We start from the raw sequence: 110940 nt of genomic DNA, 5'->3' as shown, positions 1-110940 counted from the left end.
GGCGAAGAGCCCGCGCACGGGCGTCAGGAGCGGGTCGCGGTCCAGCATGTCGACGTAGCGGGTCAGCTGCTCGACGCCGTCGATCCCGCCCACACGCTTGACCTCGACGGCGACGGCGGCGCCGGACTCATCGCGCACGAGCAGGTCGACCGGGCCCAGCGGCGTGGGGTACTCCCGGCGCACGAGCCTCCACCCGGGCCCGAGCACCTCGACCCGCTCGGCCAGGAGCTCCTGGAGGTGGGCCTCGACGCCGTCCTTGGTCAGGCCCGGGTCCACGCCCAGGTCCGCACTGGTGTCGGAGACGATGTCGAACAGGCGGATGACGAGCCGGTCGTCGGTCCTGGTGGCGCTCACCTCCCAGCGGGCGATCACGCCGATCTCCCGGTCCTCCTCGTCGGGGTCGACCTCGGCGAGCCGGGCGGGCGGGCTCATCCAGTTCAGCGGCTTGTAGGAGCCGCCGTCGGAGTGGACGAGCACGCTGCCGTCGGCCTTGACCATGATGAGCCGGGTGGCCCGGGGCAGGTGGGCGTCCAGGCGCCCGGAGTAGTCCACGGAGCAGGAAGCGATGACGACGCGCACCCGGGCAGCCTACCGGTGCCGGCTGGACGGGGCCGCGGCCGCCCGTCCCGGCGCGCGCCGACTCACAGGAGCGAGGGCTGCGTGGGGGCGGCGGACTCCAGCCAGGCCACCAGCGCCGAGTGCGAGTCGCTGAGCATGGCCAGATCGAAGGACTTCCCCGCGACCGTGCAGGTCACGTCGACGATCCGCCCGCCCGCCCGGGGGCGGGGCCCGCCCAGGACCAGGTCGTCGCGGTGCATCCGGTAGCGGGCCCGCGGCGACAGGGAGATGAGCCGGTGCCACTCGATGGCCTCGTCGCCGAAGGTGGCGATGCCGCTCATATAGCGTCTGCGCCCCGAGCGCAGCAGGGCGCACTCGAAGGAGCCGACCTGCGAGGCCAGGAAGCGCAGGCGCGCCAGGAAGACGACGACGAGCACGAGCGAGCCGGCCAGGACCGCCGGCACGCACCAGCCCATCGCGCCCATCGTCAGTCCAGGTCCTCCGAGTCCGTGGCCACCACGGTCTCGGTGAGCATATCGATGTCCTCGGCCGTGCCCGTGATCTCCGAGCCGACCCGGTCGGCGGCCACGGTCACCACATTGTGGTCCACCGAGCAGAAGCCGCCCGCCACGACGATCGGCGCGGCGGACCCGTCCTCCCCGACGATGCGCACCGTGCCGCGCCCCAGCAGGGCCAGGATCGGCTGGCGGCCCGGCAGCACGCCGAGCTCGCCGTCGATCAGGGGCACGGAGACCCGCTCCGCCTCACCGGCGAAGACCGTGCCCCCGTGACGGGAGACCACCTCCACGCTCAAACCGGACCCCCACGCCCGCGACCCCTCCTGCGCCATGACCGCTCACTCCTTGCCGATCTCGGCCGCGCGGCGCTCCAGATCCTCCACGCCGCCGATATTGAAGAAGGCCTGCTCGGGCAGGTGGTCGTAGTCGCCGTCGACAATGCGCTTGAAGGCCTCGACCGTCTCCGACACGGGCACGGTGGAGCCGGCCACGCCCGTGAACTTCTCCGCCATGTACATGTTCTGGCTCAGGAACTGCTCGATGCGCCGGGCCCGGCCCACGGTCACCTTGTCCTCCTCGCTCAGCTCGTCCACGCCCAGGATGGCGATGATGTCCTGGAGCTCCTTGTTCTTCTGGAGGATGGACTTCACGCGGGTGGCCACCTCGTAGTGCTCGCGGCCCACGTACTGGGGGGCCAGCAGGCGCGAGGTGGAGGCCAGCGGGTCCACGGCCGGGTAGATGCCGCGCGCGGCCACCTCCCGGCTCAGCTCGGTGGTGGCGTCCAGGTGGGCGAAGGTCGTGGCCGGGGCCGGGTCGGTGTAGTCGTCCGCCGGCACGTAGATGGCCTGCAGGGAGGTGATGGAGTGCCCGCCCGCCGAGGTGATGCGCTCCTGGAGCTGGCCCATCTCATCGGCCAGGTTGGGCTGGTAGCCCACCGCCGAGGGCATGCGCCCCAGCAGCGTGGAGACCTCGGAGCCGGCCTGGGTGAAGCGGAAGATGTTGTCGATGAACAGCAGCACGTCCTGATGCTGGACGTCGCGGAAGTACTCGGCCATGGTCAGGGCGGACAGGGCCACCCGCAGGCGCGTGCCCGGCGGCTCGTCCATCTGGCCGAACACCAGGGCGGTCTTGTCGAACACTCCCGCCTCCCCCATCTCCACAATGAGGTCGTTGCCCTCGCGGGTGCGCTCGCCCACGCCCGCGAACACGGACACGCCCTCGTGGTCCAGGGCCACGCGCTGGATCATCTCCTGGATGAGGACCGTCTTGCCCACGCCCGCCCCGCCGAACAGGCCGATCTTGCCGCCCTGGACGTAGGGGGTGAGCAGGTCGATGACCTTGATGCCGGTCTCGAACATCTGCTCCTTGGACTCCAGCTGGTCGAAGGCCGGGGGCCGACGGTGAATGGGCCAGCGCTCGGTGATCTCCAGCTGCTCGCCGGGGGCCAGGTTGAGCACGTCGCCGGTGACGTTGAAGACGTGGCCCTTGGTCACGTCCCCCACGGGCACCGAGATGGGCGCGCCCGTGTCGCGCACCTGCGATCCGCGCACCAGGCCGTCGGTGGGCTTGAGCGAGACGGTGCGCACGATGTTGTCGCCCAGGTGCTGGGCGACCTCCAGGGTGATCTCGTGCGGCTCCTCGCCCTGACCGGTCGCCTGGATGGTCACCTTGAGGGCGTTGTACATCGCCGGGATCGCATCCGGCGGGAACTCGACGTCGACGACGGCGCCGATGATCCGGGTGACGCGCCCGGTACCGGGGGTGGTGGTGTCAGCCATGGTCCGTATCTTCCGTATCCGTTCTGGCAGCTGTGGTCGGTGGTCCGCCGTCTACTCGGCGCCCAGGGCGTCGGCACCCGAGACGATCTCCGTGATCTCCTGGGTGATGTCGCCCTGGCGCGCCGCGTTGGCCAGGCGGGTGTAGGTGGTGATGAGGTCCTCGGCGTTGTCCGTGGCGGTGTGCATGGCCTGCTGGCGGCTGGCCAGCTCGGAGGCCGCCGCCTGCAGCAGGGCGTTGCGGATGCGCGAGTGCACGTAGCGGGTGAGCAGGCCGTCGAGGACCTCGGCGGCGGAGGGCGCGAACTCGTACAGCGGCGCGGCCGCCGTCGGATCGGGACGGGCCTTGATCTGGGCCGCGGCGATGTCATCGCGGTTGAGCTCGCCGGGGCCGTCGATGTCCACGACGGTCAGCGGCAGCATGCGGCGCACCTCGGGCACCTGGGAGACCATCGAGACGTAGCGGGTGAAGACGATGTGGACCTCGGCCACGCCCCCGGCCGAGGGGGGGTAGAGGAAGTAGTCCAGGAGCACGGCGGCGACCTCGTCGATGACGGCGTCGGAGGGGCGGTCGGACTGGCCGACCCAGGAGAACTCCACGTCGCGCTCGCGGAAGGTGAAGTAGGAGTGGGCCCGGCGCCCGAAGGTGAAGACGACCGGATCCCGGCCCTCCTCGACGAGCTGGTCGATGAGCCGCTCGGACTCGCGCAGAACGGTCGCCGAGTAGGCGCCGGCCATGCCCCGGTCGGAGGTGACCACCAGGACGGCGACCCGGTTCGTGTCCGTGCGCTCGCGGGTGATGGGGTGCTCCAGGTGGGAGTAGGTGCCGACGGCGGCCACGGCCTGGGACAGGGCGTGGTCGTAGGGGCTCGCCTCCTGCGCGTTGCGGCTCGCGGCACCGATCCGGGAGGAGGCGATGAGCTCCATGGCCCGGAACACCTTCTGGAGGGTCTGGGTGGATCGGATGCGCTGCTTGTAGACGCGCTGGTTGCCTGCCATGTCAGCCCTTCTTCTTGAGCACGATCTGCTCGGCCGTGTGCTCGGCGGGGGCCTCCTCCTCGGCGGCGGCGACCTCGCCGGAGAGCATCTTGCCCCCGGCCAGGTAGGTGCTGCGGAAGGACTCGACGGCGGCGCGCAGGGCGGCCTCGTCGTCGTCGGAGAGCAGGCCGGTGGTGCGGATGGCGTCCAGGACCTTGGTATTGCGCCGCAGGTGGTCCAGCAGGGCGCGCTCGAAGGGCAGGACGTCGGCCACGTCGAGGTCGTCGAGGTAGCCGTTGGTGCCGGTCCACACGCTCGCCACCTGCTCCTCGACCGGGTAGGGCGTGAACTGGGGCTGCTTGAGCAGCTCCATGAGGCGCTCGCCGCGGGTGAGCTGGGCGCGGGTGGCGGCGTCCAGGTCGGAGGCGAACATGGCGAAGGCCTGCATGGAGCGGTACTGCGCCAGCGTGAGCTTGAGGGTGCCGGCGACCCGCTTCATGGCCTTGACCTGGGCGGCGCCGCCCACGCGCGACACCGAGATGCCCACGTCGACGGCGGGGCGCTGGTCGGCGTTGAACAGGTCGGACTGGAGGAAGATCTGCCCGTCGGTGATGGAGATGACATTGGTGGGGATGTAGGCCGAGACGTCATTGGCCTTGGTCTCGATGATCGGCAGACCGGTCATGGACCCGGCCCCCAGGTCGTCGGAGAGCTTGGCGCAGCGCTCCAGCAGGCGCGAGTGCAGGTAGAAGACGTCGCCGGGGTAGGCCTCGCGGCCCGGCGGGCGGCGCAGGAGCAGGGAGACGGCCCGGTACGCCTCGGCCTGCTTGGACAGGTCGTCGAAGACGATGAGCACGTGCTTGCCCGAGTACATCCAGTGCTGGCCGATGGCCGAACCGGTGTAGGGGGACAGGTACTTGAAGCCGGCCGGGTCGGAGGCCGGGGAGGCCACGATGGTGGTGTACTCCAGGGCGCCGCGCTCCTCCAGGACGGCGCGCACGGAGGCGATGGTGGAGCCCTTCTGCCCGGTGGCCACGTAGATGCAGCGCACCTGCTGGGCGGGGTCGCCCGTCTCCCAGGCCGACTTCTGGTTGAGGATCGTGTCCAGGGCGATGGCCGTCTTGCCGGTCTTGCGGTCGCCGATGATGAGCTGGCGCTGACCGCGGCCGATGGGGATCATGGAGTCGATGGCCTTCAGACCGGTCTGAAGGGGCTCGTGGACGGACTTGCGGGACATGACGCCGGGGGCCTGGAGCTCCAGGGCGCGCCGCCCCTCGGTGCGGATCTGGCCCAGGCCGTCGATGGGGCGGCCCAGGGGGTCGACGACGCGGCCGAGGTAGCCGTCGCCCACCGGCACGGACAGGACCTCCCCGGTGCGCCGCACCGTCTGGCCCTCGTCGATGCCGGCGAAGTCGCCCAGGACGACCACGCCGATCTGGCGCTCGTCGAGGTTCATGGCCAGACCGGCGGTGCGGTCCTCGAAGACGAGCAGCTCATTGGCCATGACGCCGGGCAGGCCCTCGACGTGGGCGATGCCGTCGGCGGCGAAGACGACGTGCCCGACCTCCTCGGCCGCGACCTGCGAGGGCTTGTAGGACGCGACGAACTCGTCCAGGGCCGAACGGACGTCCTCCGGCCTGATGGTCAGTTCCACCATCTCTGTCGTCTCCTTGCTGTGTGCTGGGGTGGCGCCGCGGGGCGCCGGATGTTGCGGGGCGGGCCCTCAGCCCGTCAGCCGGGTGCGCAGCCGCGCGATGGAGCTGCGAACGGTGGAGTCCATGACCAGGTCGCGCACGCTGACCCTGACCCCGCCGATGACCGAGGGGTCGACCTCCATGTTGAATTCGATGTCGGTGCCCAGGCGCTGGGCGAGGATGGCCCGCAGGCGCGCCTCCTGGAGGGGCGTCATGGGGACGGCGGTGACGACGTCGGCGATGGTGCGGTTCTGCAGACCGGCGGCCAGCTCGGTGACGCGGCGCACATTGTAGGGCACCCCGCCGACGGCGATCTCGGGCTGGTGGCGCACGCACCAGACGACCAGGCTCATGGTCGGGGCCGACACACGCGGGCCGAAGAGCCGCCGGGCGAGCCCGACGCGGTCCTCGGTGCGGGTGCGCCGGGACGGCTCGAGGGCCTCGCGGACCTCGCGGTTGTCGGCGAGGACCTGCCCGACGGCGAAGAGCTCCTGCTCGACGTCCTCCAGGGTGCCGCCCGCGCGCGCGCCGGCCAGGACGGACTGGATGCCCATGTCGTGCAGGGCGGTGATGAGATCGACCGGGCGCGACCAGCGCTCGCGCACGAGCACCCGCAGGAGGTCGACGACGCGCTCGTCCACCCGGCCGGTGAACAGGCGGGCGGCGAGGGCCGCCTTGTCCTCGGGCGCGCGGCCGGGATCGGTGAGCGGACCGCGCAGCGGGTTCGCCGCGACCTGGTGGGCCAGGGCGAGGATCTGCTCGCCGAGCTCCTGCCCGACCGCCCCGGCGGCGGTCAGGACCGGGGTCCACGCCCTGGCGGCGATGACCCTGCTGGCGGCGGTCCCGGTGTTCACCGCACCGCTCCGTATCCGGCGGCGTCGGCGCGCCGGGCGCGGGCGGGCGCCTTCTCGAGCTCGTCGAGGAAGCGGTCGATGACGCGGGCCGACAGCGCGGTGTCGGTCAGCTGCTCGCCCACGATCCTCTCGGCGAGGTCGGAGGCGAGCAGGCCGACGTCGGTGTGCAGGCTGATCTCGGCGGCCTGCTTGTCCGCCCGGATCTGGCGCTCGGCGGCCTCCATGGCGCGGGAGGCCTCCTTCTGGGCGTCGGCGCGGGCCTGGGCGATGATCTCCTTGGCCTCGTTCTGGGCGGCCGCGCGCAGGCCCGCGGCCTCGCGCCGGGCGTCCTCGATGAGCCGGGCGGCCTTGCGCTCGGCGTCCTCCTGGTTGCTCCTGGCCCTGTCCGCCAGCTCCAGGCCCTCCTCGATCTTGCGGGTGCGCTCGTCGAGCACCGCGTTGAAGCGCGGCAGGGCGTACTTGACGAGCGCGACGGCGACGATCAGGAAGGCGACCGTGCCCCACAGCAGGTCGGGCAGGGCGGGGATGAACAGACCAATGCCCCCCGGGGCGCCGCCCTCGGAGGCGCCGGAGGCGGGCAGCGCCGCAGGCAGGCCCGCGGCGAGCGCGGGGGCGTTCACGGCTATGGTCATGGCGACCACGGGTTCAGAAGACGAAACCGGCCGCGAAGCCGAGCAGGCCCAGGGCCTCGATGAGGGCGGCGCCGATGAACATATTGGTGCGCAGGGCGCCGGCGACCTCCGGCTGGCGCGCCGTGCCCTCCTGGGTCTTGGCGACGACCAGGCCGATGCCCAGTGCGGGGCCCAGGGTCGCGAGCGCGTAGCCGATGGTGTTGATAGTGCCGGTCATAGGTGTCTCCTTGTGGTGGTGATCGCCGGAGGGCGAAGAAATCGTGTGATGAGTGATGACGTTAAAACCGGGGTTTCAGTGCATGCGGACCGAGGAGTCGATGTAGACGGCCGTCAGGAGCGTGAAGATGTAGGCCTGGAGGGCGGCGACGAAGGCCTCGAAGACGATGAAGGCGACGCCCGCGGCCAGGGTGATCGCGCCCAGCGCCTTGAGCGAGGCCGAGGCGTAGACGAACAGGGCGTTGGTGGCCACGAAGCACAGGGCCAGCAGCAGGTGGCCGGAGATCATATTCGCCATGAGTCGGACCGTCAGCGTCAGGGGCCGCAGGATGAAGGTGGAGAGGAACTCGATGGGGACGATGAGCGGGTACAGGAACCCCGGCACGCCCCGGGGGGCGAGGGATCCCTTGAGGTAGCGGCCGATGCCGTTGGCGCGCACGCCCGCGTAGAAGAAGGCGATGTAGGACACGATCGCGAAGATCAGCGGCATGCCCACCACGCCGGTCGAGGCGATCTGGAGGCCCGGGATGACGCCCGAGATGTTGAGGAACAGCACGCCCAGGAAGATCGTGGTCAGCACCGGGGCGTACCTGCGCCCGAAGTCGGGGCCGAGGATCTCCTCGGCGACGTTCTTGCGCACGAAGTCCAGGACCAGCTCCAGGGCGCTCTGGAACCGGCCGGGCACGACCCGGGCGCGCGCGGCGCCGACGGCGAAGACGAGCACCAGGGCGCAGGCCATGATGAGCCTGACCATCATGACGCGGTTGAGCTCGAAGGGCGTGCCCTGGAAGGCGAAGGGCGCGGGGAAGAAGTCGTCCATGCTGGGCGGCTCGAAGCCGCTCCCGTCCGAGGACGCGGGCAGCGCCCCGACCGTCCCGGCCGCGAGAATCGCGCTCGTGATCACCAGTCCTCCTCGGATACGGACCCGCCGTCCCACCGAGGAACGGCCTCATATGCCAGCCTAATCCAAAACCGCGAACCGTCCACCCGAAAACCGGACCGGCGGGCCGGCCGCCCCGGCCCCTGGCACTTCGGACGCCGCGAATCAAGGGACGCTCGACCCATCCGCGCCGTCGTCGCGCCGTTCGCCGCGGCGCGGCTGAACCGTCAGGGCCCGGCCCGAGGCGAGCGCGACGATCTCCGTGCCCGCGACCGCCAGGAGGATCACCGCCAGGGGCGCGAGGAACCAGATCGGACTCATCGTCGAGCGGTGCGGGCCCGCCAGGACGATGAGAACCACCATGACGGCGATCTTCCCGGCGAAGGACAGCATGACCCCCCCGGAGGCCAGGAGGGGGAAGCGGTCCCAGTCGACGGCCAGGGACGCGGCGGTGATGAGGGTGAGCAGGGCCCCGGCCCCGGCGCCCCAGACGGCGCCGCGCCAGGCGCCGCCGCCGACCACCGCGGCGCAGGCGAGGGCGATCGCGGACAGGGCGAGCCCGACGATCAGGACCCGCCGCGCCGCGGCGCGGAAGACCTCCGCGTGGGTGCGCGGGCGGGGGGGCGTCAGGCGGCGGTCGGCCCGGCTCATCGTCGCCCCGCGCGCCGCACGTGCCGGGCGCCGATGCGCCGGGCCCAGGTCAGGCGCAGCCCGGGCATGAGGTCGACGGTCACGGCCACGGCCGCGACCACGGCCACGGCCGCGCCCACGGCCACCACCCGGACCGGCAGGAAGGCGAGGCCGGCGCAGGAGAAGGCCGCGACCGCCGCCCAGATGTACATGACCAGCACGGCCCGGCGGTGGGAGTGGCCGGCGGCGAGCAGGCGGTGGTGCATGTGCATGCGGTCGGCGTGGAAGGGGCTGTGCCCGGACATGGTCCGGCGCACAATGAGCCTGATCATGTCCGCCACGGGCAGCAGAAGGACCATGAGGGGCAGCAGGATCGGCAGGAACACGGGGATCGCCGCCGTGCCCCCGAAGCTGCCCGGATCGATCTGCCCGGTGACGATGATCGTGCCGGCGGCGGAGATCAGGCCCAGCTGCATGGAGCCGGAGTCGCCCATGAAGATCGTGGCCGGATGGAAATTATGGGGCAGGAAGCCCGCGCATATGCCGATGAGGGCGGCCACGATGGTGGCGGCCAGGGAGGTGTAGGACTCCGGGGAGGTCCAGCGGGTCAGGGCGTAGACGTAGGCGAAGAAGGCCACCGCCCCGATCCCGATGACGCCGGCGGCCAGCCCGTCCAGCCCGTCCATCCAGTTGACGGCGTTGATGACGGTGAGCACCACCAGAATGGTGGAGAACAGGGACAGGCGGGACGAGCCGATGGTCAGCCCCCACACGGGGAAGGTGATGAGCTGGACGCCCTGCCAGGCCATGATCCCGGCCGCCAGGATCTGCCCGACGAGCTTGGTCATCCAGTCCAGCTCCCACAGGTCGTCGACGATGCCCAGCAGGCAGACCAGCCCCGCCCCCAGCACCACCGCCCAGGCGGAGCGGTCGATGACATTGGACAGGTAGGGCACGCGCGAGGCGACGGCGACGGCGGTGGCGAAGCCCAGGAACATGGCCACGCCGCCCAGGCGCGGAATGGGCGTGGTGTGCACGTCGCGGGCCCGCACCGGGGTCAGGGCGTTGAAGACCAGGGCGATGTGGCGCACGATCGGCACGGACAGGTAGGTCACGGCCGCCGCCACGAGCATGAGCAGGAGGTAGACCTTCACGCCCCCGCACCCTCCTTCGCGCCGCCGTGCGCCGCGCTCGGGCCCACGACGGCGGCGAGCTCGGCGCGCGGGACGACGCCCTCGCGCACGACGACGGGGCCCGGGGACCCGCCGGCCAGGCTGACGATGGTGGAGGGCACGGGTCCGGGCGTCGGGCCGCCGTCGAGCAGCAGTATGTCGGCGCCGTGCGGGCCCGCGGCGTCGTCGTCGGCGAGCGCGACCCGGCCCGGGAAGGCGGCCAGGGCGGCCGCGGCGTCGGTGGCGGGGGCCAGTCCCGTGCGGTTGGCGCTGGTGACGGCCATGGGGCCGGTGCGGCGCAGCAGCTCCAGGGCCAGGGGATGGTCGGGCATGCGCAGGGCCACGGTTCCGCCCGACTCCCCCAGGTCCCAGTCCAGGTCGGCCCTCGCATCGAGGACGAGGGTCAGCGCCCCGGGCCAGAAGGCCCCGATGAGCACCCGGGCGGCGTCGGGGAGGCGGGCGACGACGTCGAAGGCCTGGGCGGGGTCGGCGACGAGGACCGGCGGCGGCATGCGGCGGTCCCGCCCCTTGGCGGCCAGGAGCCGGCTCACGCCCGCGGCGTCGGAGGCCAGGGCCCCGATGCCGTAGACGGTGTCGGTGGGGAGGATGAGCAGGCCGCCCGCGCGCACGTGGGCGGCGGCGCGCTCGAGCGCGCGGGCGGGGGCGGGCGCGGAGAGGGGAACGCTGGGATGCGGGCTCACGGCGGCCATCCTCCCACGGATCGGCCCCGGCCCGGGCCGCGCCGCCCGCCCGTGAGCGGCCCCACGCGCCGGGGCCCGCGCCGCGGGGCCGCGGGACCCCGGCCGGCGCCCCTACACCAGGCGGCGGGCCGCGGCCCAGCGGGTCAGCTCATTGCGGTTGGACAGCTGGAGCTTGCGCAGTACGGCCGAGACGTGGCTCTCGACGGTCTTGACGGAGATGAACAGCTCGCCGGCGCACTCCCTGTAGGTGTAGCCGCGGGCGATCAGGCGCATGACCTCGCGCTCGCGCGCCGAGAGGCGGTCGAGCTCGGAGTCGGCCACGGCGACATCCCCGGCCCCGGTCCCGAAGGCGTCCAGGACGAAGCCGGCCAGGCGCGGGGAGAAGGCGGCGTCCCCGGCGGCCACCCGCCGCACCGCCTGGGCGAGGTCGGCCGTCGAGATGGCCTTGGTGACGTAGCCGCGTGCCCCGGCCCGGATGACGCCGACGACGTCGTCGGCCGCGTCCGAGATGCTCAGGGCCAGGAAGCGGGTGCCCGGCGCGTCGCGGCAGGCGGCCACCACCTCGGCCCCTCCCCCGCCGTCGCCCCCGGGCAGGTGCACGTCGAGCAGGACGACGTCGGGGCGCAGGGCGTGGACGGCGGCGACGGCGCCCTCGACGTCCTCGGCCTCGGCGACGACCTCCAGGTCGGGGGCGCGGGCGGTCAGCTCGGCGCGCACCCCGGCGCGCACGAGGGCGTGGTCGTCGACGACGAGCAGGCGCAGGCGGGCGGGCGGGGCGGGATCGGTGCGGCGGGACATCATGCTCCTGTGGGTGCGGCGGGGGGCGGCGGGACGGTGGGCAGGTCGAGGTGGATCTCGGTCCCCGCCTCCAGGCGGCGCACGACGGCGCGGCCGCCGTGGCGGGCCATGCGCGAGACGATGGACTCGCGCACGCCGTGCCGGTCCGGGGGGATCCGGTCGATGTCGAAGCCCGGGCCGCGGTCACGCACGAAGACCTCCAGGCGCTCGGGGCCGATCTCGGCGTAGACGCTCACGGGCGGGGCGCCGTGGCGCACGGCGTTGGACAGGGCCTCGCGGGCGGCGGCGACGACGACCTCCGTGGCCCGGTCGGGGGGGCGGTCCCCCACGACGACGAGCTCGACCTCCGCGCCGTAGCGGTCCTCGATCTCCCCCACCAGGTCCCGCACGGCGTCGGCCACCGAGGTGCCGGCCTCGGGACGGTCGGTGTAGAGCCAGGCGCGCAGTTCGCGCTCCTGGGAGCGGGCCAGGCGGGCGACGGCGCCCGGCTCGTCGGCGCGCTTGCGGATGAGGGTGAGGGTCTGGAGGACCGAGTCGTGAAGGTGGGCGGCGATGTCGGCGCGCTCGGCCTCGCGCGCCTCGGCGGCGCGGGTGTCCGCCAGGGCCCGGTTGGTGCGCAGCCACAGGGGCGCCAGGATCAGGCCGACGCCCAGGACGAGGGCGCCGCCGGTCAGGGCGCCGGTCAGCAGCACCCGGGGCGGGGTGTCGGCGCCGATCCACAGCAGGATGCCGACGATGGCCAGGACGACGCCGCCGGCCAGGCGCAGGAGGGCGCCCCGGTCCCGGGCGGGGCCGGTGACCGCGTCGACCTGGGACCAGGCCAGGGCCGCCCCGGCGGTGATGACGAGGACGGGCGGGAACCAGCCGGCGTCCGGGCCCAGGCCGGAGCGCCGGACGGCGATGAGGGCGGCGACCAGGAGGAGGGCGACGCCGCCCAGGAGGGCGCGCGCCCGCGGGCCCGGGCGCTGCCCGCCCGCGGCCCGGGCGCCCGGGGGCGAGACGAGGCGGGCCCGGGCGGGCGGGACGGCGCCGGAGGCCTCCGCCCGGGGGTCGCCGGCTGGGACGAGCGCCCACAGCAGGAGGTAGAGGAGGGCCCCGGAGCCGCCGAAGACGCCGGCGGCGACCAGGAGCGCGCGCACCCTGATGACGGGCAGACCGAGGTGGTCCGCCAGGCCCGCGGCGACGCCCGCGATCAGCCTTCCGGGCCGCGTCGCCCACCCGGGTCCGGGGGCGCCGGCGCGCAGCGGGCGGCGCAGGGGCGGGCGCGGCGGCGCGCCGGGGCCGCGCCGGGTGCCGGGGGGCGCGCCCGGGCTCGCCGTGGTCGTCATGGGCACATCGTGGCACGAACGGGGACCCCGCAGGCGGGATGCGGGACGGAACCAGGGACGCATGGGGTCTCAATGGGGGATCGATCAGGGACTCCCCCAATCGCGGCGAGCGGGGCCGGGGCCGGACCATGGGGTCATGAGCGACGATCCCTCCCCCGACCGGTCCGACCCGCAGTACGGACCGCAGCCCGACCCGCAACCGGACCCGCAGTACGGACCACCGCAGCCCGACCCGCAACGACCGCGCACTCGGGCCACGACCTCCTTCTTCGACTCCGTCAGGCGCACGGGCCTGGTGCGCACCGACCAGCGGTGGGTCGGCGGCGTGGCGGGCGGCCTGGCCCAACGGCTCAATGTGGACCCCGTCCTCGTGCGCTGCATCTGGGCGGTGCTCTGCGTGTTCTCGGGCGTCGGGCTCCTCCTCTACGGCATCGCCTGGGCCCTCCTGCCCGAGGAGGGCGACGGGCGCATCCACCTCCAGCAGGCGCTGCACGGCGAGGCCGAGTCCGGTCTGGCCGGCGCCGCGGCCGCCGTCGTCGCCGGGTTCGTCCTGCAGCACCGCGGCGTCCTGCCCGTGTGGTGGTACGCCACGGACGACTGGGCGGGGGGCTTCTCCCTCGTCTTCTGGACGCTCATGCAGGTGGGCCTGACCGCGGGGATCATCTGGCTGGTCATCGTGCTCCTGCGCGGAAGGCGTCAGGACCCGCGCCCCGGGGCCTTCGCCCCCGGACCGCGGGTCGCGCCCGCGCGCCCGAATCCGCGCGGCGCCGCGCCCCGGGGTCCCTCCCGTCAGTGGGTCGGCCCGGTCGTCCCGCGCGTGCCCGGTCCGGGGCGGCGGCTGAGCCTGCTCGCGCTGGCGCTCATGCTCATCGGCCTGGCGCTGGCCGGCCTCGGGCTCCTGAGGGCGCACCTGACCGTCATCACCGCGCCCTTCGCGGCCCTCGGCGCCGTCACCGCCGCCCTGGGCGCGGTCGTCACGATCGCCGCCCTGCTCGGGCGCCGGGGCGGGTGGATCAGCGGTCTGGGCGTGCCCGTCATGCTCGCGGCCGTCCCCGCCCTCATCCTGGGCTCCGCCATTCCGCCGCAGGTCCTGGCCAGCACGACCCTTCACCCGCTGCACCCGGGCACGGTGCGCCTGACGTGGGCGGACCTGGAGAGCATGCCCAGAACCGCCGAGGGCGTCATCGACCTGGGCCTCTACGGCGCCGCCGGCATCTCCCTGGACCTGTCCGGCGCCCCCGCCGATCCGGGGGCGACGCGCGTCCGCCTGAGCCTGGGGGCCGGCCGCGTGAGCGTGTCCACGGCGCCGTCGGTCCCCCTCGTCGTCGACACCTCCCTGGGCGCGGGCACGCTCACGCACCAGGTCACGGACGGCTGGACCTTCGAGGGCGACTGGTCGGCGACGCTCCACACCGCGCCCTGGGCGCACGTCTACACCCCCGACGGCAGGGCCATCGACACCCAGGTGCACCAGGCCTACTCCGCCACGGGGAAGCGGTTCATCAGCCGTTCGGACGCCGCCCGCAACGGCGGGAGCGCCCTGACCCTGGAGCTGGCGATCGGGACCGGGGAGGTCGAGGTGACGGAGAACGCCCCGGGGCCGAGCTGGACCGGCATCGGCTCCGAGGACGTGTGGATCGTCAGCTCCTGGAACCGCTCGGACGGGACCAGCTCGACCGCTCTGCCGGTCGAGGGCATGAACCACGCCGCCGTCTCCGAGGAGGCCGCGCGCACCTGCCTCAAGGCGGCGGATGACGACCAGGACGACTGGGACAACGACTGGGACGACGACGCCCGGGGCTACACCGGGCAGAGGATCCTGAGCGAGAAGCTGGCCGACCTCGATCCCGGCGAGCGCGCGTCCTACGAGTCCTGCGTCAACCGGGCCATCGCCCGGGGCGACGGCGTCGCCGGTCCCGACGGGACCGGGTACGGCGGCGAGGTCCTCACGACCGCGCCCGGGCCCACCGCCGCCCCCACGAGCACTCCCACGAGCAACTGAACCCCGCAAGCACAGCCGCGGCGAGCTCCCGCGGCGGAACCGACGAGTGAGGACACACCATGACCGACGACGAGACCCCCACCACCGCGCTGCCCACCGACGAGGAGGCCCCCACCACCGCACTGCCCACCGACGAGGAGACCCCCACCACCGCACTGCCCACCGACGAGGAGGCCCCCACCACCGCGCTGCCCACCGACGACGACGCCGTCTCGGCGGAGCAGCCGTTCGCACCGGCCTCCGCCCCGGACCCCGACCGGACGGGGCCGCGGCCGCCCGGGGGCGACGCGGTCTGGAGCTCGAGCTCCCTGACGCCCGCTCCCAGGCCGGCGCCCCGGCGCCCGCGCCCCTTCACGCTCGTGTGGGGGCTGGCCCTCCTCGCCGTCGGGAGCCTGCTCATCGCCATCAGCCTGGGAACGGACATCGACCTGCTCACCACCGGCGTCGTTCTGCTGAGCGGGCTCGGGCTGGCCCTGCTCGTGCTCGCGGTCCTGCCATCGCGGGGCCCGCGGCGCCCGGGGGCCTGAGCCGGCGGGCGCGCACGCGGGCCGGTCGCCGGGCGGACGCCGGCGGACCGGCCCGTGTGCGCGCCTACTGCCCGGCGGCGTCGAGCATGGCCCGCAGGGTGCGGGTGTACTCCTCGAAGGCGAGCCGCCCCCTGGGCGTGAGCGCGATGTAGGTGGCGGGGGTGCGCCCCGAGAAGGTCTTGGACTGGGAGACGTAGCCGGCGGCCTCCAGCTTGCTCAGGTGGGTGGACAGGTTGCCGGCGGTCATGCTCAGCAGCTCGCGCAGCCGGGGGAAGACGATCTCGTCCCCGGCGGGGATGACCGCCAGGGCGGCGACGATGCGCAGGCGGGCCTGGGCGTGGATGACCGGGTCGAGGACATCGTGGCTCACGGCGCTCCCACCGCGGGCCGGGCGGGCCGGGCGGTGCGGCGGGCGTCCCAGGCGGCCGCCAGGAGCATCCCGCCGCCGCCCGCCAGCGACATGACCAGCAGCATGGCGCTGCCGCCGACGATCGTGGCCGCCGTCGTGGTGATGAGGATCCACCCGCCCAGCACCCCCAGGGTGTGCTCCTGCCACACCGCCGAGGAGGCGAGGAAGAGGACGCCGACGATGAGGCAGGGACCGGCGTTGGACAGGATGACGCCGGCCTCCCTGGCCCGGACGGTGTCCACCGCGGCCAGGAAGGACCCGATCCTGCCGATGATGACGAACCACAGGACGAAGGCCCCGCACCAGGCCGCGCCCAGACGCGCGCCCTGGTCGACCGACCCGCCGCGGATGCCGCGGATGCGCCGGGAGATGTAGACGGCCGTGTAGAGGCCGGCGCAGGCCAGGGCGGCGACGAAGAAGACCATGTGGGGCGCGGGCACGGTGAAGTCGGGGCGCCGGCCGAGCCGCAGCGCGCCGTAGCCCAGGAGCCAGGCCAGGCCCCAGGCGGCCAGAAGGGGCGCGGAGCGGATGCCGGTGCGCACGTGCAGGATGTTCTGCTGGTCCTCGATGGCGGACAGGGCGGCCGCCGCATCGAGGCGGGTCTCGGGCGCGGATGTCGAGTTCACGGGCCCTCCCATCGGTTCGCGTGTCAAACCAGTTGGGAGGAGTGTAGTCCGCCCCGCGTCGGCATCAGGACTGGTGGACGATGGCGGAGCGCACCTTGGCCGCGGCCCCCTCGTCCAGGAGGCGGCGCACCATCTCCAGGCCCAGCTCGATGGCGGTGCCCATGCCGCGGCTGGTGAGCAGGGCGCCGTCGGCCACGACGGCCTCCTCGCTCACCCGGGCCCCGTGCTCGGCCAGGACGTCCATGAAGGCCGGGTTCGACGTCGCCCGCCGCCCCTGGAGCAGCCCCATCTCGGCCAGGATCGAGGGCGCGGCGCACACCGCCGCCAGGGGCAGGTCCTCGTTCATGCGGCGGGCGATCTCCTGCCTGACGGCGGGCACGGCCTTGAGATTGGGGGTGCCGGGGATCCCCCCGGGCAGGAGGACCAGGGCGTAGTCGGCCAGATCCACCTCCGACAGGAGGCGGTCGCAGGTCAGGACGACCTGGTGGGAGGAGCCGACCGCCAGGGAGTTGGTGACGGAGACGAGGTCGGCGCGGATGCCGGCCCGGTAGAGGATGTCGACGGGGGCGAGGGCCTCGACCTCCTCCAGGCCGGGGGCGATGAGGACGGCGACGGCGGAGTCGGTGGCGAGTGCAGCTGGTGTGGGCACGGTTCCTCCTGGAGTTGGGGCCCGCCGGGCACCGCGGGCCGTTGGCACGACCCTACCCGCCGCGCCCGCGTCCCGGCGCCGCCGTCGGCCCCCCCGCCGGGTTCGGCGCCGCCGGGGCTCAGCGCTGGCGGACGAGGCGGTCGAGGCTGCGCCCCAGCTCCGACTCGGCCGCCGCGGGCGCGTACACGCTCAGTCCGCCGTCGGAGACCTCCAGCTCCGCCCCGCCGTCGGCATCGACGACGACGGGGCCGTGCCCGCCCAGGACGCACACCCATTGCTCGCCGGCGTGGCGGGCCCCCACGTGCAGGCGCTTGACGGCGGCGTGGCGGTCGGAGAGCACCACGGCCAGGCCGGAGGCGGGGTGGACGTCGTCCCCCTCACGGGCGAAGCCGACGACGTCGGGGGCGTCGAAGGCGTCGTGCTGCGGCCCGTGGGCCAGCAGCCGCCGCGCCGCCATGAGCAGGGGCAACTCGGTGACCGCCGGCAGGTCGCCGGTCTCGGGGGTGCCGAACAGGTCGCCCCAGAAGACGCAGGGGATGCCTGCCTCGCGCAGGAGGATGAGGGCGTAGGCGCTGGGCTTGAACCAGGGCAGGATGGTGGAGGCCAGGGCCTGGCGGGGCTGGGTGTCGTGGTTCTCCACGAAGGTGACGGCGTGGGCGGGGTCGGCGTCCACGAGGGTGCCCTCGAAGAGGCGCGACAGGTCCACGTTCCCGTCGGAGGTGGCGGCGGCGTGGAGGTGGAAGTGGAGGGGGACGTCGAACAGGCTCATGACGGGCTCGTCGCCTAGGTAGCCCCGCAGCTCGGCCAGGTCCTCGGACCAGTACTCCCCCACGGCGGGCAGCGCCCGCCCGGTGGTCCGGCGCAGGTCGCGCAGCCAGCGGCGGAAGAACTGGGCCCCGATGTGCTTGACGGCGTCGAGCCGGAAGCCGTCGACCCCGGTGGTCTCCACGTACCAGCGCCCCCAGGCGTCCAGCTCCGCGCTCACCGTCGGGTCCATGACGTGGACGTCGGCGCCCATGAGGTAGTCGTAGTTGCCCAGCTCGTGGGCGACGCCCTCGCTCCACTCCTTGCCCTCGAAGAGCCATATGCCCGAGCGCCCGGAGCGCTCGTCCCAGTCGATGCCGTTGAAGCAGTGCCAGTCCCAGGTGAAGTCCGAGTAGGCGCCGGCGCGCCCCGGGAAGGTGAAGCGGGTCCACACGGTGACCTCGGCGGGCTCGCCGAGCGGGCGGTACCGGTTGGCGGGGTCGACCTCGAGGGCGAGCACGTCCTCGGAGGCGTCGGCTCCCATGCGGTGGTTGAGGACGACGTCGGCCATGACGTCGATGCCCGCCGCCTTGAGGGCCGCCACGGCGGCCAGGTACTCGTCCTTGGTGCCGTACTTGGTGGGCACGGCGCCCTTCTGGTCGAACTCGCCCAGGTCGTAGGTGTCGTAGACGCCGTAGCCGACGTCGTCGACCCCGGCCTGCCCCTTGTAGGCCGGCGGCAGCCATATGGCGGTGAATCCGGCGTCGGCCAGGAGGGCGGCGTTGTCCGTCAGGAGCCGCCAGTGGCGGGAGTCGGCGGCCAGGTCCCAGGCGAAGCCCTGGAGCAGGATCGGGTTGACCCGCGAGGGCTGCGGGTGGAGCGCATCGGTCACATGAGTATTGTGTCAGATCCTCCCGGGAGCTTCCTGGGAGCGGGCGGTCGGGCGGCGCCGGTCGGGCCAGCTCCCGCGCCGACCTCAGAGCGGGTCCTGGAGGAGGAAGTCGATGATGTTGAGGTGGCGGATGCCGCTCCGCCCGCGACTGAGCGGATCGAGGCTGAGCACGAGCTTGGGGTGGTTGTCCGGGATGGACTCCAGGACGCCGAATTCCCGGTCCATCGTCTCCTGACCGGCGAGCAGGTAGCAGACTTGGACGTAGAGGACCTCCTGCCCCCGCCGGGCGAGGAAGTCCACCTCCTTGGCGCCGCTCCACCCGACCTGGACCTCGTAGCCCCGGGAGCGCAGCTCGGTGTGAACAATGTTCTCCAGGACGATCTCGACGTCGGAGATGTTGTCGAAGCCCATGGCGGTGCGCAGACCGTGGTCGACGGCGTAGTACTTCCCGTCCGATCGCAGGATCGACTTCCCCGCGACGTCCCGCCTCGGCACTCGCGCGATGAGGTGGGCGCCGATGCAGAAGTCGAGGTAGTTCAGGACGGTGTCCACGCTGACGGCCCGCCCCTCGCTCTTGAGGTGGCGCACGACTGAGCGCGCCGAGAAGGTCCGGCCGATGTTGCCGATGCAGTAGCGGATGAGACGGCGGAAGAGATCGACGTCGCGGACCTGATGGTGCTCGATGACGTCGCGGACGATGACCGTGTCGAGAACCGACTGGAGGTACTGGATCGACGGGGAGCGCTCGAGCCCGAAGTACTTCAGAGCGGGGAAGCCGCCCAGGACCAGGTAGTCGTCGAACAATTCCCGGGGCGCGCGGGCGGTCCCGGCGTGAAGTTCGATGAACTCGCGGAAGGCCAGGGGGAGTACGGGGAACTCCACGTACCGGCCGGCGAGGTTGGTGGCCAGTTCTCCGGCGAGCATGGTGGAGTTGGAGCCGGTGAGGTAGAGGTCGCAGTTCCAGTCCACGCGCAGGGCGTTGACCGCATCCTCCCACCCGGGGACGCGCTGGACCTCGTCGAGGAAGACGTAGGCCCGCTGCGAGCGGTCCGGCAGGCGCGCGCGCAGGTGCTCCAGGAGCGCGGTCGGATCGCGCAGTGCGAGACCGGCCTCGGATTCCAGGTTGAGGCGCACCACGGGGGCGCGCGGGAAGCGTTCGGAGATCCTCTCGGCGATCATGTCGAGCAGGGTGGACTTGCCGCACCGGCGCACGCCGGTGAGGATCTTGATGACGGGGACGTCGACGAAGGGTCGGATGCGGTCGATGTAGCGGGGACGATCGATGTAGTCCTCCACGGAGCACCTCCTGAAGTCCTGGGCGATGAGCGCAGCGGATACCGCCTGTCGACCGCAGTCGACAGAACTGATCGTGAGAGCCTTACTGTCGACTGTAGTCGACAGGCCCGGGGGTGACGAACCCGCCGGCCGCGGCGCCGTCCGGCCTACTGCGATTCCCCGGCGGGCTCCAGGACGCCGCTCCAGGACAGGAACCGCGCGGTGCGCTCCAGCGCCGCCCTCAGGCGCTCGTCCCCGAAGCCGTGGGCGGCCCCGGCCACCCGCTCCAGGCGGGCGTCGGGCAGGATCCGCGCGGCGGCCTCGGACGCCTCGATGGGCGCGTCGGCGTCCCGGTCGCCGTGCAGCAGGAGGACGGGGGCGCGCAGGCGCCTGAGCGCGGCGTCGACGTCGAGGTCCCAGGCGTCCAGGGCGTAGCGGCGCCCGAGGACGATATCGCGCCCGTCGACGCGGGCGGTGTGGGTCCCGGGCACGGCCGCGCGGGTCCCGAAGCGGGCGCGCACCGTCGCCGGCGCGCGCAGCGCCGGGTACCACAGGACGAGGGCGCCCGTCTGCGCCGGACGGCGGGCCGCCGCCAGGAGCGCGACGAGCCCGCCCAGGCTCCGCCCGAACAGGGCCGTGCGACCGGCGTCGACGAAGGGCCAGGCCAGCGCCGCGTCCAGCACCGCCTCCAGGTCGGCGACCTCGGTGAGCACGCTCATCGACGTCGTCGCCCCCGCCGTCGGCGCCCCGCCGCCGCGGAAGGACGGGCAGATCGCCACCGCCCCGGCCCGCGCCAGGCGCCGGGCGACCGGGGCGACCCGCAGGCCCGACTCCCCCAGGCCGTGGCAGCACACCACCAGCGGGGCGCGCACACGTCCGGCGGCGGCGTCGCGGGGCACGTGGACCAGCGAGTGGACGGGACCGGGCGCACCGCCGTCCGCGGCGACCGGCGTGCTGAGTTCGCGCACGAGGACGTCGTCCGCCGGTGCGGCCCCGCCGCGGTCCCCAGATGCCACGTCGGCATCATAGGGCCGGCGACCGGGCGTCGGGGCCGACGGGCCCGCCACCGAGGTCCGGGGCCCGGCCGGCATGCCTCCGCCGGGAGCGCGAACGCGCAGGTTTCCAGTCGAGCGCGCGCCTCCCATCTGCGCGTTCGACTGGAAACCTGCGCGTTCGCGGAAAATGACGGGCCGGAACCGCCACCCGCAGGGACGGTGCGAGCGCCGGAATAGTCCGGCGCGCCGCGGGGTTACGCCGGCGTTCGTCTCCGAGGAAGAGGGTTCTCATGAATCTCAAGACCACCGCCGTCCTGGTCTTCCACCCGCGCCTGACCGCCTCCTCGCGGGTCAACGCCCGCCTCGCCCGGGCGGCCCGCGAGGCCGGCGCCCCCGAGCACCCGATCGAGGTGCGCGACATGTACGCCCTCTACCCCGACTTCCGCATCGACGTCGCCGCCGAGCAGGCCGTCCTGGCCGCGGCCGACCGGATCGTGCTCCAGTTCCCCATGTACTGGTACTCCACGCCGCCCCTGCTCAAGCAGTGGGAGGACGACGTGCTCACCCACGGGTGGGCCTACGGCTCGACCGGCACCGCGCTGCACGGCAAGGAGCTGGGCATCGCCGTGTCCCCCGGCGCCCCGGCCTCCAGCTACGAGCGCGCCGGGGCGGCCCGCTACACGGTGCACGAGCTCATGCGCCCGCTCCAGGCGACGAGCGCCCTCATCGGCACCCGCTTCCTCACGCCCTTCATCACCGCCGGCACCATGGGCCTGACCGAGGCGGGCCTGTCCGAGCGGGCCGCGGCCTACGCCGACTGGCTCACCTCCGACCAGCCCGAGCTGGGCGCCTTCGAGTAGGTCCGGGCGGGCGGCGGGCGGGCCCGTGGGGGCCGTCCGCGCCGCACGCAGCCCGGGGCGCATAATGCGGGCCGTGCCCGCGCTCCTCTCCCCCCGCCCCCGCCGGGCGCTCGTCCGGTGGCTCGCGCGCGCCGGGCGGCTCGGCGCGCGGCTCGTCTCCAGCCGTCTGATCATGGCGCTGGGCGTCCTGTGCCTGGCGCTGCCCGTGGCGTCCTGGACGGTGGGCGACGGCGTCTTCGCCGTCATGTTCGACTCCTCGGTCTACTACGGCGCGATCGTGCACTGGAGGGCCGGCGGGGACCTGTACGACTGGTACGCCCAGCCCCTCCTCCACCAGTACCCCTTCACCTACCCGCCCTTCGCCGCCTGGGCCCTGGCCCCGCTGACCCGGCTGGGCGAGCGCGGGCTGCAGCTCGTCCTGACCGCCCTGACCCCCGTCGGCGCCGCCCTCACCGCGGGCGCGTGCCTGCGCCGCCTCGGGGCCGGTCGGCGCCTCGCCCTGGGGCTGGCGCCGTGGGCGGCGCTGGCGGCGAGCGAGCTGCTCGAGCCCTTCCGCGAGACCCTCTACGAGGGGCAGGTCAACGCCGTCCTCATGGCACTCGTGGCCCTCGACGTCCTGGCCGTGCCCGAGTCCTCGCGGCTGCGCGGAGTCCTCTGCGCGGTGGCGGCCTCCTTCAAGCTCACCCCGGCGATCGCGCTCGCCGTCTTCCTCATCCGCCGCGAGTGGCGGGCCGCGGCGACCATGGCGGGAACCGCCGCCGGGATCACGGCCGCCTGCTGGCTGGCCGATCCGGAGTCCTCGCGGCGCTTCTTCGCCTCCGCCATGCTGGACCCCTCGCGCACGGGCTTCGCGGAGTACGCGGGCAACCAGAACCTCAGGGGCACGATCGCCCGCCTGCTGCCCGAGCCCTGGTGGACGCCCCTGTGGGCGGTGTGCGCGGCGCTCGTCCTGGCGGGAGGGTGGCTGGTGTGCCGGCGCCTGGAGCGGCTGCGCGCGACCGACGGGCCGGCGCGCTGCGATCAGGGCGTGATCCTGGCCCTGGAGCTGGGCGCGGTCATGGTGACGGGGCTGCTCGTCTCACCGGTGTCCTGGTCCCACCACTGGGTGTGGGCCCTGGAGGTCCTGCTGGCGCTGGGGGCGGCGGCCCGGGCGTGGCGATCGGGCGCCCTGGCCGCGGTCACAGTGGCGGGCGCCGTCGTCATCGGGGTCGGCATCCACTGGAGCTTCCCCTTCCAGAGCCATGCGGAGTTCGCCTGGCCGCTGTGGCAGAAGCTCGTGGGGTCGGGCTACACGTGGTGGGCGCTGCTGGCCGGGGCCGTACTCGCCCGCGAAGCCCGGCGCCGGAGGATCGCGGCCGCCGCGGGCGCCGTCGAGGACTCGGAGAGCTCACAGGCCCGGGATGCCGTCCTGCGCGAGGTCCGGGCCCGGTAGGTCCGCGCCCTCGAGGCGCAGCAGCCGGATCTTGCGGTCGGTGCCGCCCGCGTAGCCGACGACGGCTCCGTCCGCGCCCACCACCCGGTGGCACGGCACCATGATGCTGATCGGATTGCGTCCGACGGCGCCGCCCACCGCCCGCGCCGAGCCGCGCCGGCCGGTGAGCGCGGCGATCCGCCGGGCCAATTGGCCGTAGGTGCGGGTGGACCCGCGGGGGATGGCGAGCATCTGCTCGCGGACCCGCTGCTGGAAGGCGGTGCTGGCGGGGGCGAGCGGGGGCGGCGCCCCGGGGTCCTCGCCCGCGAAGTAGCGCTCCAGCCAGGTCCGGGCGGCGGAGAGGACGACGGGCTCCCCCTCCCGCCCGAGCTCGACGGCGGCGTCGTCCGGCAGCCCGGCCCGGTCGTGGGCCTGGCCGTCGAACCAGACGCCGATGAGCTCGCCGCCGTTCGGCGCCCCCTGCCCGGTCCGCGCGGCGATGGTCATGGCGCCCAGCGGAAAGGCGCAGGCGCGCAGGTGGATCGCCGTCGTCATCACCCCCTGATCGGCGTCAGCGTAGCAGCGGGGGCGGGCGGCCGGCGGCGCCGCCGGGCCCCGTTCAGGCCAGGGCGGCCAGGACGTCGTCCGTGGCCACCACACGCGTGTCGTAGCAGCGGGAGAAGTACTCCAGGCCGCCCTCCTGGGTGCCGATGAGGAAGGTCGCGGTGGCGTCGGCGGGCACGATCGTGCGGTAGCCCAGGAAGTAGGCGCCAGCGAGCGTGTGGAGCACGCAGATGTTGGTGTCGAATCCGACGACGACGAGGGTGTCGCGCCCCAGCTCGCGCAGGGTGATGTCCAGGTCGGTGCCGAAGAAGGCGTCGTAGCGGCGCTTGGGGATGATGTAGTCGCCCTCCCCGGCCTCGAAGGCGTCCAGGGGCCGGGAGTCGGGGGTGCCGCGCATGGAGTGCTCGCCCCACAGCGCGAGCTCCAGGTCGGTGCCGGGCAGGTGGGCGTCGCAGGCGAAGACGACGGGCACGCCCGCCGCGCGGGCGGCCCTGGCCAGGCGGACCGCATTGGCGGCCATGTCGCGCAGCGGTTCGGCCACCGGGTTCGGCCCGCCCAGGACGTCGACGACGACGAGCGCGGTGCGGGCCGGGTCGAGCCCGGTGCCGGTCTGCCAGGGCGTGGGCTGGGGAGCGGGCAGGGTCATGACGGGTCCTTCCATTCGGGGCCTTCAGATGTCATGACACTACGCTCCGCGGACTCCGCACGCCAACTCCCGGACTCTACTGCACAGGCGCCGCGGGCACCGGCGGGTCGGCGGCCGGCGCCTTGGGCAGGACCGCGGCGCCCGCCAGGAGCCCCGCGACGATCATGACGCCCAGCAGGAGCCAGAAGACCTGGCGCGTCCCCGCCGTCGTGGCCGCCACCGGGTCGGCCGGATCCGCCGCCTGGGCCGCATTGACGATGGCCGTGGCCACCGCCGTCCCGATGGCCCCGCCGAGCTGCTGGACGGTGTTGAGGGCGGCGTTGCCGTCGGCCTGGAGATCGTCGGGCAGGCCGCGCAGGGCGTGAGTCATCGAATTCGAGATGGACAGCCCCTGGCACACGGGCACCAGCAGGTAGATCCAGGCCAGGCGCGCCGTCCCGCCCCGGACGCCGAGAAGGGCGAACAGGGCCATGGCGGCCGCGCCGAAGACGGCGCCGGTGACAATGGGCCGGGCCGGGCCGAGCCGGTCGAGGATCCGCCCGCCGAAGGGCGTCAGGCAGGCGCCCACGACGCACCCGGGCAGCAGGAGGCAGCCGGCGGCGAAGGACCCCGCGCCCGCGCCGACCTGCGCGTAGTAGGGGATGAGGTAGCCCAGGGCCAGGACGATCCCCTGGACGAGGACGACGTAGAGGATCGACAGGGCGAAGGTGCGGTCCGCGAACACGCCGATGCGCAGCAGGGGCGCGTGAGAGCGCCGGGACAGGGCGCAGAAGGCGCCGACGAGCGCCGCGGCGCACCCGGTGAGGACGAGCACCCGCGCACTGGCGAAACCGGCCGTCGAGGCGGCGTTCATCGCCAGGACGAAGCAGGTGAACCCGGCCGCGAGCGCGGCGAACTGCACCGGCGCGAAGGGGACGCGCTCGGGCTCGTGCGCCTCGCGGATGGTCAGCGCGCCCAGCAGCAGGGCCGCGAGCAGGAAGGGCAGCAGGATGAGGAAGATGGACCGCCAGCCGAGGGCCCCGATGAGGTAGCCGCCCAGCGACGGGCCCACCGCCGGTGCGATGGCCGTGATGAGGGTGGCCACCCCCATCATGGTGCCGAGGCGGTCGAGGGGCGCCTGCTTGAGGACGACGTTGAACATGAGGGGCAGGGCGATGCCGGTGCCGACCCCCTGGATGAGGCGGCCCCCGATGAGCAGGTCGAACCGGGGCGCCGCGGCGCACAGGACCGTGCCCGCCACGAAGAGCGCCATGGCCGTCAGGAACAGGGACCTGGTGCGGAAGCGGCGGTTGAGCAGGGAGGAGATCGGCATGATCGCCGCCAGAACGAGGAGGTAGCCGGTGGTGATCCACTGCACCCTCGCCGTGGAGACGCCGAACTCCGTCATGAGGGCGGGGAAGGCGATGTTCATGGCCGTCTCCACGACGACGCCCGCGAAGGACATGACGCCGATGGCGACAACGGAGAGCACCAGCCGGGCGTCGAGGCGCCGTTGGAAGCCTGTCACGAAGCCGCTCCTCGGGGTTGTGCCGGCCCCGGACCGGCCCGGGCCCGGCCCGCCGAGTCTACGCCCGCGGACCGGGAGTCCGCGGCCTTCGGCGGCCCTCAGCGATAGGCCTCCGAGGATGCCGACTCGTCGTAGCCGGCCACGAGCACCAGCCCGGACAGGGCGTAGGGGCCGCCGATGTAGGGCAGGGCCTGGACCAGGGCGGCGGCGACCTTCTGCCGGGTGCAGCCCGCCTTGATCGCCCCGGCCACGTGCGGGCGCAGTTGGGCGGCGGCGCCGAGGGCGGCGATGGCCACCAGGCTGATGAGCTCGCGGGTGGGCACGTCCAGCACGCCCCGGCTCTCGAAGTCGCCGAAGGCGCCGGCCGTGAGCAGGTGGGGGACGAACTGGCCGAAGGGCTCGGGCAGGGCCGCGAAGACCTCCTTGACCTCCTGGCCGTACAGGGGGGTCTGGATGGCGGCCCCGACCGCCTCGCGCTCGTCGTGGGCGACCGTGCCCGCCGTCGGCAGGGGCAGGGCGACGCCCTCGGCCCTGAAGACCTCGTTCGCCGTGGCGATGGCGTTGAGGGTCTTGGGGAAGCCGATGTACGGGGCGCACTGGTAGATGGCCTCGCGCACCTGGAGCGGGCTCGCCCCCGCCCTGAGGGCCGCCGCGACGTGGGCCTTGAGCTGGGGCAGGGTCTGCATGGCGGCCAGCGCCGTCACCGTGAGCAGCTCGCGCTCGACGTCGGTGAGCACGCCGGTGGAGAAGACCTCCCCGAAGATCTCGTTCTGGAGGATCTCGTAGAGCTCGGGATCGGCGGGGTGAGGCGTCGGCTCGGAGCCGAACAGCCGGGTGTAGGTCTCGCGCGCCTGCGGGGTCAGGGCCATGGGTGGTCTCCTCGGGTCGATGATCGTGACGGGTGTCTGGTGGGAAGGACGACGGGCGGAGCGCGGAGGGGGGCGATTCCCCCGCGCCCCGCCCGCCGGTCCCGTTCACTGCCCGGCCAGGGCGCGGGCCATGCGCACCACGCGCGCGGCCTGCTTCTCCAGCTCGGAGCGGCTCAGGCGCACCGCCGCGCCGGCCCCGCCCCGCAGGGCCGCCAGGATGTCCTGGCGGTCCTCCTCGCAGCCGGGCATGAAGAGCTCGTTGCCGGCCTTGATGGTGGCCGAGGCGGTGGCGCGCGGGTTCTTCATGTCGGTGCGGGTCATGCCGTGGACGACCCAGTCGGTCATGACCAGGCCCTCGAAGCCCCACTCCTGGCGCAGGATGCTCTCCAGCAGTTCGGCGGACTCGGAGGTGTGGACCCCGTTGACGAGGTTGTAGGAGGTCATGATGGCGTGGGGCCGGGCCTCGCGCACGACGATCTCGAAGGACCGCAGGTACAGGTCGCGGGCCGCCCGCTTGGAGACGTGGGAGTTGGAGTTGAGCCGGTTCGTCTCCTGGTTGTTGAAGGCGAAGTGCTTGACGGTGACCCCGCGCCCCGGGTGCCCCTGCACGCCCCGGGTGATGCCGGCGGCGACGCGCCCGGCCAGCAGCGGGTCCTCCGAGAGGTACTCGAAGTTGCGCCCGCACAGGATGGAGCGGTGCAGGTTGAAGGCGGGGGCCAGCCACAGGTGGGCCCCGAAGTGGTCCATCTCGGCGCCCACGAGGTCGCCGTAGGCCTCGGCCAGGGCCGGGTTCCAGGACTGGGCGATGGCGGTGCCGATGGGGATGGCGGTGGCCCACTGCTCGAAGGTCGACTCGGGGACGCGGGGCTTCTGGTCCGAGTCGAGGCCGAAGGCCTTCAGGGACTCCTCGTCCATGAGCTCGGCGAAGAGCCCGCCCAGCGCGGCGCCCAGCGGGAACTTGCCGTCGGCGTCCACGCCCACCTCGGGGGAGATGCGCAGGCCGGCGGGCCCGTCGGGCATGACCAGCGAGGGCAGGCCCTCGAAGCGGGTCGTCGTCTGTCCGGCGGCGCCGACGAGCGCCTCGGAGGCCTGGCCGATGATGGACTGCTTGTCGGCGGTCTCGGCGTACTGGCCCAGGACGATGTAGGCCAGCTCCTCGTCGCTCAGGCCCTTGACGAAGTCCTGGGCGTCGGCCAGGTCGACCGGCTCGCAGCGGTCGGCCCGGCGCAGGGCGGCGGGCTCGACGCTCAGGCGCTCGACGTCGTCGGGGACCTCGACGACGGCCGGGGAGGGGGGCCGCCAGTCGGTGAAGCCGGGGTCGCCCAGGGCGTCGTGCAGCTCGCGCACGACGGCGGCCTCGGCCAGGTGGACGACGGCGGCGGGGACGGTGTCGCGGCTGGAGGTCCCCACGCGCACCACGTAGTCGCCGGCCTCCAGGACGGTGGCGGCCCGCGCCTCGTCGTAGGAGGCCAGGTCGGCCAGGTCGAAGGAGACGACGACCTCCTGGGCGGCGCCGGGGGCGAGCTCGTCGGTCTTGCAGAAGCCCGCCAGCGCCTGGTAGGGCTGGTCGAGCCGGCCGGCCGGGACCGAGACGTAGACCTGGACGACCTCCTTGCCCACGTGCCCGCCGGTATTGGTCACCGTCGTCGTCGCGCTCACCTCGGAGCCGGAGACGGAGACGACGGGCGCGCCCAGCTCGAAGCTCGTGTAGCCCAGGCCGAATCCGAAGGGGAAGAGCGGGGCGGTGGCGGTGGAGTCGAAGTAGCGGTAGCCGACGTAGACGCCCTCGCGGTAGTGGGTGTCGTCGGGGTCGCCGAAGTCGCCGACGGCGGGGTAGTCCTCCCAGGCGGCCCAGGTGGTGGACAGCTTGCCGGAGGGCTGGGCGCGGCCGAGCAGGACGTCGGCGAAGGAGTCGCCGATGGCGGCGCCGAGCTGGGAGACGATGAGGATGTTCCTCACGTCCTTCACGGGCGTCAGGTCGACGACGCCGCCGACGTTGAGCACCAGGAGGAACTTGTCGAACTTGTCCTGCAGCGCGCGGATGTCGCGGATCTCGGAGTCGGTGAGCCCCACGTCCCCGGCCTCGGGGCGCCGGTCGTTGCCCTCGCCGGAGTCGCGGGCGAGGACGTAGACGGCGGCCTCGCCCCCGCCGTCGAGCGGGATGTCGAAGGCGGGGGCCGGGTCGGCCAGGCCCATGCCGTAGATGAGGGCGGGCACGCCCGCCTCCTTGGCCCTGGCCTTGATGTCGGCGACGAAGTCGGCGTGATTGGTCCGGGCGACCTCGTCGTAGGCGTCCAGCCAGGCCTTGGTGGTCAGGGTGAAGCCGGCCCTCTCTAGGCCCTCCTCGATGGTGACGACGTGGCGGGAGTTGACGTCGCCGGAGCCGGTGCCGCCCTTGATGGTGCGCCGCGCCCCGGCGCCGTACAGGGCGAGCTCGCCGGGTCCGGCCAGGGGGAAGGACCCGTCGGAGGCGAGCAGCACCATGGACTCGGGGGCGTTCTCGCGCACGGTGGCGAGGTGGTCGATCTCGTACTGGTTCAGCGGCACGTGGAGCTCCTTTGCCGATGTCGACTGCTGACGGGGCGCCCCTCGTCGGGCGGCCCCGGCACTGAAATATACCACTTGGTTGAATCCCCGTCCAGCCCCGGCGCCGCCCCCGTCGCGGTCCGGCCCGGGACTCACCGGCGGTTGGGGATGCGGCGCAGCCACTGATCGAGCGAGTCCATCTCCTCGGCCGACGCCCCGACCAGTCCCAGGACGCCGCGCAGCCGCGCCGGCGCGATGAGGCGGCGGAAGGTCCGCCGGGCGGTGTCCTCGTCGACGCCGGGGGCCACCAGCCCGCTGCGCCGGATGACCTCCATCTCCATGGCGTCGAGCGCGCCCAGGGCGGGGGCGAGCGCCTCGCGCGCCCGACCCTCCTGGGCGAGGAGGTGGCCCACCGTGCAGTCCAGGCTCAGGACGTCCTCCAGGTCGGCGTCGGTGCGCCCCGACACCCGGGGCTCGCCCACGCCCTGGGCCGTGAGCGGGCCCAGGACGTCGTCGAGCCAGCAGATCGCGTCGGCCACCCAGCGGCGGGTGCGCTCGGGGACGGCGCCGGCGGCGTTGAGGCCGGGGGCCGCGGTGGAGAAGCCGTGCTCGCCGTAGGCGTAGACGTGGCTCTCGAAGGTGACGCCGGCCCGGCCCAGGGCGGTCAGGAGGGCCAGGGCGTCCCCGACGGGGGTGAGGGTGTCGTCGCGGGACTGGACGTGGAAGACCGGGCTCGTGCGGGCGTCGACGTGCTCGACGGGCACGGGCACATCCGGGCCGGGCATGCACAGCTCGAGGGCCGGGCCGGCGAGCAGCGGGTAGACGAGGACGGCCGCGGCGGGGCGGCGGCGGGCCATGGTGGCGGCGCAGGCGGCCAGGTGCCCGCCCGAGGAGAAGCCGAGGACGGCGACCTTGTCCGCGCGCAGGCGCCAGCTCCCGGCCCGCTCGTCGATGAGGGCCATGGCCGCCTCGTAGTCGCGCAGGGGGCCCGGCCAGGCGCGGTGCTCGCCCGCGCAGTACCTGAGCACCATGGCGTGGTAGCCGGCGGCGAGGAAGGGCGCGGCGACGTTCTCCGCCTCCCGCTCGGAGGGGCGGTTGTAGCCGCCCCCGGGCAGGATGAGGACCGCGGGGCGCTCGGTGATCCCGGGGTACCAGCCCCCGGTGGGCAGCAGCTGGACGGACAGGGTGACGCCGCGCTCGGCGTCGAGGACGACCTCCTCGGTCGTGAAGGCCATGGCGGGCTCCCTCCTGCTCCTCGTTCCCCCTCGGGGTCCGCCGGCGCGCCGACGGACTCGCGCGACCCCCGCACCGCCGCCTAGCGGCCGGAGGTCCAGGGCAGGAGCACGTCGGACGTCAACTGCCGGTCGGTCCGCTCCGAGATCCACGTCCCGGAGAGCTCGGCGCGATCATAGGCCAGGAAGATCGTCGGGCGGTACTGCCCCTCGGAGGCGCTCCGCCCGCCGCGCCCCGACCCGGAGCCGCTCAGCGGGCGGTAGGCGGGGGCCTGGTAGGCGCGGGCCGCGGCCACCTGCTCGTCCGTGAGCGGAACGGCGACGTAGGCCCCCTCGGTCGCCTGGCCGCAGCGGGCCGGGTCGGTGACTCCGGTGACCTCGATCTGGAGCGCCGACCCGCGCTCGGTCACCGTGACGGCGGTGACGGCGCACACCGCCTGCGTCATGCGGACGAGGATCGCCGGCCCCTCGCCCAGCGCCGCCCGCCCGCCCGCGGTCGTGGTCGCCTGGGCGGGGTCGAGCGTGCTCAGGGCGACCCTGGAGTCGATGACGTCGGCGTCGGCGAAGGCACTCGGGTGATCGTCCGGCATCCACGGGTAGTAGAAGGCGTCGACGCCGATCCGCTGGGAGGACTCGGAGTCCTGTCCGCCCGTCGTATCGGTCAGGACCGGGGTGAAGAGCGTGACCGGGTCGCCGCCTCCGACCGGACTCGTCGAGGCCGACGGGAAGGGGTCGATCGGCTCCGGCGTCACGGTGGTCCTGGCGCGTCCGCCGTTGGGCGTGCTCGGCACGTACGGATACACCTGCGGCGCGCGGGTGGATGTCGGGGTCGAGCGGGCGTCGGCGCTGCGATGCACGACGGAGAAGAGCCCCAGCGAGCCCACCACGAGCACGCTGAGCGAGATGAGGGAGATCAGGCGCTGCATATCGAAGGCCGCGTCGGACGGCTCGTTCGCCTCGGGATCGCGGAACTGCCAGGACGAGAGCTTCTCCCACATGCCGCGGGGGTCGATGATGTTCCACAGGAGGAACGGCAGCGGGAAGAGGAAGAAGAAGAGGATCAGGGCGGTCATGGGGTCTTCCGTTCTCCGGGATCGCGCGGGAACGCGGACGGTGCTCCGACCCTACCAGGGCCGCCGGCCCTCCACGCGGACCGGTGCAGGTCACGCAATGTGGGCCCACGCTCTCACGGCGGCCCGAATCGCCTCCGATCGGTTCTGGATCCCCTCGGCCTGCGCGCGGGCGTTCAGAGCGGCGAGAGTGGCCGCGTCGAACCGCACAGGGACGACGGTGCTGGGGCCGTCGCCCACCGGAGGGCGACCGCGCCGAGGCTTGGGCAGGGTCGCGGGGTCGTATCCGGCCTCGGCCTCATCGGCCCACATCTGAATCTGCTCGTCAGTCACGGGTTTGCCATGCAGAAGGTGCTCACTCACATCAATAGTGTATACGAAACCCCTGGAAGGGCGGCCGCGCCGGCCGATGCGCAAGCGCCCGCCCTCAGACGTCCGTCCGCCCGCGGCACGCCGCGGGGCCGACCAGGGCGAGGAAGGCCTCGTCGAGGCGCTCCCAGGGCACCGGCGCCGGCGGCTCCAAGTCGGCCAGGGCGCCGGTCACCTGGGCCAGGGCTCCGGCCGCCCAGGCGTTGAACGCCGCAATGCGCGGGAGCTCGCCGCGCTCCCCGGCGGCGGCCTTGGCCTCCAGGAGCTCGGCGGCCAGCCCCTTCATGGGCTCCTCCAGCTCGGCGTCGACCAGGTCGCGCAAGAGCATGGGGGCGGGCGCGCGCTCGGCCACCACCCACCGGGCGGCGAGGATCGCGCGCATGGTGTACAGGCACTTCTTGAGGCGGACCGTCTCACCGGCGAGTGCCGCGAGATGATTCCGGCCCATGGACAGGTAGTGGTGGGCGGAGGCGACCGGCGAGAAGCACTCGGCCGCGAGCTCGCGCACGACGGCGAAGGCCCGGTCCTCGGCGTAGACGATCGGGGAGGCGAGCCACTCGAACAACGACGGGTTGGAGCCCCTCAAAAGCCGCAGGGCCTTGTCCGCGTCCCAGCCGTCGACGTCGAGGACCTCGTCGATCCGCCACTCCAGGACGTCGCGCGCGGGCTCCAGGCGCAGATAGTGCTCGACGGGGCGGACGTAGACGAAGCGGACGTCGAAATCGGAGTCGGGGGAGGCGAAGCCCCAGGCCCGGGACCCGGACTCCACGGCCAGCAGAACGCGCACGTCCTCGGCCCGCTCCATGCGCTCCAGCTCGGCGGCGACGGCGCGGCGCACCTCCCGGGGCGCCCGCGCGCGCAGGTCGGACGGGAGCGAGCCGGGGGCGGGCGGGTCGGGCGAGGCGGCGCGGATTCTCATGCGCCCATGGTGCGGGGCGGCGCCGAGGCCCTGCGCGCCGGGCCTCAGGACGCGGCGGGTCGGGGCGCGATCCTCGCCGCGTCGCGCCCGTACCACGCGCCGATGCCCGCCAGGCAGACGGCCGTGGCCGCCATGACGAGGATCCCGGGCGCCCCGGCCGCCCGGCACACGGTCACGACGACGCCCACCCCCGCGGCCCCGCCGGCCAGCGGTGGCCACACGCGGCGCCCGGTCAGAAGCGCCAGGAAGCCCCAGAAGGCCACCAGGCAGATCATGATCCCCCCGGCCAGCAGGACGGCGGTGGAGGTTGCGAGGGGCTCATGGGGATCGTCGACGACGATCTCAGCGCTCACCGCGAAGCAGATGAGCCCGATGACCAGCACCTGCTGGCCGTTGGTGGCCAACCTGCCCATGGCCAGCTCCCCGTGCACGTCCACAAGCCGTCGATCGACCTCATCGGTCCCCGCGCCGAAGAACAGGTGCCACACGCCGATGAGCACCGCCAGCGAGAGGAGTCCCGCGGCCAGCCGGGCCGGATCCTGAGGATCCCGGGCGATGGACCGACCGGTGGTGAGCACGCCCTCGCCCAAGCAGATGATGAGGAAGAGGCGGCAGCGCTCCACCTGGTGCTCGACGTCGAAGCGCACCTCGGAGAAGTCCCGCCGGCGCCGTCCGGGCACGGGGTGCCCGCTCCACATGCCGACCACGTCGATGAGCACGGCCGCCAGCCACCAGTACAGGCGGTGCCCCGGCCCACCGGCGGCGCCCAGGACCCAGGGCACCGCGGAGACCGCCGCCCACACGATCATGGAGACGCGGTGGTGTCGCAGCGAGTCGTAGTCGTCGTGGACGCGGGTCATGGCGCTGCGGCCCACCTGGATGAGCACCATGGGCACCACGAAGGCCCACGGGATGTCCTCGAAGGCGCCGGTGATCGAGGCGTTCATGACCAGTCCCCCGGCCATGACCGCCAGCACGATCCAGCGGGCCTCGCTCTTGCGGGCCAGGACCATGGTGGACTCGTAGACGGTGAAGGACCAGATCACGAACATGGCCAGGGCCATGACGAGGGTCTCCCCCGCACCGCGCCACGTCCGGTGCTCCAGAAGGTGCTCGGAGAGCTGGGAGATGGCGAAGACCCACACCAGGTCGAAGAAGAGCTCGAGGAAGGTCACCGCCTGGTGGGCGGACGGCGGTACGGCGGGCACGGGATCGGGGCCGGGACGAGCGGCGGGGCCGTCGACCCCGCGGACGTCGTCGTTCTCACGGCTGGACTGGCTCATGGCGCAGCTCCTCATTCTCATCGGGCTCCCATGGGGGCGGGCCCCGATGCACTCTAATCGCGGGGAGCCTTGGGCGCAGGCCGAGGCGGCCCCGGGGCTCCCCGCACGCCCTCAGACGCCCAGCCGCCTGCGGTACTCGCTGGGCAGCATGCCGACCTCGCGCTTGAACAGCGCCGAGAAGCGGCTGGCGCAGGTGTAGCCCACGGACCGCCCCACCTGCTCGATGCTCAGGTCCGCCTGGCGCAGCAGGAGCTCGGCCCGGCTCATCCGCCGCCCCTGGACGTAGCGGATGACGGTCTGCCCGTTGAGGCGCTTGAAGGTCTCCTTGAACTTCGTGGGGCTCATGCACGCGAGCCGGGCCAGGTCGCCGATGCGCAGCCGGGCCGAGCAGTGGTCGTCGATATAGCTCGTCACGTCGCGCAGGCGCTCGCGGTCGGCGGGGCCGACTCGCCCGCCCGCCTCGGCCGGGCCGCGCCGGGAGCGCTCCACGATCAGGCCCATGGCCTGGAGCACCGCGCCCTCGTAGTAGAGCTCGCCGTGCTCCGGGTCGCCGGGCCGGGGCCACAGGCGCGACAGCAGCGCCTTCATCTCGGGGAACCCGTCGGCCGCTCCGAGCGCCACGAACGCCCGCTCGACGTCCTGGAAACGGCCCGCGTAGTGCCTGTCCAGGAACTGCGCCGAGAACTCGGGGGTGATCTCGATGGACACGCCCTGCACGGGGATGCCGCCGTGGGCCACGCCCTTCCACGGGCCGCCGCCGATGCTCTGGCCCCACACGCTGTTGGGCCGCAGCCTGCGGCGGGGGTTGAACTCCTCGCCGGCGATGGACTTGAACCAGGTGACCGTCAGGTAGTCGGGCGGCTCGACGTCCATGATGTAGTCGCCGCGCATGATGAAGTCGTGGATGGTGATGCTCCACAGCGCCGGGCCGGGCGACAGGAAGTGGAACCAGCCGGTGCACTCCGGCCCCTCGCACCGCCAGGAGCGCCAGAGCCCGCCAAGGCCCTGCGCGGGCGGCGCCTGCGCGAACCCCGCGCTCCTGAGCATCGGGCTGTGCAGCGACTCCCTCATGTCGGCCCCCTCGCGCCGTCGTCCCTCCGGCCTATGACGATGGGACGCGATCGTGCGCCGATGGGACCGGAGTCCCCGGCGGGCGGCTTCCGATCGGCCCCCTCTCCATATACTCCGAGCGAAGGTTAGCAATACCTGAATTAGTGGGAAAGGACGAGATATTGAGCGAGTCAGCGGGTACGCCGTCGGGCGCGGCCGACGGCGGGAGGGGCCTGAGCGCGCGCGACCTCATCACGACCGGCGTCTTCACCGCCCTCTTCCTCGTGTTCATGATGGTCGGCGGCGCCCTCTTCGCGCCCAACCCCGTCCTCACGTTCTGGATGCCCGCCGCCGCGGCCCTGCTGACCGGCCCCGTCTACCTGCTGCTCATCGCCAGGGTCCCCAAGCACGGCCCGCTGGTCATTCTGGGCGCGGTCGTGGGCGCGATCCTGTTCGCCACGGGCATGTACTGGGGGTGGGCGGCGGCCTCCGTCGCCCTGGGCGCCGTGGCCGACGTCGTCGCCGGCCTCGGGCGGTTCCGGGCCAAACCGCTCAACCTTCTCGCCTTCATCATCTACTCCCTGTCCCCCATGGGCTCCTACCTCATGCTGTGGGTGGACCCGGGCGGCTACGCGGCGTATCTGACCGGCAGGGGCACCGAGCAGGCGTACATGGACACCATGGCGCGCACGGCCACCGCCTGGATGCTGCCCGCCATGGTGCTGGCCACCGTGGTCTGCGCCCTCATCAGCGGCATGGTCGGCCTGCGGCTGCTGCGCAGGCAGTTCGAGCGCGCCAGCATGACGGCCTGAGCGCCGGCGCGCCGATACCGGCCGGTACTGCGCCGACGACGATGACATCGATGACGCGGACGCACGGACACGACCTGCCGGCGCGGGTGCGGGATGGGAGCGCGGGCGAGCGGATCCACCTGGACCCGCGCACCAAGCTGGCCCTCATCGCGGCCATGGCGGTGGCCGTGGCCCTCGCCCCCGGCCCCGCCTACGAGACGGCCCTCATGGCGGCGGCCTGCGCCTTCAGCGCGCTCCTGGGGCGGACCAGGGCCGGGGTGATCATGCTCGCCCTGTACGCGGCGGTCATCGCCGCCGCCCGGCTCGCGCCGCACCTGGACGGCGTCGCCGCGCGCACCGCCCTCGCCTCCTTCCTCCTGCTGCTGCGCAAGGTCCTCGCCTGCTCCCTCATGGCCTACGCGACCGTGACCACCACCCAAGTGGGCGAGTTCATGAGCGCGCTCTCCCGCCTGCGCGCGCCGCGCGGGCTGACCATCCCCCTGGCCGTGGCCCTGCGGTACGCGCCCGCGGTCCGCGAGGACTGGGCCTTCATCAGGGACGCCATGCGCATGCGCGGCATCTCCCCCGGTCCCGCGAGCCTGCTCGCCTCGCCGGGGCGCACCGTCGACTGCGTCTACGTCCCGCTGCTCATGAGCGCCGGCCGCGTGTCCGACGAGCTGTCCATGGCGGCCATTGCGCGCGGTATCGACAACCCCGTCGCCCGCACCTGCTACCTGCGCATCGTCATGCGCCCGGCGGACTGGCTCATGCTCCTCCTGGGCCTGGGCGCCGTGGCGGGAGCCGTGGTCTGCCGGGTCTGCGGAGCCTGCGGGGCGGCGGCATGATCCGCTTCGAGCGCGCCTCCTTCGCCTACCGCCCGGGCGCGGCGGCCGGGGAGGCCGGGGAGGCGGGGGTGCGCGACGTGAGCCTCGAGGTGCGCCCCGGCGAGGTGGTGGTCCTGTGCGGGCGCTCCGGGTGCGGCAAGTCCACCCTGCTGCGCCTGGCCAACGGGCTCGCCCCGCGCTTCTTCCCCGGTCGGGCGGCCGGGCGCGTCCTGCTCGACGGCGAGGAGGTCGGCGACCTGGCCTCCTGGCGGGTCGCCGAGCGCGCAGGGTCCCTGTTCCAGAACCCCCGCACGCAGTTCTTCAACGTGGACACCACCGGTGAGGTGGCCTTCGCCCTGGAGAGCGCCGGCTGGCCGGAGGAGGCCATCCGCGCCCGCGTCGGGGCGACTCTGCGCGAGCTGGGGCTGGAGCATCTGGCCGGGCGCAGCATCTTCGACCTGTCCGGCGGGCAGCGCCAGAAGATCGCCTACGCGAGCGTCTGGGCCCTGCGCCCGCCCAACCTGCTGCTGGACGAGCCCACGAGCAACCTGGACGCGCCGTCCATCGCGGACATCGCCGCCTTCGTCGCGAACGCGAAGGCGGCGGGCCGCGCGGTCCTGGTGGCCGAGCACCGCCTGGCCTGGCTGTCCGGCGTCGCCGACACCTACGTCCACCTCGACGGCGGGCGCATCAGCCGAGTCATGAGCGCCCGCGAGTTCGCCGCGCTCGACCCGCGGGAGCTGGACTCCATGGGCCTGCGCACGCGCGATCTCGCCGACGTCGCGCCCCCGGCCGGCGCCGTCGCGCCCGACGGCGGGATCGGCGACGGCGGCGGGACCGGCGAGATCGTGCTCTCGGCACGGGGGCTGTCGGTCGACTACGGGCGGGGCCCGGTGGTGGACGGGGCCGACGTCGACCTGCGCGCCGGACAGGTCGTCGCCCTGGTGGGCCGCAACGGCGCGGGCAAGACCACGCTGTGCCGGGCCCTGTGCGGCCTGGGGCGCCGGGCGCGGGGGACGGTCCTCCTGGACGGACGGCGGGCGACGCGCAGACGGCGCACGCGCGCATGCTCCATGGTGTTCCAGGACGTCGACTACCAGCTCTTCGCCGCCTCCGCGGCGGCCGAGGTGACCTTCGGCCTGTCGCGCCGCGCGGCCGGCGCCGTGGACACCGGCGCCGTCCTGCGCGAGCTCGCCCTGGACGGGGTGGCCGACAGGCACCCGGCGACCCTGTCCGGCGGCCAGAAGCAGCGCCTGGCCATGGCGGCGTGCGTGGCGGCCGGCAAGCGGGTCCTCGTGTTCGACGAGCCCACGAGCGGGATCGACCTGGACGGGATGCGCCGCGTCGCCCGCCTGCTGAGGCGGCTGGCGGCCCGCGGCCGCGCGGTGCTGGTCATCACCCACGACCTGGAGCTCATCGCCTGCGCCTGCGACCGCGTCCTGCACATGGACGGCGGCCGCGTCGTCGGCCGGGCCGGGGTGCGCGAGGACTTCGACGCCGTCAGGGCGATGACGACGGGCGCGCCCGCGCCCGGGCGGGAGGGGGAGAAATGAGGAGGAGTTCATGAACAGGGCGGGCAACCCGGTCGTCCCCGTGCCGGACCGTGGTCATGGTGGCGCACACCCTGCCCGTCATCCGCGGGGCGGACGCCATCGCGCTCATCGACGGCGGGGCTGTCGCCGAGCTGGGCACGCACGAGGAACTGCTCGCGCGCGGCGGCGGGTACGCGCGCATGTGGGGCGCCTCGCGGCTCCGGCGCTGAGAATCCGGTCGATCAGGTGAAGGTTATTCAGGTGTGGTTTTGAATCTCCTTCTGGTGCGCGTGGGAGGGCGCCAGACGCGGTGGGGTCGGCAGGGCCGGTCGTCGGGGGTGGTTCCAGCGCCCCGCCCCTGCCGGTCGTCTTGCATGGTGGGACGGCGTCTCGCATGTCGTGACGCGGCCGGTCCGCTTGGACCACTTAAATGCCGTTGGACCACCGTATTGCGTGAACCAGGAAGGTTATTCAGCGGGCTCATGGCGGCGTTCTCCTTGGACCACTTGCGTGTGGTTGGAACTGCCCGCTCTAGTGCGAAGTGCACGTCTCGGCGTCCGGGGCGCAGCGGCGTCGGGCGCCGCGGTCCGCGAGATCGTCACTTAACCCGCGAGCACGTCACTCTGGCAGACGTGCTCGCGGGTTAAGTGACGTGCTCGCGGGTCGGGGTACGATCTCGCGGGTTGAGTGACGTGCTCGCGAGCCGGCCGCGTCACGACATGCGAGACGCCGTCCCACCATGCAAGACGACCAGCAGGGGCGGAGCGGGGTTGGGCGGGGAACCGTCCCGACGACCGGACCGTCACCACGACCTTCACGCTCCACGTCTTCAAAACCACCCCTGAATAACCTTCCAAGCGGTCCAACCGCACGCAAGTGGTCCAAGCAGGAGAACGCTGCCATGAGCCCCACTGAATAACCTTCAAGTTGCCTGCAAAGCGCGGAACACCTCCTGACAGCGGTTCATGACAACACCTCCAGCGCGTGCAGGATCGGAGTCCTGGTGCGGGGCAGGAGTGCGGCCACTTCAATCAGGCTGGTCGGCCTGCCCCCTCGGCGCAGCCACTCCTTGAGGGCGTCCCGTGCAGTTTCGTACCCGATCAGACCGCGCAGCCTGAAGGCGTCGGCGATACAGCGTTCAGGACTGTAGAGTCCTATTTCCGTATCGGTGCCGCCAACGGAGACCGTGCCGCGTCCGACGTCGAAAGTGGATCGATCGAACCGGTGCCAGGCGATCGCCGCGTCGGTGACCGGAGGGCGCGCGCCCCGGGGGATGGCGACGTCGAGCCGGTCGGGGATCGTGTCGGTGAGGTCGTGGTGGGCGAGCGCCGAAACGAGGCAGATCGTGGCGTCGGAGCGGCGGGTAGCGGCCTCGATGAGGTCCCAGTCACTCGCGGGCGCGTCGGAGGGGATGTAAACACCCCGCGCGATCCGCTCGAGCCGCCCGGCACGGGCGGCTCGGTAGAGGCCGCTGCGGGACATGCCGACGGCACCGGCCGTGGACGGCGTTGCAATCGTCATCAACACCCCCAGCCCTCTCCTGGCACTGATCGTAGTCAGATAATCATATCTGGCTACGATCAGTATCACGACCTCGGGGCGCGACTCATCGAAAATGCGCGATAAGGTTCGGCATCTCACCGGCGGGCGCGTCAGCGGGCCTCGCCGGGCCTCGTCAGCGACCGGATCCGCCACAGCACGAAGGCCGCGCCGGGCAGGCCGGGGACGATCGACGTCGCCGTGCCGGGCATGAACGAGCGGGTGCGCCAGGACACGCCCAGGTGCATGCAGAAGGCGGCCCCCCAGCCCAGGGCGAGGGCCGTGGTGACGGCGCGGGTGCGCGCGGCGTCGGCCCGGGTGAGCCGGTACAGCCCGTAGAGGGCGGCGCCCTGCCCGGCGACGACGGCGGCGCGCCCCCACGGGTTGTAACCCGCCAGAGGATTGCGCCGCATGTGCTCGTCGAACAGGCGCCAGCCGGTGGGGCCGACCCGGTCGCTCCAGCGCCGTATGGACAGAGCCACCTCCTCGGCCTGGTGGATCCCCAGCAGTGCGGCGGTGAGGGCCCAGGCCCTATCGGTCTCCACGACGGCCCTCCCCGCGGCGCCACCGGGTCTCTGCGCATCGGGCGCGCGCATGTGGAACGCCTCACGGCCATAGACTAGCGGTCAACGGCGAACGGAGTGAACATCATGCCCATCACCGATGCCATGCGCGCCCGTCACGTGGTGCGCCAGTATCTCAGCACGCCCCTGCCCGACGACGTCATCGCCGCCCTGCGCTCGCGCATCGAGGACAACAACCGCGCCCACGGCACGGACATCCGCCTGGTGACGGGCGACGCCCGCGTCTTCGGCCCCCTGTGGGGGACGGTGCGGGCCCGCAGCGTGCGCAACTGCCTGATCATGTCCGGTCCCGACGCGCCCGATCTGGACGAGCGCCTGGGCTACGGCGGCGCAGACCTCATGCTCGCCGCGCAGGACCTCGGGCTCAACACGTGGTGGATCGGCGGGACCTTCTCGAAGAGGGCCGCCGCCCGGGTCAGCGGCGCCACGGGCAGGATCGTCGCCGTCGTCGCCCTCGGCTACGGCGCGACCCAGGGATCCGCGCACGCCTCCAAGCGCCCCGAGGAGGTCTCCTCCTACGACGGCGAGGCCCCGGACTGGTTCACCCGGGGTGTGGAGGCGGCCCTTCTGGCGCCGACGGCGTTCGGCAAGCAGGCCTTCACGCTCTCCGGCAGGGGCGGCGAGGTGACGCTCCGCTGCGAGGACAGCGCCTACGCGGGCCAGGACCGCGGCCTGGTGAAGTACCACTTCGAGGTGGGCGCGGGCCGCGACAACTTCACCTGGGCGCACTGACCCGCCCCCGGCGTCGCCCGCCGGTCCGCCCGGAGGGTCGTGCAACCGTCCCGCCCGGGCCGGCGGATCCGCCGGCTTCACGACGCAGGGCCGGGGCGGGCGCTCACCCAGTCGAAGACGTCGTCGGCCTCCTTGCGTCCCCCGGGGCGGACCAGCAGGTGGAAGGTCGCGCGGGCCATGGCGTCGCGGATCGGCACCACCGTGCGGCCGGGCGCCGGCGCGGCGAGCGAGGGCGCGTCGGTGACGAAGTGGGGCAGCGACGAGCTGCGCACCATCTGCTCGAAGACCGCGCGGTCCTCCTGCACGATGAACCGCGAGTGCGGGAAGTGCCGGTCGCACGCCTCGCGCCAGAAGCCGATGCCCTCGAAGAGCAGGAAGGTCTCGCCGTCGAGCTCGGCGGCGCTCACGCCCGCCCGGTCCGCCAGCGCGTGCCCGTCCGGCAGGGCGACGGACAGGTTCTCCACCATGAGCCGGCATGAGCGCACGCCGGGCGGCGCGGCGGGGCGCAGGGCGATGCCCAGGTCGAGCCCGCCGTCGCGGATGCCGGCCTGCACCTGCGCCTCGGCGAGCATCTGGGAGGTCAGGACGAGCCCGGGGAAGCGCTCGACTATGAGGGCGGTCAGCCGCCACAGCGGGGCGGGCGCCACGGTGCCCACGCGCAGGGCGCGGGTGCGGCGGGCGACGTCGTCGAGGGCGGCGCGCATGGCCCGCTCGTCGCGCAGGATCTGGCGGGCGTGCTCCAGGGCGACGCGGCCGGCGTCGTTGAGCACGAGGCGGCGCCCGGGGCGGTCGAAGAGCGGCTGGCCGAGCTCGGCCTCGAGTCGGGCGAGCGAGCGGGACAGGGCGGGCTGCGACAGGTGCAGGGCCCGGGCGGCGGCGCTCATGGTGCCCCGGCGCGCAATGGCGTCGAGCTGCCTGAGCTGCTCCAGCTCCACGCTCCGCCTCCCCGCATCATTCTCTCTCCCGCTCATGCAGCATATGCATGAGCAGATCCGGGATCGGCATTTTACAACGGCGGAATCCTGGCGAAGACTCATGCATGGAACGGAACATCCCGCCGAGGAGTCAACCATGCGGTCCTTCACCATGAACAACGGCCTCGCGATCCCGGCCCTGGGCTACGGCGTCTTCCAGATGTCCTCGGCCGAGGTCGCCGAGCACCTGCCCGAGGCGATCGACGCCGGGTACCGGCACATCGACACCGCCAACGCCTACTTCAACGAGGTCGCCGTCGGCCGGGTCGTGGCCGGCAGCCCGGTGGCGCGCGAGGACTTCTTCGTCACCACCAAGCTCTTCCCGCAGTCCTACCCCTACGCCCAGTGCGGGCCGGACATCGACGCCACCCTGGAGCGGCTGGGCATGGACTACGTCGACCTGCTGCTCCTCCACCAGCCCTACGGCGAGTACGTGGCCGGCTGGAGGGCCATGGAGGAGGCCGTCGAAGCCGGCAGAGTCCGCTCCATCGGCCTGTCCAACTTCTCCGCCGCCAAGGTCCGCGAGATCCTCGACGGCGCCCGCATCGCCCCGGCGGTCCTCCAGGTCGAGGCCCACCCCTACTGGAACCAGCACGCCCTCAAGGCCGAGCTGGACGGCACCGGCATCGTCTTCGAGGCCTGGTACCCGCTCGGCCACGGCGACAGGGCCCTGCTGGCCGAGCCCGCCCTGACCGACCCCGCCGCCAGGTACGGCAAGACCGCCGCCCAGGTTGTTCTGCGCTGGCACCTCCAGGAGGGCAACGTCACCTTCCCCAAGACGCTCAACGCGCAGCACATGGCGGACAACATCGACATCTTCGACTTCGCCCTGACCGAGGAGGAGATGGCCCGCATCAACGCCCTGCCGCAGAAGCCCTACTACGTCGTGCCCGATGAGCCGCCGGCCTTCACCACCCGGCGCATGGACTACTCCCAGCAGGCCTGAACCGGGCCGCCGCGCACCCGCATCACAACCGATCAGTCTTCACAGGAGGAACACCATGGCTGACAAGCAGACCGCGGGGCGGGACCGCCTGGGCGCCATCGCCCCGCAGTTCGCCGCCCTCAACGACGACGTGCTCTTCGGCGAGGTCTGGGCGCGCGAGGAGCAGCTCAGCGTCCGCGACCGCTCCATGATCACCATCGCCGCCCTGTTCTCCGCGGGCCTGTACCCGCAGCTGCGCACCCACCTCGAACTGGGCAAGGCGCACGGCATCACCAGGGAGGAGGCCGTGGAGATCGTCACTCAGCTCGCCTTCTACTGCGGCTGGCCCAAGGCCTGGAGCACCTTCCCCATGATCGCCGAGATCTGGGGCGACGACGGGGCCGGGGCCTGAGCCGCGGCGAGCCGATCCCGCCGACGGGCGCGCAGAGCGGGCGCACTCATGACGCTCACGCGCAGGAGGCTCGGTCTCGCGGCGGCCGCCGCCCTGGCGGCTGCCGCGGACTGCTCGTCCTCTGCGGGCGGGCAGGCGCCGAGCGGTGCGGACTCAACCGGAGGAGATGGAGGACTCCGTGGCGGCCCATGGTGGCGCCGATCGCGGTCGGGAGTACGGAGCTGTGCTCGAGCCCAGCCGTCGGGACGGCGCCCGCGCCATGCCGGCCCTGCACCGGCGGATCGTCGGGGCGGGGCGTTGAGCTCCCCGCCCCAGGACCCGGCGACTTCGAGTCCTCCGCCAGCGTCACCGGCGGAGAGTCCGCGTCACATCGTGCCACAACGTGTTATACTCACGAAAGCGAAGGAGGGGACGCATGATGCCGACTCCCACCATGGAGAACCTTAATGTCAAGATCGATGCCGAGGACAAACGACTGTTCATCGAGTTCACTCGGCAGATAGGGACGACTCCGTCCAATGCAGTGCGCATGTTCGTGCGCGCTTTCAACGAGTTCAGGGGGTTCCCCTTCGACACCTCCCGCCCGTACGGCATGAGCGCTGAGGCAGAACGGGCCCGTGATGAGATCGACGCGGCGCTCTCTGCGGGTACCGCCAAGCGCTACGGGAGCGTCGCCGATCTGCGCGACGATCTGGGACTGTAATGCTCGATATCGTCATCTCCAATAAATGTAAGAAAGACCTCAGAAGAGCCAAGAAGCGGGGCCTCGATCTGAACGATTTTTTCGCGGTCGTCGAGATGCTCCAACGTCGGGAGACACTACCCGTCCGCTACCGCGACCACGCCCTCACGGCCAATCGGACCGGATTAAGAGACTGTCATATCAGACCCGACTGGGTCCTGATTTATGAAATCAGAGAGACTGAATTAGTGCTGCTCCTGGTGGAAACCGGAAGCCACGCCGACCTCGACTTGTAGTCGGGCCGGACACGGTGATCGCAATGAATTTTGCTGCCCGGGGATGAACGACGAGCCCGCCGATCAGATGGCCGGTACTCCCCTGGCCCTCTTCTTCCAGGCCTCGGCGCCCGGCCGGCCGTCGCCGAGGTCATACGCACGACCGCGCAGCGGTTGATGCAGCTGTACCGGATGCCGCTGCTCGGAGTCTCCAACGGCGTCCGCCGCGCTCGTGGCGCAGTCGGCCGACTCCCCGGGGCGGGTAATGGAGCATGACGCGGAAAACCCCGAGCACCTCGGGCCGACCGCCCGATCACCGCCACTGGCGGTAAAATATGGCGGTGATGACCATCACGTCCCGCGCGCGTCGGCACCGGGTGCGCACGCGCAGATCGGATCGGAGGAGCCCGCATGGCCTATGAGCCGCCGCTGGTGCGCACGGCCGAGATCAACGCACTGTGCATGGAGATCGCCGAGCTCGTCGGCTCACTCGGGCCCGCGTCCGCCCTGAGCACGAGTCCCGTGCTGCATCGCGAGCTGCGCATCACCACCATCCACTCCTCCCTCATGATCGAGGGGAACACGCTCTCGCGCGAGGCCGTCACGGCGATCCTCGACGGCAAGCGCGTCCTCGGCCCCGCCAGGCAGATCCTCGAGGTGGACAACGCCCGCCGCGCCTACCGGCTCATGGACGATCTGGACCCACTCTCCCCCGACGACCTGCTGCGCGCCCACGGCGTCATGATGCGCGGACTCATCGATGACGCCGGGCGGTACCGCGCGGAGAACGCGGGCGTCTTCAAAGAAGGAGGGCTCATCCACGCCGGCACACCGGCCCGCTGCATCCCCGAGGTCATGGCGGATCTGTTCGCCTGGATGGCCTCGACCGATCTGCACCCGCTGCCGACCTCCTGCGTCTTCCACTACGAGTTCGAGTTCATCCACCCCTTCTCGGACGGCAACGGCCGCACGGGGCGCCTGGTGCGGGAGGGCAGCGCCCGCGCGGGGACGTGGCGCGTCATCGCCGACGGCGGAGCGGACGGCCCCTGACGAATGCGGCGGGCCCCGGCCCGGGGCCCGCCCTACCATCGTCCCATGACGCCGAACACGCCGCTGCGCTCAACGACCCGGGGCGACGTCCCGCCCGAGGGTCCACTGCGACTGGGCGGGATCGACCTGCCCGCGGGCCTTCACGTCCGCCCCGCCGACGACGACGCGGACTTCGACGCCGTCGCCGCCGTCTCCGACGCCCCGCCGTGCGCGTGGGTGACCGAGGAGGCCGTCGAGACCGGGCTCGCCCAGCAGTGGGTGCGCCACCTGGCCTCCCGCTTCGGGGACACCGGCCTGTGGCCGATCGCGGTGACGGGGATCGCGGCGACGGGGTACGACGACGGCCTCGAACGGCCGTGGCGCTCCGGCGAGGTCCTCGGCCCGGACGAGGGATCGGACTTCGACGTCGAGGCCTTCCTGCTCTCCCCCGGCGAGCTGGAGGGCGTTGAGGACCCGGAGATCGTGGCCTACCTGGAGTCCATCGCCCCCATAGCGACGGTGCGGGAGCTGGGCGGTCCGGTCGCCGCCCCGCCGGCCGGACCCCAGGACCTCCTGGTGCCGTGGAGGGTCAGGCCCGTGGCCCTGGCCCTCATTCCGGCCACGTCCCCGGCCGACGCCCTGACGACGCTGGGATGGCTGGGGCCGGCGAACTACGACTTGGAGGGCGCCGCCATCGCGCGGATCGCCGTCTCCTGGGAGGAGCGCTACCACCTCACCCCGGTCGGCATCGACTTCGACCAGCTCATGCTCCAGATGCCCCCGCGGGGCCTGAGCCGCCCCGAGGTCATGAGCCTTCTCGCGGAGGTCTACAGGGTCTGCCCGGACTCCTACGAGCAGGGAGGCTTCCCCGATCTCGCCGCCTTCGTCCGGGCCGTGGAGTCCCACCCGGTCCTGGGCCTGTGGTGGGACTGAGGCGCGCCCGCCCCGACCGGCTCGTCTCAAGCCTGCGGCGACGCCCCCGGCGCGCTCCGCTCAGGGCCCCAGCGCCCCCAGCGGGAAGGTCACGGCGCCGTCGGGAAGCGGCATCGTGGGCCCGTCGGCGGTGACGACGGCGGTGAACGCCGGGGACGGCGTCCGCGCGGTGTCGACGTCGGCCACGAAGGCGGCGAGCGAGGCCTGCGCCGCCGGGATCTGGCGCCGGCCCAGCTTGACCTCGAAGGCGGCCCAACGGCCGTCGTCGAGCTCCACGACGGCGTCCGCCTCCTTGCCGGCCTTATCGCGGTAGTGGTGGACGTGCCCGCCGAGAGCCTCGGCGAAGACCCTCAGGTGCTGCACCACCTGGGACTCGAACCACAGTCCGGCGGTCTCCAGGTCCTCCAGGAGCCGCTCGGCGGACGTGGCCGTCACCGCGGCGGCGAGCGCGGGGTCGACGAAGTGCAATTTCGGGGAGGTGCGCACCGCGTAGCGCGACCGCAGGTGGGGCGCCCAGGGAGGCTGCTCCTCGATGATGAACAGGCGTTTGAGGGCGTTCACGTAGGCGACGGCGGTCTGGGCGGTCAGGGACTGCCCGGACACGTCCTTGGCGATGGTGCTGAAAGACGCCTCCGTCCCCACGTGCCGGGCGAGGGAGCGCATGAGTGCGCGCAGGCGCACGGGGTCCCTGCGCGGTTCGCCGTCCAGACGGCCGACGTCGACATTGATGACGTCCTCGACGTAGTCGCGCAAGTGGCGCTGCGCCTGGCGGGTCGTCAGATCGTGGTCGCCCGGCCATCCGCCGTGCACCAGGTCGTCCAGGACCTCGGGCACGCCGGTTCCCGAGTCGAGCACCGGTTCCGGAGCCCGGCCGTCGAACAGGCCCGCCAGGCTGACGCCGCCGTCGCCCCGGCCCCGTTCGAACAGGGTCATGGGCCGCATCCGGATCCGTGAGAGCCGGTGCGCGCCGGAGTGACGGGAGGCGTCCTCGGCCGGGACGCAGGAGCCGGTGAGGATGAATTGGCCCGGAAGGCGGCGGGAGTCGATCTGCCTGCGCACGAGGTTCCACAGCGAGGGCTCGATCTGCCACTCATCTACGAGTCGCGGCACGTCGCCTCTCAGGAGGAGCGACGGGTCGACCTCCAGGGCGGCGCGGATCTGCGGCAGCCCCGAGTCCAGTGCGACCTCGGAGGAGGCGTGCTGCCGCCCGGTCATGGTCTTGCCGCAAGCGCGGACGCCCTCGATGAGGATGCCGCCCGAGTAGCCGAGCGAGTCGTCGATGAGCCGGTCCACGACCCGCGGCAGATAGCCCTTCTGCTTCATCGGCCTCTCCCCCTCGTCATGGCCGCACGGCGTCGACCCGGCCCGCGGCGCCTCCGCAGTCGTTCATGTGGCGTCGTTCCAGTCGTTCATCTGGCGTCATTGTAATCGTTCATGTGGCGTCGTTCCAGTCGTTCATCTGGCGCCTTCTCAGTCGTTCATATGGCGTCCGGGCCGCCGCGCCCCCGCCCGGCCCGCGCGGACCGGTAGTACGCCACCGCGACCTGGGTCCGATTGCGCAGCCCCAGCTTGGCCAGGATCGAGCTGATGTGATTGCGCACCGTCCCCTCGCTCATGAAGAGCCGCCGCGCCACCCCGGCGTTGTCGAGGCCCTCCGCCACGGCCTCGACCACCTCGTACTCGCGCTCGGTCAGGGGCGCGAACACGGCCCCGCGCGGCGCGGGCCCCCGGCCCGGCGCGCCCGTCCGCCCCAGGCCCATGGCGGCGCTGCGGGAGAGCACCTCCCCCTCCAGCACGCACACCCCGGCCATGACGCTGCGCAGCGCCGGGGCGAGACGGGCGACGTCCTGCTTGACGAGGTAGCCGCGCGAGCCCATCTTCAGGGCCCGCACAATGTACTCGTCGTCGGAGAAGGTGGTCAGGAAGACGATGCGCGCGCCCTCATCCTCGGCGAGGATCCGCTCGGCGGCGGCGAGCCCGTCGCCCAGCGGCATCCGGATGTCCATGAGCAGGACGTCGGGGCGCAGCCGCCGGTACTGCTCGACCGCCTCGGGTCCGGAGCCGCCCAGGCCCACGACGTCGATATCGGCCTCCGCCGACAAGATGGTGGCCAGCGACTGGGCGACGAAGGCGTCGTCGTCGACAATGAGCACTCTCATGCTCCGCCCTTCGGAATCGTTGCGATGACGGTGAACCTCGGGCGCGGGGCCAGGCGCACCGCCCCGCCCAGCGCCTCGAGGCGCTCGCTCATGGAGCGCAGCCCCAGCCCGGCGGGGGCGCCGTTCGGAAAGATGCTGCTCGGCGCCCCGCCGCCCGGCCACTGGCCGCGCTCGGGGACGGCGCCGTCGTTATCGACCGCGACCCGCCAGAACGCAGGGTAGTCGGAGACCCTCACCCGCGCCGAGGAGGCCCGCCCGTGCCGCGCGGCATTGGTCAGGGCCTCGCGCACCACCGCGACGAGGCAGCGCGTCACCGCCGGCGGGGGCGCCTCCTCCAGGGGGCAGTCGACCTCCACATGGCCGATGCCGCACCGCGAACCCAGCAGGTTGAGCGAGGTCGCCAGGTCCTCGCCCTCGTCGGACAGCGCGTGGACGGACCGGCGCATGGCGCTCAGGGCCCCGTCCAGCCCGCGGTCCAGCTCCGCCAGGTCGGCCGCGACGGCGGGCTCGCCCCGGTGGGTGACGGCCAGGGCCTTGACCTGAAGGAGCAGGCGGGTCAGCAGGTGCCCGACGCCGTCGTGGATGTCGCGGGCGATGCGCGTGCGCTCGGCCAGGGCCGCGGCGCGCGTCTCGTGCTCCCGAGCCTCCTCCAGGCGGGCGCGCGAGGCCCGCAGTGCCACGACCTTCTCGTGCAGATCGTCCCTCATGGCGTGCAGGCGCTCGCGCGCCGCCTCCTCCTGGGCGGTGCGCAGGGCCAGACGGGCCGCCAGGAGCGCCACGACCGCGCCCGCCACCGCACTCCCCGCGCCCGCGGCGCCCCGGGCCCGCACCACCGGGACCACCGGCAGCGGGGCGCAGCAGACCGCGAGCAGGCGGGCCCGCCGGGAACCGAGGGTCCACTGGCGCACCAGGTCGTAGACGACCAGCGGCGCGCCCACCGCCGAGGCCGCCCACGGGCAGCCGGCCAGCAGGTAGAAGGCAGGAAGGGCGATCGCCCCGCGCCGCCCGTCCGCCACCGCGCACAGCCCGCCGACGACGACGGCCAGGAGGAGCCAGACGACCTCGGCCGCCCCGACGGCCCCCGCCGCAGGCGCCAGCGCCATGAGCAGGCACGCCCCCAGGACCGCGCCCCTGTCCGCCAGAACCCTCACGCGGCGATTATCGGCGACGGGCGCCGCGAGCGCCGTCGGCGCGCGACGGGGCGATGACAGAAGTCATGCCCGGCGCCGCCGGGCCATGACAGCGGGCACTTCCGCCCGCCCGGGCGCGGACGCGAGCATGGACGCGCATCGCGCCACCGCGGAAGGAGACCACATGAACGACCAGGCCCCGCCCACGGCCGACCGGGCCGACCGGGCGGTGACCATACGCTCCCTGGTCAAGCGCTACGGGGAGCTGATCGCGGTCGACGGGCTGTCGCTGGAGATCGGGCGGGGCGAGGTCCTGGGCCTGCTCGGCCCCAACGGCTCGGGCAAGACCACGACGATCAACTGCCTCCTCCAGCTGCTCACCTACGACAAGGGCGAGATCCGGGTGTTCGGCAGGCCCATGAGCGCCACCGCCTACGACCTCAAGCGCCGCATCGGCGTGGTGCCCCAGGATGTGGCCGTCTTCGACGAGCTCACCGTGGCGGAGAACATCGACGCCTTCTGCGCCCTGTACGTGGGCGACCGCGCCCGGCGCCGCCGCCTGGTCGAGGCGGCGATCGCCTTCGTCGACCTGGAGAAGTTCGCGAGCTTCAGGCCCAAGAGGCTCTCCGGCGGCCTGCTGCGCCGGCTCAATATCGCCTGCGGCATCGCCCACGCCCCCGAGCTCATCATCTTCGACGAGCCCACCGTCGCCGTCGACCCCCAGTCCCGCAGCGCCATCCTTCAGGGCATCAGGCGCCTCAACGAGCGCGGCGCCACCATCATCTACACGAGCCACTACATGGAGGAGGTCGAGGAGCTGTGCCGCAGGATCGTCATCATGGACTGCGGCAGGCAGGTCGCCGCCGGCACCGCCGACGAGCTCAAGGCCATGATCGGCACCGGCGAGCGCATCCGCATCGAGGTCGTCGACCCCGTCCCGCTGGGCGAGGGGGCCCTGGAGTCCCTGCGCCGCCTGGAGCACGTGCGCACCGCCTCCTGGCAGGCCCCGGGGCTCGTCGTCGAGTGCGCGCCCGGGGCGCACAACCTCTCCGACGTCATGGGGGCGCTGGCCGGGGCGGGCGCGACCTGCGGCCGGGTGACATCCGAGCCCCCGACGCTCAACGACGTCTTCCTGGAGATCACCGGGCGCGCCCTGCGGGACGAGGCGGCCTGACATGAGAGCCGTCTTCGCCTACCAGGTGCTCCGGCTCCTGCGCGACAAGGTCCTCCTGGTGTGGACGCTGGGCCTGCCGATCGTCCTGTCGCTCATGTTCATGGCGATGTTCTCGGGCCTGGAGAGGGCCTACGAGACCACCCCCATGAGCTTCGGCGTCGTCCGGGACGAGGCCTACCGCTCGGCCCCCGGCCTGGACGCCCTCGTCGAGCGCGTCTCCGCCGCCGACGCCGACCCCCGCCTCATCGCCGAGGTCGCCCACTCCACCGCGTCCGAGGCCGAGGCCGCCGCGAAGCGGGGCGACACCGCGGGCTACCTCGCCGTCGAGAACGGCGGCCCCGTGCTGCACGTGACGCAGGAGGGCGACGACGAGCCCTCGCTGAGGGTCCTGCGGGTGGTCATGGACTCCTACGCCCAGACCCGGGCCCAGCGGGAGGCGGCCATCGCCGCCGGGGCGGCGCCCGAGCGGGTCGCCGGGCTCGGGGCGGCGCACGGCTTCACCCGCCCGGTCCCGGTGACGCGCACCCCGGTCAAGCCCGCGACCCGCTACTACTTCGCGCTGCTCGCCTTCGCCGGCGGCATGGGGGCGGCCGTCGCCCTGCTCGCCGTGCAGGGCATCATGGCCTCCTCGCCCCTGGGCGCGCGGCGCACCATGGCGGGACTGCCCCGCTGGAAGGTCCTCACGGCCGCGCTCGCGGCCTCGTGGGTGTGCGTCCTGGGCTGCCTGCTCATCGCCTTCGCCTTCATCGCCCTGGTCGTCGGGGTGGACTTCGGCCCGCACGCGCCCCTGTGCCTGGTGGCGATCGGCCTGACCGGCCTCATGTCGAGCGCGGCGGGCGCCGCCCTGGGGACGATCCGGAGAATGAGGATCGACATGGTCATCGCGATCACCGTCCTGCTGTCGCTGTTCACCGGGCTCTACGGGCCCGGCGCCCAGTCGCTGGCCGACGCCGTCGAGCGCGGTGCGCCCCTCCTGACCCGGGCCAACCCCCTGTGGCAGTGCGCGCACTGCTTCTACGGGCTGCTCTACTACGACTCCCTCGGCCCCTTCGCCCGCAGCTGCGCCGTTCTGACGGGCATGGCGGGCCTGTTCCTCGCCATCGCCCTGATCCGCGCCAGGAGGATGAGCCATGAGCACCTTTAAGACGTCGCTGAGGATCGTGGCGGCCCACTGGATGTACTTCCTGGTCTACCTGGTCTGGCTGTCCATGCTCGGCCTGCTCACCGGCGTCGCCCAGAGCGGGGACGCGTCCGACCGGGTCGAGGAGACGACGGTGAGCGTGGCCGTCATCGACCGCGACGGGTCGACGATCTCGCAGGGGATCAAGCGCTACGTCGAGTCCGTGGGCGAGGCGCGGGACCTGGAGGACTCCGAGCGGGCCATGCAGGACGCCACCGCGCAGAACCGCATCGACTACATCCTCATCATCCCCGCCGGCTACGGGGAGGAGGTCCGGCGGGCCGCGCGCGCAGGAGGCGAGCCGCCGCGGATGGACAGCGTCATCGGATACGAGTCGGCCTCGGGCGCGCTCATGAACGTGCGCATCGACTCCTATGCGGGCCAGGTCGTCGACTACCTGTCCGCCGTCACCGAGGACCCGGCCCGGGCCGTCGCCCTGGCCGATGACACGACGGCCCGCTCCGTCCCGGCGCGGCGGATCGCCCGGGACGCCGCGCCGCTGCCCCGCAGCCTCGCCGTCTACGCCCAGTTCTCCCTCTACCCGCTGGTGGCCTTCGCCGTCGTGGCCATCTCGGCGCTCATGACGGCGCTGGGGCGCCGGGCGGTCCGCTCCCGCCTGGCCGCCGCCCCGGTGAGCGGCCGCTCGCGCAGCCTCGGGCTGCTGGGCGCCTGCCTGGTCATCGGCGCGGTCGGATGGCTGTGGATCTTCGGGCTCGGGATCGCGGTCTTCGGCGCCGGCTCCGTGACGGCCTCGGCGCCCCTGCTGGGGGTCGTCGGGGCGGCCCTGGGCGCCTACGCGCTCGTGGCGGTGGCCGTGGGCTTCCTCATCGGACAGATCGGCCTGGGGCGCAGCGCGGCGAACGCGGTGGCCAATATCGGCGGCATGGCGCTGTCCTTCATCGCCGGGGCGTGGGTCCCCAGCGGCTGGCTGCCCGACGCCGTCGTCGCCGTCTCCCGCTTCACGCCCGGCTACTGGGCGGTCCGGGCGATCTCCGGGGCGCACACCGCCGCCTCGATGTCCGCCGACGCCATCGGCCCCCTGCTGGCCGACTGCGGCGTGTGCGCCCTGTTCGCGCTCGCCATCGCCTGCGCGGGCCTGGCGGTGGGCCGCACCCGGGCGCGGTCGTCGCTGTGACCGCTGCGTGCCCCAGGTCCGGGGCGGCCCGCCGCCGGGCGGGTCGCCCCGGACGCTCTGGTCCTGGTCAGGCGAGGCGGGTGTCGAAGAACCCGGTGAGCCGGTCCCATGGGATGGCGTTCTTGCCGCCGCCGTCGTACAGGTCGGTGTGGACGGCACCGGGAATGGTCACGAGCTCCTTGTTGTCGCCCGTGAGCCGGGCGAAGGCGTCCCTGCCCATGTAGTAGGAGTGGGCCGCCTCGCCGTGGACGATCATGACGGCGCTGCCGATCTCCTCGATGCAGCCCAGCAGGGTGGCGTTGATCAGCGAGGACCCGCCGATGACGGTCCAGCCGGCGTTGGAGTTCAGGGACCGGGGGTGGTAGCCGCGCGGTGTCTTGTAGTAGTCGTAGTAGTCCTTGACGAAGGCGGGCGCGTCCTCGGGCAGCGGGTCGACCACGCCGCCGGCCATGGCGTAGACGCCGGAGCGGTAGTCGGCGGTGCGCTGAGCAGCCACGGACGCCCGGGTCCGGTTCCGCTCCTCGGCGGAGTCGGCGGAATCGAAGTAGCCCTTGGCGGCCACGCGGCTCATGTCGTACATGGTGGAGGCGACCGTGGCCCTGATGCGCGGGTCGGCGGCCGCGGCGGCCAGGGCCATGCCGCCCCACCCGCAGATGCCGATAATGCCGATGCGCCCGGGGTCGACGTCGTCGCGCACGGACAGGAAGTCGACGGCGGCCTGGAAGTCCTCGATATTGATGTCCGGAGAGTTCATGCAGCGGGGCTCGCCGCCGGACTCGCCGGTGAAACTGGGGTCGAAGGCGATGGTGAGGTAACCGCGCTCCGCCATCGTCTGCGCGTACAGACCGCTGGACTGCTCCTTGACGGCGCCGAAGGGGCCGGCCACGGCCAGGGCGGGCGACTGGCCCCGCGCGTCCTTGGGCTTGTACAAGTCGGCGACCAGGGTGATGCCGAAGCGGGTGCGAAAGGCGACCTTCTCGTGGTCCACGGCGTCGGACTGCGGGAAGACCTTGTCCCACTGGGCGGTCGGTTCCGGGGTCTCATGGGTCATGTCGGCTGTCTCCTTCTGCGCGTCCGGGCACGGTGCCCGACACCTGCGGAACTCACGCTAGCCGCCCCATCATCATTACGCTAATGACTGTTCTATATATGCGATATGCTAAATCGGCATACCAGGTCCGTTCGGGAACGCCGACCGGGGCGCGCAGGACAACGCAGAACAAGAACGGACAGGAGGCGCATCGGGCATGGAGATCCGGACCCTGCGCTACTTCGCCGCCGTCGCGCACGAGGGGAGCATGACGCGGGCCGCCGCGCAACTGCACGTCTCACAGCCGACGCTGTCCAAGCAGGTGAAGTCGCTGGAGCGGGAACTGGGCCACAAGCTCTTCACCAGACGCTCGTTCCACATGGAGCTCACCGAGGAGGGCAGACTGCTGCGCGAACGCGCCGACGACCTCATCCGCCTGGCCGACCGCATCGAGAGCGACTTCCTCGCCCTCGCCGACGTCACCGGCGGCGACCTGCGCCTCGGCCTGGCCGAGTCCCACCAGGTGGGCCTGCTCGCCAGGCAGATCAAGCGCCTCAAGCGCTCCTGCCCCGGTCTGCGCTACCACATCACCAGTGGCGACACCGAGCAGGTGACCGAGAAGCTGGACCGGGGCCTGCTCGACTTCGCCGCCATCGTCGAGGACCCCGACGAGCGCGGACAGGGCGACTACGAGGTCCTCCCCCTGCCCGTGGCGGACACGTGGGGCGTGGTGATGCGGCGCGACGACGCCCTGGCCGGCATCGACGCCGTCACCGTGGACGACCTGGCCGGCCTGCCACTGTTCTGCTCCGAGCAGTCCTGGACCCGGGACATTCCCGCCTGGGCCGGGGAGCGCATGGGCGAGCTGCGCCTGGAGGGTACCTTCCGACTGCCCTACAACGGGTCGGTGTTCGTCCGCGAGGGCCTGGGCCACCTGCTGACCTTCGACCGCCTGGTGGACACGAGCGGGACCAGCGGCCTGGCCTTCAGACCGCTGGCCCCGGCGCTCGAGTCGCGCATGTACCTGATCTGGCGCAGAGGGCGGGTCCTCTCCCCCATCGCCGAGCGGTTCCTGGCCCGGGTGCGCGACTCGTTGTCGCTGTGAGGCGGCGGCCCGCGCCGCGGGGGCTCAACGCCGCTCGGTCGTCGAGCCGGCCAGCGGGGCGTCCCCGGGGCGGGCCAACGGGCCCACGAGCTCGTGGGGGACGTAGGGCTCCTCCAGGAAGGCGACGTCCTCCTCGGTGAGCGTCAGGTCCAGGGCGCGCACGGCGTCGTCGACGCGACTGGGCCGCGAGCAGCCCACGATGGGGGCGGCCACGCCCCTGGCCCAGTGCCAGGCCAGGGCGACGTCGGCCATGGCCACCCCGTAGCGCCCGGCGAGCTCGGCGACGCGCTCGATAATGGGCATGTCGGTCTCGCGCTCGCGGTCGTACTTGGAGCGCATGGTGGCATCGGTGGTCGAGCGCACGGAGTCGGAGTCCCAGGTGGGGCGCGTCAGGTGCCCGGAGGCGAGCGGGCTGTAGGGCGTGAGCGACATGCCGTACTGGCGGCACACGGGGATCATCTCCCGCTCGTCCTCGCGGTAGAGCAGGTTGTAGTGGTTCTGCATGGACGAGAACCTGGTCCAGCCGCCCGCGTCGGCCGCCATCTGCATATTGTGCAGCTGGTAGGCGTACATGGCGCTCGCCCCCAGGGCCCGCACCCTCCCGGAGCGCACGAGGGAGTCGAGGGCCTCCATGGTCTCCTCGATGGGGGTGGCGTAGTCGAAGCGGTGGATGATGTACAGGTCGAGGTAGTCGGTGCCCAGGCGCTCCAGCGTGCCGTCGATCTCGCGCTCGATGGCCGCGCGCGACAGGTGCCCCTCGTTGAAGTAGACCTTGGACGCCAGGACCACGTCCGCGCGCGCCACCCCCAGGTTCTTCAGCGAGGCCCCGATGAACTCCTCGCTCGTGCCGTGGGCGTAGACATTGGCGGTGTCGATGAAGTTGACGCCCAGCTCCAGGGCGCGGGCGATGACGGCCTGGGTGGCCTCCTGGTCGATGACCCACTGGTGGAAGTCCGGGAAGACCCTCCCGAAGCTCATGCCTCCGAGGCACAGCCTCGAAATGGTGATGTCCGTGGTGCCGAGTCGGGTGTACTCCATTGTCCGGTCTCCTTCGGTGCGCGAGTCGAGCGCGTCAGGGGCGCCCCGGGCCCAGTCTGCCCCGGGCGGGGCCCCGCAGCCAGGTCCTGGCGGATCCCCCCTCTCTCCCCCGCCCGGCGCCGCGACCCGCCCCCGGGGCGCGCCCGGCCGTTCCGCATCCCGCCGCCCCGGAACTCATGGACGCAGGCAGGCCAGCGGAATGACGAGGACGCCGTCGTCGCGGCGGTATGCGGTGGCGCCCGCGGTGACCACGGCGAGGAAGGACGGCTCGCCCATGCGATCCGCGTCCACGCGCTCACGCAGCCGCCTCAGGTGAGTCGCGGCCTCATCGAGCTGACGGCTGCCGAGCTTGACCTCGATCGGAGCCCACCGCCCGTCCGCGAGGACGATGACGGCGTCCGCCTCCAGCCCGGTCTTGTCCCGGTAGTGGAAGACGGCCCCGTCGATCGCCTCGGCGTAGACCCGCAGATCGCGCACGCACAGCGACTCGAACTGCAGTCCGAAGGCCTCGAAGTCGCGGAGCAGGTCGGCGGGCGTCCAGCGCATGACTGCGGCGCCGATCGACGGATCGACGAAGTGACGGGTCGGGCTCGTGCGAATCGCGGTCTTGGAGCGAAGCGCGGGATTCCACGCCGGCAGGTCCTCCACGACGTAGGCGCGGGAGAGGGCGTCGAGATAGTCGCTGACCGTGTTGGGCGCCATGGCGCCGTCGTTGACGGCCAGGTCCGCCGCGATCGTCGTCTGCGAGGCCCGGGTGGAGACGTGACGGGCGTAGGCGCGCATGAGCGCGCGCATACGAGTCGAGTTCCGCAAGACGCCGTCCATGCGGGCGACGTCGGAGTCTATGAGGCCCTCGACATAGGTCCGCGCCAGGCGACCGGGGACCGGCGCAGCACCCGCCGTGACGGCGGCGGGCCATCCCCCGCGGCACAGGACCCGGGCGATGTCCTCGACGTCGAGCGGGGCGACGTCGGCGACCTCCTCCTCTCCGTCGAAGAGACGCTGCAAGGAGATCCGACCGCTGGAGTCCTCCGACTCGAAGAGAGTCATGGTCCGCATGACCATGGGGGCGATCCTCCCGACGCCGGAGTGCGCCCCGCCGACGGTGGGCGTTGACGAGCCGGTGAGGATGAACTGCCCCGGCTCCCCGCGGAGGTCGACGGCGAAGCGGACGGCGTCCCACAACTGCGGCGCCATCTGCCACTCGTCGATGAGCCGGGGCGTTCGCCCCTCCAGAAGCGCCGAGGGCTTGGCATCGGCGAGTGCGAGGTAGGACGCGCTGCGATCGGGATCCTGGAGGTAGACGATGCTGGCGGCCTGCTGCAGGGATGTCGCCGTCTTACCGCACCACTTGGGCCCCTTCACCTGCACCGCGCCGCTGACGGCGAGAGCCTCGGCGAGCACGCCATCGGCGATCCTGGCCATATAACGTGCAGGCACCATCGACGCTCCTCAACCGAGAACACTGCTGTTTCGCGAATAAGTCTACCTCATTGCGTGAGTTGGACCGGTTCCGTTGCGCGAGTCGGACCGGTTCCGTTGCGTGAGTTGGACCGGTTTCATTGCGTGAGTTGGACCGGTTCCGTTGCGCGAGTCGGACCAGCGCCGGACGGGCGGGGCCCGAGTGGGACACGGCCCGATGCCGACGTGGCCAATATCATTGTGCCGCCTCGGGACAGCCCGAGCCTCCCCCCGGCGCCGTCAGGAGGGTCGGCCTACGATGACGCGAGCAGACCGGGCCCGGAGGGACACCGCACCCGGGACATCGGCGGCCCGTGGAGCCGCAACGCGAACGACGCGAAGGAGACGCATGCTCACCACGTCCAAGACCCTCAAGGTCGTTGGCGGCGCGGCGCTCGTCGCGGGCGCCTTCACCGCCTTCTCCCGCCTGCGCTACCGGCGCTCGGCGGCGGCGACCCTGGCCGAGTACACCGTGCTGCCGACCAAGGCGCTCAAGTCCCGCATACCGGTGACCGACTGGATCGCGCGGGCGGCGGGCCGACCCGAGCCCCGCCGGGCGCTGTCCTTCCCCTTCTGGTCGCGGTCCCACTACGACGTCGAGAGGCGCGAGGACGACGGCATGCCCGTCTACTACGTCAGGCCGTACGCGCCGTCGGACACCGTGGTCGTCTACCTCCACGGCGGCGGCTACGTCACCACGGCGTCCCTGGGCCAGTCCCTGCTCATCGACAACCTCACCCGCCGCACGGGCGCCGACTTCATCGTGCCGCTCTACCCGCTGGCGCCCCATCACACGTGGCAGGAGGCGCACCGGCTCGTGCTGGACCTGTGCGCGCGCACCCTGTCCGAGAACCCGGACAAGCGGATCATTCTCATGGGCGACAGCGCGGGCGGGGGCCTGGCCCTGGTCATCGCCCTGTCGCTGGCGGAGCGGGGCGTCCGCCAGCCCGACGAGCTGATCCTCCTGTCCCCCTGGGTGGACATCACCCACACGAACCCGGACATCGCCCACTACGCCGACGTCGACCCCCTCATGGAGCCCGGCCCGCTCACGACCGTGGGCGAGTCGTGGGCGGGCGACACGCCCACGAGCGACTGGCACCTGTCCCCCATCAACGGGGACCTGTCCGCGCTGCACCGGGTCACCACCTTCGTGGGCAGCCGGGAGATCTTCCTGCCCGACAATGCGCTCCTCCACGACAGGCTCGTGGAGGCCGGCGTCCACTCCGACCTGCACGTGGGGGAGAATCTCAACCACGTCTACCCGATGCTCCCCTCCCCCGAGGGGCGCCGGGCCCGCCACGAGATCATCCGGATCATCTCCGACCGCAGGGGCTCCCGGGCGCCGACGCCGCCCGCCGCCCGCTGAGGCGTCCGGCCCCGCTCAGATCGACCAGACCGGGACCGCCTCCACGTCGGCCGTCAGGGGGTAGGCCTCCCGGGTCTGGCAGATGACGGCGCCCGCGCCGACGTCGTAGTCGCCCACGTCGTCGAGGACGGAGAATCCGGCCGCGACCGCGCGGTCCACCGTCGCCGCCGTTTTGATCTCGACGGGATGGAGCACACGGCCCTCCTGGATGACCAGGTCGATCTCCCGCTTGCGGGCATCCCGGTAGAAGCGCACGTTCCTGGCGTCGCCGCCGGCGTTGAGGTGCGACTTGACGACCTCGCCGACGACGAAGGTCTCGAACATGTGGCCCGCCATCGCCCCCCTGCGCAGGGTCTGCGCCGTGTTCCACCCCAGCAGGTGGCAGGCCAGTCCCGTGTCCGTGAAGTAGAGTTTGGGCGTCTTGGCCAGGCGCTTGACGGCGTTGGACCACAGCGGGCGCAGCAGCCGCACCACGCCGGAGGCCCGCAGGACGGACAGCCAGCCCTGCGCCGTCTTGGCGTCGACCCCGGCGTCCCGGGCGAGGTCGCTGCGGTTGACGAGCCCGCCCGTGCGCGCGGCGCAGGCCACGAGGAAGCGGTAGAAGCTCTCCTCGTCCTTGACCCGGATGAGATCGCGCACGTCCCGTTCGAGATACGTGCGCACGTATCCCGTGTAGAAGGCGTCCCAGGACACCGAGGCGTCCATGAGCCGGGGCATGGATCCGCGGTGGATCGTGGCCCACAGGTCGAGGTCCTCGGGAGGATCGCGCCTGGCGCCGTCCGCGCCCGGCGTCGGGACGTAGGGGCCCCGTCCCCCGCAGCCGGTGAACTCCCGCAGGGACATGCCCGTCATCTCCAGGACCGCGACCCGTCCCGCGAGCGACTCGCTGACGCCCTGCATGAGGTGGAAGGTCTGGGAGCCGGTCAGCACCACGAGTCCCGTCTCATCGGACCGGTCGACGAGGAACTTGACCTGCTGGAACAGTCCGGGCGCCCGCTGAACCTCGTCGATGGCCACGGGCGGGCGGTTGGCGTCGAAGAAGAGCGCCGGGTCCTCCCGGGCGAGCACGCCGGCCCGGGGGTCGTCGAGCGTCACGTAGCGGAAGCCTCCGGGCAGCACGTGCTGGAGCATCGTGGTCTTGCCGACCTGGCGCGCCCCGGTGATCAGCACCACCTTGAACTGCCCCATGAGGGATCTCAGCGTCGCCTCGACCTCCCGGCGCCTGTACCGCACGACCGGCCTCCTTCCGGTATGTCCCCCACATTAGGGTGTGAAAATACGGAGTTCAACTCCGGATTTTCACGGGGCGCCGTCGCCGTCCTGCGCGTCCCGGCCCGCCGCCCCGCGCCCCCCGCCCGGCAGCAGCTCGGGGACGCTCCTGACGCCGAGCCGGAGCAGCGCCGTCGCCGTGTCGACCATGAAGTCCTTCGTCTCGGGGTCCAGGTCCGCGAACGCCCGCGCGGCGGTGGGGATATTGCGGCGCCAGTCGGCCCTCAGCTCGCGCGTGGTGCGCACCCGGCTCGCCTCGACGACCGAGTACAGGGTGTCGATGAACCGCTCCCGCTCCTCGTTCGTGCGACTGCTCAGCCAGGCGCTGATGGCGGCGTCGAGGTAGCGGGCGTCGGGCGCCAGGTCGTCCAGGTAGACGAAGTCCCGTCCGTCGACCCGCCAGGAGAACGGGTCGTGCTGCCAGATGAGCAGGCGGTTGCTCTTCACGACGCGGAACCCCTCCTGCTGCTCCAGGAGCATCCCCACGAGGGAGGACTGGGGCAGGGTCTTGTCGATGCGCGGCGCCACGTTCGCGAATTCCCCGGTGGCCAGGAACTCGGGGAGGAAGCCCGGGCCGTCGTGGGAGAAGACCCTCGTAATGCGCCCGCCGACGTCGGACGGGACGCTCGCCGCCGCGTAGACGGCGAGATTGCCGCCCTTGGAGTGGCCCCCGACGACGAGCTCGCCGTCGAGACGGCCCGCGACGTCGGCCAGGTAGCGCGCCGCCGCGACCTGGGAGGGCACGGGGCAGCGGAAGGACAGGTTGAAGTCCTCCTTCCAGCCCACGAGTGTGGAGTCCGTGCCCCGGAACGCGACGTAGGACAGGTCGTCGGTCAGCCGGAACGTCACGGCGGCGAACTGCTTCTCGGCCCGCACGTCCGTGGACTCGACGTGGCCGACGACGCGCACGTCGCGCAGCCGCGGACTGGCGGCCGCGGCGGCCAGCAGGCGCAGGCCGTCCTCCTCGCCCCACATGCCCGCGAAGTAGTCCCCGAAGTACTCGGCCCGGTGCAGGTCCGCCAGGTGCACGCCGTCCCACCCGCGGATCCCGGCCACGACCTCGTCCGCGTCCGCGGGGATCCGCAGGTACGCCATCCAGGACAGGATCAGGCTGTCCACCGCGCACAGCCCGCGCCGGGAGAACGTCTCAAGCTCCCGGCGCGCGTAGTCGAGCATATTGCCCGCGCGCGGCGCCGCCGGCCGCGCCGGCTCCACGGCCCCCGCCGCCCCGGGCCGGTCGGCGCTCACTCCCACTCGATGGTGCCGGGGGGCTTGGAGGTGCAGTCGAGCACCACCCGGTTGACCTCGGGCACGCCGTTGGTGATGCGCGTGGAGATGCGCGCCAGCACGTCATAGGGCAGGCGCGCCCAGTCCGCCGTCATGGCGTCCTCGCTGGACACCGGCCGCAGCACGATCGGGTGGCCGTAGGTGCGCCCGTCCCCCTGCACGCCCACGCTCCTGATATCGGCCAGCAGCACCACCGGGCACTGCCAGATCCCCTCGTCGAGTCCCGCGGCGGTCAGCTCCTCGCGGGCGATGGCGTCGGCCGCCCGCAGGATGCGCAGGTTCTCGGCCGTCACCTCGCCGATAATGCGGATGCCCAGGCCCGGGCCGGGGAAGGGCTGGCGCGCCACGATCCCCTCCGGCACGCCCAGCTCGCGGCCGATGGCGCGCACCTCGTCCTTGAACAGGGCGCGCAGCGGCTCGATGAGCTCGAAGTCGAGGTCCTCGGGCAGACCGCCCACATTGTGGTGGCTCTTGATATTGGCCGCGCCCTGACCGCCGCCGGACTCGACGACGTCGGGGTAGAGCGTGCCCTGGACCAGGAAGCGGATCCGGCCCCCGGCCGCGCCGACCTCCTCCACGACGCGGCGCTGGGCCGCCTCGAAGGAGCGGATGAACTCCCGGCCGATGATCTTGCGCTTGGTCTCGGGGTCCTTCACCCCCGCCAGCGCCGCCAGGAACCGCTCGGACTCGTCGACGGCGATGACGCGGATGCCCATGCCCCGGGCGTAGTCGTGCTCGACCTGCTCCCTCTCGCCGGCGCGCAGCAGGCCGTGGTCGACGAAGATGCAGGTGAGCCGGTCCCCGATCGCCCGGTGGACGAGGGCGGCGGCCACGGAGGAGTCGACGCCGCCGGACAGGCCGCAGATGACGTGGGCCTCGCCCACCCGCTCGCGGATGGCGGCGACCTGCTCGTCGATGATGGAGCCGGGGGTCCACGTCGGCGCGATGCCGGCGCCGTCGTGCAGGAAGTTGGCCAGGACGGCCCGCCCGTACTCGGAGTGGAGGACCTCGGGATGCCACTGGAGGCCGAACAGGCGGCGCGAGCGGTCCTCGAAGGCGGCGACGGGGGTCTGCTCGGTGGAGGCGGTGACGGCGAAGCCCGCCGGCGCGGTCCGGACGGCGTCGCCGTGGCTCATCCACACGGTCTGCCGCGCGGGCGTTCCGGCGAACAGGCGGGAGGCGGTGTCGACGTCGGCCCCGGTGCGCCCGTACTCGCGGGTGCCGGTGCGCCCGACCACGCCGCCCAGAGCCCGGGCCATGACCTGGAAGCCGTAGCAGATGCCCAGCACCGGCACCCCGGCGTCGAAGACGGCCGGATCCATGCCGGGGGCGCCCTCGGCGTAGACCGACGCCGGCCCGCCGGAGAGGATGATGGCGGCGGGGCGGGTGGCGAGCATGGCCTCCGCCGTCATGGTGTGCGGGACGATCTCGGAGTAGACGCGGGCCTCGCGCACGCGGCGGGCGATGAGCTGGGCGTACTGGGCGCCGAAGTCGACGACGAGGACCGGGCCGGAGGGCCCGCCCTCACGCGCTTCGGGGGCGGGACTGGTCGGGGTGGTCGTCACGCGCCCAGGATAGCGGCGACCGCGCGCCCACCGGCACGTGACACGACTATCACCCCTTTGTCTGTACATGACGGACCCACCCTCCTAACCTCGTGCGCACCGGGGCCTTGCGCGCCGTCCGCCACTCCGCTATATCTGTCATTACAAAATGATCATCAATGGCGGGCGCGCCGCAGCACCCGCGGACCCGAATTCCACGTCGTCGGGGCGGGTCCGGTCGCGGCGGCGACCGGGCCGGGCGTCGAATGTATGATGGAACGCCCCATCGCCTTCAGGGAAGTTCCATGCCCGCCACACCGTTCCGGCCCGACATCCCCATCGATCGCACGAGCGGGACCCCCCTCTACAGCCAGATCGCGCAGGCCCTGGCGGCCCTCATCCTCGACGGCGCGCTGGAGCCCGGGACCCGGCTCGAGGACGAGGTCTCCATGGCCCGGCGCCTGGAGGTGTCGCGCCCGACCGCCCGGCAGGCGCTCCAGCGCCTGGTCGATCGCGGCCTCATCTCGCGGCGGCGCGGGGCGGGGACCGTGGTCACCTCCCCCCACGTGCGCAGGCCCATGGAGCTGTCGAGCCTCTTCTCGGACCTGACCAGGAACGGGCACGAGGTGTCCACGACGATCATCGAGTACTCCATGCACCCGGCCGACGAGGAGGAGGCCGAGCACCTGGGCGTCGAGCCGGGCGCCGGCGTGACGAGGATCCGGCGCCTGCGCCGCGCCGACGGCGAGCCGATCGCCCTCATGGACAACCTCCTGCCGGCGGCGATCGCCCCCTCCTACGAGGATCTGGAGCGGGAGGGGCTCTACAACCTGCTGCGCGCGCGGGGCGCGGTGCCGGCCACCGCCGTCCAGTGCGTCGGCGCGCGCAACGCGACGGCCGCCGAGGCCGAGGCCCTCGGCGAGAAGCGCCGGGCGGCCCTGCTGACCGTCACCCGCACCGCCTACGACGCCTCGGGGGCCGTCATCGAGCACGGCGCACACCTCTACCGGGCCTCGCGGTACTCCTTCGAGACCAAGCTGTTCAGCGCGTAGGCGCCGACCGGGCGGCGGGGCGGTCCCGACAAGAAGAGGACCACGGCACGTTTTGTCTGGACAAATCGTTGACATTTGCGCTCCGCCCCGATTGAATGTGGGGTCACGGGCCGCACCCGGCGAGGACGCCACCCGCGGCCGCACCCCACGGAGAGAGCAGTTGATGAGCATCGAATACACGCCCGGCCCCCTTCTCACGGCCACCCGCACCACGCCGACCGTCCTGTGGAACGACTCCGCCGACCCCGACGAGCTGCGCCAGTCGATCTCCTTCGGCTGCGTGGGCGCCACCTGCAACCCCACCATCGCCTACACCTGCATCAACCAGAAGAAGGAGCGCCGGCTGCCGCGCATCGCCGAGCCCGTCGCCCCGCGGATCATGAAGACGCTGCTGTCCATCCCCGAGTTCGTGCGCGCCTACGAGCCCGACGGCATGACCCCGGAGGAGTTCGACACCTACGGCGCCACCGTGCGCACCCTGCGCGGCTTCCTCCAGGCCGACGCCGACCTGGACGCGCTGGTGCGCGACGTCATCATGCCCCAGCCGTGAGCCCGACCCCTCAAGGAGATCCCGACATGCTCAATATCGCCGTCATCGGCGGCTCGCCCACCCCGCTGCACATCCCCATCTGCTGGCCGCCGCCAGGGCCGGCAAGGCGGTCCTGTGCGAGAAGCCCATCGCCCTGGACATGAAGGACGTCGAGGCGGCCCGCTCCGAACTCGACGCCGTCGAGGTGCCCGTCATGTTCGGCTTCAACCGCCGCTTCGACCCCACCACTACCCGCCCACCACTACAACCCCCGCGGCGCCGTCGCCGCAGGTCTGAGAGGAGACCCCCTATGTCACAGGGAGTCACAACGTCCCTGCGCGAGCTCACCAGGGAAGAGCTCAATGAGGCGGTGGCCAGGACCCCGGCCTCGGGCAAGCACCGGGGCGTCGTCGCCATCGCCGCCGTGGCCACGCTCGGCTCACTGCTCTTCGGCTACGACACCGGCGTCATCTCCGGCGCCCTGCCGTACATGTACATGCCCCACGCCGCCAAGGGCCTCCAGCTGACCGCGCTCGAGGAGGGGGCCATCGGCGGCACCCTCCTGGTCGGGGCCGCCATGGGCGCGCTGCTGGGCGGGCTCATGTCGGACCGCTGGGGCCGGCGCCACAACATCACGGTCCTGGCCGCCCTGTTCTTCATCGGCGCGATCGGAACCACCATCGCCCCCAACGTGTGGGTCATGTACCCCTTCCGCGTCGTCCTGGGCTTCGCCGTCGGAGCCGCCTCCGCGACCGTCCCCGTCTACCTGGCGGAAACGGCGCCCAAGCGCATCCGCGGCTCCATCGTGGCCATCGACCAGCTCATGATCGTCACCGGCCAGCTGCTCGCCTTCTCGATGAACGCCATCATCAACTCCATCCAGGGCGGCCCGAGGATCACCATCGCCGACGACCCCAGCGGGCACTTCTCGCCGGGCACCTACGTCTTCGATGAGATCACCAAGCTCCAGGCCTCCAAGGGCGGCCCGATGAACGCGACCGACTACCACGCCTTCCTCGACCAGCTCAGCATCAGCGCCGGCAACGGCCAGGCCTGGCGCTACATGCTCGTCCTGTGCTCCATCCCGGCCGTGGCCCTGTGGATCGGCATCCGCCTCATGCCCGAGTCCTCGCGCTGGTACCTGGCCAAGGAGCGCCTCCACGACGCCATCGGCTCCCTCAAGCGCGTGCGCGTGCCCGAGAAGGACGGCCCCATCGAGGACGAGATCATGGAGATGGTCGAGGCCCGCCGGCGCGAGAAGGAGGAGGAGTCCCAGCGCAAGGGATTCGGCCATGTCATGGCCACGCCATGGCTGCGCAAGCTGCTCCTGGTCGGCATCTTCCTGGCCATCGTCAACCAGACCACCGGCGTCAACACCGTCATGTACTACGCCCCCAAGGTGCTGGAGTACGCCGGCATGTCCACCTCGGCCTCCATCACCGCGCAGGTGGCCAACGGCGTCATGTCGGTGATCGGCTCGTCCCTCGGCATCTGGCTCATCCTGAAGTTCCGCCGTCGCCAGGTGCTCATCGCCGACGTCATCGGCGTGGGCATCACCCTGCTGGGCATCGCCGCGACCTTCCAGTTCTTCATCGCCCCGCACATGGCCGACCACACCGCCCCGCCCGCCTGGGCCGCCCACCTCATCCTGGGCCTCATGGCCGCCTTCATGCTCATCGCGCAGTCCTCCAACGGCACGATCGTGTGGACGATGATGGGCGAGATCTTCCCGGCCAACGTCCGCGGCATCATGAACGGCACGGCGATCTTCTGCATGTGGACCGCCAACGCCATCATCACCTGGACCTTCCCGCGCATGATGGAGACCCTGGGCGGCGGCACCACCTACACCATCTACGGCACTCTCAACCTGGTCATCGCCGTCATCCTGTTCAAGATCATGCCGGAGACCAAGGACAAGTCCCTGGAGGAGATCGAGGTCGAGATGGAGAGGCGCTACTCCTGACCCCGGCTCCGACGCACGCGCTCCCGGAAGGAAGTCCCAGATCAGGACGAAGTCCTGCTGCCAGGTCCGTTGCACGGGCCGGCCGTCCGGCACGGACGCGGGCACTCGCCTCCCGGGGGCGCATCGACGCCCGCGGCATCGCCATCGTCGCGCAGTGGTTCTCCTCCTTCATTGTGCTGACCATCGTCTCCGCCCTGCCCCTGCTGCGGTAGCGGGCGGCGGCCCCGGACCCCGGAGCGGCCCCGTGTGCCCGTTCCCACAGTCGCGAAGCGCGATAGCCGCGGGCCTTCGGCCGCGCGCGGGCGCCGCACGGGGCACAATCGGGGTGGAGCGGCGCCGGGGGAGCCGGCGCGGCACTCGACGTCGAGACGCGGAAGGGACCCACACCGTGGCGCGCAGCATCTACATCGCCTCCCCCAATGCCGGAACCGGCAAATCGACCGTGGCCCTGGGCCTGATCGTCTGCCTCACGAAGGTGGTCGCGAAGGTGGGCGTCTTCCGCCCCTTCGTCGACTCGCGCGACGAGGACCCCTTCCTCAACCTCCTCCTGGCCCGTTCGGGCTCGGCCACACCGGCCGCGCAGTGCATCGGCGTGACCTGGGACGAGTACCACGCCGCCCCCGAGGAGTCCCTGTCGCGCATCGTCGACGCCTACCGGGCCGTGGCCCGCGACCACGACGTGGTCATCATCGACGGCTCGGACTTCACCGACGTCGCGGGCACCCCCGAGCTGGACCTCAATGCGCGCGTGGCCGCCAATATCGGCGTGCCGGTGCTGCTGGTCGTCTCCGGCCGGGGCGCCCCCGAGGACGTGCGCGCCAGCGTCGAGGTCTCCGTGGCCGAGATCGCCGAGAACCACGCCCGCACCGTGGCCGTCATCGCCAACCGGTGCCCCGCCGCCGCCCGCGGGGCGGTGACCGCCGCCCTGTCCGGGATCGAGGGCCTGACCGTCACCACCCTGCCCGAGGTCCCGCTGCTGTCGGCGCCCAGCGTGCGCGAGATCGCCGACGCCGTCGAGGGCACCCTCATCGCCGGCGACGCGGCCCTCCTCGAGCGCGAGGCGGAGGGCGTGCTCGTGGCCGCCATGGACGTCTCCCACGTCCTGGAGCGCCTGGCCGAGGGGCAGGTCGTCATCGTCCCCGCCGACCGCTCCGCCGTCATCATCTCCCTGGCCGCCGCCCACGCTTCGACCGGCTTCCCCAACCTGGCCGGCCTCGTCCTCAACGGCGGCTTCCGGGTCGCCCCGCACGTGCTCAAGCTCATCCGCGGCCTGGAGCAGCCCCTGCCGGTCATCACCTCGCCGCTGAACACCTTCGCGGCCGCCTCGGTGGCCGGCTCGCTGCGCGGCAGGCTCGGCGGGGCCTCCGAGCACAAGCTCGACGTCGCCGTGACCACCTTCGAGCAGGAGACGGACCTGGGGGCCCTCCTGGCGACCCTGGAGGTCGAGCCCAGCGATGTGGTCACCCCCATCATGTTCCAGGCCGAGCTCGTCGAGCACGCCCGCGCCGTCCGCAAGACGATCGTGCTGCCCGAGTCCGACGACGACCGCATCCTGCGCGCGGCCGACGCCATTATGCGCCGGGGCATCGCCGACATCGTCCTGCTGGGCGACGAGACGACCGTGCGCGCCCGCGCCGCCGAGCTGGGCCTGAACATCTCCGCGGCCCGCGTCGTGTCCACCTCCGACCCCGCCCTGAGCGAGAAGTACGCCGCGGAGTTCGCCCGCCTGCGCGCCAAGAAGGGCGTCACCCTGGAGCAGGCCCGCGAGAGGATCCAGGACGTGTCCTACTTCGGCACCATGATGGTGCACATGGGCGACGCCGACGGCATGGTCTCGGGCGCGGCCCACACCACCGCCCACACGATCGTGCCCTCCTTCCAGATCATCAAGACCAGGCCGGGCACCTCGATCGTCTCCTCCGTGTTCCTCATGCTCCTGGAGGACCGGGTCCTGGTCTACGGCGACTGCGCCGTCAACCCCGAGCCCACCGCCGAGCAGCTGGCCGACATCGCCATCTCCAGCGCCGCCACCGCCCGCCAGTTCGGCGTCGAGCCGCGCGTGGCCATGCTGTCCTTCTCCACCGGCACCTCGGGCAAGGGCGCGGACGTGGACAAGGTCCGCCGGGCCACCGAGCTGGTGCGCGCCAAGGCGCCCGAGCTGGCCGTCGAGGGCCCCATCCAGTACGACGCCGCCATCGACCCGACCGTCGCCGCCAAGAAGGCCCCCGAGTCCGCCGTCGCCGGGCGGGCCAACGTCTTCATCTTCCCGGACCTGTCCAGCGGCAATATCGGCTACAAGGCGGTGCAGCGCTCCTCGGGCGCCGTCGCCGTGGGCCCGGTCCTCCAGGGCCTGAACAAGCCGGTCAACGACCTGTCCCGCGGGGCCCTGGTCGAGGACATCATCAACACCGTCGCCATCACCGCCATCCAGGCGCAGGGCTGAGCGCCGCGGCGCCGCCGGGCCCGCCCGCGCCGTCGGAGGGCCCCTCCGCCGTCCGGCCCGCGCCCGCCGTCCGCGCCGTCGGGACCGCACCGCCGACCACCCACCGAAAGGCTCTTTCCGTCCATGACCACCCGCACCGTCCTCGTCATCAACTCCGGCTCCTCCTCCATCAAGTACCAGCTGGTCGACCCCGACTCCGGCGCCTCCCTGGCCTCCGGGCTGGTCGAGCGCATCGGGGAGGAGACGGGCGCCATCACCCACAGGCACGACGGCGAGAAGTTCGAGCTCGTCGAGCCGGTCCCCGACCACGGCTTCGGCCTGGCCGAGGTCCTGCGGATCTTCGCCGAGCAGGGACCCGACCTCGACGAGGCCAATATCGTCGCCGTCGGCCACCGCGTCGTCCAGGGCGGGCACTACTTCTCCGGCCCCGCCCTCGTCGACGACGACGTCGTGGCCAAGATCGAGGAGCTCGTGCCGCTGGGCCCGCTGCACAACCCGGCCCACCTCAAGGGCATCGAGGTGGCCCGCCGGCTGCTCCCCGACGTCCCCCACGTCACCGTCTTCGACACCGCCTTCTTCCAGGACCTGCCCGAGGAGGCGGCCCGCTACGGTCTCAACCGCCAGATCGCGGACAAGTACTCGATCCGCCGCTACGGCGCCCACGGCACGAGCCACCACTTCGTGTCCGGCGAGGTCTCGGCGCTGCTCGGGCGCGACGACCTCAAGCAGATCGTCCTGCACCTGGGCAATGGCGCGTCCGCCTCCGCCGTCGTGGCCGGGCGCGCCGTCGAGACCTCCATGGGCCTGACCCCGCTGGAGGGCCTGGTCATGGGCGGGCGCACCGGGGACATCGACCCGGCCGCCGTCTTCCACCTGGCCCGGGTGGCGGGGATGGGCATCGACGAGATCGACCGCCTGTTCAACCGCGAGTCGGGCATGAAGGGCCTGGCGGGGGACAACGACATGCGCGAGGTGTGGAAGCGCATCGACGCCGGCGAGCAGGAGGCCCGCGACGCCATGGACATCTACCTCCACCGCCTGGTCAAGTACGTCGGCGCCTACACCGCCGTCATGGGCGGCCTGGACGTCCTGACCTTCACCGCCGGCATCGGCGAGAACGACGACCGGGTGCGCGCCGAGCTGTGCGGGCGCCTGGCCCACATGGGGATCCGCTTCGACGCCGGGGCCAACGCCGTGCGCGCCCGCGGGCCCCTGACCATCTCGACGCCCGAGTCCTCCGTGATCGTCATGGTCGTGCCCACCAACGAGGAGCTGTCCATCGCCCGGCAGGCGCTCACCCTCATCTGACCGGGGTCTTCAGAAGAGGGCCGGCGGGCCCGGCTCGGCGCTCGGGTCCGGGGCCGCCGCCCCCGCCGGCGAATCCGACGGCGCCGAGGCCGCGCCCGCGCGGGTCCAGCCCGGGCCCGCCGGCACCGCCGTCCCCCGCTGGTGGGCGGTGGCCGCCGCGCGGGCGCGCGCGTCCGCGGCCTCGTTGAGGGGGTGGCCGACGTGGCCGCGCACCCACTCGAAGTGCACGGTGCGGCCCGCGAGCGCGGCATCGAGGTCCTTGACGAGGTCGGCGTTGAGGACGGGCTTGCCGTCGGCCTTGCGCCAGCCGCGCTTCTTCCAGCCGTGGCGCCACTTGGTCAGGGAGTTGATGACGTACTGGGAGTCGCACTGGATGAGGAGCTCCTCGCCGGCGAGTCCGGCGGCCTCGGTGGCCCGCAGGAGCTCCAGAACGGCCGTGAGCTCGCCGCGGTTGTTGGTCGAGCTCTCCCAGCCCCCGGCGGCCCAGCAGTCATCGTCCACGTACCAGGCCCAGCCGGCCGGTCCCGGGTTGCCCAGGGAGGAGCCGTCGGCAGCAGCAGTCAGCGTCATGGAGGGCACTCTACCCAGCGACGCCGGTGACCCCGGACAGGGCGCAACCTTCTATGCCGATGTCGTCACCGTGCTAGTCTGCCGGCCAGTAAGAATGATCTTACTCACTGAAACGAAACCTCGAGAGGTACACCGATGTCCTCCACGCTGCACGCCCTGTCAGCCTCGTCAGCGGCATCCGGCACGCTCATCGCCGCACGCTGGTACGACTACATCCCCATCGCGATCTACTTCGCCTTCGTCATCGGCGTCGGGCTCATCGCCCGTGCTAAGGCGGCCACGGCCGATGGCTTCCTCACCTCGGGGCGGTCCCTGCCGGCCTGGGTGACCGGTATCGCCTTCGTCTCGGCAAACCTCGGTGCCGTCGAGATCATGGGAATGTCCGCCAACGGCGCCGAGTACGGCATGCCGACCTTCCACTACTTCTGGATCGGCGCGGTTCCGGCCATGATCTTCCTGGGTCTGGTCATGATGCCCTTCTACTACGGCTCCAAGGTGCGCTCGGTGCCCGAGTTCATGCTCAAGCGCTACGGCACCGCCGCCCACCTGGTCAACGCGCTCAGCTTCGCCCTGGCCCAGCTGCTCATCGCAGGCATCAACCTGTACCTGCTGGGCAAGATCATGAACTGGCTGCTGGGTTGGCCCCTGTGGGTGGGGCTCATCGTGGCCGCCGTCATCGTCTTCTCCTACATCACCATGGGTGGGCTCTCCGCGGCGATCTACAACGAGGTCCTCCAGTTCTTCGTCATTGTGGCGGCCCTGCTGCCCCTGACCCTCATCGGTCTGCACCGCGTGGGCGGCTGGCACGGCCTGACCGACAAGATCACCGCCGCCGCCAAGCTCGCCGGCACCGACCCGGCCCAGCAGCTGCACTCCTGGCCGGGCAACTCGATCTCCGGCTTCGACTCAAATGTGATGTCGGTGATCGGCCTGGTCTTCGGCCTGGGCTTCGTGCTGTCCTTCGGCTACTGGACGACGAACTTCGTCGAGGTGCAGCGGGCCATGGCCTCGGACTCGATCTCCTCGGCCCAGTCGACCCCGATCATCGGCACCTTCGTCAAGATGTTCGTGCCCTTCCTCGTCATCGTCCCGGGCATGGTCGCCGGCGTCATGGTCACGGAGGTCCAGCAGCTCAAGTCCGGGGCCAACACGAGCTACCAGTACAACGACGCGGTCCTCTACCTCATGCGCGACCTGCTGCCCAACGGTCTGCTGGGTCTGGCGATCACGGGTCTGCTGGCCTCCTTCATGGCGGGTATGGCGGCGAACATCTCCGCCTTCAACACCGTGTGGGGCGTGGACATCTACCAGCACTACCTCAAGAAGGACGCCGACGACGCTCACTACCTCAAGGTCGGCAAGCTCTCGACCCTGACGGCCTCCGTGGTCGCGATCCTCACCGCGATCATCGCGTCGAACTACTCCAACCTCATGGACTACCTCCAGACGCTGTTCTCGATGTTCAACGCGCCGCTGTTCGCGACCTTCATCATCGGGATGTTCTGGAAGCGGGCCACGCCGCAGGCCGGTTGGACCGGGCTCGTCGGAGGAACCCTGGGCGCCCTGGGGGTCAACATCCTCATCTGGACCGGGAATCTGGTCATGCCGGGTCAGGGCGGTGCCTTCCTGGCGGCGGGCGTGGCCTTCACGGTCGACGTCATCATCACGGTGCTGGTCTCCATGGTCACCCGCCCCAAGCCCGACTCCGAGCTCAAGGGCTTCGTCTACGCCCTGACCCCCAGGAGCGAGCGCACCGACCCGCACCTGCACGAGCTGCCCTGGTACCGCCGTCCGATCCCGCTGGGGATCATCGCCGGTCTCATGGTCATCACGTTCAACAGCATCTTCCACTAGATCCGCCCGGACACACGAAGGAGAACACTCATGAGCAATCGTTCACTCACGGACATCCGAGCGGTCATCACCGGGGCACTGGGGCTCATCGGCCTGTACCTGGTGGTGTGCTCGGCCCTGTTCAACAGCGCTGACGAGATGAGCAAGACCGGAGGCATCAACGCCAACCTGTGGGCGGGCCTGGGTCTGCTCGCCATCGCTGCCGGTATGGGCCTGTGGTGGTGGATCAAGCCGAACCCCTCCGGGGGCGAGCAGGACTGAGACCGCCTGTCCCGCACCGCTCGATGGCCCGGGCGCTTCAGCCGCTCAGCCCGGGGAAGAGCCGGGACAGGCCGGCCGCCAGCATGCCCACGGCGATGGCGGCCAGGATCATCCCCATGAGCCGGGTCATAATGGTGCGCAGCGTGAGCGACATGTGCCGTCCGATGGCGCTGGAGAAGTGCAGCACGGCGCCCAGCGCCCCCAGGACCAGGACGAGGGCGAGCACGACGGCGGCGATCCCCTTCGCGCCGCCGGTCTGGGTGAACAGGACGATAATGGTGGTGATGGTCCCGGGACCCACGATTATGGGGAAGGTCATGGGGTAGAAGGCGACGTCGTTGGCGACGGCGTGGTCGGCGGCGTGGGCCTTCTCCGTCTTGCTGCCCTCGTGCGCGCTCGCGCCGCGCCCGCTCAGCATGCCCAGCGCGATGGTGAGCAGGACCAGGCCGCCGGCGACCCGGAAGTCGTCGAGGCTGATCCCGAAGAAGCGCAGCAGGGCCGAGCCGCTGACCGCGACCACCGCGCACATGAGGGCGCTGAACAGGGTCGTGCGCCAGGCGGTCCGCCGCTGCTGGGCCGGCTCCTGGCCGGCCGTCAGGGACAGGAAGAGCGGCAGGTTGACGAAGGGGTTCATAATGGCGAAGAAGGCACCCAGAGCCTTGACGAGCAGGGTGAGGTCCATGACGCTATTGTGCCCCCCTTCTCACGATCGTGGGGCGCGCACCCCGCGGTGCGCGCCCCACGCCGGATGAGCGGGCGGTCCGCCCGCGGCGCCTCAGGCGTCCAGGTCGGTCTCGAGGAGGGCCTTGAGCTCCGCGAGGGCGCTCTCGGATCCGTCAGCCTCGGAGGTGAGGGTGACGACGTCGCCGTGACCGGCGCCCAGCGTCATAACGCCCAGGATGGAGGAGGCGTCGACGGGGGCGCCGCCCTCCTTGGCGATGGTGACCGGGACGCCCTTCTCGGCGACGGCCTTGACGAAGGTGGCGGCGGGGCGGGCGTGCAGCCCGACCTTGGAAGCGATGGTGGCGGTGACCTGTGCCATGAGCGGCTCCTTTGAGATGAGAGGGGCGGCACCTCGAGACCGTATGCGCCCCATGATTGACGCGCACCAGCTGGAGGGCTGGCGTCCTGACTGACAGTACCCGACGGGGCGGCCTCGTCGCAGGCGCATGGGCGGGCCGGTGCGATCCGATCGCGATCCGAACGCGCGCACCGGCTCGTCGCGCGCCGGGGCGCCGCTCAGCTCGGGGCGTAGGGGGCCAGGACGATGCCGACGCGCTGGAGCTCCTTGACGTCGGAGTAGCCGGTGGTCGCCAGGGTGCGGCGCAGGGCGCCGACGATATTGAGGGTGCCGTCCGCCCGGTCGGAGGGGCCGGCCAGGATCTCCTCCATGGTGCCCACGGTCCCCACGAAGGAGCGGTAGCCGCGCGGCAGGCGCTCGTGGCGGGCCTCGGCGCCCCAGTGGTAGCCGCCCCCGGGCGCCTCGGCCGCCCGCGCCAGGGCGGCCCCGAGCATGACGGCGTCGGCCCCGCAGGCGATGGCCTTGACGACGTCCCCGGAGTTGCCCACCGAGCCGTCGGCGATGACGTGGACGTAGCGGCCCCCGGACTCGTCGAGGTAGTCGCGCCGGGCGGCGGCGACGTCGGCCACGGCGGTGGCCATGGGCATGTGCAGGCCCAGGACCTGGCGGATCGAGGAGGAGGCGCCCCCGCCCTGGCCCACGAGGACCGCGGCGGCGCCGGTGCGCATGAGGTGCAGGGCCGCGGTGTAGGTGGTGACGCCGCCGACGACGACGGGGACGTCGAGCTCGTAGATGAAGCGCTTGAGGTTGAGTGGCTCGACATTGCCGGACACGTGCTCGGCGGAGACCACCGAGCCGCGGATGACGAGCAGGTCGACGCCGGCCTCGACGACGGTGCGCCAGTGCCGCTGGGTCTGGGCGGGGCTGAGCCGGGCGGCCACGACGACACCGGATCGGCGGATCTCGGCCAGGCGCGCGCCGATGAGCTCGGGGCGCACCGGCGGGCGGTAGACCTCCTGCAGGACGCGGGTGGCCTCCTCGGGGGCGGCGGCGCGGATGCGCCCCAGGGCGTCGGCGGGGTCCTCGTAGCGGGTCCACAGGCCCTCCAGGTCGAGCACGCCGATGCCGCCCAGGCGCCCGACGAGCACGGCCGTGGCCGGGCTCATGACCGAGTCCATGGGGGCCGCCATAATGGGCAGGTCCACGTGGTAGGCGTCCACCTGCCAGCCCACCCGCACGTCCCGGGTGTCGCGGGTGCGACGCGCGGGCACGACGGCGATGTCGTCGAAGGAGTAGGCCCGGCGGGCCCGCTTGGATCGCCCGATCTCGATCTCTGCGCTCATGGCGCGATGGTAGCGGCGGGCGGGGCCGGGGCCGGGGACCCGATTGATGTCGCAGGCGCGTGGCAGACTTCCGCTCATGACCACGCGCACGCCCTCCCCCGCCGCCCCGAGCTGGGTCACCGGCCCCCTCCTGGGCTTCGACACCGAGACCACCGGCGTGGATCCGCTCGGGGACCGCCTCGTCACCGCGGCGGTCGTCTCGTGCGGCCCCCTCGGCGCCGACGGCGCCCGCGGCCGGGACGTGCGCACCTGGCTGGCGGACCCCGGCGTCGAGATCCCCGAGGCGGCGGCGGCCGTGCACGGCATCACCACCGAGCGCGCCCGGGCGGAGGGCCGGCCCGCGGCCCAGGTGCTCGAGGAGGTCGCCGGGGCGCTGGCGGCGGCGATGGCCCGGGGCATCCCGGTCGTCGCCTTCAACGCCTCCTTCGATCTGACGCTGATGGAGGCCGGGCTCGCCCGCCACGGGCTGCCCGGTCTGCGCGAGCGCCTGGGGCGCGGCGGTGGCGGGGACGGGATCGGCCCGATCCTCGACCCCCTCGTCCTGGACCGGGCGGTGGACCGCTACCGCCGGGGCAAGCGCCGCCTGGGCGACCTGTGCGCGGTCTACGGGGTGCGGGTGGATGAGTCCCTGCACACCGCGGAGGTGGACGTGGAGGCCGCGCTCGACGTCCTGGAGGCCATGGTGCGGGCCCACCCCCGTTTGGGCTCCATGAGCCTGGAGGAATTGCAGGGCTTCCAGGTGCGGGCGCACCGGGAGTGGGCCGAGTCCTTCAACGCCTGGCTGGCGAGGAAGAACCCGGGGCGCGCCGGGGCGGACCCGTCCTGGCCGCTGGCGAAGGAGCTCCGCGCACTCCGGTGACAACCGGCGGAAAATGCGTTACGCTTCACGTGTATATTTGTGTCCAACGAAGGAGCCGCGGTGCCCACTCATGAGCCTCGGGTATCGACACCGACTCGAACCATCAAGAAGACGTCAGCCGGTACCCCCTACGTCGTCGTCCTGTCTCAGCAGGTTCCTCAGCGCCGCGCGTCGGACAAGCTCTACGAGGAAGTCCTCGACCGCACTCAGCTCGTGGCCAGGGGGCTCCTGCCGAGCCGAGCCCACTAGGGCTCCGCATCGGCAGGCGGTGTCCACGGGCGCGTCCGAGGAGACCAATGGAGCAGTCCGTCAGGAGCAGCCTCCTCGCCATCGGTGCACAATTCCTTCGCAAAAGGACCCGGCAGCAGAATGAATCGAGGACCTCGACGCCGGTGAATGAGTCCGCTGCGCCGGCACCCGGCCCGCTCCTCGATCCCGACACCGGGGAGTTCACCGGATCTGATGACGCGCTCATCGAGCGGTGCTCGCTCCAGGGCCTTCTCGTCAGGTACCGAGGACGATGGCAGCGGCGCATCGTCCAAACCATCACCTTCGAAGACGCTCAAACTCATCGTCGGTCCATGAGCATCGACGTGTCCGGCGCTCGGCTCGCGGTCATCCTCGATGAATGGGACATCGGGCGCGCCCCGCTCTACCTGCCGGTCTCCACCGGGATGCTGCCGGGCCCCATTCTCGACATCGACGCGCGGGACGGGCGCGGCGCCACACTCAGCATCGCCCGGCGCCACGAGAACAACGAGGCGACCACCTACCAGCTTCTCGCGGTCCTTATCGGCAGGGCGCCGCTCCGCCCCGGGCGCCGACCCGCCGCGCACGACTCGTGGGTTAAAGTCGCCGCGAAGACGATTTATCAATACCTCAAGCACTGGGAGAAGACCCCTGAAACCGTCGCGAAGGAGTTCGAGCAGATCGAGGGCATGCCGGACGACATCAAGAACTTCGCGATGTCCGCAGACTTCCTCAACGAACTCGATTACCTCAAGCACTACTACACGCTCCACGTGGTCTACACACCCCCTCGCGACGACGAGCACAGGGTCCGCGACGACGTTCTGAAGATCTCATGGCTCGAGCGCGCCGCCCGGACCAGGCTCGGAATAGGCGATGCACTCAGATCCGTATTCGTTCCCGGCCCGTGGCCCTACGCGATCGATCTCCCCCTCCTAACCGGATCCAAGCACGGCGGCACCCATATTCGCCTCATTGCACCCGAGGACCTGGAGATCGGGCGATTGGCCCTCGCCTTCGGCGACCAGGAGATACCGCTGCTGCCGCAATCGACCGGCAGCGCGTCCGACTCGCGCCCGTACACGACGCCCCAGACCCTTTCCGATGATCATTCCAATCCCGCGGTCGAGTTGACGCGCAACAGGCGGCAGGCGGAGATCCTCGTCCATCCGCGGACCCTGACAGATCTGGAGAACAGGATAATCAATAAGAACAAGAATAACACGTCAGATTCATCGCAGTGGGTGATGACCGCGACCTTCAATCCCGGACACCACAGGTTCCTGCTCCCGGCCGCCATCAATCTTATCGCCACGGTGGCCCTGCTCTGCCTCGCCCACCACTTCTCATGGGGGACCGCATCCGCCCCGACGCCCTCGACGGCGTTCCTCTCGATGATCCCGCCCCTGGTCACGATGTACTTCGCGAGTCCGCGAGAGCACGCGATCGCGGGACAGTTCCACGCCTTCGGGCGCATGCTCGTGACCCTCTCCGCGGGAATCGCGCTTCTATACGCGGCCCTCGAGACCTACGACACGTCCCGGACGTCGATGCACTGCCTGCCCCTCGGGCATCCACTGAACCTGTGCGTGGGCGCGCGGACGTCCTTCGCGATCGTCATATCGGTCTGCTGCCTGTCCATCCTCTATCTCGTCGTCCTGATGGTCTCGGTCAACGCCTCCCATATCGACGCCTTCCGCCTCCGGAAGAATCTGGCCGCCGCCCGGAACCTTCTTCCCGAGGAGCAGACGAAGAACGGCGCACTGCGTCGGAGACGACGCTCGCTCCACCGCCAGGGCGTCATATCCATGATCTTCATGACGCTGCTGGTGAGGCGGAACTTCGACGCTCCCCCTCCCCGGATTCGATGAGTTATCGGCGTGGACATCGTGCTGTAACCGACGCGCCGCCGGCGGCTCCGGCACGGAGCCCGGGGCGGCGCCGAAGCCTCAGCCCCGCCCGGCGTAGTTGGGGGCCTCGACGGTCATCTGGACGTCGTGCGGGTGGGACTCCTTGAGCCCGGCCGCGGTGATGCGCACGAACCGGCCGCGCTCCTTGAGCTCGGCGACGGTGCGGGCGCCGACGTAGAACATCGACTGGTGCAGCCCGCCGACGAGCTGGTAGACGACGTCGGCCAGCGCGCCGGAGAAGGGCACCTGGCCCTCGATGCCCTCGGGCACGATCTTGGAGTCGGAGGCCACGTCCGCCTGGAAGTAGCGGTCCTTGGAGTAGGACGCGCGGCCGCGCGAGCTCATGGCGCCCAGCGACCCCATGCCGCGGTAGCGCTTCCACTGCTTGCCGTTGACGAACACGAGGTCGCCGGGCGACTCGGTGCAGCCGGCCAGCAGGGAGCCGAGCATGACGGTGTCCGCCCCGGCCACGAGGGCCTTGGCGATGTCGCCGGAGTACTGCAGGCCGCCGTCGGCGATGAGCGGCACCCCGGCCGGCGCGCAGGCGCGGGCGGCCTCGTGGACGGCCGTGATCTGCGGGACGCCCACGCCGGCCACCACGCGGGTGGTGCAGATCGACCCCGGCCCCACGCCGACCTTGACGGCGTCGGCCCCGGCGTCGACGAGCGCCCGGGCGCCGTCGCGGGTGGCGACGTTCCCGCCGATGATCTCGATCCCGCGGAAGGCCGGGTCGCCCTTGAGGCGGGCGATCATGTCCAGGGCGAGGCGCGCACCGCCGTTGGCGGTGTCGACGACGATGACGTCCACTCCCGCCTCCGCCAGCGCGCCGGCGCGCTCCCAGGTGTCCCCCCAGTAGCCGACGGCGGCGCCAACGACGAGGCGCCCCTCCTCGTCCTTCGTGGCGCGGGGGTACTGCTCGGTCTTGACGAAGTCCTTGACGGTGATCAGGCCGGTGAGGCGGCCGGCGGCGTCGACGAGCGGGAGCTTCTCGATGCGGTGCTCGGCCAGGAGCGCCTTGGCGTCCTCGCGGGAGATGCCGGTGGGGCCGGTGATCAGGCGCTCGCGCGGGGTCATGCACTCGCGCACGGTGAGGGAAGCCCACTTCTCGGCGGGCACGAATCGCAGGTCGCGGTTGGTGATAATGCCGAGCAGGTTGCCCTCGGAGTCGACGACGGGCAGGCCGGAGACCTTGTAGTGCCCGCACAGCCCGTCGAGCTGGGCGATGGTGGCCTGCGGGCCGATGGTCACCGGGTCGGAGACCATGCCGGACTCCGAGCGCTTGACGCGGCGGACCTGCTGGGCCTGGTCCTCGATGGACAGGTTGCGGTGGAGGATGCCGATGCCGCCCTGGCGGGCCATGGCGATGGCCATGTCGGACTCGGTGACGGTGTCCATGGCGGCGCTGAGCAAGGGGGTGGACAGGGAGATGCTCTTGGTCAGGCGCGAGGTCGTGTCGACCTCGGAGGGGATGACATCGGTGAGTCCGGGCAGCAGGAGGACGTCGTCGTAGGTCAGAGCGGTGGGGGCGAAAAGGTCGGGGCTGGTGATCGAGTCGCTCACGCCCGCATGGTAAGCGGGGGGCAGGGGCGTCGCATCCCGAGCCGGGGACGGCTCCGCCCTCCCGCCGCGGGCCGGCGCCGAGGACCGACGGCGCGGATCGCATCCGACTCGCCGCCGCACACTCCGCACGGGGAGTACCTATGTGGGCTGGAACGCAGTAGGCTATTCGTCTAGACGTCTGACGCTCGTCGAGGAGGGATCCGCGTCATGCCCGAACGTTCACGGCAGCCTGGCCCGATCACGGCGTTGTGGGAGTGGCAGTACCAGGGCGCCTGCCTGGGGATGGACTCCTCGATCTTCTTCCATCCGGAGGGCGAGCGAGGGAGTTCCCGGCGCAGGCGCGACGAGAGCGCGAAGGCCGTGTGCGCCACCTGCCCGGTCATCATCAATTGCCGCGAGCACGCCCTGGCCACCCACGAGCCCTACGGTGTGTGGGGCGGCCTGACCGAGGAGGAGCGGCGCGCCCAGATCGCGCGCCAGGAGCAGCGCCATCGCGACCCACCGGTCGCCTGAGGCCGGTGCGGGACGGCGTCACGCCCCCGGCGCCGTCGAACCGGGGCGGGCGGGGACGGAAGGGCAGCGCTCTTCGTCCCCGCCCGCCCCGGGACGCGTCACTTGGCGACGACGGCCAGGACGTCGCGCGCGGAGAGGATGAGATACTCCTCACCCTGGTACTTGATCTCGGTGCCGCCGTACTTGGAGTAGATGACCACGTCGCCCTCGGCGACGTCGACCGGAATGCGCTTGCCGGAGTCGTCCACGCGGCCGGGGCCCACGGCCAGGACCTTGCCCTCCTGCGGCTTCTCCTTGGCGGTGTCCGGAATGACCAGGCCGGAGGCGGTGGTCTGCTCGGCCTCGAGCGTCTGGACGACGATGCGGTCCTCGAGCGGCTTGATGGAGATCGCCATGGTGTCTCCCCTTCTCGCTTCTTCAGCGTACGAGTGGTAACTGGATCCGCGTCCTGACGGTGCCGGTCCGCCGTCGCGGGGGTCGGTCCGTCAGCGCCGAGGGCGCGTGCCGCGGGGCCGCACGGGCTCCGCGTCTGACGAGGAATGTACGCGCGCCGTTAGCACTCAGTCAACGCGAGTGCCAGATCCGGCCCCCGGGTTCGCCGACGGCGTGCGCGGCCCCTCCCCGGCGGCCGCGAGCGCGGGGCTCGCCGCCGCGGCGCGCCGCCCGTCAGGGCGCCCGGTGCGCCCGCGTCCAGGCGATCGCCTCCTCGACGCTCGTCTCGCGGCGGCCCAGGATCGGCTCGCGCCCGCTCAGCACGTCCCAGGCCGCCTTGACCGCCGCCGCCCGTTCCCTCAGCCAGCTGCGCACCCAGGTGCCCCGGTTGTTCCTCGCCAGGGTGTCGGCCACCCCGCGGACCTCGACCCCCGCCGCCCGGCACACCGACACGGCCCGCGGCTCGTGGAAGTCCTGGGTGACGATGATCGCCCGCGTCACGCCGAAGATCCGGCGCGCCCGCACGCAGGTGTCGTAGGTGTCGAAGCCCGCGTAGTCCAGGGCGATCGCCTCGGCGGGGATCCCCGCGGCCACCAGGTAGCGGCGCATGGCGACCGGTTCGTTGTAGTTCTCCCGCCCGTTGTCCCCGGACACGAGAATGGCCTCCACCCGTCCGGAGCGGTACAGCCGGGCGGCGGTGTCGAGTCGGTAGCGCAGCCACGGCGAGGGCTCGCCGGAGGGGTAGACGGCGGCCCCCAGGACGATGGCCACCGGGGCGGTGGCGGTGTCGTCCGGCGCCCCCAGCTCCTCGATCCGGCCGGCGCTGGCGCCCCAGATCCAGACGTTGGCCGAGACGACGACGAGCACGACCAGGGAGACGACGACACCGATCACCGCCCTCACCCTCCGCTGTCGGAACCACCGGGCCCGCTGCCGGAGCCATCGGAACCCCGGCCGGAGCCGCCGGGCCCGCTGCCGGAGCCACTGGGACCATGCAACCACGAGTACCGCCTTCCTGCCGGGCGCGCCGCCGCGGCGGATCCTCGCGGGGCGCCCGGGCGCCGCCACTGTAGCCGCCGCACGGCGCGCGCCGGATGGCGGCAGGTCCCGCTCCCCACGCCGACCGCCTTCGGCGCCGCGCCCGCGGGCCGTGCCATGATCGAGCCGATGGATGACTCGACGCCCGCCGACCACCTCGCTCAACTGCTCACCCCGCGGGGCTGGGCCCTGCTGCGCTCCCTGCCCGACTACGACGAGGCCGCCGCCCCGGCCCTGGGGGAGGAGCTGCGCGCCCGGGGGAATCCGGGTGATCTCGTGGCCGCCGCCCTGACCCAGCAGCGCCTGCGCGCCCGCGCCGCCGCCAAGCTCGGGCCCTTCGCCTCCCAGATGCTCTTCACCCCCGACGGCCTGGAGCAGGCCAGTCGCCTGTCGGTGGCCGCGCACCACGCCGCCCGCTACGCGCGCGCCGGCGTCCGCCGCGTGGCCGACCTGGGCTGCGGCATCGGGGGCGACGCCATCGCCCTGGCCGGGCTGGGCCTGAAGGTGCTCGCCGTCGAGCGCGATGAGACGACGGCGGCCCTGGCCACGGTCAATCTCATGACCTTCGAGGACGTCGAGGTCCGCTGCGCCGATGCGCTCGCCGTCGACCTGGAGGCCGAGGGCGTCGACGCCGTCTTCGCCGATCCCGCCCGGCGCCGTGCCGGGCGGCGCATAGCCGACCCCGAGGGGTGGTCGCCGCCGCTGGGCTCCGTCCTGGCGCTGCGCGAGCGGGTGGACGCCGTGGGCGTCAAGGTCGCTCCGGGCATCGATCACGAGATCCTGCCCCCCGACTCGCACGTGCAGTGGGCGAGCGCGGCCGGGGACGTCGTCGAGGCCGCCATCTGGTGCGGGCCGCTGGCCCCCGAGGGGCCCGGCCGCTCCGCGCTCGTGCTGCGTCCCGACCCGCACCGGGACGGCGAGGTGCGCACCCACCTCCTGGTCGATCCCGACTGCTCCGACCCCTCCGCCCCGCCCGTCCAGCTCGAGCCGATCGCGGCGCCGTCGGACCTGGGGGCCTACCTGCACGAGCCCGACGGCGCCGCCATTCGCGCCGGGCTCGTGGCCGAGTTGGCGCGGCGGACGGGGGCGGCGCCCGTGGCCCGGCGCATCGCCTACCTCACCGGTGACGCGCTCCCGCCGCCGGTCCTGGCTCCCTTCATGCGCTCCTGGCGCGTGAAGGAGGTCCTGCCGCTGCATCTCAAGGCCCTCAGGGCCCGGGTCCGCGAGCGCGGCATCGGCCGTCTGGAGATCCGCAAGCGCGGCGTCGACGTCTCCCCCGACGCGCTGCGCCTGGCCGTGCGCCCGCGCGGCCAGGCGGGCGAGAGCTGGGTGCTCACGCGCCTGGGCGAGCGCGCGGGCGGGGGGAAGGGCGCCGTCATCGTCGTCGAGCCCGCCGAGGCGGGCCCGGAGCGGGAGCCGGATCCCGCCCCGGCCGCCGACCCGCCCCCCGCCGACTCCCGACTCTAAGAGGAATCCCCATGCCGCTCACTCCCCCCGCCCACCGCGTCCCCCTGACCTTCGCCGACTCGCCGCGCTCGACGCTCGGCATCGAGTGGGAGCTCCAGCTCGTGGACCGCGACAGCCTCGACCTGCGCCAGTGCGCGGCGGAGATCCTGACCCTGGTGGGCGACGACCCCCATATCCACGGGGAGATGATGCTCAACACCGTCGAGCTCGTCTCGGGCGCCCGGCGCGCCGTGGCCGAGTGCATCGAGGACATCGCCCTGGCCTACGACCGGCTCCTGCCGGTGACCGTGCCGCTGCGGGTGGACCTGGCCGGCGCCGGCACCCACCCCTTCGCCGACCCCCTGGTGCAGAAGGTGACCGACGCCGAGCGCTACGCCCGGCTGGTGGACCGCACCCGGCTGTGGGGCCACCAGATGCTCATCTTCGGCACCCACGTCCACGTCGGGGTGGAGCACCGCGCCAAGGTCCTGCCGATCCTGCGGGCCCTGCTCACCCGCACCGCCCACCTGCAGTGCCTGAGCGCCTCCTCCCCCTTCTGGGCCGGGGCGGACACGGGCTACGCGGACAACCGGGCGATGATGTTCCAGCAGCTGCCCACCGCGGGCGCGCCCCACCAGTTCGACTCCTGGGAGGAGCTGGAGGCCTATGCGGGGGACATGGTCCACACCGGCGTCATCGAGGACTTCACCGAGGTGCGCTGGGACGTGCGCCCCTCCCCGCGCCTGGGCACCATCGAGGTGCGCGCCTGCGACGCGGCGACCAACCTCACCGAGCTGGCCGGCGTCGCCGCCCTCACCCAGTGCCTCGTGGAGGACTTCTCCCGGCGCCTGGACCGCGGCGAGGAGCTCGACGTCCTGCCCGACTGGTACGTGGCGGAGAACAAGTGGCGCTCGGCGCGCTACGGCATGGAGGCCATTCTCATCGTGGACTCCGGCGGCCGCGAGGAGCCCGTGGCCGAGACCGTGGCGCGCATGCTCGCCGACCTCGAGCCGGTGGCCCGCGATCTGGGGTGCTCGGCCGAGCTGGCCGGCGTGCAGGCCACGCTCGACGTCGGCGCCTCCTACCAGCGCCAGCTGGCGGCGGTGGGGGCAGCCGGGGGCGCCCACGAGGCGGCCGTGCGCCTCATGCAGGCCGAGCTGCGCGCCGGGCGGCCACTGCTGCCCACCGAGGTCCTCTCCCAGTCCCGCTGAGCCCGGGGCCGCCCCGCGCCACACTGGGGAGGCGGGCCCATGGACGCCCCCGCGGGCGCCGCCTACGGTGGCGGCATGACCCTTGCGCGCCCCGCTCCCGCGCCCGTCCCGTCGGGCAGGCTCGTGCTGCGCTCCCGGGCGGACGTGTGGCGGTACGGCTGTTGCACCGCCGTCGCGGGCGTCCTGATCTCCGTCTTCCTGGTCCTGAACATCACCATGGCCCGCAGCGCCCTCCGGCGGGGACTCATCAACGCGATGCCCCTGTGCCTCACCGTGGTGACGCTCCTGTGCCTCGCCGCGATATTCGTCGTGAGGGGGTTCACGGTCATCGGCACGTGCACCGTCGTCGACGCGCGCGGCCTGGAGCTGCGCCGGTCCGGGAGGCTCTCCCGCTTCATCCCCTGGGAGGAGGCCCACGGGCGGATCACGGTCAAGACGGTCACCGAGTACGCCCCCAGGGGCTCGGCCACCATGGGCATGGTGGCCGTGGGCCTCGATCACGAGCAGGTCGTCCTGCCCGGAACCCTCATGAGGGTGCGCGGCCAGAACTTCATCGAGCGGGAGGTCCGCAGGATCGCCGGGCAGATCCTCGCCTTCGACCCCTGGGGGCAGGCGAGCCCCCTCGTGGACCAGGACCAGTCCTTCCATCCCCTGGGCCGTCCGCCGCAGCTGTAGCGCCGGCCCCGCACCCGGCGGGCCCTTCAGCGGGCGACGACGAGGTCCAGAGGCATGCCCGAGTCGGGGGCGAAGCCCAGGGGGCTGGGAGCGAGCCCCGCGCGCACGGCGGCGGCCCCCAGCGCCGCGATCTGGGCGCCGTTGTCCGTGCAGTAGCGCAGCGGCGGCACCCTGAGCCTCAGGCCGGCCGCGTCGCAGCGCTCGGCGGCCAGGCAGCGGAGGCGGGAGTTGGCGGAGAAGCCGCCGCCGATGACGAGGGTGTCGCAGCCGGTGTCCTGGCAGGCCCGCACGGCCCTGGCGGTCAGCGAGTCGTTGACGGCCTCGGAGAAGGCGGCGCACACGTCGGCCCGGGGGACCTGGCGCCCGGCTCCCTCCAGGGACTCCACGTAGCGGGCGACCGCCGTCTTGAGGCCGGAGAAGGAGAAGTCGTAGCGGTGGCGGTCGCGGTCCTTGCCGGCGGCCAGGCCGCGCGGGAAGCGGATCGCCCCCCGGTCGCCGGTCTGCGAGAGGCGGTCCACGTGCGGTCCGCCGGGGTAGGGCAGGCCCAGCAGCCGGCCGACCTTGTCGAAGGCCTCCCCGGCGGCGTCGTCGAGCGTGGCGCCGAGCTCGACGACGTCGGCGGCGATATCGCCGACGCTCAGGATGCTGGAGTGCCCGCCGGAGACGACCAGGCCGATGAAGCGCTCGGGCAGCGGCCCGTCCACGAGCTCGTCGACGGCCAGGTGCCCGATGACGTGGTTGACGCCGTAGATGGGCGCGCCCAGGCAGACGGCCAGGGCCTTGGCCGCCGAGACGCCGACCGTGAGGGAGCCGATGAGGCCGGGGCCCGCGCTCACGGCGACGGCGTCGACGTCCTCCAGGCCGACGCCGGCGCGCTCCAGGGCGGCGTCGAGCACGGGGACGAGGGACTCCAGGTGGGCGCGGGAGGCGATCTCGGGGATGATGCCGCCGAAGCGCGCGTGGGCGTCCATGGAGGTGGCCACGGCGTCGCCCAGGAGTTCGCGTCCGCGCACCAGCGCCGCGCCGGTCTCGTCGCAGGTGGACTCGATGCCCAGGATCAGTGGCTCGCTCACGCGCACAGCCTAGCCCTCGACCCGGCGCCGCCCCGGGAGGCGCCCGCCGGCTCAGGCGTGCGCCCTCTGCCCCTTCCACAGGGCGTGGCCCAGGTCGCGGTTGAGGCGGGTGATGACCTCCAGGGGCACCGACTTGGGGCACACGGCCGCGCACTCGCCGATGTTCGTGCAGCCGCCGAAGCCCTCGGCGTCGTGCTGGCTGAGCATGCCCACCACGCGCGCCAGGCGCTCGGGCTGCCCCTGCGGGAGCAGCCCCAGGTGGGAGATCTTCGCCCCCGTGAACAGCATGGCCGAGGCGTTGGGGCAGGCGGCCACGCAGGCGCCGCAGCCGATGCAGGCGGCGGCCTCGAAGGCGGCGTCCGCCTTCTCCTTCTGCACGGGCACCGAGTGGGCCTCGGGGGCCGCCCCGGTGTTGACCGAGATGTAGCCGCCGGCCTGGACGATGCGGTCCAGGGCGGAGCGGTCCACGATGAGGTCCTTGAGGACCGGGAAGCCGGTGGAGCGCCAGGGCTCGATGGTGATGGTGTCGCCGTCCGCGAAGGAGGGGTCCTCGGCCAGGTGGCGCATGTGCAGCTGGCAGGTGGTGGAGCGGATGGGCCCGTGGGCCTGGCCGTTGATGACCACGCCGCACTGGCCGCAGATGCCCTCGCGGCAGTCGGAGTCGAAGGCGACGGGCTCCTTGCCCTGGGCGAAGAGCTGCTCGTTGAGCAGGTCGAGGACCTCGAGGAAGCTCATGTGCTCCTCGATGTCGGACATCGAGTACGTCTCGAAGTACCCCTTGGAGTCCCGGTTCTTCTGGCGCCAGATCTTGAGCTTGATGTTCACTTGTAACTCCGCTGCTTGAGCTCGATGTCCTTGTAGATGAGGTCCTCCTTGTGGAGGATCGGCGGCCGGTCCTCCCCGCCCCACTCCCAGGCGGCCACGTAGAGGAACTCGTCGTCGTGGCGCATGGCCTCGCCCTCGGGGGTCTGGGACTCGGCGCGGAAGTGGCCGCCGCAGGACTCGCGCCGGTGCAGGGCGTCGATGCACATGAGCTCGGCCAGTTCGAAGAAGTCGAGCAGGCGCCCGGCCTTCTCCAGGGACTGGTTGAGCTCCATGGCCTCGCCGGTCACGCGCGCGTCGCGCCAGAACTCCTCCTTCAGGGCCCGGATCTGCTCGATGGCCTCGCGCAGGCCGTCGTCGCGGCGCTCCATGCCGCAGTACTCCCACATGATGCGCCCCAGCGCCATGTGGAAGTCGTCCACGCTGCGGCTGCCGTCCAGGGCCATGAGGCGGGCGATGCGCTCCTCCACGGACCGCTTGGCCTCGGCGATCTCCGGAGCGTTCGGGTCGACCTTGCCCAGGCGCAGCATGTCCGCCAGGTAGTCGTTCATGGTGTCGGGCAGGACGAAGTAGCCGTCGGCCAGGCCCTGCATGAGGGCCGAGGCGCCCAGGCGGTTGGCGCCGTGGTCGGAGAAGTTGGCCTCCCCGCCGACGTACAGGCCGGGGATGTTGGACTCCAGGTCGTAGTCGACCCACAGCCCGCCCATGGTGTAGTGCACGGCCGGGTAGATGCGCATGGGCACCTCGTAGGGGTCGTCGCCGGTGATGCGCTGGTACATCTCGAACAGGTTGCCGTAGCGGGCGGACACGGCGTCCTTGCCCAGGCGCCCGATGGCCTCGGAGAAGTCGAGGTAGACGCCGCGGCGCATCATGCGCTCGGTGCCGTCGGGGGCCTTCTCCCTGATGGCCGGGCCCACGCCGCGGCCCTCGTCGCACATGTTCTTGGCCTGCCGGGAGGCGATGTCGCGGGGCACCAGGTTGCCGAAGGCCGGGTAGATGCGCTCCAGGTAGTAGTCGCGGTCCTCCTCGGCGATGGTGCGCGGGTCCTTGTCGCAGTCCTCGGCCCGCTTGGGCACCCAGATGCGCCCGTCGTTGCGCAGCGACTCGCTCATGAGGGTGAGCTTGGACTGGAAGTCGCCGGACTGGGGGATGCAGGTGGGGTGGATCTGCGTGTAACAGGGGTTGGCGAAGTAGGCGCCCTTGCGGTGCGCGCGCCAGATGGCGGTGCCGTTGCAGCCCATGGCGTTGGTGGACAGGAAGAAGACGTTGCCGTACCCGCCGGTGGCCAGCACGACGGCGTCGGCCAGGTGGGTCTCGATCTCGCCGGTGACCATGTCGCGGGCGATGATGCCGCGGGCCCGGCCGTCGACGACGATGAGCTCGACCATCTCGTGGCGCCGGAACTCCTTGACGGTGCCGGCCGCCACCTGGCGCTCCAGGGCCTGATAGGCGCCGATGAGCAGCTGCTGGCCCGTCTGGCCGCGGGCGTAGAAGGTGCGCGAGACCTGCACCCCGCCGAAGGAGCGGTTGTCGAGCAGGCCGCCGTACTCGCGGGCGAAGGGCACGCCCTGGGCCACGCACTGGTCGATGATGTTGGCGCTGACCTCGGCCAGGCGGTAGACGTTGTCCTCGCGGGCGCGGTAGTCCCCGCCCTTGACCGTGTCGTAGAAGAGGCGGTAGACGGAGTCGCCGTCGTTGCGGTAGTTCTTCGCCGCGTTGATGCCGCCCTGGGCCGCGATGGAGTGGGCGCGGCGGGCGGAGTCCTGGTAGAAGAAGCACTTGACGTTGTAGCCCTGCTCGCCCAGGGAGGCGGCCGCGGCGCCCCCGGCCAGCCCGGAGCCGACGACGATGATGTCGAGCTTGCGGCGGTTGGCGGGGTTGACGAGCTGGGCGTTGAACTTGCGCTGCTCCCAGCGCCGGGCGATGGGCACGTCGTGGGGGGCCTTGGTGTCGGCGATCTTCTCGCCCTGGCGGTACAGGCCGTCGATGAGGGGGCTCATCGTTCTCATCATTCACTCGCTCTCGGTCAGTGGGTCAGCGCGGCGCACTGGGCGAACTGCTCGGCGGACGAGCCGATCGCGTCGCAGAACTGGGGGTAGTAGTCGGCGGCGGACATGGGCGGGTCCACCCAGCCGAAGAGGATGGCCGTGGGCACCGCCATGAAGCAGGCGAACAGGCCGAAGGCGACGACGAAGGCGATGAGCCGGATGAAGGGGACGGTGTCGCCGCGGGTGGCGCCCAGGGTCTGCAGCGCCGACCACACGCCGTGCCACACGTGCAGGCACAGGGCGGCCAGGGCGACGAGGTAGATGAGGTAGACCCACCACAGCTGGAAGCCGTACCACATGTTCATGTACGCGCGCCCGTGCTCGTAGTGGCCGCCGGGCGTCAGCGTCAGGGTGGTGAACTGGAGGATGTGCCAGACGACGAACAGCAGGAGGATGACGCCGCCCCAGCGCATGGTGCGCATGGCGTAGCGGGAGGCGAAGTAGTCCGCGCCGGGCCTCTTGACCGCGTACCTGTCCGTGCCGCGCGCCCGGCGGTTGCGCATCCACAGGTAGAAGGCGCTGCCGGCGTGCGCCAGCAGCAGGACGACGAGCACCGCCCGCAGGATCCACAGGAAGCCGCTGTAGGGCAGGATCGGCACGAGGAGGGCGCGCAGGAAGACGGCGTAGTGGTCGTAGGCGATCTCGCCCTGGAAGTAGTGGGTGTTGCCGTAGGCGTGGAACAGGACGAACAGGATGAACACGATGCCGGACCACGCCATGAGGCGCTTCATGAAGACGGTCGTCGAGAACGCGGTCCGCTTCTTAGGGGAAACAGTCGATGAGGCCACGGAAAAAGGGTATCCCGCCGCCGGTCCCGGTTCGCGCCCGCCCCCCGGGACGATCGGCCGGGCCCGGTGATTGCGCCGAATTCCCAGGGTTCTCGCAGGCGGCGCGCAGCGGTGCGCGCGCCCGGGGGGACCCGGCGCGCAGGGCGCGGACCACTCATTTCGTGATACCCCCGTCAGACAAATGAGACGGGCCTCTCCCCTCTTCCGACGACCCCCCGTCCAGGGGCAGGCGCATGACCAGGGCGTCCTCCACGGGGGCGGTGTAGTAGCGCCGGCGCCGGCCCGCCGTCGTGAAGCCGTGGCGGGCGTACAGGGCCCGGGCGGCGTCGTTGGAGACCCGCACCTCCAGCAGGACGGCGCGGCAGCCGGCCGCGCGGGCCAGGCCGATCAGCTCGCGCAGCATGGCGGCGGCCAGGCCCCGGCGCCGCGCCCGCGGCGCGGTCGCAATGGTGAGCAGGTCGGCGTCGCCGCGCCCGTCGCCCAGCCACACCCCCGCGTAGCCGAGGATCCCCCCGCCGCCGTCGGGCCCCTCCTCGACGACGACGTAGCGGCGGTCCGCGCCGGCGCCCCCGGAGCGGGCCAGCTCGCGGGCCAGCAGGTCCCCACTCCAGGCCTCGCCGCCGAAGAGCCCGGCCTCCAGGCGGGCGACCTCCTCCAGGTCCGCCGCCCGCAGGGGGCGCAGCCGGGCCCCCGGGGGCAGTGGGCGGGAGGGCGGCGCGGGGATCACCGGCGCCCGCCGGCCGGCATCTGCACGTCGGCGTGGCGCAGGTAGAGGGGCTCGGTCCCCAGCGCCTCCCCCGCGGCCAGGCGGGCCAGGGCGATGCGGACCTGGGCGCGGGCGTCGCCCGAACCGGCGGCGAGCACGGGGCGCCCGCCCGCGATCCGCGGGTGGAGCACGGCGCCCGAGCCGGCGACCGCATCGGCCCCGCCCAGGTCCGCGGCCCGCTCGGGCGGGCCCACGACGAGGTCGCCCAGGCGCTCGACGTCGTCGGCCCCCCGGGCCCGGTAACGGGCCGCGTAGACCTCCTTGCGGCGCGCGTCGGTCGCCACGAGCACGACGGCGTCGCCCGCGTCGGCGCCGCCGGCGAGCTCGTCGAGGGCGGCGCGGGCCAGCGCGTCCGGGCTGGGCACGCCGTGGACGGGAACGGCGCGGGCGCGCCCGATGACGCGGGCGGTGACCAGGCCGGCGCGCAGGCCGGTGAAGGGCGCGGGGCCGGTGGCGACGACGACGGCGTCGAGGGCGCGATCGGCGACGGCCGGGTCCGCCAGCGCCCCGGCGAGCATGGGCCCCAGGGACTCGGCGTGGCGGCGGGAGTCGGCCTGCTCGGCGTCGGCCAGCACCTCCAGGCGGACCGGGGCGTCGGCGGCGGGACCGGCCGCCTCGCACACGAGGAGCCGGCTTCCCAGGGAGGAGTCGATGGACACGATGAGCACGGGTGCCAGCCTAGGCCCGCAGCGCGTTCAGGTCGGCTCCGGCCCAGCGCGGGCCGAACGCGGTCACGGCGATGGTGCGGCGCCCGTCGTCGGCCCCGGTCAGGTCGGTCACGGCCCGCGCGCCGCCGGCATCGGCGCCGGGCTCCGCATCGAGGCCGCCGCGGGGGCGGGCGATGGCGATCTCCAGGCGGTCGTCGGCCAGGGCCTCGACCTTGCCCTCGCCCCATTCGACGAGTGTGACCGACTCCTCCATGGAGGACTCCAGGTCGAGGGCGTCGACCTCCTCCAGGGAGGAGATGCGGTAGGCGTCGACGTGGATGAGGTCGGGGCCGTCCCCCAGAGCCGGGTGGAGGCGGGCGATGACGAAGGTGGGCGAGGAGATCCGGCCGCGCACGCCCATGGCGGAGCCGATGCCCTGGGCCAGGGTCGTCTTGCCGGCGCCCAGGGCGCCGGAGAGCAGGACGAGGTCGCCAGCGCGCAGCAGGCGGGCCAGGCGGGCGCCCAGCGCCCGGGTGCCCTCGGGGCCGGCGACCTCCAGGCCGGCGCGCCAGACGGACTCCGGGCTCATGCGCGCTCCCCCCGGGGGGCCGTGCGGGCGTCCCGGCGGGCGCGGGCGGGGCGCGCCCCCACGGGGACGCGGGGCACGCGGGGGCCCAGCCGGGTGACGATCTCGTAGTTGATGGTGGCGCACGCCCCGGCCCACTCGTCGGCGGTGGGGGTGGCGGGGTCGGCGCCGTCGGCCCGCGGGTCGCCCCACAGGACGGCCACGTCCCCGGCGGCCGCGGGCGCGGCCAGAGGGCGCCCGTCGGCGTCGACGGCGGGCCCCAGGTCGATGACGACCTGGTCCATGCACACCCTGCCGACGATGGTGGTGCGCAGCCCCGCCACGGCCACCGGCCCGCCGTCGGCGGCGGCGCGGGGGATGCCGTCGGCGTAGCCCAGGGGCACCAGGGCGAGCCAGCGGTCGGTGGGGGCCCTCCAGGTGCCGCCGTAGGACACGGCCCGCCCGGCGGGCACGCGCTTGACCTGGGTCAGGGGCGCCTCCAGGCGCATGACGGGGTGCAGGTCGAGGGATGCGGCCGGGGCCAGGTCCGGGTTGGGCGACAGCCCGTACAGGCCGATGCCGATGCGCACGAGGTCCAGGCGGGTGTCGGGGTGCCACAGCAGGCCGCCGGTGGCGGCCAGGTGGCGGATCGGGGGGCGCAGGCCCGCCCCGGCCAGGACGCGCTCGGCCGCCAGGAAGCGGGCCAGGTGCTCCTCGGTGGAGCCGCAGGCGGGCTCGTCGGCCCGCGACAGGTGCGACCACAGGCCCACGACGTCGACGTCGCCCGCGTCCCGGGCGGCGCGGGCGGCCCCGGCCAGGGCGGGCAGGTCCTCGGCGACGGCGCCGGCGCGGGACATGCCCGTGTCCGCCTTGAGGTGGATGCGGGCGGGGGCGCGCTCAGCGCGGGCGGCCCCGGCCAGGGCGGCGAGCTGGTCGGGGGTGGACACGGACAGGTCGAGGTCGGCCCTCAGGGCCCGGCGCAGCGCCGAGCCGGGGGCGGCCGCCCGGGAGGGGTCGAGCACGGGGGCGAGCCAGCACAGGATCCTGGGGGCGTCCGAGGAGGGCGCGGCTCCGGGCAGGGGGCGGGCGAGGCCCTGGGCGTCGAGCAGCGCGCGCAGGCGGAGGGCCTCATCGAGCTGGGCGACCCCGAGCCAGGTGGCGCCGGCGTCCAGGCAGGTGGTGGCCACGGGCAGCAGGCCGTGGCCGTAGGCGTCGGCCTTGACCACGGCCATCCAGGGCGTCCCGGCCACCGCCGCCAGCACGTGGGCGTTGTGGGCGAGGGCGTCGAGGTCGATGACGGCGCGCGAGGTGGTCGCCGGTCCGCGGGCCGGGGCGGCGTCGGGGGGGTCCTGGAGGTGGCTCACGCCGGTATTGTCCCACCCCCGCGCGCGCCGCGGGCTCACCTCGGCGCGCCGTCGTGGCGGCTGCGCGCCCCGTGCAGCGCGGACCAGGCGGCCGGCAGGGCCCCGGCCAGGTCGAGGGCCGCCAGGGGGCGGCCGGTGCGCCCCGGCCCCGCGCCGGCGGCCAGCTCCCCGGCGAGCGCGTGCAGGCGCACGGCGAGCGCCGCGGTGAGGGCCGGTTCGGCCGGGTCCGCCGGGTCCGCGGTGAGGGCCGGCTCGGCGGGCGGCCCGCCGCCCTCCCGCCGGGCGCCCCGCGCGGCCAGGAGGGCCCCGAGGATCCCGGCCAGGACGTCGCCGGACCCGGCGGTGGCCAGCCAGCCGGGCCCCGGGTCGACGGACAGCGCCGGGGCGGGCCCGGGGCCGACGACGAGGGTGGGGGTGGCCTTGAGCAGGACGGTGGCGCCGGTCGCCTCCGCCAGGGTGCGGGCGGCCTCGGCCGGGGCGGCCTCGACCCCGGCGCGGGTGCGCGCGGTCCCCAGGGCGGTCAGGAGCGCGGCGGCCTCGCCGGCGTGCGGGGTCAGGACGTGGACGGCGCCCGGCCTCGCGCCGTCGGCCATGACGGCGGGCAGCAGGCCCAGGGCGCCGGCGTCGATGACGGCGGGCAGAAAGTCGCGCGCGGCCGCGTCCAGGGCCCGGCGCAGCTCGACCGCCCGGGGGGCGTCGGCCGGGTCGGTGCCCGGGCCCAGGACGAGGGCCTGGGCGCGCCCGGGGGCGGGCACGACCTCGGGGCGGCGGGCCAGGACCAGGTCCGTCACGCGCCGGGGGGCGACCAGGCGCACCATGCCGGCGCCGGCGCGCACGGCGGCCGAGCAGGTCAGGACCGCGGCCCCCGGGTAGGCGAGTGAGCCGGCCCACGCGCCCACGACGCCGCGGGTGTACTTGTGGTCGGCGCCGCCGGGGGCGCGCAGGAGGCGGGCGAGGGCGGCGTCGTCGGGGCGCACGGCCAGCGGGGCCTCCCGCGGCAGGGGCAGGCCGAGGTCGACGACGTCGAGGCGTCCGACGGCGCGGGCGGCCGGGGGCAGGAGGTGGGCGCCCCGGGGGCAGGTGAAGGTGACCGAGCGGTCGGCGGTCAGGACGGGGCCGGGGAGGGTGCCGTCGTCGACCCCGGTGCCGCTGGGCAGGTCGACGGCCAGGACCCGGAAGGGCCGCTCGCCGCGGGGCCCGGCCCCGCGCAGGGGGGCGATGAGCTCGGCGGCGCGGCGGCGCAGGGGGCCGCGGGCGCCGATGCCGGTCAGGCCGTCGATGACCAGGGCCGCGCCGCCGGCGCCGTCGCCCGCGGTCTCGGCCAGGAAGCGCGCGACGGCGGCGCCGGCGCTCTCGGCGTCGGCGTCCCCGGCCCCGGCGAGGGTCACGCCGGCGGCGCGGGCGGCCGCGGCGCAGGCGGCGCGGGGATGGTCGGTGGCCGCGGCGGCGCTCACGCGGGCGCCGCGCTCGGCCAGGAGGGCGCCGGCGAGCAGGGCGTCGCCGCCGTTGTCCCCGCCGCCGACCAGGAGCAGCACGCGCGCCCCGGTCAGGCGCCGCGCCCCGGCCTCGCGCAGCTCGGCGCGGGCGGCGCGCACGAGGGCACCGGCGGCGGCTCTCATGTAGCGGTCGGTGCTGGCGGTCAGGGGCGCCTCGGCCGCGGCGATCGCGGCGGCCCGGTGGGCGGTGGTCGGGTCGAGGGTCGGGGAGGTGCTCACCGTCCCATGGTGGCATCGCGCGCCCCGGCGCGCCGGGCCCGGCCGGGCGCGCCGGGGCGGGGCACACTGGACCCGTGATCGTGGGCATCGGAGTGGACGTGGTCGATGTGGCGCGCCTGGCCGCGCGCCTGAAGGCGGCGCCGGGGCTGGAGCGGCGCCTGCTGACCGACGCCGAGGCGGCCGCCTGCGGGGGCCGGGCGCGGGCCGTGGCGGCGCGCCTGGCCGCCAAGGAGGCCGTGCTCAAGGCCCTGGGCTCGGCGCTGGCGGCCGCGGGCCTGGCGGCGCCGGCCGGCTGGCGCTACCGCGATATCGAGGTCCTGGGCGGCGGGGCGGCTCCCCCGCGCCTGGCCCTGGGCGGGGTCGTGGCGGCCGCGGCGGCCGGGCTCGGGGCGCGGCGCTGGCACCTGTCCCTGGCGCACGACGCCGGCATCGCCCAGGCCTTCGTCGTCGCCGAGTCCCAGGCCGGAGCCCCGGCCGGCCGCCTCACTCCACGGTGACGGACTTGGCGAGGTTGCGGGGCTGGTCGATGTCCAGGCCCTTGGCGTCGGCCAGGGCGGCGGCGAAGATCTGCAGCGGCACCACGGTGAGCAGCGGCCACATGAGGGTGGGCGCGGCGGGGACCCGGATGACGTCGTCGGCGAAGGGGTCCACGGCGGCGTCGCCCTCCTCGGCGATGACGATGGCGCGGGCGCCGCGGGCGCGGACCTCCTGGATGTTGGAGATGACCTTGTCGTGCAGGACGGGGCGGCGGGGCGTGGGCACGATGATGAACACGGGCAGGCCGTCCTCCACCAGGGCGATGGGCCCGTGCTTGAGCTCCCCGGCGGCGAAGCCCTCGGCGTGGACGTAGGCGAGCTCCTTGAGCTTGAGCGCCCCCTCCAGGGCCACCGGGTAGCCCACGTGCCGGCCCAGGAACAGGAAGGACGCCCGGTCGGACAGCTCGGCGCCCAGGGCGCGCACGGCCCGCTCCTGCCCGTCGATGAGGCGCTGGATCTTGGCGGGCATCCGGCCGAGCTTGTCCAGGTAGTCGGCGACCTCGTCGGGCCACTTGTTGCCGCGCAGCTGCGCCAGGTACAGGCCCAGCAGGTAGCAGGCGGTGATCTGGGCGAGGAAGGCCTTGGTGGAGGCCACGGCCACCTCCGGCCCGGCGTGGGTGTACAGGACGGCGTCGGCCTCGCGGGCGATGGTCGACCCGTAGGTGTTGACGATGGCCAGGACCCTGGAGCCCTGCTCGCGGGCGTGGCGCACCGCCTGGATGGTGTCCATGGTCTCCCCCGACTGGGAGATGGCCACGGTCAGGGTCTTCTCGCTCACAATGGGGTCGCGGTAGCGGAACTCGTGGGCCAGCTCGATCTCCACGGGGATGCGGCACCAGTGCTCGATGGCGTACTTGGCCACGTGCCCGGCGTAGGCGGCCGTGCCGCAGGCGACGACGATGATCTTGTCGATGCTGCGCAGGATGGTCGGCTCGATGCGCATCTCGTCCAGGACGATCGCGCCGGCCCCGTCCACGCGCCCGCGCAGGGTGTCGGCCACGGCGGCGGGCTGCTCGTGGATCTCCTTGTCCATGAAGGTGGCGTACCCGCCCTTGACGGCCGCCGAGGCGTCCCAGGTGACCTCCCAGGTCCTGGGCTCGACGGCGTTGCCGTCCTTGTCCCACACGCGCACGGCGTCGGCGCTCAGGGCCAGGACCTGGTCGTCGTCGACCTCGGCGGCCCGGGAGGTGAAGGCGACGAAGGCGGCGACGTCGGAGCCCAGGAAGTTCTCCCCCTCGCCCAGGCCGATGACCAGCGGGCTGGAGCGGCGGGCGGCGACGATGACGCCGGGGGCCAGCGGGGTGACGACCAGGAGCGCGAAGGTGCCCTCCAGGCGGGCGGTCACGGCCCGCATGGACTCCACCAGCAGGGCGGCGGTGTCGGCGGCGCCGTCGGCCGCCGCGGCCCGGGCCAGGCGGGCCGTGAAGTCCAGGTCGAGGAGCTGGGCGACGACCTCGGTGTCCGTGGCGGAGACCAGCTCGCGCCCGGCCGCCTCCACCTCGGCGCGCAGGGGGCGGAAGTTCTCGATGATGCCGTTGTGGACGACGGCGAGGCTGCCCGCCCGGTGCGGGTGGGCGTTGAGGGTCGTCGGCCCGCCGTGGGTGGCCCAGCGGGTGTGCCCGATGCCGCACACGGCGGGGGCGGGCGGGTTGGCGGCCAGGGCCTGGCGCAGGTGGTCGAGCTTGCCGGCGGTCTTGACGATGTCGAGGCCCTGGCCGACGAGCGCCACGCCCGCCGAGTCGTAGCCGCGGTACTCCAGGCGGCTCAGCCCGTCCATGAGCACCGTCAGGGATCGGTCCGAGGGGGTCGTCGGGGGGCCTGCGTGGCCGACAATTCCGCACATGGGACTGATCGAATCACGAGTGCCGCGCGGGCTCAACGCGGGCGGGCTGTGAGCCTCGTCGTTGCGAGCGCGCCGCGCCCCCGCCCGAGTCGGGCGCGGCGCCCCCCGGTGCGTCACACTTGGCCGGTGAGCCGCTCCGTCCCCGCCGCCCCCGGCCCGGGCGCCGACCGCCGTCACTCGCCCTACATCGAGCTGTCCCGCGAGCAGTGGCGGGCGCTGGCGTCCACCGCGCCGCTGCCGCTGACGCAGGCCGACGTCGAGAAGCTGCGCGGCCTGGGCGACCCCATCGACCTGCCGGAGGTCGACGCCGTCTACCGCCCCCTGACGGCGCTGCTGGAGACCTACATCGCCTCCACCCGCGAGCGCGCCCGGCGCACCGCGGACTTCCTGGGTGTGGCGCAGCCGCCCACGCCCTTCGTCGTGGCGGTGGCCGGCTCGGTGGCCGTGGGCAAGTCGACGACGGCGCGCCTGATCGCCCACCTGCTGGCCCGCTTCCCGGACACCCCCCGGGTGGACCTGGTGACCACCGACGGGTTCCTGCTGCCCAACGCCGTGCTGGAGGCGCGCGGGCTCACGGCCCGCAAGGGCTTCCCCGAGTCCTACGACCGCCGGGCCCTGCTGCGCTTCGTGGCGGCGGTCAAGTCCGGGGCCCCGCGGGTGCGGGCGCCGGTGTACTCCCACACGGTCTACGACGTCCTGCCCGGGCGCAGTGTCGTCGTCGACCGCCCCGACGTGCTGGTGCTGGAGGGGCTCAACGTCCTCCAGCCAGCCCCGCGCCGTCGCAGCGCCGCGGGCGCGGGCGGGGGGCCGTCGGCCCTGGCGGTGAGCGACTTCATCGACTTCTCGATCTACGTCGACGCCGACCCCGATGACATCCGCGCCTGGTACCTGGAGCGCTTCCTGACCCTCAAGCGCACGGCCTTCAACGACCCCGCCTCCTACTTCCAGCGCTACGCCGCCATTCCCGACGACATCGCCGTGGCGGCGGCGAACGGGGTGTGGGAGAGCGTCAACCTGGTCAATCTGCGGGAGAACATCGCGCCCACGCGCGGGCGGGCGACCCTGGTGCTGCACAAGGACGCCGACCACCATATGAGCCGGGTGCTGCTGCGCAAGGCCTGAGCGCCCCGGGCCGGAGCGGGGCGGGGCCGGCGTGAAGCCGCTCTGAAACCGCGCGGGCCCAGCCTCGGGGCATGACAGTCACGACACGCGACTGGCGCCCCGTGGCGCCCATGAACATCCTCGTCGTCGGCCTGGGGGTCATCGGCGCGACGTACGGATACCTGTTCCAGAGGGCCGGACACCACGTCGAGCACCTGGTGCGCCGGAGCAGCGCGAGGGCGGGGATCGACTCGCTCGACGTCGAGATCCTCGACGGCCGGAGCGACCCGAGGGGCGCGCCGTCCCATGGCCGCTACCGCGTCCATCACCGCACGCGCGCCGACTACGACCTCATTGTGGTCTCGGTGCCCTCGGGCGGCGCCGCCGGGGTGATGGCCGACCTCGACGCGAACGGCGTAGAGGGCCCCGTCCTGCTGTGCTGCGGGTTGTGGGGCGGGCGCGAGGAGCTGGACGGCCTCATGGCCGGGCGCGAGTTCGTCCTGGGCTACCCGGTGGCGGGCGGGAGCATCACGGGGAGCCGGCTCGCCTGCTGCGTGTTCGACCACGTCATGCTGGAGCGGCGCGACAGGGCCCGCTTCCCGCACTACGAGCGGGTGGAGGCGCTCTTCGCCTCCTGCGGCATCGGCCTGGAGCACCCCCACGACATGCTGGAGTGGATCTGGCTGCACATGGCCATCAACGCCGGCGTCGTCGCCGTGGCGGGGATGTACGGCGACGTCGGGGACACGGCGCGCTCGGCGGAGCGGCTCATGGGCTCGACCAGGATGCTCGCCCGGACGGTCAGGGCGATCCGCGAGACGTCGGGGATCGTGGCCTCGCGGGGCGTGAACCTGAGGGACTACCGCGGCGAGATGCTCGCCTACAGGCTGCCGACGGCCGTTTCCGCCCCCCTCATGAAGCGCATGTTCGCCAGGAGCCCGCTCACGCGCAGGATCATGACCCTGCACGGCAACCCCGACGACCTGCTGTTCGTGTGCACGGCCGTCTACGAGCACGGTCGGGCTCACGGGATCCCCGCGCCCGTCTTCTACGAGAGCTACCAGGCGGCCCGGGCCAAGGCGGCTCGTCATGAATCCGACGACGTCGATGCCGACCGTCGTTGAGGAGCCTGCGGAAGACGCGCCGCCCCGTGCCGGGCCCGTCCGGCAGCGGCCCCGGCCGACCGGGCGCCGGGTCGCTACTCGTCGACCGGTACCACCTCGTGGCGGATGAGTGCGCCCACGGCCTTGGCGTAACGCCGCACCGTGGACAGGTGGGCGTCCGAATTGCCCGACTCGAACCGGGAGACGGAGGCCTGGTCGGTGCCCATGGCGCGCGCGACGTCGGCCTGAGTCATTCCGCCGCGCTCGCGCACGGCGACCAGATCGCGGACCAGCGCCCGGTCGGCAGCCACCAGGCTGCGCGCGCGGCTGTGACCGGGGGTGCCTGGATCCTCGCCGAGAAGCTCGTAGATGTCCATGTGCTCTCACCGCCTTGTGGGATATGTCGGTGACGACATGCTAGTGCCTGCCGCCCGGCCCGAAACCGCCGTCGAGCAGACGGACGCGGGTACGACGCTCCCGGCACCGGAGGGTGAAACCCGGCGGCGTCGCGCTGAAGCCGCTCTGAAACCGCGCGGGCCCAGCCTCGGGGGCATGACAGTCACGACAACAGCACCGCCCCCGGCCGTCCGGACCGAGGGGCTCACGCGCACCTTCGGCTCCTTCACCGCCGTCGACTCCCTGGACCTGGAGATCCCCGCCGGCATCGTCTACGGGCTGCTGGGCCCCAACGGGGCCGGCAAGTCGACGGCGCTGCGCATGATCACCACCCTGCTGGCCCCCACCCGCGGCCGGGCGACGGTCCTGGGCCACGACGTGGTGCGCGAGCGCCACGCCGTGCGCGGCCTCATCGGGGTGACGGGCCAGTACGCCAGCGTCGACGAGATGCTCACCGGGGCGGAGAACCTGCGGCTCTTCGGGCGCCTGCTGGGCCTTGGCCGGAGGCGGGCGCGCGAGCGGGCCGACGAGCTGCTGGCCGCCTTCAGCCTCACCGGGGCCGGCGGCAAGCGGGTGAGCGGCTACTCCGGCGGGATGCGGCGCAGGCTGGACCTGGCCGTCTCCCTCATCGCCCGGCCCCCGCTCATCTTCCTCGACGAGCCCACCACCGGCCTGGATCCGCGCACGCGCGAGCAGATGTGGGACGTCATCCGGTCCCTGGTGGAGGGCGGCTCCACGATCCTGCTGACCACCCAGTACCTGGAGGAGGCCGACCGCCTGGCCCACCGGGTCGGCATCATCGACGCCGGGCGGCTCATCGCCGAGGGCACGCCCGACGAGCTCAAGGACCGGGTGGGCAGCAGCTCGCTCGTCCTGACCCCGGCCGCGCCCGACGACGCGGCGGCCACCGCCGCGATCATCGAGCGGGTCACCGGCCGCGCCCCGGCGCTCGTCGACCAGCGCACTCACCTGCAGACGCCGCTGAGCGAGGCCTCGCAGGCCACCGAGGTGCTCGTGGCCCTGCGCGACGCCGGCCTGTCCCCCAGGACCGTCTCGGTGGACCGCCCCAGCCTGGACTCGGTCTTCATGGCCCTGACCGGCCGGCCCCATGAGGACGACGACGACGGCGCGGCCCCGCCCGGATCCGCAGCGCCGTCGGCGCCCTCCCCCTCTTCCGCGAACTCCCGTCCTTCCAACGCCAAGGAGCAGTCATGACCTCCCCCGCAGCAACCGCCCCGTCCCCCATCGCGGCCCCGCTCCCGGGCGCCCCCCGCTTCAGCGAGGCGCGCCTGGTCCCCGACACCCTGGTCATGGCCTGGCGCTCGCTCATCGTCATGGTGCGCAACCCGGGGGAGTTCTACGACATCCTCATCCAGCCGATCATGTTCACCGTCCTGTTCGGCGAGCTCTTCGGCGGCGCCATCGCCGGGGACGTCAAGGCCTACCTGCCCACGATCGTGCCGGGGCTCATCATCATGAACGCCCTGACCACGAGCCAGAGCGCGGGCGTGGACCTGCGCGAGGACATGGACAAGGGCGTCTTCGACCGCTTCCGCACCATGCCCATGTCGCGCATCGCCCCCGTCCTGGGGCCCATGGTCTCCGACGTGCTGCGCTACCTCGTGTGCACCTGCCTGACCGTGCTCACCGGCTGGGCCCTGGGCTACCGGCCCGTCAACGGCTGGTCGGGGGCGGCCGGCGCCGTCGCCCTGGCCACGGGCTGCGCCTGGGCGATCGCCTGGACCTTCCTGCTGCTGGGGACGATCTTCTCCTCGGCCCAGGCGGTCACCTCCTTCACGGTCATCGTCCTGTTCCCCCTGACCTTCCTGTCCAACGCCATGGTGCCCACCTCCACGCTGCCGGGCTGGCTCAAGGTATTCGTGCGCAACAACCCGGTCTCCCACATCGTCGACGGCGGCCGCTACCTGCTGGACGGGACGACCGGCTCGGCCGGGGACGTGCGCGCCGCCATCATCGGATCCCTCCTGGTCCTGGCCGTCATGGCCCCGCTGACCATCCTGCGCTACCAGCGGCGCAACGCCTGACCGGACTATCCGCGGTCCCGGCCGGTCCCGCCCGCCAGGGCGCGGGCGAGGCCGGTCGCGCGCGCAATGAGCCGGGCGCGGTCCAGGGACCCGATCCTCTCCTCGGCCCGCGCCAGCGCCCGGGCGTCCACCCGCTCGGTGCGGGCGCGCAGGTAGTCGTGGGACAGCAGGCGGCAGGTCTGGTTGGTGCCCACGGCCAGGGCGGTGGCGACCAGCTCGACGCCCGCGCCCCGCCGCGCCGAGCCCGCCGGGGCGGCGGCCGCGACGGACAGGCCGACGGCCGCCGCGAAGGCCATGATCGCGGGGATGTCGCGCTGCCGGGGGGCGGGGTCGGACAGGATGTCGCGCAGCAGGGGCACCGCCCGGGCGCGGACGGCCGCGGCGTCGAGCTCGGCGGCGTCGTCGGCGTCGAGCTCGACGTCGGTGACCAGGCACATGCTCAGAATGTAGAGCTCCCACTGCGACCCCGCCCCCAGGAGGGAGCTCCAGTGCCCGGCGCAGCGCAGGCTCATGCGCTGGATGAGGGCGGCGGTGCGCGCGTTCCCGCGGGTGAGCTCCAGCTCCCCGCGCACGGAGCGGGCGATGAAGCGCATGGTTCCGGGCAGATCGACGGGCTCCAGGGCCTTGAGCAGCTCGTCGGCCGTCTGCGGCCGCGGATCGAGGTAGACCGCGCAGTAGGCCCCCTCCAACCGCAGCGTCGTGCGGAAGAACCCGCCCCAGCTGGGCAGGATCCGGTCCAGGAGCGCCTCGGCGCGGGCGCACGCCTCGACGACCCGGTCGTAGCGGCCCAGGGACATGAGCACCTGCAGGCGGTGCAGGTGCAGCTCGAGAAGATGGACGCCGGCCAGGTCGGCGCCGTGGAGCCGGTCCAGGAGGGTCTCGATGGTCTTCAGGGAGGCGCGGGGGTCGCCCTCGTCCTCCTGCCGGGCGGCCAGGGCGCGGGTCGCCGCCCAGGCGACCCAGGGGTCGGCGTCACCGGCCAGTTCGGGCCAGCGCTCCTCACCGGCGCACAGGAAGCGCCGCACCCGGCGGAACTCCCCCTCGCCGTCGAAGGGCTCCGACAGCAGGGAGCGGACCTGCGCGGGCATGCGGCTCAGAAGTCCGAGCAGGGTGACGCACAGGGCCAGGACGCTCAGCCCCGCCTCGTTGCCGCGCGGGCTCCCGGCCGGGCGGGCGGCGGGCCCCATGAGGCGCGGGCCGTAGTGAGCAATGCGCTCATAGCTCCAGGTGACGCTCCACAGCCGCATGAGGGCGGCGCCGATGAGGCAGATCTCGTCGCGCAGGTCCCCCGGCGGGAGGTCCGCGCCCCGGTCCTCGGCCCGCGCCAGGAGCCGGTCGAGCTCCTGGACGATGACGGCCTCCTCGTCGGCGACCCGCCGGAAGAGGCTGTCGTGCAGGCGCGCCCGCGGGTGGCCGGCGTCGCCGAAGTCCCCGGCGTTGACGGGGTAGCGGATCCGGGAGCACAGGCCCACCGCCCACTCGTGCAGGGCCGCCCGGGCCGCCGCCTCGTCGCCGGAGGCGGCCAGCCGCCCCAGGGCGAAGTCGCGCACGATGACGAGCATGTGGAAGCGGGGCAGACCGCGCTCGCGCACCGCCAGCAGGCAGTGGGACACCAGGGCGTCGAGGACGTCGGCGGCCCCGGGTCCGACGAGGGCCTCCGCGGCCGCCAGGGTGAATCCGTCGGCCAGCAGCGCCAGACGCGCCAGGGCGCGGCGCTCGGCGGCGTCGAGCAGGTTCCACGACCACTCGATGACCGCGCTCAGGGTGCGCTGACGGGCCGGCGCGTCGCGCGAGCCCGTGAGCAGCCCGGGCCGGCCGGGCAGCCGCTCGGCGATCTGCCCCGCCGACAGGGTGCGGGTGCGGGCGGCCGCCAGCTCAATGGCCAGGGGGATGCCCTCCAGCCGGGCGAGGAGGTCGTCCAGGTCCGCGTCGTCGATGACCTGGCCGGGGCGGGCCGCCAGGGCGCGGGCGCGGAACAGTTCGGCCGCCGCGGCGCCGTCCAGCGGCTCCAGGCGGTGGACGCGCTCCGCGCCCAGGTCCAGGGGCCGTCGCGAGGTCGCCAGGACGCGCAGGTCCGGGCAGGCGGCCAGCAGCGCCCCGACGAGGTCGGCGACCCCGTCGGCCAGATGCTCGCAATTGTCCAGGACCAGGAGGGTCCCCGGGCCGGCCAGGGCGGCGCGCAGGAGCGCGCGCGGCTCCCCGGCGCCCGCCCCGGGATTGCCGACGGCGTCGAGCACCACCCTGGTCAGGTCGGCGCCGGGCGCCACCTCGGCCAGGGCGGCGACGTAGACGGCGGGGCGGCGGCTGCGCTCGGCCACCGCCCGGGCCAGGGTCGTCTTGCCCACTCCCCCCGGCCCGGTGATCGTCACCAGCCGGTGGGAGCTCAGGGCCCCCAGGACGCCGGCCACATCCGCCCCGCGGCCCAGGAAGTGCTCGGGGACCGGCTCCAGGCCGCGGCGCACCGGGTTCTCGGCGGCCAGGACGGCCTCGTGGGCTGCGCGCGCGGTCGGCCCGGGCACGGCTCCGCGCTCGCGCAGCCGGCGGCGGTGCTCCTCGTAGATCTCCAGGGCGGCCGCGGGCGAGCGCACCCAGGCCTCGGCGCGCATGAGCGCGGCCAGGACGGCCTCGTCGCGCCGGTCGCGCCGGGCGGCCTCGCGCAGCAGGGGCGCGGCCCGTTCGGGCTCGCCGGCGGCCTCCAGGGCCAGGGCGCGCTCGCGGCGGGCGGCCGCCGCATCCCGGGCGGCCCGCTCCCGCAGGCGGGCCAGGGGCGTGGCGGCCGCCGGCTCGGTCCGTTCGGGCCCGCCGGCGGGCGGGTCGGGCAGGGCGCCGGTGAGCTCCAGGACCCGGTCCCACCGGCCCGCGGCGGCGCACCGGCGGGCCCGCGCCGCCCGGTCGGCCAGGTCGCGGGCGTCGACCTGCGCATCGGGCAGCGCCAGGCGGTAGCCGCCGCCGGTGCGCTCGACGACGCCCTCGCCCACCGCGGCGCGCGCCCGGGAGACGACGACGTGCAGGGCGCGCAGCGGGCGGGTCGGGGGCGCGCCCGGCCACAGGGCCTCAATGAGTTCGCCGTCGCCCACCCGGGCGTCCTGGCCGGCGGCCAGGGCGGCGAGCAGGTCGAGGGCCCGCCCGCCCAGGGGCGCGCCGTCCCACGACGGCGCGGGATCCAGCAGGCGCAGCCGGGGCGGGCCCGCGGGGCGCCCCGCGGGCCCGCCCTCGCCGTCGGCCCCGGTCACAGGGCGAGGTTGTCCTTGACGACGTCGGCCAGGGAGCGGGCGATGCGGTCGGCGTCGGCCTGGTCGGCGGCCTCGACCATGACGCGCACGAGGGGCTCGGTGCCCGAGGGGCGCAGCAGGACGCGCCCGGTCTGGCCGAGTTCGGCCTCGGCGGCGGCCACGGCGTCCTGGACGGCCCGGTTGGTGCCCGCGGCGGCCTTGTCGACGCCGCCCACGTTGACCAGGGTCTGGGGCAGCCGCGTGACGATGCCCGCCAGCTCGGCCAGCGTCTTCCCGGTGCGCTTGACGCGGGCGGCCACGCGCAGGGAGGTGAGCACCCCGTCGCCGGTGGTGGCGTGGATGGTGTCGATGACGTGCCCGGACTGCTCCCCGCCGAGGGTGAAGCCGCCCGAGAGCATCCTCTCGAGCACGTAGCGGTCGCCCACGCCGGTCTGGATGATGCGGATGCCGTGCTCGCGCATGGCCAGGATGAGGCCGAGGTTGCTCATGACGGTGACCACGAGGGTGTCGGAGCCGAGCGTGCCGTCCGCCTTCATGCCCACGGCGAGCATGCCCATGATCTGGTCGCCGTCGACCAGGACGCCGGCGGAGTCGACGGCCAGGCAGCGGTCGGCGTCGCCGTCGTAGGCGAAGCCCATGTCCGCCCCGACGGCGCGCACGTAGCCCTGGAGCTGCTCGGGGTGGGTGGAGCCGCAGTCGGCGTTGATATTGAGGCCGTCGGGCGAGGCGTTGATGACGATGACCTCGGCGCCGGCGGCGCGCAGGGCGGCGGGGCCCACGTTGCTGGCGGCGCCGTTGGAGGTGTCGACGACGATGCGCAGGCCCGACAGGTCGGTGGCCACGGAGTCGACGAGGTGGTTGATGTAGTTCTGGTCGGCGACCGTCTCCCCCTTGATGACGCGGCCCACGCCGGCGCCGGTGGGCAGGTCGTCGACTCTGCCCAGCAGCGTCTCGATCTTGTCCTCGACGGCGTCGTCGAGCTTGTAGCCGCCGCGGGCGAAGAACTTGATGCCGTTGTCCTGGAAGGGGTTGTGGGAGGCGGAGATCATGACGCCCAGGTCGATGTCCTGCGTGGCGGTCAGGTGGGCGATCGCCGGGGTGGGCAGGATGCCCACGCGGGTGACGTCGACGCCGGAGGAGGCCAGACCGGCGCTGATGGCGTGGTCGAGGAACTCGCCGGACGCGCGGGTGTCGCGGCCGACGATGGCGCGGGGCCGGCCCGTGCGCGAATGGCTCGCGGCGGGGGTCTCGCGGGTCAGGACGCGGGCCGCCGCCTGACCGAGCTGGACCGCCAGGGCGGGGGTGAGCAGGTCGTTGGCCAGGCCGCGCACGCCGTCGGTGCCGAAGAGTCGTGCCATGAGCGGGTTCCTCCTGTGGGTGTGGCGTTGAGACGCCCCCATCCTCCCACGCGTCCGGCCGGGCGGCGAAGACGACGGGGCCCCGCCTTCGCCGTCGGGTGACGGAATGAGGGCGGGGCCGGCCGGGCGCCGGATCAGCGCTTGGAGTACTGCGGGGCGCGGCGGGCCTTGTGCAGACCGGCCTTCTTGCGCTCGACGGCGCGGGCGTCGCGGGTCAGGAAGCCGGCCTTCTTGAGGGTGGCGCGGTTGGCCTCGCGGTCGATCTCGTTCAGGGCGCGGGCGATGCCCAGGCGCAGGGCGCCGGCCTGGCCGGAGACGCCGCCGCCGTGGATGCGGGCGACGACGTCGAAGCGGCCCTCCAGGTCGAGGATGGTGAAGGGGGCGCGCACGAGCTGCTGGTGCAGCTTGTTGGGGAAGTAATCCTCCAGGGTGCGGCCGTTGAGCGTCCACTGGCCGGTGCCGGGCAGCAGGCGCACGCGGGCGACCGCCTCCTTGCGCCGGCCCAGGCCCGCCCCGGGGGCGGTGACGGACTGGCCCTGGCCCTCGAAGGTGCCGCTGGTCTCGGTGGTGTAGCTGGCGGGGGCGTTGTCCTCGTCCAGCGCGTCGATGTCGACAGTGGTCTCAGCCACGATGTGTCCTTTGCTTGTCGAGGGGTGCCGGGCGCGCGGGCGCCTACTGGGCGACCTGGGTGATCTCGAAGGCCTGCGGGTTCTGCGAGGCGTGCGGGTGCTCGCCGCCGGCGTAGACCCTGAGCTTCTTGAGCTGGGCGCGGCCGAGCTTGGTGTGGGGCACCATGCCCCTGACGGCCTTCTCGACGGCGCGCTCCGGGCGGGTCGCCAGCAGCTCGCGGTAGGAGGTCGCGGTCAGGCCGCCGGGGTAGCCGGAGTGGCGGTAGGCGAACTTCTTGTCGGCCTTGCCATTGGTCAGGACGACCTTGTCGGCGTTGATGATGATGACGTAGTCGCCGCAGTCCGCGTGGGGGGCGAACCGGGGCTTGTGCTTCCCACGGAGCAGGTTCGCGGCCTGGGCCGCGAGGCGGCCGAGGACGACGTCGGTGGCGTCGATGACGTACCAGTTCTTCTCGACGTCGCCGGGCTTCGGTGTGTACGTGCGCACGGGCGTTGCCTTCGTTTCTCTTGGCGGGCGGGCGCGTCGAGACCGCGTTGAAGCGTCACGGCTCGGCGAGACCACCGTGGTCAGATGGGTGGTCGGAGCACTGGCGATCCGGGGCGAGTGGGATGGCACCGCGGACGCGCGCCATCGTGCTGCACGACGCTCACTCACGATACCGGGGCCCGGTCGGAGGGGTCAAAAGATCCGTCCCCCGCGCGTCCGTGAATCCCGCCACGCCGCCCGCGCTCAGCAGCCGCAGTCGCGGTCCGCGGGCAGGGACCTCAGTGCGCGGGACAGCTCCGCCCGCTCCCCCAGCCGGTCGTCCGGCGGGTAGGAGACCCCCGCCAGGGTCAGCGCGTGGGCCGGGGCGACCGGGGCGGCCGAGTCCCGGCTGCGGGCGGCCAGCAGGCGCGCCGGCCAGTCCGCATCCCGCCGCCCGCGCCCGACCGCCAGCCCCGCCCCCGCCAGCGAGCGCACCATCGAGTGGCAGAAGGCGTCCGCGACGACGACGAGGACGACCAGTCCGGCGTCCGGCCCCGACTCCTCGCGCCGCCAGCGGACGGTCTTCAGGGTGCGGATCGTCGTCGCCCCCCGCCGGGGCCTGCAGAAGGACAGGAAGTCGTGCTCGCCGATCAGCGGCTCCGACGCCGCCGCCATGGCCGCCACGTCGAGCTCACCGTCGGCCCACAGCACGGCGCCGCGGCGCAGCGGGTCGCGCCCCGCCGGTCCGCTCGCGGCGTCGGCGACCCGGTAGACGTAGCGGCGCGACAGGGCGGAGAAGCGGGCGTCGAAGCCGGGCGGCGCGAGGGCGGCCCGGTGGACCACGACGTCGGCCGCCCCCCGCGGCAGCGGCCCGATGCGGCCGCAGTCCGCCGCCTCGCCCGCCTGACGGGCCAGGACGCCGGTCAGGCGCTCCCGCAGGGCCCGGCCGCTCGGGCGCTGCGAGCGGCCGGGCAGGGCCAGCCAGGCGGCCTCGTCCACGTCGACGTGCGCCGTCTGCGCGGCGGCGTGCACCCCGGCGTCCGTGCGCCCGGCCACGGTCAGTCTCACGGGGTGGCGCACGACGGCGGCCAGGGCCCGGCCGAGCTCGCCCTCGACGGTGCGCAGCCCGGGCTGGGCGGCCCAGCCGCTGAAGCCGGCGCCGTCGTAGGCCAGGTCCAGGCGCACCCGCACGCGCCCGGGCGGGGCGGAGTGGGCGGGGGCGGGGGCGGTCATGGGCCCATTCGATCATGCCCGGACCCGGCGGGCGCGCCGCCCCCGCCGCCCGGTAGCGTCGTGCCATGACCAGTTCGACCACCTTGTCCGTCGACTGCGGCGGCGGCGGGATCAAGGCCTCCGTCCTCGACGTCGAGGGCGCCATCATCTCCCGCGCGGTGCGCACCGCCACCCCCTACCCGCTGCCGCCGACCACGCTCGTGGAGACCATCGCCTCCCTGGCGGGCCGGCTGCCGACGGCGGACCGGGTGACGGTGGGGATGCCCGGCATGATCCGCCACGGCGTGGTCATCGCCACGCCCCACTACATCACGCGCGACGGCCCCCGCTCGAGGGTCCTGCCCGAGCTCGTGGAGGCCTGGTCCCGCTTCAATATGGCCCGCGCCGTCGGCGAGCGGCTGGACCTGCCCGCCCTGGTCCTCAACGACGCCGAGGTCGCCGGCGCCGGCGTCGTCACCGGCCGCGGCCTGGAGATGATCGTCACCCTGGGCACGGGCCTGGGCAACGCCGTCTTCGACAACGGCGTCCTGGCCCCTCACGTCGAGGTCTCGCAGGGGCCGATCCGCTGGGGGCTGAGCTATGACGACTACATCGGGGAGCACGAGCGCCTGCGCCTGGGCGACGCCCACTGGTCCCGGCGCGTGCGCCGCGTCGTCGACGGCCTGCGCCCCATGTACCTGTGGGACCGCCTCTACCTGGGCGGCGGCAATTCCCGGCGCATCACGGCGCTGCAGCTGTCCCGCATGGGCGACGACGTCGTCGTCGTGCCCAATGAGGCGGGGATGACGGGGGGCGCCCGCTGCTGGGACATGGCCCGCCCGTAGCCGGACGGCGGACGCGGCATGCCGGGAGGTCCGGTCGCCCGCGGGCGACCGGACCTCCCGGCATCGGCATCGGGGTCACACCCTCATCGGGGCGCCCCGCCTCGGATCACGAGGCCCGGCGACGACGGACGGCGAACACGCCGACGCCGACCAGGATGAGAGCCACGACGGCGATGGCGCCAGCGGCGGTACCCGTGTGGGCCAGCCCCGAGGAGCCCGAGCCCGGCTTGGCGGTGGGCTTGGCGGCCTGCTGCGGGTTGTTCGCAGCGCCGTTGCCGGCCTGCGGGTTGTTCGCAGCGCCGTTGCCGGCCTGCGGGTTGTTCGCAGCGCCGTTGCCGGCCTGCGGGTTGTTCGCAGCGCCGTTGCCGGCCTGCGGGTTGTTCGCAGCGCCGTTGCCGTTGCCGGCCTGCGGGTTGTTCGCAGCGCCGTTGCCGTTGCCGGCCTGCGGGTTGTTTGCCCCGCCGTTGCCGTTGCCGGCCGGCGGGTTGTTCGCAGCGCCGTTGCCGTTGCCGGCCTGCGGGTTGTTGGCCCCGCCGTTGCCGTTGCCGGCGGGCGGGTTGTTCGCAGCGCCGTTGCCGTTGCCGGCGGGCGGGTTGTTGGCGGCCGGCGGGTTGGCGGCGCGGTCACTGCCGGCGGGCGGCTCGGTGCTGGAGGCCCCCGGGGCGGCCGGCGTGGTCGTGGCAGTCGGCGTCTCGGTGGTGGCCGGGGGGACCGGGGCTGCCGGAGTGGTCGGCTCAGTGGTGGCGGGCGTGCTCGGCGTCTCAGTGGCCGGGGTGGTCGGCTCGGTGGTGGCCGGGGGCTCGGTCGTGGCCGGGGTGGTCGGCTCGGTGGTGGCCGGGGGCTCAGTGGTGGCCGGGGTGGTCGGCTCGGTGG

Annotated in this window: 109 protein-coding genes (1 of these 109 only partly in view); 41 read left to right on the top strand and 68 right to left on the bottom strand. The window is 73.1% G+C overall.

Annotated elements, in window-relative coordinates:
- From nucS to G446_RS15535, 15 genes are all read right to left on the bottom strand, one after another.
- On the bottom strand, window positions 1-579 hold the 5' portion of the coding sequence (gene nucS, locus G446_RS0102620; protein WP_026408968.1) for an endonuclease NucS. It extends 117 nt beyond the left edge of the window; 579 of the gene's 696 nt are visible here — the first part of the coding sequence; its start codon is at window positions 577-579; the stop codon falls past the left edge of the window.
- A 62-nt stretch (window positions 580-641) separates the two neighbouring features.
- Window positions 642-1043 (bottom strand): DUF2550 family protein, encoded by a 402-nt coding sequence (locus G446_RS0102615; RefSeq protein ID WP_026408967.1) that lies wholly within the window; start codon window positions 1041-1043, stop codon window positions 642-644.
- A 2-nt stretch (window positions 1044-1045) separates the two neighbouring features.
- Window positions 1046-1408, bottom strand: a complete 363-nt coding sequence (locus G446_RS0102610) for a F0F1 ATP synthase subunit delta/epsilon (RefSeq protein ID WP_051285586.1) — start codon at window positions 1406-1408, stop codon at window positions 1046-1048.
- A 6-nt stretch (window positions 1409-1414) separates the two neighbouring features.
- A complete protein-coding gene (gene atpD / locus G446_RS0102605; protein ID WP_026408965.1) occupies window positions 1415-2854 on the bottom strand; it encodes a F0F1 ATP synthase subunit beta in 1440 nt (479 codons plus the stop codon).
- Between the two features lie 51 nt (window positions 2855-2905).
- The gene (locus G446_RS0102600; protein ID WP_026408964.1) at window positions 2906-3850 is read right to left on the bottom strand and encodes a F0F1 ATP synthase subunit gamma; all 945 of its coding nucleotides are present in this window, start codon (window positions 3848-3850) and stop codon (window positions 2906-2908) included.
- Between the two features lies 1 nt (window position 3851).
- Complete coding sequence (gene atpA, locus G446_RS0102595) at window positions 3852-5486, bottom strand: F0F1 ATP synthase subunit alpha (RefSeq protein ID WP_026408963.1); 1635 nt, start codon at window positions 5484-5486, stop codon at window positions 3852-3854.
- Window positions 5487-5552: 66 nt separating this feature from the next.
- Window positions 5553-6377, bottom strand: coding sequence for a F0F1 ATP synthase subunit delta (locus G446_RS0102590; protein ID WP_026408962.1), 825 nt, complete (start codon window positions 6375-6377; stop codon window positions 5553-5555).
- Complete coding sequence (locus G446_RS0102585; RefSeq protein ID WP_026408961.1) at window positions 6374-7009, bottom strand: F0F1 ATP synthase subunit B; 636 nt, start codon at window positions 7007-7009, stop codon at window positions 6374-6376. Before G446_RS0102585 ends, G446_RS0102590 begins: the two co-directional genes overlap by 4 nt.
- Window positions 7010-7022: 13 nt before the next feature.
- The gene (atpE, locus tag G446_RS0102580; RefSeq protein ID WP_026408960.1) at window positions 7023-7226 is read right to left on the bottom strand and encodes an ATP synthase F0 subunit C; all 204 of its coding nucleotides are present in this window, start codon (window positions 7224-7226) and stop codon (window positions 7023-7025) included.
- Between the two features lie 75 nt (window positions 7227-7301).
- Window positions 7302-8129, bottom strand: a complete 828-nt coding sequence (gene atpB / locus G446_RS0102575) for a F0F1 ATP synthase subunit A (protein WP_026408959.1) — start codon at window positions 8127-8129, stop codon at window positions 7302-7304.
- Window positions 8130-8270: 141 nt separating this feature from the next.
- The gene (locus G446_RS15540; protein WP_084778885.1) at window positions 8271-8756 is read right to left on the bottom strand and encodes a hypothetical protein; all 486 of its coding nucleotides are present in this window, start codon (window positions 8754-8756) and stop codon (window positions 8271-8273) included.
- The gene (locus G446_RS0102565) at window positions 8753-9889 is read right to left on the bottom strand and encodes an MraY family glycosyltransferase (RefSeq protein ID WP_026408958.1); all 1137 of its coding nucleotides are present in this window, start codon (window positions 9887-9889) and stop codon (window positions 8753-8755) included. The genes G446_RS15540 and G446_RS0102565 overlap by 4 nt, the downstream gene beginning before the upstream one ends.
- Window positions 9886-10617 carry an L-threonylcarbamoyladenylate synthase gene (locus G446_RS0102560; protein WP_026408957.1) on the bottom strand — a complete coding sequence of 244 codons (732 nt, stop codon included), beginning with the start codon at window positions 10615-10617 and terminating at the stop codon, window positions 9886-9888. Before G446_RS0102560 ends, G446_RS0102565 begins: the two co-directional genes overlap by 4 nt.
- A 102-nt stretch (window positions 10618-10719) precedes the next feature.
- Entirely contained in the window at window positions 10720-11406 is a 687-nt protein-coding gene (locus G446_RS0102555) for a response regulator (protein ID WP_051285585.1), read from the bottom strand.
- A complete protein-coding gene (locus tag G446_RS15535; protein WP_051285584.1) occupies window positions 11406-12734 on the bottom strand; it encodes an ATP-binding protein in 1329 nt (442 codons plus the stop codon). Before G446_RS15535 ends, G446_RS0102555 begins: the two co-directional genes overlap by 1 nt.
- 136 nt (window positions 12735-12870) lie before the next feature.
- Between G446_RS15535 and G446_RS18590 the strand changes: the two genes are divergently transcribed.
- Both G446_RS18590 and G446_RS18585 read left to right on the top strand, forming a co-directional pair.
- Complete coding sequence (locus tag G446_RS18590) at window positions 12871-14736, top strand: PspC domain-containing protein (protein WP_026408955.1); 1866 nt, start codon at window positions 12871-12873, stop codon at window positions 14734-14736.
- Between the two features lie 59 nt (window positions 14737-14795).
- On the top strand, window positions 14796-15263 hold the full coding sequence (locus G446_RS18585; RefSeq protein WP_051285583.1) for a hypothetical protein: 468 nt from the start codon (window positions 14796-14798) through the stop codon (window positions 15261-15263).
- Between the two features lie 64 nt (window positions 15264-15327).
- Here G446_RS18585 and G446_RS0102535 read toward each other — a convergent pair whose 3' ends face one another.
- The 6 genes from G446_RS0102535 to G446_RS15520 form a co-directional block, all read right to left on the bottom strand.
- Window positions 15328-15633, bottom strand: a complete 306-nt coding sequence (locus G446_RS0102535) for a transcriptional regulator (RefSeq protein WP_026408954.1) — start codon at window positions 15631-15633, stop codon at window positions 15328-15330.
- Complete coding sequence (locus G446_RS0102530; protein WP_245574554.1) at window positions 15630-16298, bottom strand: hypothetical protein; 669 nt, start codon at window positions 16296-16298, stop codon at window positions 15630-15632. Before G446_RS0102530 ends, G446_RS0102535 begins: the two co-directional genes overlap by 4 nt.
- A 64-nt stretch (window positions 16299-16362) precedes the next feature.
- The gene (locus tag G446_RS0102525; protein WP_026408952.1) at window positions 16363-16947 is read right to left on the bottom strand and encodes a DJ-1 family glyoxalase III; all 585 of its coding nucleotides are present in this window, start codon (window positions 16945-16947) and stop codon (window positions 16363-16365) included.
- Between the two features lie 118 nt (window positions 16948-17065).
- On the bottom strand, window positions 17066-18583 hold the full coding sequence (locus tag G446_RS0102520; RefSeq protein ID WP_026408951.1) for an alpha-amylase: 1518 nt from the start codon (window positions 18581-18583) through the stop codon (window positions 17066-17068).
- An 84-nt stretch (window positions 18584-18667) separates the two neighbouring features.
- On the bottom strand, window positions 18668-19879 hold the full coding sequence (locus G446_RS0102515) for an ATP-binding protein (RefSeq protein ID WP_026408950.1): 1212 nt from the start codon (window positions 19877-19879) through the stop codon (window positions 18668-18670).
- 146 nt (window positions 19880-20025) lie between these two features.
- A complete protein-coding gene (locus G446_RS15520) occupies window positions 20026-20874 on the bottom strand; it encodes an alpha/beta hydrolase family protein (RefSeq protein ID WP_051285582.1) in 849 nt (282 codons plus the stop codon).
- 269 nt (window positions 20875-21143) lie between these two features.
- Here G446_RS15520 and G446_RS0102505 point away from each other — a divergent pair, with 269 nt between their 5' ends.
- Both G446_RS0102505 and G446_RS15515 read left to right on the top strand, forming a co-directional pair.
- Window positions 21144-21713, top strand: a complete 570-nt coding sequence (locus tag G446_RS0102505; protein WP_026408949.1) for an NAD(P)H-dependent oxidoreductase — start codon at window positions 21144-21146, stop codon at window positions 21711-21713.
- Window positions 21714-21786: 73 nt separating this feature from the next.
- Window positions 21787-23145, top strand: coding sequence for a glycosyltransferase 87 family protein (locus G446_RS15515; protein ID WP_245574553.1), 1359 nt, complete (start codon window positions 21787-21789; stop codon window positions 23143-23145).
- On the opposite strand, the gene G446_RS0102495 is transcribed toward G446_RS15515, so the two are convergent.
- The 11 genes from G446_RS0102495 to G446_RS0102445 form a co-directional block, all read right to left on the bottom strand.
- Complete coding sequence (locus G446_RS0102495; protein WP_051285581.1) at window positions 23101-23679, bottom strand: methylated-DNA--[protein]-cysteine S-methyltransferase; 579 nt, start codon at window positions 23677-23679, stop codon at window positions 23101-23103. The genes G446_RS15515 and G446_RS0102495 overlap by 45 nt on opposite strands.
- A gap of 64 nt (window positions 23680-23743) precedes the next feature.
- Window positions 23744-24334, bottom strand: coding sequence for a cysteine hydrolase family protein (locus G446_RS0102490; protein WP_026408947.1), 591 nt, complete (start codon window positions 24332-24334; stop codon window positions 23744-23746).
- A 76-nt stretch (window positions 24335-24410) separates the two neighbouring features.
- Window positions 24411-25841: a DHA2 family efflux MFS transporter permease subunit gene (locus G446_RS15510; protein ID WP_051285580.1), complete on the bottom strand. Its 1431-nt coding sequence runs from the start codon at window positions 25839-25841 to the stop codon at window positions 24411-24413.
- A 98-nt stretch (window positions 25842-25939) separates the two neighbouring features.
- Window positions 25940-26710, bottom strand: coding sequence for a carboxymuconolactone decarboxylase family protein (locus tag G446_RS0102480; RefSeq protein WP_026408946.1), 771 nt, complete (start codon window positions 26708-26710; stop codon window positions 25940-25942).
- Between the two features lie 105 nt (window positions 26711-26815).
- Window positions 26816-29194, bottom strand: a complete 2379-nt coding sequence (locus tag G446_RS0102475; RefSeq protein ID WP_034468848.1) for a glycoside hydrolase family 3 protein — start codon at window positions 29192-29194, stop codon at window positions 26816-26818.
- 194 nt (window positions 29195-29388) lie between these two features.
- Window positions 29389-30471, bottom strand: coding sequence for an alpha/beta hydrolase (locus G446_RS18580; protein WP_051285579.1), 1083 nt, complete (start codon window positions 30469-30471; stop codon window positions 29389-29391).
- Between the two features lie 80 nt (window positions 30472-30551).
- Entirely contained in the window at window positions 30552-31541 is a 990-nt protein-coding gene (locus tag G446_RS0102465) for a DUF6199 family natural product biosynthesis protein (protein WP_026408944.1), read from the bottom strand.
- 90 nt (window positions 31542-31631) lie between these two features.
- Window positions 31632-31901: a ribbon-helix-helix domain-containing protein gene (locus tag G446_RS0102460; protein ID WP_026408943.1), complete on the bottom strand. Its 270-nt coding sequence runs from the start codon at window positions 31899-31901 to the stop codon at window positions 31632-31634.
- A 64-nt stretch (window positions 31902-31965) separates the two neighbouring features.
- Entirely contained in the window at window positions 31966-32826 is an 861-nt protein-coding gene (locus tag G446_RS15500) for a nucleotidyltransferase domain-containing protein (protein ID WP_084778875.1), read from the bottom strand.
- A gap of 44 nt (window positions 32827-32870) precedes the next feature.
- On the bottom strand, window positions 32871-34109 hold the full coding sequence (locus G446_RS15495) for a low temperature requirement protein A (RefSeq protein ID WP_051285578.1): 1239 nt from the start codon (window positions 34107-34109) through the stop codon (window positions 32871-32873).
- A 111-nt stretch (window positions 34110-34220) separates the two neighbouring features.
- Window positions 34221-35180, bottom strand: a complete 960-nt coding sequence (locus G446_RS0102445) for an AraC family transcriptional regulator (protein WP_026408942.1) — start codon at window positions 35178-35180, stop codon at window positions 34221-34223.
- A gap of 161 nt (window positions 35181-35341) precedes the next feature.
- Here G446_RS0102445 and G446_RS0102440 point away from each other — a divergent pair, with 161 nt between their 5' ends.
- From G446_RS0102440 to G446_RS19740, 4 genes are read left to right on the top strand one after another with little or no spacing between them, the layout of a single operon-like run.
- Window positions 35342-35971, top strand: coding sequence for an MptD family putative ECF transporter S component (locus G446_RS0102440; protein WP_051285577.1), 630 nt, complete (start codon window positions 35342-35344; stop codon window positions 35969-35971).
- Window positions 35972-36021: 50 nt separating this feature from the next.
- Window positions 36022-36795 (top strand): energy-coupling factor transporter transmembrane component T, encoded by a 774-nt coding sequence (locus G446_RS0102435; RefSeq protein ID WP_051285576.1) that lies wholly within the window; start codon window positions 36022-36024, stop codon window positions 36793-36795.
- A complete protein-coding gene (locus G446_RS0102430) occupies window positions 36792-38327 on the top strand; it encodes an ABC transporter ATP-binding protein (RefSeq protein ID WP_026408939.1) in 1536 nt (511 codons plus the stop codon). The genes G446_RS0102435 and G446_RS0102430 overlap by 4 nt, the downstream gene beginning before the upstream one ends.
- A 56-nt stretch (window positions 38328-38383) precedes the next feature.
- Window positions 38384-38536, top strand: coding sequence for a hypothetical protein (locus G446_RS19740; protein ID WP_156916483.1), 153 nt, complete (start codon window positions 38384-38386; stop codon window positions 38534-38536).
- A 733-nt stretch (window positions 38537-39269) separates the two neighbouring features.
- Here G446_RS19740 and G446_RS19735 read toward each other — a convergent pair.
- Both G446_RS19735 and G446_RS0102415 read right to left on the bottom strand, forming a co-directional pair.
- Window positions 39270-39827 (bottom strand): type IV toxin-antitoxin system AbiEi family antitoxin domain-containing protein, encoded by a 558-nt coding sequence (locus G446_RS19735; RefSeq protein WP_026408938.1) that lies wholly within the window; start codon window positions 39825-39827, stop codon window positions 39270-39272.
- A 131-nt stretch (window positions 39828-39958) separates the two neighbouring features.
- The gene (locus G446_RS0102415) at window positions 39959-40390 is read right to left on the bottom strand and encodes an HXXEE domain-containing protein (protein ID WP_026408937.1); all 432 of its coding nucleotides are present in this window, start codon (window positions 40388-40390) and stop codon (window positions 39959-39961) included.
- A 105-nt stretch (window positions 40391-40495) separates the two neighbouring features.
- Between G446_RS0102415 and G446_RS0102410 the strand changes: the two genes are divergently transcribed.
- Window positions 40496-41161 carry a nitroreductase family protein gene (locus G446_RS0102410; protein ID WP_026408936.1) on the top strand — a complete coding sequence of 222 codons (666 nt, stop codon included), beginning with the start codon at window positions 40496-40498 and terminating at the stop codon, window positions 41159-41161.
- A 77-nt stretch (window positions 41162-41238) separates the two neighbouring features.
- Here the strand turns inward: G446_RS0102410 and G446_RS0102405 are convergent, their stop codons facing one another.
- Window positions 41239-42096 carry a LysR family transcriptional regulator gene (locus tag G446_RS0102405; protein ID WP_026408935.1) on the bottom strand — a complete coding sequence of 286 codons (858 nt, stop codon included), beginning with the start codon at window positions 42094-42096 and terminating at the stop codon, window positions 41239-41241.
- Between the two features lie 136 nt (window positions 42097-42232).
- On the opposite strand from G446_RS0102405, the gene G446_RS15490 reads away from it, so the two are divergent.
- From G446_RS15490 to G446_RS0102375, 7 genes are all read left to right on the top strand, one after another.
- Window positions 42233-43081 (top strand): aldo/keto reductase, encoded by an 849-nt coding sequence (locus G446_RS15490; protein ID WP_084778872.1) that lies wholly within the window; start codon window positions 42233-42235, stop codon window positions 43079-43081.
- A 55-nt stretch (window positions 43082-43136) separates the two neighbouring features.
- A complete protein-coding gene (locus G446_RS0102395) occupies window positions 43137-43472 on the top strand; it encodes a carboxymuconolactone decarboxylase family protein (protein WP_026408934.1) in 336 nt (111 codons plus the stop codon).
- A 145-nt stretch (window positions 43473-43617) separates the two neighbouring features.
- Window positions 43618-43773, top strand: a complete 156-nt coding sequence (locus tag G446_RS19730) for a hypothetical protein (protein WP_156916481.1) — start codon at window positions 43618-43620, stop codon at window positions 43771-43773.
- Between the two features lie 114 nt (window positions 43774-43887).
- A complete protein-coding gene (locus tag G446_RS0102390; protein ID WP_245574552.1) occupies window positions 43888-44175 on the top strand; it encodes a type II toxin-antitoxin system RelB/DinJ family antitoxin in 288 nt (95 codons plus the stop codon).
- Window positions 44175-44450 (top strand): type II toxin-antitoxin system RelE/ParE family toxin, encoded by a 276-nt coding sequence (locus G446_RS0102385; protein ID WP_026408932.1) that lies wholly within the window; start codon window positions 44175-44177, stop codon window positions 44448-44450. Before G446_RS0102390 ends, G446_RS0102385 begins: the two co-directional genes overlap by 1 nt.
- Before the next feature lie 390 nt (window positions 44451-44840).
- Window positions 44841-45479, top strand: coding sequence for a Fic family protein (locus G446_RS15485; protein ID WP_051285574.1), 639 nt, complete (start codon window positions 44841-44843; stop codon window positions 45477-45479).
- Between the two features lie 45 nt (window positions 45480-45524).
- Window positions 45525-46391, top strand: coding sequence for a DUF4253 domain-containing protein (locus tag G446_RS0102375; protein ID WP_026408931.1), 867 nt, complete (start codon window positions 45525-45527; stop codon window positions 46389-46391).
- A 60-nt stretch (window positions 46392-46451) separates the two neighbouring features.
- Here the strand turns inward: G446_RS0102375 and G446_RS0102370 are convergent, their stop codons facing one another.
- From G446_RS0102370 to G446_RS0102360, 3 genes are all read right to left on the bottom strand, one after another.
- Complete coding sequence (locus tag G446_RS0102370; RefSeq protein ID WP_026408930.1) at window positions 46452-47714, bottom strand: ATP-binding protein; 1263 nt, start codon at window positions 47712-47714, stop codon at window positions 46452-46454.
- 155 nt (window positions 47715-47869) lie between these two features.
- Window positions 47870-48550: a response regulator gene (locus tag G446_RS0102365; protein WP_026408929.1), complete on the bottom strand. Its 681-nt coding sequence runs from the start codon at window positions 48548-48550 to the stop codon at window positions 47870-47872.
- On the bottom strand, window positions 48547-49701 hold the full coding sequence (locus G446_RS0102360; protein WP_026408928.1) for a sensor histidine kinase: 1155 nt from the start codon (window positions 49699-49701) through the stop codon (window positions 48547-48549). The genes G446_RS0102365 and G446_RS0102360 overlap by 4 nt, the downstream gene beginning before the upstream one ends.
- A gap of 163 nt (window positions 49702-49864) precedes the next feature.
- Here G446_RS0102360 and G446_RS0102355 point away from each other — a divergent pair, with 163 nt between their 5' ends.
- The 3 genes from G446_RS0102355 to G446_RS0102345 are packed head-to-tail and all read left to right on the top strand — an operon-like array spanning window position 49865 to window position 53169.
- On the top strand, window positions 49865-50854 hold the full coding sequence (locus G446_RS0102355) for an ABC transporter ATP-binding protein (RefSeq protein ID WP_026408927.1): 990 nt from the start codon (window positions 49865-49867) through the stop codon (window positions 50852-50854).
- 1 nt (window position 50855) lies between these two features.
- The gene (locus tag G446_RS0102350) at window positions 50856-51998 is read left to right on the top strand and encodes an ABC transporter permease (RefSeq protein ID WP_026408926.1); all 1143 of its coding nucleotides are present in this window, start codon (window positions 50856-50858) and stop codon (window positions 51996-51998) included.
- A complete protein-coding gene (locus G446_RS0102345) occupies window positions 51985-53169 on the top strand; it encodes an ABC transporter permease (protein ID WP_026408925.1) in 1185 nt (394 codons plus the stop codon). The genes G446_RS0102350 and G446_RS0102345 overlap by 14 nt, the downstream gene beginning before the upstream one ends.
- Before the next feature lie 67 nt (window positions 53170-53236).
- On the opposite strand, the gene G446_RS0102340 is transcribed toward G446_RS0102345, so the two are convergent.
- Window positions 53237-54220 carry an alpha/beta hydrolase gene (locus tag G446_RS0102340; protein ID WP_026408924.1) on the bottom strand — a complete coding sequence of 328 codons (984 nt, stop codon included), beginning with the start codon at window positions 54218-54220 and terminating at the stop codon, window positions 53237-53239.
- A 196-nt stretch (window positions 54221-54416) separates the two neighbouring features.
- On the opposite strand from G446_RS0102340, the gene G446_RS0102335 reads away from it, so the two are divergent.
- Window positions 54417-55304, top strand: a complete 888-nt coding sequence (locus G446_RS0102335; protein ID WP_026408923.1) for a LysR family transcriptional regulator — start codon at window positions 54417-54419, stop codon at window positions 55302-55304.
- 24 nt (window positions 55305-55328) lie between these two features.
- On the opposite strand, the gene G446_RS0102330 is transcribed toward G446_RS0102335, so the two are convergent.
- Both G446_RS0102330 and G446_RS0102325 read right to left on the bottom strand, forming a co-directional pair.
- Window positions 55329-56342 carry an aldo/keto reductase gene (locus G446_RS0102330; RefSeq protein WP_026408922.1) on the bottom strand — a complete coding sequence of 338 codons (1014 nt, stop codon included), beginning with the start codon at window positions 56340-56342 and terminating at the stop codon, window positions 55329-55331.
- A 174-nt stretch (window positions 56343-56516) separates the two neighbouring features.
- Window positions 56517-57785, bottom strand: coding sequence for an ATP-binding protein (locus tag G446_RS0102325; RefSeq protein ID WP_026408921.1), 1269 nt, complete (start codon window positions 57783-57785; stop codon window positions 56517-56519).
- 367 nt (window positions 57786-58152) lie between these two features.
- Here G446_RS0102325 and G446_RS15480 point away from each other — a divergent pair, with 367 nt between their 5' ends.
- Window positions 58153-59172 (top strand): alpha/beta hydrolase, encoded by a 1020-nt coding sequence (locus tag G446_RS15480; protein WP_051285573.1) that lies wholly within the window; start codon window positions 58153-58155, stop codon window positions 59170-59172.
- Between the two features lie 15 nt (window positions 59173-59187).
- Here the strand turns inward: G446_RS15480 and G446_RS0102315 are convergent, their stop codons facing one another.
- The 3 genes from G446_RS0102315 to guaA form a co-directional block, all read right to left on the bottom strand.
- Entirely contained in the window at window positions 59188-60405 is a 1218-nt protein-coding gene (locus G446_RS0102315) for an ATP-binding protein (protein WP_034468820.1), read from the bottom strand.
- A gap of 66 nt (window positions 60406-60471) precedes the next feature.
- Entirely contained in the window at window positions 60472-61689 is a 1218-nt protein-coding gene (locus tag G446_RS15475; RefSeq protein WP_051285572.1) for a DUF2974 domain-containing protein, read from the bottom strand.
- Window positions 61686-63293: a glutamine-hydrolyzing GMP synthase gene (guaA, locus tag G446_RS0102305; protein WP_026408919.1), complete on the bottom strand. Its 1608-nt coding sequence runs from the start codon at window positions 63291-63293 to the stop codon at window positions 61686-61688. The genes G446_RS15475 and guaA overlap by 4 nt, the downstream gene beginning before the upstream one ends.
- 284 nt (window positions 63294-63577) lie before the next feature.
- Between guaA and G446_RS0102300 the strand changes: the two genes are divergently transcribed.
- The 5 genes from G446_RS0102300 to G446_RS0102280 all read left to right on the top strand — a co-directional run bounded on the left by G446_RS0102300 (window position 63578) and on the right by G446_RS0102280 (window position 70570).
- Complete coding sequence (locus G446_RS0102300; protein ID WP_026408918.1) at window positions 63578-64324, top strand: GntR family transcriptional regulator; 747 nt, start codon at window positions 63578-63580, stop codon at window positions 64322-64324.
- A gap of 163 nt (window positions 64325-64487) precedes the next feature.
- Window positions 64488-64874, top strand: coding sequence for a hypothetical protein (locus G446_RS0102295; RefSeq protein ID WP_026408917.1), 387 nt, complete (start codon window positions 64488-64490; stop codon window positions 64872-64874).
- Between the two features lie 289 nt (window positions 64875-65163).
- The gene (locus G446_RS0102290) at window positions 65164-66819 is read left to right on the top strand and encodes an MFS transporter (RefSeq protein ID WP_026408916.1); all 1656 of its coding nucleotides are present in this window, start codon (window positions 65164-65166) and stop codon (window positions 66817-66819) included.
- A gap of 388 nt (window positions 66820-67207) precedes the next feature.
- Entirely contained in the window at window positions 67208-69262 is a 2055-nt protein-coding gene (pta, locus tag G446_RS0102285) for a phosphate acetyltransferase (RefSeq protein ID WP_026408915.1), read from the top strand.
- A 123-nt stretch (window positions 69263-69385) separates the two neighbouring features.
- Window positions 69386-70570 (top strand): acetate/propionate family kinase, encoded by a 1185-nt coding sequence (locus G446_RS0102280; protein WP_026408914.1) that lies wholly within the window; start codon window positions 69386-69388, stop codon window positions 70568-70570.
- 9 nt (window positions 70571-70579) lie between these two features.
- Here G446_RS0102280 and G446_RS0102275 read toward each other — a convergent pair whose 3' ends face one another.
- Window positions 70580-71140: a ribonuclease H family protein gene (locus G446_RS0102275; RefSeq protein WP_026408913.1), complete on the bottom strand. Its 561-nt coding sequence runs from the start codon at window positions 71138-71140 to the stop codon at window positions 70580-70582.
- Window positions 71141-71275: 135 nt separating this feature from the next.
- Here G446_RS0102275 and G446_RS0102270 point away from each other — a divergent pair, with 135 nt between their 5' ends.
- Window positions 71276-72994, top strand: coding sequence for a sodium:solute symporter family protein (locus G446_RS0102270; protein ID WP_026408912.1), 1719 nt, complete (start codon window positions 71276-71278; stop codon window positions 72992-72994).
- A gap of 30 nt (window positions 72995-73024) precedes the next feature.
- Complete coding sequence (locus G446_RS0102265) at window positions 73025-73255, top strand: hypothetical protein (protein WP_026408911.1); 231 nt, start codon at window positions 73025-73027, stop codon at window positions 73253-73255.
- Window positions 73256-73292: 37 nt separating this feature from the next.
- Here G446_RS0102265 and G446_RS0102260 read toward each other — a convergent pair whose 3' ends face one another.
- The 3 genes from G446_RS0102260 to G446_RS0102250 form a co-directional block, all read right to left on the bottom strand.
- Complete coding sequence (locus tag G446_RS0102260) at window positions 73293-73937, bottom strand: MarC family protein (RefSeq protein WP_026408910.1); 645 nt, start codon at window positions 73935-73937, stop codon at window positions 73293-73295.
- A 93-nt stretch (window positions 73938-74030) separates the two neighbouring features.
- Complete coding sequence (locus G446_RS0102255) at window positions 74031-74297, bottom strand: HPr family phosphocarrier protein (RefSeq protein WP_026408909.1); 267 nt, start codon at window positions 74295-74297, stop codon at window positions 74031-74033.
- Between the two features lie 197 nt (window positions 74298-74494).
- Window positions 74495-75619, bottom strand: coding sequence for a GuaB3 family IMP dehydrogenase-related protein (locus tag G446_RS0102250; protein WP_026408908.1), 1125 nt, complete (start codon window positions 75617-75619; stop codon window positions 74495-74497).
- Between the two features lie 76 nt (window positions 75620-75695).
- Between G446_RS0102250 and G446_RS0102245 the strand changes: the two genes are divergently transcribed.
- From G446_RS0102245 to G446_RS0102235, 3 genes are read left to right on the top strand one after another with little or no spacing between them, the layout of a single operon-like run.
- The gene (locus G446_RS0102245; RefSeq protein ID WP_034468817.1) at window positions 75696-76478 is read left to right on the top strand and encodes an exonuclease domain-containing protein; all 783 of its coding nucleotides are present in this window, start codon (window positions 75696-75698) and stop codon (window positions 76476-76478) included.
- Window positions 76479-76538: 60 nt separating this feature from the next.
- Window positions 76539-76727: a hypothetical protein gene (locus G446_RS19725; protein WP_156916480.1), complete on the top strand. Its 189-nt coding sequence runs from the start codon at window positions 76539-76541 to the stop codon at window positions 76725-76727.
- Between the two features lie 47 nt (window positions 76728-76774).
- On the top strand, window positions 76775-78598 hold the full coding sequence (locus G446_RS0102235; RefSeq protein ID WP_026408906.1) for a hypothetical protein: 1824 nt from the start codon (window positions 76775-76777) through the stop codon (window positions 78596-78598).
- Between the two features lie 78 nt (window positions 78599-78676).
- Here G446_RS0102235 and guaB read toward each other — a convergent pair whose 3' ends face one another.
- The gene (gene guaB / locus G446_RS0102230; protein ID WP_034468815.1) at window positions 78677-80197 is read right to left on the bottom strand and encodes an IMP dehydrogenase; all 1521 of its coding nucleotides are present in this window, start codon (window positions 80195-80197) and stop codon (window positions 78677-78679) included.
- A 207-nt stretch (window positions 80198-80404) separates the two neighbouring features.
- Between guaB and G446_RS0102225 the strand changes: the two genes are divergently transcribed.
- Window positions 80405-80710: a WhiB family transcriptional regulator gene (locus G446_RS0102225; protein WP_026408904.1), complete on the top strand. Its 306-nt coding sequence runs from the start codon at window positions 80405-80407 to the stop codon at window positions 80708-80710.
- Between the two features lie 98 nt (window positions 80711-80808).
- Here G446_RS0102225 and groES read toward each other — a convergent pair whose 3' ends face one another.
- Both groES and G446_RS0102215 read right to left on the bottom strand, forming a co-directional pair.
- On the bottom strand, window positions 80809-81105 hold the full coding sequence (gene groES / locus G446_RS0102220) for a co-chaperone GroES (protein WP_026408903.1): 297 nt from the start codon (window positions 81103-81105) through the stop codon (window positions 80809-80811).
- A 271-nt stretch (window positions 81106-81376) separates the two neighbouring features.
- The gene (locus G446_RS0102215) at window positions 81377-82036 is read right to left on the bottom strand and encodes a SanA/YdcF family protein (RefSeq protein ID WP_026408902.1); all 660 of its coding nucleotides are present in this window, start codon (window positions 82034-82036) and stop codon (window positions 81377-81379) included.
- A gap of 273 nt (window positions 82037-82309) precedes the next feature.
- Between G446_RS0102215 and G446_RS0102210 the strand changes: the two genes are divergently transcribed.
- From G446_RS0102210 to G446_RS0102200, 3 genes are all read left to right on the top strand, one after another.
- Window positions 82310-83647, top strand: coding sequence for a class I SAM-dependent methyltransferase (locus G446_RS0102210; protein ID WP_034468814.1), 1338 nt, complete (start codon window positions 82310-82312; stop codon window positions 83645-83647).
- 11 nt (window positions 83648-83658) lie between these two features.
- Window positions 83659-84837 carry a glutamate--cysteine ligase gene (locus G446_RS0102205; protein ID WP_034468812.1) on the top strand — a complete coding sequence of 393 codons (1179 nt, stop codon included), beginning with the start codon at window positions 83659-83661 and terminating at the stop codon, window positions 84835-84837.
- 75 nt (window positions 84838-84912) lie between these two features.
- Window positions 84913-85512 (top strand): hypothetical protein, encoded by a 600-nt coding sequence (locus G446_RS0102200; RefSeq protein ID WP_156916479.1) that lies wholly within the window; start codon window positions 84913-84915, stop codon window positions 85510-85512.
- Between the two features lie 26 nt (window positions 85513-85538).
- Here the strand turns inward: G446_RS0102200 and tsaD are convergent, their stop codons facing one another.
- From tsaD to G446_RS15465, 9 genes are all read right to left on the bottom strand, one after another.
- Entirely contained in the window at window positions 85539-86585 is a 1047-nt protein-coding gene (gene tsaD / locus G446_RS0102195) for a tRNA (adenosine(37)-N6)-threonylcarbamoyltransferase complex transferase subunit TsaD (RefSeq protein ID WP_026408898.1), read from the bottom strand.
- Between the two features lie 51 nt (window positions 86586-86636).
- Window positions 86637-87410 carry a succinate dehydrogenase/fumarate reductase iron-sulfur subunit gene (locus G446_RS0102190; RefSeq protein WP_026408897.1) on the bottom strand — a complete coding sequence of 258 codons (774 nt, stop codon included), beginning with the start codon at window positions 87408-87410 and terminating at the stop codon, window positions 86637-86639.
- Window positions 87407-89407, bottom strand: a complete 2001-nt coding sequence (locus tag G446_RS0102185) for a fumarate reductase/succinate dehydrogenase flavoprotein subunit (RefSeq protein WP_026408896.1) — start codon at window positions 89405-89407, stop codon at window positions 87407-87409. The genes G446_RS0102190 and G446_RS0102185 overlap by 4 nt, the downstream gene beginning before the upstream one ends.
- Before the next feature lie 26 nt (window positions 89408-89433).
- On the bottom strand, window positions 89434-90186 hold the full coding sequence (locus G446_RS0102180) for a succinate dehydrogenase cytochrome b subunit (protein ID WP_026408895.1): 753 nt from the start codon (window positions 90184-90186) through the stop codon (window positions 89434-89436).
- A gap of 211 nt (window positions 90187-90397) precedes the next feature.
- Window positions 90398-90970, bottom strand: coding sequence for a ribosomal protein S18-alanine N-acetyltransferase (gene rimI / locus G446_RS0102175; RefSeq protein ID WP_245574551.1), 573 nt, complete (start codon window positions 90968-90970; stop codon window positions 90398-90400).
- Complete coding sequence (gene tsaB, locus G446_RS0102170) at window positions 90967-91677, bottom strand: tRNA (adenosine(37)-N6)-threonylcarbamoyltransferase complex dimerization subunit type 1 TsaB (protein WP_026408893.1); 711 nt, start codon at window positions 91675-91677, stop codon at window positions 90967-90969. Before tsaB ends, rimI begins: the two co-directional genes overlap by 4 nt.
- 10 nt (window positions 91678-91687) lie before the next feature.
- Window positions 91688-92245 (bottom strand): tRNA (adenosine(37)-N6)-threonylcarbamoyltransferase complex ATPase subunit type 1 TsaE, encoded by a 558-nt coding sequence (tsaE, locus tag G446_RS0102165; RefSeq protein ID WP_026408892.1) that lies wholly within the window; start codon window positions 92243-92245, stop codon window positions 91688-91690.
- Window positions 92242-93585, bottom strand: a complete 1344-nt coding sequence (gene alr / locus G446_RS15470; protein ID WP_034468807.1) for an alanine racemase — start codon at window positions 93583-93585, stop codon at window positions 92242-92244. The genes tsaE and alr overlap by 4 nt, the downstream gene beginning before the upstream one ends.
- 35 nt (window positions 93586-93620) lie before the next feature.
- Entirely contained in the window at window positions 93621-95300 is a 1680-nt protein-coding gene (locus tag G446_RS15465) for a bifunctional ADP-dependent NAD(P)H-hydrate dehydratase/NAD(P)H-hydrate epimerase (RefSeq protein ID WP_034468806.1), read from the bottom strand.
- 74 nt (window positions 95301-95374) lie between these two features.
- On the opposite strand from G446_RS15465, the gene G446_RS0102150 reads away from it, so the two are divergent.
- Window positions 95375-95797: a holo-ACP synthase gene (locus tag G446_RS0102150; RefSeq protein ID WP_026408891.1), complete on the top strand. Its 423-nt coding sequence runs from the start codon at window positions 95375-95377 to the stop codon at window positions 95795-95797.
- Here the strand turns inward: G446_RS0102150 and glmS are convergent.
- Entirely contained in the window at window positions 95784-97679 is a 1896-nt protein-coding gene (gene glmS, locus G446_RS0102145) for a glutamine--fructose-6-phosphate transaminase (isomerizing) (RefSeq protein ID WP_026408890.1), read from the bottom strand. The genes G446_RS0102150 and glmS overlap by 14 nt on opposite strands.
- A 126-nt stretch (window positions 97680-97805) precedes the next feature.
- Here glmS and coaA point away from each other — a divergent pair, with 126 nt between their 5' ends.
- The gene (gene coaA, locus G446_RS0102140; protein ID WP_051285571.1) at window positions 97806-98801 is read left to right on the top strand and encodes a type I pantothenate kinase; all 996 of its coding nucleotides are present in this window, start codon (window positions 97806-97808) and stop codon (window positions 98799-98801) included.
- Window positions 98802-98872: 71 nt separating this feature from the next.
- Entirely contained in the window at window positions 98873-99904 is a 1032-nt protein-coding gene (locus tag G446_RS0102135) for a ketopantoate reductase family protein (protein WP_245574550.1), read from the top strand.
- A gap of 74 nt (window positions 99905-99978) precedes the next feature.
- Here the strand turns inward: G446_RS0102135 and G446_RS15460 are convergent, their stop codons facing one another.
- Entirely contained in the window at window positions 99979-100260 is a 282-nt protein-coding gene (locus tag G446_RS15460; protein WP_051285570.1) for a helix-turn-helix domain-containing protein, read from the bottom strand.
- 175 nt (window positions 100261-100435) lie between these two features.
- Here G446_RS15460 and G446_RS0102125 point away from each other — a divergent pair, with 175 nt between their 5' ends.
- Window positions 100436-101494 (top strand): daunorubicin resistance protein DrrA family ABC transporter ATP-binding protein, encoded by a 1059-nt coding sequence (locus G446_RS0102125; RefSeq protein ID WP_026408887.1) that lies wholly within the window; start codon window positions 100436-100438, stop codon window positions 101492-101494.
- A complete protein-coding gene (locus G446_RS0102120; protein WP_026408886.1) occupies window positions 101491-102324 on the top strand; it encodes an ABC transporter permease in 834 nt (277 codons plus the stop codon). The genes G446_RS0102125 and G446_RS0102120 overlap by 4 nt, the downstream gene beginning before the upstream one ends.
- A 5-nt stretch (window positions 102325-102329) precedes the next feature.
- Here the strand turns inward: G446_RS0102120 and G446_RS0102115 are convergent, their stop codons facing one another.
- From G446_RS0102115 to G446_RS0102095, 5 genes are all read right to left on the bottom strand, one after another.
- Window positions 102330-105557 (bottom strand): ATP-binding protein, encoded by a 3228-nt coding sequence (locus G446_RS0102115; RefSeq protein ID WP_084778862.1) that lies wholly within the window; start codon window positions 105555-105557, stop codon window positions 102330-102332.
- Window positions 105554-106915, bottom strand: a complete 1362-nt coding sequence (gene glmM / locus G446_RS0102110; protein WP_026408884.1) for a phosphoglucosamine mutase — start codon at window positions 106913-106915, stop codon at window positions 105554-105556. The genes G446_RS0102115 and glmM overlap by 4 nt, the downstream gene beginning before the upstream one ends.
- Before the next feature lie 134 nt (window positions 106916-107049).
- Window positions 107050-107544 (bottom strand): 30S ribosomal protein S9, encoded by a 495-nt coding sequence (gene rpsI, locus G446_RS0102105; RefSeq protein WP_026408883.1) that lies wholly within the window; start codon window positions 107542-107544, stop codon window positions 107050-107052.
- Window positions 107545-107587: 43 nt separating this feature from the next.
- A complete protein-coding gene (rplM, locus tag G446_RS0102100; protein ID WP_026408882.1) occupies window positions 107588-108031 on the bottom strand; it encodes a 50S ribosomal protein L13 in 444 nt (147 codons plus the stop codon).
- A 243-nt stretch (window positions 108032-108274) separates the two neighbouring features.
- Window positions 108275-109243: a tRNA pseudouridine synthase A gene (locus G446_RS0102095; protein ID WP_026408881.1), complete on the bottom strand. Its 969-nt coding sequence runs from the start codon at window positions 109241-109243 to the stop codon at window positions 108275-108277.
- Window positions 109244-109308: 65 nt separating this feature from the next.
- On the opposite strand from G446_RS0102095, the gene G446_RS0102090 reads away from it, so the two are divergent.
- Entirely contained in the window at window positions 109309-110067 is a 759-nt protein-coding gene (locus G446_RS0102090; protein ID WP_026408880.1) for an ROK family protein, read from the top strand.
- A 106-nt stretch (window positions 110068-110173) separates the two neighbouring features.
- Here G446_RS0102090 and G446_RS20255 read toward each other — a convergent pair.
- The coding region (locus G446_RS20255; protein ID WP_026408879.1) for a hypothetical protein at window positions 110174-110940 on the bottom strand (767 nt) is incomplete at its 5' end.

The organism is Actinomyces dentalis DSM 19115, assembly GCF_000429225.1.
Lineage (GTDB): Bacteria > Actinomycetota > Actinomycetes > Actinomycetales > Actinomycetaceae > Actinomyces > Actinomyces dentalis.
Note: the sequence above shows the minus strand (reverse complement) of the source record. Positions and strands in the feature narration are given on the sequence as shown.

What these genes read in the sequence shown, in the direction of transcription:
- G446_RS0102120 (WP_026408886.1), top strand. Translation starts at nt 101,491, where the DNA reads ATGACCTCCCCCGCAGCAACCGCCCCGTCCCCCATCGCGGCCCCGCTC.
- G446_RS0102480 (WP_026408946.1), bottom strand. Translation starts at nt 26,710, where the DNA reads ATGGCCCTGACCCCGCAGGCGCGCGAGACCTACACCCGGCTGTTCGGC.
- G446_RS0102600 (WP_026408964.1), bottom strand. Translation starts at nt 3,850, where the DNA reads ATGGCAGGCAACCAGCGCGTCTACAAGCAGCGCATCCGATCCACCCAG.
- G446_RS0102180 (WP_026408895.1), bottom strand. Translation starts at nt 90,186, where the DNA reads ATGAAGCGCCTCATGGCGTGGTCCGGCATCGTGTTCATCCTGTTCGTC.
- G446_RS0102205 (WP_034468812.1), top strand. Translation starts at nt 83,659, where the DNA reads ATGCCGCTCACTCCCCCCGCCCACCGCGTCCCCCTGACCTTCGCCGAC.
- G446_RS18590 (WP_026408955.1), top strand. Translation starts at nt 12,871, where the DNA reads ATGAGCGACGATCCCTCCCCCGACCGGTCCGACCCGCAGTACGGACCG.
- G446_RS0102490 (WP_026408947.1), bottom strand. Translation starts at nt 24,334, where the DNA reads ATGACCCTGCCCGCTCCCCAGCCCACGCCCTGGCAGACCGGCACCGGG.
- G446_RS0102410 (WP_026408936.1), top strand. Translation starts at nt 40,496, where the DNA reads ATGCCCATCACCGATGCCATGCGCGCCCGTCACGTGGTGCGCCAGTAT.
- G446_RS0102385 (WP_026408932.1), top strand. Translation starts at nt 44,175, where the DNA reads ATGCTCGATATCGTCATCTCCAATAAATGTAAGAAAGACCTCAGAAGA.
- tsaE (WP_026408892.1), bottom strand. Translation starts at nt 92,245, where the DNA reads ATGAGCCCGGAGTCCGTCTGGCGCGCCGGCCTGGAGGTCGCCGGCCCC.
- G446_RS18585 (WP_051285583.1), top strand. Translation starts at nt 14,796, where the DNA reads ATGACCGACGACGAGACCCCCACCACCGCGCTGCCCACCGACGAGGAG.
- G446_RS0102445 (WP_026408942.1), bottom strand. Translation starts at nt 35,180, where the DNA reads ATGAGGGAGTCGCTGCACAGCCCGATGCTCAGGAGCGCGGGGTTCGCG.
- G446_RS0102330 (WP_026408922.1), bottom strand. Translation starts at nt 56,342, where the DNA reads ATGGAGTACACCCGACTCGGCACCACGGACATCACCATTTCGAGGCTG.
- G446_RS0102090 (WP_026408880.1), top strand. Translation starts at nt 109,309, where the DNA reads ATGACCAGTTCGACCACCTTGTCCGTCGACTGCGGCGGCGGCGGGATC.
- G446_RS0102290 (WP_026408916.1), top strand. Translation starts at nt 65,164, where the DNA reads ATGTCACAGGGAGTCACAACGTCCCTGCGCGAGCTCACCAGGGAAGAG.
- G446_RS0102340 (WP_026408924.1), bottom strand. Translation starts at nt 54,220, where the DNA reads ATGACCCATGAGACCCCGGAACCGACCGCCCAGTGGGACAAGGTCTTC.
- G446_RS0102475 (WP_034468848.1), bottom strand. Translation starts at nt 29,194, where the DNA reads ATGGTGCTGCTCGCCTCCGACGGGTCCTTCCCCCTGGCCGGACCCGGC.
- G446_RS0102210 (WP_034468814.1), top strand. Translation starts at nt 82,310, where the DNA reads ATGGATGACTCGACGCCCGCCGACCACCTCGCTCAACTGCTCACCCCG.
- G446_RS0102350 (WP_026408926.1), top strand. Translation starts at nt 50,856, where the DNA reads ATGAGAGCCGTCTTCGCCTACCAGGTGCTCCGGCTCCTGCGCGACAAG.
- G446_RS0102505 (WP_026408949.1), top strand. Translation starts at nt 21,144, where the DNA reads ATGAATCTCAAGACCACCGCCGTCCTGGTCTTCCACCCGCGCCTGACC.
- G446_RS0102300 (WP_026408918.1), top strand. Translation starts at nt 63,578, where the DNA reads ATGCCCGCCACACCGTTCCGGCCCGACATCCCCATCGATCGCACGAGC.
- glmS (WP_026408890.1), bottom strand. Translation starts at nt 97,679, where the DNA reads ATGTGCGGAATTGTCGGCCACGCAGGCCCCCCGACGACCCCCTCGGAC.
- G446_RS0102365 (WP_026408929.1), bottom strand. Translation starts at nt 48,550, where the DNA reads ATGAGAGTGCTCATTGTCGACGACGACGCCTTCGTCGCCCAGTCGCTG.
- G446_RS0102430 (WP_026408939.1), top strand. Translation starts at nt 36,792, where the DNA reads ATGATCCGCTTCGAGCGCGCCTCCTTCGCCTACCGCCCGGGCGCGGCG.
- G446_RS0102610 (WP_051285586.1), bottom strand. Translation starts at nt 1,408, where the DNA reads ATGGCGCAGGAGGGGTCGCGGGCGTGGGGGTCCGGTTTGAGCGTGGAG.
- G446_RS19735 (WP_026408938.1), bottom strand. Translation starts at nt 39,827, where the DNA reads ATGACGATTGCAACGCCGTCCACGGCCGGTGCCGTCGGCATGTCCCGC.
- G446_RS0102555 (WP_051285585.1), bottom strand. Translation starts at nt 11,406, where the DNA reads ATGTCCCGCCGCACCGATCCCGCCCCGCCCGCCCGCCTGCGCCTGCTC.
- G446_RS18580 (WP_051285579.1), bottom strand. Translation starts at nt 30,471, where the DNA reads ATGGCCTTCACGACCGAGGAGGTCGTCCTCGACGCCGAGCGCGGCGTC.
- G446_RS0102245 (WP_034468817.1), top strand. Translation starts at nt 75,696, where the DNA reads ATGACCACGCGCACGCCCTCCCCCGCCGCCCCGAGCTGGGTCACCGGC.
- G446_RS0102260 (WP_026408910.1), bottom strand. Translation starts at nt 73,937, where the DNA reads ATGGACCTCACCCTGCTCGTCAAGGCTCTGGGTGCCTTCTTCGCCATT.
- G446_RS0102615 (WP_026408967.1), bottom strand. Translation starts at nt 1,043, where the DNA reads ATGGGCGCGATGGGCTGGTGCGTGCCGGCGGTCCTGGCCGGCTCGCTC.
- G446_RS15460 (WP_051285570.1), bottom strand. Translation starts at nt 100,260, where the DNA reads ATGGACATCTACGAGCTTCTCGGCGAGGATCCAGGCACCCCCGGTCAC.
- G446_RS0102395 (WP_026408934.1), top strand. Translation starts at nt 43,137, where the DNA reads ATGGCTGACAAGCAGACCGCGGGGCGGGACCGCCTGGGCGCCATCGCC.
- G446_RS0102355 (WP_026408927.1), top strand. Translation starts at nt 49,865, where the DNA reads ATGAACGACCAGGCCCCGCCCACGGCCGACCGGGCCGACCGGGCGGTG.
- G446_RS15480 (WP_051285573.1), top strand. Translation starts at nt 58,153, where the DNA reads ATGCTCACCACGTCCAAGACCCTCAAGGTCGTTGGCGGCGCGGCGCTC.
- G446_RS15540 (WP_084778885.1), bottom strand. Translation starts at nt 8,756, where the DNA reads ATGAGCCGGGCCGACCGCCGCCTGACGCCCCCCCGCCCGCGCACCCAC.
- atpE (WP_026408960.1), bottom strand. Translation starts at nt 7,226, where the DNA reads ATGACCGGCACTATCAACACCATCGGCTACGCGCTCGCGACCCTGGGC.
- G446_RS0102495 (WP_051285581.1), bottom strand. Translation starts at nt 23,679, where the DNA reads ATGACGACGGCGATCCACCTGCGCGCCTGCGCCTTTCCGCTGGGCGCC.
- G446_RS15500 (WP_084778875.1), bottom strand. Translation starts at nt 32,826, where the DNA reads ATGAGAATCCGCGCCGCCTCGCCCGACCCGCCCGCCCCCGGCTCGCTC.
- G446_RS0102375 (WP_026408931.1), top strand. Translation starts at nt 45,525, where the DNA reads ATGACGCCGAACACGCCGCTGCGCTCAACGACCCGGGGCGACGTCCCG.
- G446_RS0102335 (WP_026408923.1), top strand. Translation starts at nt 54,417, where the DNA reads ATGGAGATCCGGACCCTGCGCTACTTCGCCGCCGTCGCGCACGAGGGG.
- groES (WP_026408903.1), bottom strand. Translation starts at nt 81,105, where the DNA reads ATGGCGATCTCCATCAAGCCGCTCGAGGACCGCATCGTCGTCCAGACG.
- G446_RS0102560 (WP_026408957.1), bottom strand. Translation starts at nt 10,617, where the DNA reads ATGGCCGCCGTGAGCCCGCATCCCAGCGTTCCCCTCTCCGCGCCCGCC.
- G446_RS0102265 (WP_026408911.1), top strand. Translation starts at nt 73,025, where the DNA reads ATGAGCAATCGTTCACTCACGGACATCCGAGCGGTCATCACCGGGGCA.
- G446_RS15485 (WP_051285574.1), top strand. Translation starts at nt 44,841, where the DNA reads ATGGCCTATGAGCCGCCGCTGGTGCGCACGGCCGAGATCAACGCACTG.
- G446_RS0102295 (WP_026408917.1), top strand. Translation starts at nt 64,488, where the DNA reads ATGAGCATCGAATACACGCCCGGCCCCCTTCTCACGGCCACCCGCACC.
- G446_RS0102125 (WP_026408887.1), top strand. Translation starts at nt 100,436, where the DNA reads ATGACAGTCACGACAACAGCACCGCCCCCGGCCGTCCGGACCGAGGGG.
- G446_RS0102435 (WP_051285576.1), top strand. Translation starts at nt 36,022, where the DNA reads ATGACGCGGACGCACGGACACGACCTGCCGGCGCGGGTGCGGGATGGG.
- G446_RS0102585 (WP_026408961.1), bottom strand. Translation starts at nt 7,009, where the DNA reads ATGACCATAGCCGTGAACGCCCCCGCGCTCGCCGCGGGCCTGCCTGCG.
- G446_RS0102390 (WP_245574552.1), top strand. Translation starts at nt 43,888, where the DNA reads ATGATGCCGACTCCCACCATGGAGAACCTTAATGTCAAGATCGATGCC.
- G446_RS0102275 (WP_026408913.1), bottom strand. Translation starts at nt 71,140, where the DNA reads ATGACGCTGACTGCTGCTGCCGACGGCTCCTCCCTGGGCAACCCGGGA.
- G446_RS0102250 (WP_026408908.1), bottom strand. Translation starts at nt 75,619, where the DNA reads ATGAGCGCAGAGATCGAGATCGGGCGATCCAAGCGGGCCCGCCGGGCC.
- G446_RS0102270 (WP_026408912.1), top strand. Translation starts at nt 71,276, where the DNA reads ATGTCCTCCACGCTGCACGCCCTGTCAGCCTCGTCAGCGGCATCCGGC.
- atpD (WP_026408965.1), bottom strand. Translation starts at nt 2,854, where the DNA reads ATGGCTGACACCACCACCCCCGGTACCGGGCGCGTCACCCGGATCATC.
- G446_RS0102135 (WP_245574550.1), top strand. Translation starts at nt 98,873, where the DNA reads ATGACAGTCACGACACGCGACTGGCGCCCCGTGGCGCCCATGAACATC.
- G446_RS0102200 (WP_156916479.1), top strand. Translation starts at nt 84,913, where the DNA reads ATGACCCTTGCGCGCCCCGCTCCCGCGCCCGTCCCGTCGGGCAGGCTC.
- glmM (WP_026408884.1), bottom strand. Translation starts at nt 106,915, where the DNA reads ATGGCACGACTCTTCGGCACCGACGGCGTGCGCGGCCTGGCCAACGAC.
- G446_RS0102465 (WP_026408944.1), bottom strand. Translation starts at nt 31,541, where the DNA reads ATGACCGCCCTGATCCTCTTCTTCTTCCTCTTCCCGCTGCCGTTCCTC.
- G446_RS0102345 (WP_026408925.1), top strand. Translation starts at nt 51,985, where the DNA reads ATGAGCACCTTTAAGACGTCGCTGAGGATCGTGGCGGCCCACTGGATG.
- G446_RS0102095 (WP_026408881.1), bottom strand. Translation starts at nt 109,243, where the DNA reads ATGACCGCCCCCGCCCCCGCCCACTCCGCCCCGCCCGGGCGCGTGCGG.
- G446_RS0102280 (WP_026408914.1), top strand. Translation starts at nt 69,386, where the DNA reads ATGACCACCCGCACCGTCCTCGTCATCAACTCCGGCTCCTCCTCCATC.
- G446_RS15495 (WP_051285578.1), bottom strand. Translation starts at nt 34,109, where the DNA reads ATGAGCCAGTCCAGCCGTGAGAACGACGACGTCCGCGGGGTCGACGGC.
- G446_RS0102325 (WP_026408921.1), bottom strand. Translation starts at nt 57,785, where the DNA reads ATGGTGCCTGCACGTTATATGGCCAGGATCGCCGATGGCGTGCTCGCC.
- G446_RS0102235 (WP_026408906.1), top strand. Translation starts at nt 76,775, where the DNA reads ATGGAGCAGTCCGTCAGGAGCAGCCTCCTCGCCATCGGTGCACAATTC.
- G446_RS19740 (WP_156916483.1), top strand. Translation starts at nt 38,384, where the DNA reads ATGGTGGCGCACACCCTGCCCGTCATCCGCGGGGCGGACGCCATCGCG.
- G446_RS0102255 (WP_026408909.1), bottom strand. Translation starts at nt 74,297, where the DNA reads ATGGCACAGGTCACCGCCACCATCGCTTCCAAGGTCGGGCTGCACGCC.
- G446_RS15535 (WP_051285584.1), bottom strand. Translation starts at nt 12,734, where the DNA reads ATGACGACCACGGCGAGCCCGGGCGCGCCCCCCGGCACCCGGCGCGGC.
- G446_RS15490 (WP_084778872.1), top strand. Translation starts at nt 42,233, where the DNA reads ATGCGGTCCTTCACCATGAACAACGGCCTCGCGATCCCGGCCCTGGGC.
- G446_RS0102185 (WP_026408896.1), bottom strand. Translation starts at nt 89,407, where the DNA reads ATGAGCCCCCTCATCGACGGCCTGTACCGCCAGGGCGAGAAGATCGCC.
- G446_RS0102370 (WP_026408930.1), bottom strand. Translation starts at nt 47,714, where the DNA reads ATGAAGCAGAAGGGCTATCTGCCGCGGGTCGTGGACCGGCTCATCGAC.
- G446_RS0102225 (WP_026408904.1), top strand. Translation starts at nt 80,405, where the DNA reads ATGCCCGAACGTTCACGGCAGCCTGGCCCGATCACGGCGTTGTGGGAG.
- atpA (WP_026408963.1), bottom strand. Translation starts at nt 5,486, where the DNA reads ATGGTGGAACTGACCATCAGGCCGGAGGACGTCCGTTCGGCCCTGGAC.